The organism is Sinorhizobium alkalisoli (assembly GCF_008932245.1).
Taxonomy (GTDB): Bacteria; Pseudomonadota; Alphaproteobacteria; order Rhizobiales; family Rhizobiaceae; genus Sinorhizobium; species Sinorhizobium alkalisoli.
Map to the genome: position 1 here is coordinate 3,420,001 of NZ_CP034909.1, position 113,766 is coordinate 3,533,766.

The following is a 113,766-nucleotide window of genomic DNA, read 5'->3' on the forward strand; positions in this document are numbered from 1 at the left end:
CTGCGAAGTCGCAAGACGACGTATAGGGTCTGACGCCTGCCCGGTGCTGGAAGGTTAAGAGGAGGGGTGCAAGCTCTGAATCGAAGCCCCAGTAAACGGCGGCCGTAACTATAACGGTCCTAAGGTAGCGAAATTCCTTGTCGGGTAAGTTCCGACCTGCACGAATGGCGTAACGACTTCCCCGCTGTCTCCAACATAGACTCAGTGAAATTGAATTCCCCGTGAAGATGCGGGGTTCCTGCGGTCAGACGGAAAGACCCCGTGCACCTTTACTATAGCTTTACACTGGCATTCGTGTCGGCATGTGTAGGATAGGTGGTAGGCTTTGAAGCGGGGACGCCAGTTCTCGTGGAGCCATCCTTGAAATACCACCCTTATCGTCATGGATGTCTAACCGCGGTCCGTCATCCGGATCCGGGACAGTGTATGGTGGGTAGTTTGACTGGGGCGGTCGCCTCCGAAAGAGTAACGGAGGCGCGCGATGGTGGGCTCAGAGCGGTCGGAAATCGCTCGTCGAGTGCAATGGCATAAGCCCGCCTGACTGCGAGACTGACAAGTCGAGCAGAGACGAAAGTCGGTCATAGTGATCCGGTGGTCCCGCGTGGAAGGGCCATCGCTCAACGGATAAAAGGTACGCCGGGGATAACAGGCTGATGACCCCCAAGAGTCCATATCGACGGGGTTGTTTGGCACCTCGATGTCGGCTCATCGCATCCTGGGGCTGGAGCAGGTCCCAAGGGTTTGGCTGTTCGCCAATTAAAGCGGTACGTGAGCTGGGTTCAGAACGTCGTGAGACAGTTCGGTCCCTATCTGCCGTGGGTGTAGGAATATTGACAGGATCTGTCCCTAGTACGAGAGGACCGGGATGGACATATCTCTGGTGGACCTGTTGTCCTGCCAAGGGCATAGCAGGGTAGCTATATATGGAAGGGATAACCGCTGAAGGCATCTAAGCGGGAAACCCACCTGAAAACGAGTATTCCCTCGAGAACCGTGGAAGACGACCACGTTGATAGGCCGGGTGTGGAAGTGCGGCAACGCATGAAGCTTACCGGTACTAATCGTTCGATCGGCTTGATCGTTCCCATTGCTCATGCTCATCGAAGATGAGCTTTTAGCCCTCACGGCGATCCGCTGTCGCGGATGCCTCCGGGAGGGCGCGCCAAAAGGCGCGACGGCCTTTGGCCTTGCGGAGCTAAAGCTCCGATGAGTGCCCCAAGCGCCGTCGAAGACGTGTTCAAAAAAAACGAAGCAATCGCTTCACCAGCTTCTCGAAATCAATTTGCGCCCTTAGGGCGCAAAAGCTTGCGCTTTGCCGACCTGGTGGTTCTGGCGGGGTGGCTGCACCCGTTCCCATTCCGAACACGGCCGTGAAACGCCCCAGCGCCGATGGTACTTCGTCTCAAGACGCGGGAGAGTAGGTCGCTGCCAGGTCTGCAAAGCGCAACAAAAACGCCGCTCCCCTTCACGGCAAAGCCGTGAAGGACAAGGCAGCGGCGAAAACAAAAAACATCTTCTCTCACACGCCGACAAAACGGCGAAACAAACCATTCGAACCATAACGCGGGGTGGAGCAGCCCCGAACGCCCGCAGGCCGAACGGCCGAGGACGGGCAAACAGACAAACAACCGGGCAAGAAAACCCGGACAAGCATAACGCGGGGTGGAGCAGCCCGGTAGCTCGTCAGGCTCATAACCTGAAGGCCGCAGGTTCAAATCCTGCCCCCGCAACCAAACTAAACAACGCCCCGTCAAGGGGCGTTTTTGCGTTCGGCGACACCGGCTTGAAGGCCACGCCACCATTCGACGGCCGCGAGCGGCTTCCGCTTGCCGGCGATACGTTGTCGTCCGCCGGCGCATCGGCTCAGAGATCCGAACAGCTTCTCTGTTCCTCCCGAAGTACGACGCTCAGTCTCAAAAGCCTGCACCAGCGCCGTGCGCCCCGATAAACGCATGTGCTTGCAATCCCTTTTTGCCCTTTTGTCGTTTGCGCCATCCCAGTCGTGCCGGTGACACGGGGGAGCGGATGCATCGGCCGATGCCCTGGCCGGCGGCGGGCGCCGGCGTTCCGCAAGCGATCTGCGACTAACGACGAATATACCAAAGGTTTCGGAAAGGTTACTTGTTGTTATTCGTCCATTCCTGCGTGGAGGCGGGACGGGTGGGGAAACGGCGCCCGCCGGGCGCCAATCGTGAAAGGGAGGAGCACACGTGGCGGACACATCTTCGTCCAATGCCTACTGGGCAGCCAATATTCGCATAATCTACATTTGCCTGGCGATCTGGGCGATCGTTTCCTATGGATTCGGCATCCTGTTGCGCCCGGCGCTTTCGAGCATTGCCGTAGGCGGAACCGATCTCGGCTTCTGGTTTGCGCAGCAAGGTTCGATCGTCGTCTTCATCGCGCTGATCTTTTTCTACTCGGCGTATATGAACAAGCTCGACCGCCAATTCGGCGTCGACGAGCAATAGGGGCGGGACACGGTTATGGATCAGTATACCCTCAATCTGCTGATAGTAGGCGCGTCCTTTGCGCTCTACATCGGCATCGCAATCTGGAGCCGGGCAGGCTCAACCGCTGAGTTCTATGCGGCGAATCGCGGCGTCAATCCGGTCATGAACGGTATGGCAACCGCCGCCGACTGGATGTCGGCTGCCTCATTCATTTCGATGGCCGGCCTTATTGCCGGTGTCGGCTACATCAACTCCACCTACCTGATGGGCTGGACCGGCGGTTATGTGTTGCTCGCGCTTCTGCTTGCGCCCTATCTGCGAAAGTTCGGAAAGTACACGGTTCCGCAGTTCATCGGTGATCGTTTTTACAGCCAGACCGCGCGCCTCGTGGCGGTTGTCTGCCTGATCATCATCTCGATCACCTACGTAATCGGGCAGATGACCGGCGCCGGCGTCGCCTTCTCCCGATTCCTCGAAGTCGAGGGCTCAACCGGCCTGTGGATCGCCTCCGCCGTGGTATTCGTCTATGCCGTTCTGGGCGGTATGAAGGGCATCACCTATACACAGGTGGCCCAGTATGTGGTCCTGATCATCGCCTATTCTATCCCGGCGATCTTCATTTCCATGCAACTCACGGGCAACCCGCTGCCGTGGCTCGGACTCTTCTCGACCCACACGGAGTCGGGTCTGCCGCTCCTGCAGAAGCTGGACCAGGTCGTCACCGACCTCGGCTTCAATGCCTATACGGCACAGGGCTCCATGCTCAACATGACGCTGTTCACCCTGTCGCTGATGATCGGTACGGCCGGTCTGCCGCACGTCATCATCCGCTTCTTCACGGTGCCGAAGGTGGCTGATGCGCGCTGGTCCGCCGGCTGGGCGCTGGTCTTCATCGCGCTGCTCTACCTTACGGCTCCGGCCGTCGGCGCCATGGCACGACTGAACATCATCAACACGATCTTCCCCGGTGGTCCGCAGGCCGAAGCCGTCCTTTACGATGACCGGCCCGACTGGATGCGTAACTGGGAAGTTACGGGTCTCCTGAAGTTCGAAGACAAGAACGGCGACGGACGTATCCAGTATTACAACGATGCGGCTGCCGGCTTCGCAGAAACCGCGGCCTCGCGGGGATGGAGTGGCAACGAGCTGACGATCAACAACGACATCCTCGTTCTCGCCAATCCGGAAATCGCACAGCTTCCGGGCTGGGTCATCGGCCTCATCGCCGCCGGCGGTCTGGCTGCGGCGCTGTCGACGGCTGCGGGCCTGTTGCTTGCAATCTCGTCCGCCATCAGCCACGACCTCATCAAGGACTGGTTGAAGCCCGGCATCTCGGAAGCAGGGGAGCTCATGACCGCGCGCGTGGCGATGGCAGGCGCGATCCTGGTGGCCACGCTGTTGGGCCTCAACCCGCCTGGCTTTGCCGCCCAGACGGTGGCTCTCGCCTTTGGTCTCGCGGCCGCCAGTATCTTCCCGGCGCTGATGATGGGCATCTTCTCGAAGCGCATCAATGCGGCGGGGGCAACGATCGGCATGCTGGTCGGCCTGATCGTGACATGCCTCTACCTGTTCACCTATCTGGGCTGGTTCTTCATCCCGGGTACGAACATGCTCGAGAACGATCCGGCCAATTATCTGTTCGGCATTCCGCCGACGGCATTTGGCCCGATCGGCGCCTTGCTGAACTTTGGTGCCGCCTACGTCATTTCGGCGATGACTGAGGCTCCGCCGCGCCACGTACAGGAGCTTGTCGACTCGGTGCGCGTACCGCGAGGCGCCGGTACAGCGACGAGCCACTGACCGTCAGTTGAAAAGCGGGAGCGGGCGGCGTCAGCCGCCCGCTCTCCCCTTCCTCAAGGGCACGGCCGCCGGGATGGCTGCGCGAGGACACAATGGAAGACACGTACCCGGACATCGCACGGTTCCTGGAAACCGCTCATCCCTACGACAGCCTTCCGCGGGAGGAACTGGAGCACATAGGCCGGCAGTTCCGAAGGCTCCTTTTTCCTGCAGGCAGCGAGATCTACAAACGAGGCGATCCGCTTCCGGGTCTGTTTCTCGTGATGCAAGGCGCGGTGGAAGTCCGCGATGCCTCCGGTACGGTCGTTTCGCAGCTATTTCCGCGCAACTCGCTGGGCGAGCGCGGGCTTCTGGCCGACGGCCGCGCGGTTACCAGCGCTTCCGCATTGCAGGATACCATTCTATTGATGCTGCCGGTGACCGAATTCAGGCGGCTGATGGCCGAGCATCCGGTCTACAGCCGCTTCTTCACCCGCGGCCGCGAGGCTGCCTCCCGGCGCGCCGACGTCACGATGCGCAAGGTGAAAGACCTCATGTCCTCACCGCCCCGCTTTTGCGCGCCATCCGACAGCGTCCGTGCCGCGGCGGAGATGATGCGAAAGCTGAAAATCTCCGGCCTGGCGGTGGTGGAGCACGGCAAGCTGACCGGCATCGTGACGACGCGCGATCTGACCGCGCGGGTCCTTGCAGAAGGGCTCGACCCGGCGGCGACCCCTGTTTCCGCCGTCATGACCGCAAACCCCCTCAGCCTGGAGCAGGAAGCACTGGGCTCGGACGTGCTCAACCTCATGCTGGAGCGAGGAGTCGGGCATTTGCCGGTCGTTGCCGGAGAGCGGCTTGTCGGCATGATCACGCAGACGGACATCACGCGGTTTCAGGCATTGTCATCCGCACTCCTGATCGCGGACATTTCCGCGGCGGAGACGGTCGCCGACTTGCGGGCGAATACCGCGCATGTTCCGCAACTGCTTCTCCAGCTTGCCGGCGCCAATGCGCCGCACGAGGTGGTGACAAGGCTGATCACGGACGTGACGGACGCGGTCACCCGCAGGCTCATCGCCCTTGCAGAACGCGAACTGGGTCCGCCGCCGGTCCCCTATGTCTGGTTGGCTTGCGGCAGCCAGGGCCGGCAGGAGCAGACGGGGATCAGCGACCAGGACAATTGCATCTTTATCGACGACGCCTTCGAGGAGGCGGCGCACCGGCCCTGGTTCACGAAGCTCGCTCACTTCGTCAGCCACAACCTCGATGCATGCGGCTATGTCTTTTGCCCCGGCGACATGATGGCCACCAACCGGCGTTGGTGCCAGCCAGTGCGCACCTGGCGGGAGTATTTCTATCATTGGATCCATGTTCCCGAGCCGATGGCTCAGATGCTTGCAAGCGTGATGTTCGACCTGCGGCCGATCGCCGGAGAGGCGACGCTCTACCGCGACGTTCAGACTGAAACCCTGGAGGACGCCAGCCGGAATTCGATATTCGTGGCGCACATGGTGAGCAACTCCCTGAAGCACGCACCGCCTCTGGGGCTCTTGCGCGGCTTTGCGACCATTCGCGGCGGCGAGCACCGCAACCAGATCGATATGAAGCACAACGGCGTCGTGCCGGTCGTGGATCTTGGTCGCGTCTACGCCCTGCTGGCGCGCCTCAAGCCGGTGAATACCCGTGCGCGCCTTCTCGGAGCCGAAGAACGGGGTGTGATTTCAGGCGCGGGCGCTCGCGATCTGATCGCAGCCTACGATCTGATCGCCGAGATCAGAATTCGCAATCAGGCGATGCAGATCAAGGCCGGACAGCGGCCAACCAATCACCTTGCTCCCTATGATCTGGGGGAGTTCGAACGATCCCATCTTCGGGATGCGTTCGTCGTGGTACGCACGATGCAGTCGGCGCTTGCCAATTCCGGCATGGCGCCCATCTAGAGGAAAAACGCATGTTGTTCGAGTTCATCGCAGCCTTGGTTGCCGGCGTGGCCCTCGCAGGGATCATGATGCTGATCCGTTGGATGAGCCGCGGGCGCCTGCCGCGATGGGTGGTGCCGGCTGCAGCCGGCATCGGCATGCTTTCCTATGCGGTCTGGAGCGAATACAGTTGGTTCGCGCGCGCCACCAATGCATTACCACCCGGGACTGTCGTGACGTGGAAGAACGAGTCACGCTCTTTCTGGCGTCCCTGGTCCTATTACGCGCCGGTCGTTAATCGTTTCACGGCTGTCGACGTGGCGCACGCGCAACGACACCCCAACCAACCGGGCCTGGTCATGGCCGACCTCTTGTTTTCGGCGCGCTGGAAGTCACCGGCTCGTATGAAGACCGTCTTCGATTGCAACGGCAACCGTCGCGGGGATCTGCTGGGCGAGAATGTTTCAGTGGCAGAGGATGGAGCGATTGTCGGGGCGGACTGGGTCGCGGTGCCGGCGGACGATCCTGCCCTGCAGGCGGCCTGCCGGGAAAGCTGAGGAAGCCATGGTCATGCGACTGGGTTTGCGAAGTCGGATTTTGCTTTTCTTTGTCGCCATCGCCGCGGGCGCGACAGGGGCGCTCGGCCTCGGCCTATGGGGTGCCTACCACCACGCGGCCACCCCAGAAGTAGTCGAAGCTCTCCTCCAGGTTGCAGCCGTGGGAAGCGTCGGCATGTTTGTGATCGTCGCCTGTATCTGGCTGCTGTTCGACCGCCATCTGGCCCGTCCGATCGAGGCGATCGCTTCGGCCATGCGGGCGCGGGCGCATGCAAAGGTCGAGCAGGAGATTGACCACCATGAGGTGCGCTATCTCGGTGACCTGGCCGCGGCCGCTTCGATGACCACGGCCGCATTGAGCGAGACCCGGAATGCACTGGCCGAAACCGTGGCGCGCGAAACGGCCCGGCTTTCCGCCGACAATCAGAAGCTGGCGCAATTGCTGGCCGACGTGCCGCCGGCGGTTCTCTTATGCACCGGGCGTCATCATCTCGCATTCTACAATAGCTCCGCCCAGGAAATGCTGGCGACGGCCGAGATCCCGGTCTGTCTCGGCCGGAGCCTGTTCGACTACCTGAGCGACGGTGCCCTCAGGTCTGCATATCAGCGCCTTGTCGAGATGAATACCCCGGACGCGATATTGGAATTTGTTTGCACCGCTCCACGGCGGCGGCGACTTGCCGGCCGAATGCGACTGACCGGCGGCACCGGTCATGACGCCGGCGCCTACGTGCTGACCTTGCGCGACGTGACGGAAGAGGTTGCCGCCTGTGCAAGGCGCGACGTGCTGCTGAGCGACGTCTTCTTGACGATCCGGCCGGCAATCGAAGCGCTGAAAGAGAGCGCCCATCGTCTTGAGGTCGCGTCCGGCGACGGCGGCGAAGCCTTGATCATGCGCGACATCATCGGCCTCGAGCATGCAGTGCAGGCGCTCGAGCCTCGTTTTGAGGCCTGTCAGGCCGATAGCTGGCCCATGGCATGGGTGGACGCCAGCGAACTCGCACATCAGGTACGAAGCGAATTGTCTGTTTCCGGCATTGCGGTCGACATCGATGCCGATGCGCTTGCGGCGCGGTGCAACATGCCCGATATCGTGTCGCTCTTTGCACATCTCGCCCGGCAGATAGCGCGGGATCGGGCTGTGCGTAAGTTCGTCTTCTCCGTCCGCGAGTTCCAAGCCGAAGGAAGAGCAAGTCTGGAGTGGGGCGGGCCGGCTCTCTCCGTTGGCTTGTTGCAGCAGTGGCTCCGTGAGCCTGCGGATGATCAGTCGCCGGCACCGGATGCGATTCTTCGCGCTCATCGAACGACACTCTCCTCGAGCTTCAGGGAGGGCCGATCATCCCTGAGCATGAGTCTGCAGCAGGTGAAGAAGCTGCAACCGGTTCCGGCCCGCCTACCCCGAACCGTCACATACGATTTCGAACTTCTGTCCCTTCCGCGCTACGACAGGATTGCCGAGGCTCGCCTCGACGATCTTGCCTATGTCGTGTTCGACACGGAGACCACTGGCCTGTTCCCCGAGCGGGGCGATGAGATCGTGCAGATTGCCGCGGTCCGCATCGTCAATGGAAAGCGCGTCGAAGGGGAAACATTCGAATCGCTGGTCAATCCCGGCCGGCGCATTCCCGCGGCCTCGTCTGCGGTCCACCGAATCACCGATACCATGGTCGAGGATGCACCGGGCGCGGCCGACGTCGTTCGGCGATTTCACCGCTTTTGCGAGGGCGCGGTACTCGTCGCCCACAATGCGCCGTTCGACATGGAGTTCCTGTACCGGCGGGAAAACGAGCTCCGCATAAGCTTTGCGAATCCGATCCTCGATACGGTTCTGCTGTCCGCAGTTGTTTTCGGTCGGCAGCAGGCCCATACGCTGGATGCACTTTGCCAGCGCCTTGGCGTCAGCCTGACGGAAGCGGTGCGCCATACGGCGATGGGTGATGCGGTTGCGACCGCGGATGCATTCTTGCGATTGCAGGCGATAATTGCCGGACGCGGGCTCGAACGTCTCGGTGATCTGCTCGCGGAAGTCTACCGCCATCGCAAGCTCGTGCCCGGAAGTCCCCCGGAGGTCACGCGTGCAATGAAGTCGAGGTTGGCTCCCCATTCAAAGCAACGGCGCTTTCATCCAACCCGGCATGCGCGTGGAGCATGAGGGAAATGTAATGCTCCGGCCACTATAGAGTAATGCCGGAGCGCCCAAGTTGAAGATGATGCTGCATCTGCGAAAGCAAATGTGACGGAGTGCTCAACCATGGGTCCAACACGGAATATTCTTGTTTTTCAGGGCGGTGGCGCGCTCGGCGCCTATCAGGCCGGAATATAAGAAGCGCTTCACAAGCACGGCATCAAGCCCGATTGGCTAGCAGGCATATCCATCGGCGCGATCAAATCGGCGATCGTCGCCGGCAGCCCGGAGGAGCGCAGGGTCGAAAACCTGCGGGAATTCTGGCACATGGTTTCCGCTGGTCTCGATTTCGACTTCCTCCCCGAGGATGATTTCAACAGGCGGCTGTTCAAGGACTGGGCGGTTCTGGGCTCGATCACGGGTGTTCACGGCTTTTTTCTCCCCGGCTTTTCACGCCCTCTCAGATCCTGCTCAATCCGGATCTGAGGATCAGCCATTACGACACGGAGCCGCTGATCAAGACCTTGGAGTGGCTGGTCGATTTCGAGCGCGTCAACCGGGGCGACGTGCGCCTGAGCCTAGGCGCGGTCAATGTGGAAACCGGCAATTTCGCCTATTTTGACAACCGGGACACGGTGCTCACGGCGCGGCGCGTCGCCGCTTCCGGCGCGCTTCCGCCCGGTTTCCCACCGGTCGAAATCGAGGCCGAGTATTGTTACGCCCTGCAATATGTGCTTGCGGCCGACGGGTGCGATGCGGAGACGATACGTCGAAGATGGCGCCCTGGTCGCGACCGTGCCGCCGATGGTCTTCGGGTGGGCTCTGGCAGGACTGGCTTTACCGCTCGCTCGCGCTGCTGCTGCTCGCCTGTCCGTGCGCACTCGTCATCTCAACGCCTGCTGCAATCGCCGCGAGCCTGTCGGCGGTTGCGCGCCGGGGCCTTCTGATCCAGGGCGGCGCCGTGCTCGAAAAGATCGCGGCGGCCGATGTCGGCATCGCCATGGGCGGCGGCGCGGATGTCGCGCAACGCCATGCGTCCGACAAAACGCCGTGCATGAGCTCGTTTTCGCGTCGAAAACGGGCCTTCTCTCCTGTGCATATTCGCGCTGGACTCTCAGCAATGATGTGGAGAGAGTGTAAGGAGTTCGCGATTTGACCGGACGCGAAGGCGTGGTGCGGCCAAGCGCCCAGTCGCTTGACCGGGTGTCCCGTGACCGGGATGACGCGCGGCGATCGGACGTTCTTGAATCGAACCGGTTCAGAAACATCGCGATCGAGGCTTTCGCGCCGCAAATTCGATGATAAACTTATACCAAATGGTAAAAAACCCGGCACGGTTCAAGAACGAGGGACCGAAGCGGGAGAACAGGGGATCGCAGGGCCAATATGGATGATATTGCCATCGAATTGCGGGGAATCGACAAGAGCTTCGGTCCGGTCCACGCCAACAGGAACATCAATCTCACCGTCAGAAAAGGCACGATTCACGGCATAATCGGCGAGAACGGCGCGGGAAAATCGACGCTGATGTCGATCCTTTATGGCTTCTACCAGGCCGACCGCGGTGAAATCCTCGTCGGCGGCAGGCCGGTTGCAATTCGTGATCCGAACGCGGCGATCGCTGCCGGCATCGGCATGGTGCACCAGCATTTCATGCTGGTCGAGAATTTCACCGTGCTCGAAAACGTCATGCTCGGCGCCGAGGACAATCAGATCCTCAACAAGGGTATCGCCAAGGCGCGCAGCGAACTGAAGCGGCTCGAGCGGGAATATGCACTCGAGGTCAATCCCGATGCGCTGATCGAGGATTTGCCCGTCGGCCTGCAGCAGCGGGTGGAAATCCTGAAGGCGCTCTATCGCAAGGCCGATATCCTGATCCTCGACGAACCGACGGGCGTGCTGACGCCGGCCGAGGCCGACCATCTCTTCCGAATCCTTGCGCAACTGAAAGCGCAGGGAAAGACGATCATCTTCATCACCCATAAGCTGCGCGAGATCATGGCGATCACCGACGAGGTCTCGGTCATGCGGCGGGGCGAAATGGTCGCGACCCGCACGACCGGCGAGACCTCGGTTGAGGAGCTTGCGGAGCTCATGGTCGGCCGCCGCGTCCTGCTCCGCGTTGAGAAGGGCGATAGCAAGCCCGCAGATGTGAAGCTCGCGGTCCAGGGCCTGACGGTCAAGGACAGCCGCGGCGTGACCATGGTCGACAACGTGTCCTTCGAGGTGCGCGCCGGCGAGATCGTCGGCATTGCAGGGGTGGCCGGCAACGGGCAGTCGGAGCTTTTGGAGGCGATTGCGGGCATCCGCAGGGCGACGTCCGGCAGCGTTCATCTGAACGGCAGGCCCGTCGATGTCACCGGCCACGCCGATCCGGCCGATCTCAGGAGCCGCGGCCTTGCCCATGTGCCCGAGGATCGCCACCATGTCGGTCTGGTCCTGAAATTCGAGGAGAGCGAGAACGCGATTCTCGGCTATCATCATGATCCGCGCTATTCGAACGGCGTTTTCCTGAACATCGACGCGATCCGCAAGGATGCCGAGGAAAAGATCGGCAAATATGACATCCGCCCGCCGAATGCGCGGCTGAAGACGGCCAATTTCTCCGGCGGCAACCAGCAGAAGATCGTGCTGGCGCGCGAAATGGAGCGCGATCCGGATGTCCTGATCATCGGCCAGCCGACTCGCGGCGTCGATGTCGGGGCGATCGAATTCATCCATAAGCGCATCATCGAGATGCGTGACCAGGGCAAGGCGGTGCTTCTGGTGTCTGTCGAGCTCGACGAAATCCGTTCCCTTTCCGACCGAATTCTCGTGATGTTTGCCGGCCGCGTCGTCGGCGAGCGCAGCCCCGAGGCGACGGAAGGCGAACTCGGCCTCCTGATGGCAGGCGTCGAAGGCCGCAAGGAGGCAGCTGAATGAGCGTTCCCTATGCGAAACTCCCGGGCTGGGTCGAGTACGGCCTAGTCCCGCTGGTCAATCTCGCCGTCGCCTTCCTGGTTGCCGGCCTCGTCGTGCTGCTCGTCGGCGAAAATCCGCTCGAAGCCGCCTATCACCTGATCAACGGTGCTTTTGGCCGCGGCGAATATATCGGCTTCACGCTCTATTATGCCACGACCTTCATCTTCACCGGGCTGGCCGTCGCCGTCGCCTTCCATGCCGGACTCTTCAATATCGGTGGCGAAGGCCAGGCCTATGTCGGCGGGATCGGGGTGGCGCTCGCCTGCCTCTGGCTCGACAAGTTGATGCCCTGGTACGTGGTTTTCCCGCTCGCGATGGTCGGCTCCGCCCTTTTCGGCGCGCTTTGGGCCTTCCTGCCCGGCTGGTTGCAGGCCAGGCGCGGCAGCCACATCGTCATCACCACCATCATGTTCAACTTCATCGCCTCGAGCCTGATGGTCTATCTGCTGACGCGTGTCCTGAAGCCGCTCGGATCGATGGCGCCCCAGACGCGCACCTTCGCCGAAGGCGGTCAACTGCCGAAACTCGACTGGCTGCTTTCGATCTTCGGGCTGAATGTCGGCACGGCTCCGTTCAACATTTCCTTTCTCCTGGCGCTTGCTGCCGCATTCGCCGTCTGGTTGCTGATCTGGCGCACCAGGCTCGGCTACGAGATGCGCACCATGGGCCACAGCCCGTCGGCTGCCCGTTACGCCGGCATTCGTGAAAGCCGGATCATCGTCATCACCATGATGATCTCGGGCGGCCTTGCCGGAATGATGGCCTTGAACCCGATCATGGGCGAGCAGTTCCGCATGCAGCTCGACTTCGTCCAGGGCGCCGGCTTCGTCGGCATCGCCGTCGCTCTGATGGGGCGCTCGCACCCGGCCGGCATCATCCCCGCCGCGATCCTGTTCGGCGTGCTCTATCAGGGCGGCGCGGAAATCGCCTTCGAGATGCCGTCGATCTCGCGTGACATGATCGTCATCATCCAGGGCCTCGTCATCCTCTTTGCAGGGGCGCTCGAAAACATGTTCCGTCCGGCGATCGCGCGCGCCTTCGCCATGCGCGGCCAGCGGGCGGCGGCCCTCGTCGAGACCAAGGGAGCCTGAGCCATGGATTTCTTCCACGTCCTCGTCGTGCTCCTCGAATCGACGATCCGCGTTTCGGTGCCGCTGGTCTTTGCCGCACTTGCCGGACTTTTTACCGAGCGCGCCGGCGTCTTCGACATCAGCCTCGAAGGCAAGATGCTCGGAGCCGCTTTCGCGGCGGGCGCTGCGGCGGCCGTTTCCGAGTCTGTCTGGGTCGGCCTTGCCGCGGCTGTCCTGGTTTCCGTTTTGCTGTCGCTCGTCCACGGCTATGCCTCGATCACCCAGCGCGGCAACCAGATCGTCTCAGGCGTGGCGATCAATTTCATCGTCGCCGGTGCGACGGTGATCCTTGGCGAGGCCTGGTTCCGGCAAGGGGGACGGACGCCTGCGCTCGTCGAGGGCGCGCGGTTCCAGATCGTCAATTTCCCTGGAGCGGACGCGATCCGCGACGTTCCGGTTCTCGGACCGATCTATGCGGATCTTCTGTCCGGGCATTTTCTGCTGACCTATCTCGCCTTCGCCATGGTGCCGATCAGCTGGTGGATCCTGTTTCGCACGCGCTTCGGCCTAAGGCTCAGGGCCGTCGGCGAGAATCCCGGCGCAGTCGATACGGCCGGCATCTCGGTGATCTGGCTGCGCTACCGCGCCGTTATCTGCTGCGGAATTCTCTGCGGCTTCGCCGGCGCCTATCTGTCGCTTGCCATGACGGCCGGCTTCGTCAAGGGCATGACGGCCGGCAAGGGCTATATCGCGCTCGCGGCACTGATCTTTGCCAAATGGCGGCCGGTCAACGTCATGTTCGCCTGCCTGCTCTTCGGGTTCCTCGATGCGCTGGCGATCCGGCTGCAGGGCGCACCCTTGCCGCTGATCGGCCAGGTGCCGGTACAGCTGATGCAGGCCTTGCCCTATATCCTTACTGTCGTGCTGCTTGCCGGCTTCATCGGCAAGGCCATTCCGCCCAAGGCGGGCGGCGTACCTTACGTGAAGGAGCGTTGACCAATGCCCCAGGCCGAACTCTTCGTCGCGGCGCGTGATGCCATGGCAAAGGCGCATGCGCCTTATTCCAAGTTTCCCGTGGGCGCGGCCATTCGCGCCGAGGACGGGAAGATTTATACGGGTGCCAATATCGAGAACCTCTCCTTTCCGGAGGGGTGGTGCGCGGAAACGACGGCGATCAGCCACATGGTGATGGCCGGCCAGCGCAAGATCATGGAGGTGGCGGTCGTCGCCGAGAAGCTTGCGCTTTGCCCGCCCTGCGGCGGCTGCCGCCAGCGCCTGGCGGAGTTTTCCGGCGCCAGCACGCGCATCTATCTCTGCGACGAGACCGGTATCAAGAAGGCGCTGGCGCTTTCCGACCTGCTGCCGCACAGCTTCGAAACCGAGATGCTCGGATGACGGCGGCAGCGGACTATTTGAAGGAGAAGCTCGGAGCGCTCTCGCCGCGCTACGGCATCGTACTCGGCTCCGGTCTCGGTGCGCTGGTCGAGGCGGCGGCGGAGCCGCTCCGCATTCCCTATGCGGACATTCCGGATTTCCCGGTGAGCAGCGTTTCCGGCCATGCGGGCGAACTCGTCGTCGGCAAGCTCGGCGACGTGCCGGTCGCTATGCTCTCCGGCCGCGTGCACTACTATGAACGGGGCGACGCGGGCGCGATGCGCCTGCCGATCGAGACGCTGAAGCGGATCGGCGTCGAAAACCTCATCCTCACCAATTCGGCCGGCTCGCTGCGCGAGGACATGCCTCCGGGCTCGGTCATGCGCATTGCCGATCATATCGCCTTTTCGGGCTCTAACCCGCTGATCGGGGTCGAAAGCGACAGTCGCTTCGTCGGCATGACGAATGCCTATGATGCGGCGCTTTCCGAGCGCATGGAGGAGGCGGCCGATCGTTTGTCGATTCCGCTGTGGCGGGGCGTCTACATGTGGTTCTCGGGCCCGAGCTTCGAGACGCCGGCGGAGATCCGGATGGCGCGGATAATGGGAGCCGACGCCGTCGGCATGTCCACCGTGCCGGAGGTCATTCTCGCCCGCTTCTTCGGGCTCAGGGTCGCGGCCGCCTCCGTCATCACCAATTTCGGGGCCGGCATGACCGGCACCGAGCTCAGCCATGAGGAAACCAAGGAGATGGCGCCGCTTGGCGGCGAGCGCCTGTCGGCGCTCCTCAGGGAAATGATCGCGAGCAAAGGCTGAACGGCGGTAATCGGCCATGATCCCACAGGAAATCATCCGGAAGAAGAGGGATGGCAGCGTGCTCGAGGCGACCGAAATAGCCGCCTTCGTAAAGGGGCTCGCCGACGGATCGATTTCCGAAGGTCAGGTCGCCGCCTTCGCCATGGCGGTCTGGTTTTCCGGCATGGCTCGCGCGGAATGCGTGGCGTTGACGCTTGCCATGCGCGATTCCGGCGAAACGCTCGATTGGGGCGAACTTGGCCGGCCCGTCGTCGACAAGCATTCCACCGGCGGCGTCGGCGACAATGTCTCGCTGATGCTGGCGCCGATCGTCGCTGCCTGCGGTGTCGCCGTGCCGATGATCTCGGGCCGCGGGCTCGGCCATACAGGCGGAACCCTGGACAAGCTCGAATCCATCCCCGGCTACGATATCCGGCCTTCGCCCGACCGGTTTCGCAAGGTCGTCGACGAGGTCGGCTGTGCGATCATCGGCCAGACGGCCAATCTCGCGCCCGCCGACAAGCGCCTTTATGCGATCCGCGACGTGACGGCCACGGTCGATTCGGTACCGCTGATCACCGCCTCGATCCTCTCGAAGAAACTCGCCGCCGGACTGCAATCGCTGGTGCTCGACGTGAAGCTCGGCAATGGCTCCTTCATGAGCGATCCCGAGGAAACCGAAGTCCTGGCCCGCTCCCTGGTCGACGTCGCCAATGGCGCGGGTGTGCGGACTTCGGCCTTGATCACCGATATGGACGAGCCGCTTGCGGATGCGGCGGGCAATGCGCTCGAGGTCGAGAATTGCCTTGCCTATCTGCGCGGCGAAAAGAGGGGAACGCGGCTGGATCAGGTGGTCATGGCCCTTGCGGCGGAAATGCTCGACGCGGCGGGCGTCGCACCTGACAGGGCTGGGGCGGAGGCTATGGCGCGCCGGGCCTTGGAGAGCGGGGCTGCGATGGAGCGATTCGCCCTCATGGTCCGGTGCCTCGGTGGGCCGGCGGATTTCGCCGATCGGCCCGAAACCTATCTCCCGAAGGCACCGGCCGTCGTACCGGTGCCGGCCGGCCGCGACGGTTATCTGGCGGCCTGCGAGACCCGCGAACTCGGCATGGCCGTGATCGCGCTCGGCGGCGGGCGCACGCGCCCGGATGACCGGATCGATCACAGGGTCGGTCTCTCGCGTCTGGCGCCGCTCGGGACGAAAGTCGAAAAAGGTCAGCCGATCGCTCTGGTGCATGCCGCCGACGGATCACAGGCCGAGGCGGCGCGGCAACGGATCGCAAGCCTCTATACGATTGCCGACGCGAAGCCCGAGCCGCGTCCCGTCGTCCGGTCTAGGATTACTTGATGAGGTGCAGCGCGCCGTTCTCGACGCGATAGGAGGAGAGGCGGCCGAGAAAGGACATGCCGACGAGTGTGCCGGAAAGCGCCTTGTCCGGCAGCACCATGGCCTCGACATCCTTCAGCGAAATGCCGCCGATCTCGACGCGGTCGAGGCGGACATGGGCGGCTTCCACGACGCCGTTTGCCGTCTGTGCCCGTGCGTTGAACGAAAGGCTCCCAACGGTAATGCCGAAGCGCCGGGCAGCCGAGCTGTTGATGGCGATCACACTGGCACCAGTATCGACCAGCCCTGTTTCCGAGCGCCCATTGATGCGAAATGTGCCGACGAAATGGCCGGAGCGATCGGCCTCGAGGACCACGCCCTTGCTACTCGCGTAGCTCGCCGTTGCCGATGCTGCGGTAGAGGTTCGAGGCGCCGCGGCAGTCTCTTCCGTGCGGCCGAGATAGCTGGAGGCAAGTTCCGGAACAATGAGGGCGAGGGCGGCAAGTCCACCGGCGAAAGCGAGGAGGCGTGTGATCATGTCCGGTTCCGTCTACAGCGCCGCGCGTCTTTTCAGACGCGCAAAGGTCGCTGTAACTCTTTGAATTTGCGCATCGAGCTTTCCGAAAACCGGGTACGATTTTTCGGGCTGATGCGCTAGCATAAGGCGCGTTGGAACATATCCCCGGATCATTTAACAACCGCACAAGAAAGCCGCCGGAAAACCGGCGGCTGTCGCCTGTTCTTCCTGTCTGGTTAAGAAAACCCTACTTCGTGCCGTACATGCGGTCGCCGGCATCGCCGAGCCCCGGCACGATGTAACCTTTCTCATTCAGGTGGCTGTCGACCGAGGCGGTGAAGATCGGCACGTCCGGATGCGCCGACTGGAAGTTGCGGATGCCTTCGGGGGCGGCCAGCAGGCAGAGGAAGCGGATATTTTTCGCGCCGCGTTCCTTGAGCTTGTCGATCGCCGCGATCGAAGAGTTGCCGGTCGCAAGCATCGGATCGACGACGATGACGAGGCGTTCGTTCAGATTTTCCGGCGCCTTGAAGTAATATTCGACAGGCTGCAGCGTCTCGTGGTCGCGGTAGACGCCGATATGCGAGACGCGTGCGGAGGGCACGAGTTCCAGCATGCCTTCGAGCAGACCGTTGCCGGCGCGCAATATCGAGGCGAAGACCAGCTTCTTGCCTTCGAGCACCGGCGAGTCGGTTTCCGTGAGCGGCGTCTCGATTCGCTCGATGGTGAGTTCCAGATCGCGCGTGACCTCGTAGCAGAGGAGCGTCGAGATTTCCTTCAGCAGCCGGCGGAAGCCTGCGGTCGATGTCTCTTTCTTGCGCATGATGGTCAGCTTGTGCTGCACCAGCGGATGATCGATCACTGTCACGCCGTCCATGGCTCACCTTCCTCGACAAATAGGATATCCGCCCTCTTTTCCATGGAATGACGGGAGGCCGCAAGAGCATTGCTCGAACTTGCCTGCGGAATGCTTCCCATTGGGCCTGCAGCCACCTTCTCCGGGGATTTCCTTTGCGGGTGCCAGGAAAAGGACGTCGGTGCTGCGGAACCGAACCCGCCATTCGATTCCGATCACACCTTCGTGATCAGAGCAGATGAGCAGCGGCGAAGTTATTGCGTTCCCACAGCGCCGCGCGTTTTTCTGAGACGCATTCAGACGCCCAAGGGGCACAGTAACTCTTTGAATTTGTGCGTCTACCCTTCCGAAAATCGGATACGGCCTTCGGGTCGATGCGCGGGCCCCATTCGCCCTTTCCGGGTGGCCGGCAAAACTGTTGCGCTACGGTAGAAATTAACATACATTGATGTATGTATATTAGCTGTCCGGTATTTTCCTCCTGGATACCGGGCGCTTCACCTTTTCGGAGCGAGCAGCACTGCAAGACCGTGGCTGCGAGCAATCCTCTTCTTATGGACATCGCAATGCATATCGACAGACCGACACTGGCCGCGCTGCTGGCAAGCGTGATTTTTCTCGCCGGATGCCAGCAGAGCGAAGAACAGCAGGCGGCGGCCCCGGCCTTTCCTCCGGCCCAGGTCGCCGTCTTCACGACGGCTGCCGAACCGCTGCCGATCACCAACGAGTTGCCGGGGCGCATCACGCCGACGCGTATTGCTGAAGTGCGACCGCGGGTATCCGGCATTATCGTCGAGCGAGTGTTCCAGCAGGGCTCCATGGTGAAGGAGGGCGACGTACTGTACCGGATCGATCCTGCCCCCTTCCAGGTCAGGGTAGACAGTGCCCAGGCGACGCTGAAGCGTGCCGTGGCCGTGCGCGACCAGGCCAGGCAGACGGCCGAGCGGCAGTCGCGGCTGAAGGAGGCGCAGGTGGCGGCGGTTCAGCAATATGACGACGCGGTCGCCGCACTCGCCCAGGCCGAGGCCGATGTCGGCATAGCCGAAGCGGGATTGGCGGAAGCGAAGCTCAACCTCGAATATGCCAATGTCACGGCGCCGATCAGCGGCCGCATCGGGCGGGCGCTGATTACCGAGGGTGCGCTCGTCAGCGCCAACGGCTCGGACAACCTCGCGACGATTCAGCAGCTCGACCCGATCTATGCGGACTTCACGCAATCGGCGACGGATCTCATCCGTCTGCGCAAGGCGCTGGAGGACGGGCAACTGATCAGCGCCGATCACGAGGCGCCGGTGCAATTGATCCTCGACGACGGAACCCGTTACGCCCACGAGGGCCGACTGCTGTTCTCCGAAGCGGCCGTCGATGCGACGACGGGCCAGGTGACGCTGCGCGGCGAGTTCCCAAATCCGGATGGCGACCTGCTTCCGGGCATGTACGTGCGGGTCGAGATCGAGCAGGGGCTCGAGAAGAACGCCATTACTGTTCCGCAACAGGCGGTGCAGCGCAACAATGCCGGCCAGTCGCAGGTTTATGTCGTGACGCCTGAGAAGAAGGTCGAGTTCCGCAACGTCACGCTCGGGCGGACTGTCGGCAGCCGCTGGCAGGTGACCTCCGGTCTCGGGGCCGGCGAAAAGGTCATGGTCGAGGGCTTCCAGAAGGTCGGTCCCGGCGCGCCGGTCGAGCCCTCCGCATGGGACCCGAATGCAAAGCCCGAGACGGCGCAGGCCGCCTCGGCCGAGGCCGGCGAAAACTCCGCCACCGCACTGAAGTGAGATCTCGCCAATGCCCAGTTTCTTCATCGACAGGCCGATCTTCGCCTGGGTGGTGGCGATCTTCATCATGGTCGCCGGCATCATCGCGATCCCGCTCTTGCCGGTATCGCAATATCCGGACGTCGCCCCGCCGCAGATTTCGATAAACGCGACCTATCCCGGCGCCTCGTCGCAGGACACCTATCAGAGCGTCACGCGGCTCATCGAGAACGAGTTGAACGGCGTCGAAGGGCTGATGTATTTCGAATCGACATCGAGTGCTTCCGGCTCGGTCGAGATCAACGCCACATTTGCCCCCGGAACCGACCCCAGCCAGGCCTCGGTCGATATCCAGAACCGTGTGCAGCGTGTCGAGCCGCGCTTGCCCGATTCGGTCCGGCAGCAGGGCGTGCAGGTGGACGAAGCCGGCTCCGGCTTCCTTTTGATCGTTTCGCTCACCTCGACCGACGGTTCCATGGACGCGATCGGCCTCGGCGACTATCTGAGCCGCAACGTGCTGAATGAGATCCAGCGCGTGCCGGGCGTCGGCCGGGCCCAGCTCTTCGCGACCGAACGCTCGATGCGCATCTGGCTCGATCCGGACAGGATGCTCGGACTCAACCTGACCGCCGCCGATGTTACCGCCGCGATCCAGGCGCAGAACGCCCAGATAGCCTCGGGCTCGATCGGCGCCCAGCCGAACCCGATCACCCAGCAGATCAGCGCCCCGGTGGTGATCAAGGGACAGCTTTCAACACCTGAGGAATTCGGCGCCATCGTGCTGAGGGCAAATGCCGACGGCTCGGCCGTGCGCCTGCGCGACGTCGCCCGGGTCGAGATCGGCGGCGAGAGCTATTCTTTCTCGACTCGTCTCAACGGAAAACCCTCCGCCGCGATCGCCGTGCAGCTCTCACCCGGTGGCAATGCGATGTCGACCTCTGCGGCGGTCAAGGCGCGCATGGACGAGCTTGCGCAGTTCTTCCCGGCGGGGCTCGAATATTCCATTCCCTACGACACCTCGCCCTTCGTGAAGGTTTCGATCGAGAAGGTGGTGGAGACGCTCGTCGAAGCCGTCGCGCTCGTCTTCCTGGTAATGCTCCTCTTCCTGCAGAACATCCGCTACACCATCATCCCGACGCTGGTCGTGCCGGTCGCCCTTCTCGGCACCTGCGCGGTGATGCTGGCGATGGGCTTTTCCATCAACGTGCTGACGATGTTCGGCATGGTGCTGGCGATTGGCATCCTCGTCGACGATGCGATCATCGTCGTCGAGAATGTCGAGCGCATCATGTCGGAAGAGGGGCTGACGCCGAAGGAGGCGACCCGCAAGGCGATGAAGCAGATCACCGGCGCCGTCATCGGCATCACGCTGGTGCTCGCCTCGGTCTTCATTCCGATGGCCTTCTTCCCGGGGGCAGTCGGTGTCATCTATCGCCAGTTCAGCCTGACCATGGTGGTCTCGATCCTGTTCTCGGCGCTGCTCGCGCTGTCGCTGACGCCGGCGCTCTGCGCAAGCTTCCTGAAACAGGTGCCGAAGGGTCATCATCACGCCAAACGCGGCTTTTTCGGCTGGTTCAACCGCGGCTTCGACCGGACCTCTCGCGGCTATACGCGCGTCGTTGGCGGCCTCGTCGCCCGCACCGGCCGCCTGATGCTCGTCTATCTGGCCCTGCTTGCGGGCCTCGGCTGGGCCTTCCTCCAATTGCCCTCCTCCTTCTTGCCGGACGAGGACCAGGGCTATGTCATCGTCATGATGCAACTGCCCTCGGAAGCGACGGGCAACCGTACGACCGAGGTGATCGAACAGGCGGAGCAGATCTTCGGCCAGGAGCCGGCGGTCAATCGAATCGTTGCCATCAATGGCTTCTCCTTCTTCGGCACCGGCCAGAATGCGGGGCTTGCCTTCGTGACGCTGAAGGACTGGAGCGCGCGCGACGCCGACAATTCGGCCCAGGCGATCGCCGGCCGCGCGACAATGGCGATGAGCCGGATCAAGGACGCGATCAGCTTCGCGCTGTCGCCGCCGGCGATCCAGGGCCTCGGCACCACCGGCGGCTTCTCCTTCCGCCTGCAGGATCGCGGCGGTCTTGGCGAAACGGCGCTTGCGGAAGCGCGCGACCAGCTTCTCGGGCTTGCCGCACAGAGCAAGGTCGTGACCGGCGTTCGCTTCGAGGGCATGCCCGATGCCGCGCAGGTCAGCGTCACCATCGACCGCGAGAAGGCCAACACCTTCGGGGTGACCTTTGCCGACATCAACTCGACGATCTCGACCAATCTCGGCTCGTCCTATGTCAACGACTTCCCGAATGCCGGCCGCATGCAGCGCGTGACGGTGCAGGCGGACGAGATGAAGCGCATGCAGACGGCGGACCTCCTCAACCTCAATGTCCGCAATACGAACGGCGGCATGGTCCCGCTCTCCGCTTTTGCAACGGTCGAGTGGATCAAGGCACCGACGCAGACCGTCGGCTATAACGGCTATCCCGCCGTCCGCATCAGCGGCAATGCGGCGCCCGGCTACTCCTCCGGCGATGCCATCGCCGAAATGGAACGCTTGGCCGGCGAGTTGCCGGCGGGTTTTGGTTATGAATGGACTGGGCAATCGCTGCAGGAAATACAGTCGGGCACCCAGGCGCCGCTGCTGATCGCGCTCTCCTGTCTGCTCGTCTTCCTTTGCCTGGCGGCACTCTACGAAAGCTGGTCGATCCCCGTCTCGGTGATCATGGTCGTGCCGCTCGGCGTAATCGGTGCGGTGCTGGCGGTGACGATGCGCGACATGCCGAACGACGTCTATTTCAAGGTCGGCCTGATTGCGATCATCGGGCTCTCGGCGAAGAACGCCATCCTGATTATCGAGTTCGCAAAGGAACTCAGGGATCAGGGCAGGTCGCTGATCGACGCCACCATGGAGGCGGTGCACCTGCGCTTCCGCCCCATCCTGATGACCTCGCTCGCCTTCACGCTCGGCGTGGTTCCGCTGGCGGTCGCGACGGGCGCAAGCTCTGCCAGCCAGCGCGCCATCGGCACCGGCGTCATGGGGGGCATGATTTCGGCGACGGTGCTGGCGATCTTCTTCGTTCCCGTCTTCTTCGTGTTCATCATGAAGATTTTCGCACGCAGGAAAGCCGCGGACGCGGCGCCTGAGACCGGCTCCGCAAGCCCCGCCGAATAGGGCATGTTCGCGGCCCGTCCTCAACGGCGGGCCGCTTTACCGCGCCGCGCCCCCTCATTGGACGTGCGGCACTACGGCGCCGCGCGGCGCTGTATGAAAACTGCAGGTCTTTGTCCTTGAAGCGAGCGGCATTTGAGGAGAGATGCAGTCAAGGAGACTGCCATGCGCCGAACCAAGGCCGATGCCGATGCGACCCGGAAGAAGATCCTGAACGCCGCCGAGCGCATGTTTTACGAAAAAGGCGTCTCCAATACGACACTCGAGCAAGTGGCGAGTGAAGCGGGGGTCACGCGCGGCGCCGTCTACTGGCATTTCGCCAACAAGACGGATCTTTTCCTGGCGCTCTACGAAGCGGTGCCGCTGCCCCATGAGGACATGATCGTGCGCGACATCGAGGCCGAAGCGTTCGACACGCTGGCCATCGTCGAAAGGGCCACCGGTGATTGGCTCGAGACGCTCGCCAGGGACGAGCAGCGACAGCGCATCCTTTCGATCATGCTCCGCTGCGACTACGACCGCGCCATGTCGGCCGTGCTGGCAAAGCAAAGGGAAATCGACGAGCGGCACAATACCATGCTCGAACTCGCCTTCTCTCGCGCGCAGGAGAGAGGGCAGTTGCAAGAGCGCTGGACGCCCGCCTCTGGCGTCCGCGTTCTGCACTGGATGATGATGGGGCTGTGCACCGACTGGCTGCTCTTCGGCCGTAGCTTCGACCTCGTGGCAGAGGGGCGCGAGGCGCTTCGGCGCCTCTTTTCAGGTTTCAGGTGCGAGGGGACGAGCCGATCGGCATTCTCGGCCGAGCGTGTTGAGGATCCGCGATAGCCGCTTACGCGTGTGCGAGCCTTCGACCTCCTGCCTTCAAAAACTTATGCCGCTAGAACTCTGACAGCCGCACTGACGATGTCGTCCTGGGTTGCCGGTTTGTCGATCAGCACGGCGTCACCCCACTTCCTTTGCATCTCGGCGGTCAATTTTTGCCCGCTATAGAACAGGAACGGGATGCCTCGGTCGGCGAGCAGGTCACTCACCGCCTCCGTCGTCGCCGTTCCTAGCCGGATATCAAGAATCGCTATAGAAACCGGCTCGCTCCCAGCTGCCTGCAAAGCCTCTGGAAGCGTCATGAACGGCCCGATGATCTCGGCCCCGGCGTCGCGAAACGCCGCTTCGAGGTCGAGAGCGATGAGAATCTCGTCCTCGGCAATCAGGATCCTGATGCCTTGTAGCGGGCGATGCTCGTCAATCTTCCGCTCCATTGTTCTGGGTCTCCGGAAGCTCGATGTCGATCGTGCAGACCATCCCGCCCGGCCGAAAATCTCGGTGGACCGTCGTTCCCGGCAAACTCTTCTCGATCAGAACCCCGCCAAAACCAGCATGGTCCGGCGGCTTCACCGGCGGCCCGCCACGTTCCTCCCAAGTAACCGCCACACGTCGCCCGTTGTTCCGAAGTTTCCAGGTGAGAATCACCTGGCCGTCCTCCGTCGCGAAGGCTCCGTATTTTGCCGCATTGGTGGCAAGCTCGTGGAGCACGAGCCCGAAGGGCGTCGCGATGTCGGGCGGCAGCACGACGCTTTCTCCCTCGACCCGCAGCTTCTGCCGGTCGCTGCCCCCATAGGCCTGAAGCTGGCTCAGCGCCAGCTCGCCGAGCTCCGCGCCCCTCCAGTCGGAGGCGACGAGAAGCTTGTGCGCTGCGGCCAGCGCGGAAAGGCGCCCTTCGAATCGCTCGACGAAGTCTTCGCTTGAATCGGCGCTTCTGAGCGTCTGCCGCGCGAGTGACTGGACCACAGCCAGCGTATTCTTCACCCGATGGCTCAGTTCGCTCAAGAGCAACTGCCGCCGTTGCTCCCAGCGCTTGAGCTCCGTAACGTCGCGCGTGCTTTCGAGAACGAGCCGCCGATCGCCGAGCGGGAGAAGCTCGATCTGGCTCTCCACCGTCAGCACCTGGCCATCCTTGGTGGTGTGACGCAATTCACCGCTCCAATGGCCCTTTTCCATTAGCAACTGCCGCAGGGCTTCGAAGGAGGAACCGGGGACGACGGTCTTGAGCAGCTCTTCCTTCTGCTTCCCGAGCGCCTCGTCGCGCGAATAGCCGTAAAGCTCCTCGCTACCGCGGTTCCACTGTTTGATGCCGTCGTCGAAATCCCAAACGAAAATCGGTGAACGGGAAAGCTCGACGAGCCGCATTTCCTGCTCGAGGCGCTGCTTGCTTTCGCGTGCATTCTCCTCGGCGCGGCGGCGCTCGGTGATATCGACGAAAGTCGCCACGACGCCGTCGATCTTGTCGTCGATGGTCCGATAGGGGCGCATGCGCACGAGATACCAGCGGCCATTGCGATTCTTGACCTCACGCTCCACCGGCGCGAGATCTTTCAGCACCGCGTGCGCGTCGTCGGCCAGGCTGGGATAGTCGAGTTGGTGGGTGAAGTCGGTGATCGAACGCCCCTCGTCGTTCTGGGTGACATTGAATATGTCCATCAGCCGCGGCGTGAAGCGTTTGATCCGCAGCGATTGGTTGACGAAGAGCGTCGCGACGTCGGTCGCCGCCATCAGGTTCTGCAGATCGCTGTGGGCACGCGAGATGCTTTCCAGCTTCAGCTTGAGCTCGTTGTTGACCGTCTGCAGTTCCTCATTAATGGATTGAAGTTCCTCCTTGCTCGTCTCGAGTTCCTCGGCCGTCGAACGATATTCCTCGTTCATCGACTGGAGCTCTTCATTGGCCGCACGCAATTCCTCGTTGGCGGCCTCGGACTCTTCCCTCGTCACCCGCAGCCGGCTCTGTGCAAGCTGCAGTTCCTCCTGCAATTGCCGGACTGCCTGGCTCGTCGCCGGGCGGTCGTCGGGTGCCTCGGGCGGCGCACCATCCGCCCCGACCATTGCCTCGCCTTCGACGAACAGGACGAGCGCATGCCGTGCCGAGTCGCCATTCTGGTTGACCGGCTTTACCTGCAGGTAGACACGGTGCGGTTGACCGTCAAGTTGCGCAAGAATCGGCAGGGTCAGGGTGGCTTCGTTGCGCTCGAAGGCGCGATGAAGCGCGGCCCGCAAGTCGAAGCGAAATTCTTCGCGCACGAGATCCGCCGCGTCCGTGCTGACCGGTCCGCCGGAGGGCCGGAGAAAGCGCCCGGCACTTTCCGACAGATGTATTGCTCGGTGACCCTCATCCACCAGAATACTCGGCGGAGCGATCCTCTCGAGCATCTGGCGATGCAGGGCGGCGTCGCTGACATTGCCGGCGGGCGAGGGCAGGCGGGGAACCTGCGGCGCCCGCCCCGCTGTTTGGTGCGCACCAAGCAGCACGGGCAGGGCCGGGCGTCCGGCGCCCGCAACCGAGCGGTAGATGCGTGCCTCCCGGTCAAGCATACGGAAGAGGCCGGCGGGATGATCGGCGCTTTCGGATGATCCGAGGAAGAGGAAGCCGCCGGGGTTGAGCGCGTAATGGAACGTGTTGCAGACCTGCTGTTGCAGTTGCCGGTCCAGATAGATCAGCAAGTTGCGGCAGGAAACCATGTCGAGATGCGAGAAGGGCGGGTCTCTCAGCAGGCTGTGGCTGGCGAAGAGCACGATGTCGCGCAATTCGCGCCGCACCCGGTAGTACTCGCCCTCCCGCTGGAAGTAGCGGCGCAGCCTCTCTTCCGTGAGATCCGCTTCGATCGCCGCCGGGAAGCGCCCCTCACGCGCGATCGAGAGAGCTGACGAATCGAGATCGGAACCAAAGACCTGGATTTCCGGCGTCGCGTCTCGCCGCGCGGCTTCCTCGAGCAAGAGCATGCCGATCGTGTAGGTCTCTTCCCCCGTTGCGCAGGCAGGAACCCAGATCCTGATGCTGCTGCCGGCACTCTTTCCCTCGAACAGTTGCGGAACGACGTTTTCCGCAAGCGATTGGAAAGCGGCCGGATCGCGAAAGAAGGTGGTCACGGAAATCAGGAAATCACTAAAGAGCGCCTGGGCCTCCTCCGGGTTCTCGCGAAGATAGGTGTAGTATTCGCCGAGCGTTTCCTTTCGGGTGACTTGCGCCCGTCGACCGATGCGGCGCAGGATCGTGGCGCGCTTGTACTGGGAGAAATCATGGCCGGTCCTGACGCGCACATGGGCCAGAATGCGGCCAAACATATCCTCGTCGCCCGAATGGCCTTGGGTGGATTCGACAGTGGCTCGTGTTGCGATCAGTTCGCTGAGCCGATCGGGAACCTCGCGGATCGGCAGCACGAAGTCGGCAGCTTCCGTGGCGATGGCGTTGCGCGGCATCGAGGCGTATTCCGCCTCGTCCGGATCCTGAACGAGCACGATGCCGCCGGCCTCCTTGACCGCTTTTACACCGATTGCGCCATCCGACCCCGCGCCGGTGAGAACGATGGCGAAAGCGGTTCCGTCATGCTGTTCCGCGAGAGATCGGAAGAAGAGGTCGATCGGCGCCCGATGCGCTTGCGGTTCCTCAAAAGGAAGCGCGGCTATCCTGCCGTCGGCGAGTTTCAGCCGCCGATTGGGCGCGATGACATAGACGTGGTTGCTCTCAAGGCGCGCCTCGCCTTCAACCTGTTTCACTGGCATGGGCGTGCGTAGTGCTAGAATATTGGCCAGCTCGCTCCTCGCGTCGGGATCCAGGTGGAGGATCACGACAAAGGCGGCACCCGTATCGTCGGGCATCTGGTCGAAGAAGGTCTGGAGCGCGTGGACGCCACCTGCCGAAGCCCCGATCCCGACGATCGGCGGATTCTCTTCCTGCTCCATCCTTCACCTCCCCGGCAGCCTCGCGTCGCGATTCTCGTCGATCGCTGCTCGCGGGGCGAGATTCTCGGCAAATTGCAAAGCCGGAATAGCGGCAATTCTACACCCGGCGGACGTCTCTGGCACCACTCATATAACGGCCGATGCGTTACGGCCAACACAGACATGGGAGAATCTTCCTGACGAAGGCATCGACTTGCGCGTCCTCAGGTCGCGTGGGTTCGTATGGGAATTTTGCCATCGAACTTATGGGCCAACTGCGCGTTGTGGGTGAAATGGAGCAATGTCATGGGCCGCCGCGACGTCATAGCCATAGGGGGGTCGCTGGGCTCGGTCGATGCCGTCAAGCAGCTTCTTCGTGATCTTCCTGCCGATTTTGATGCCGCTGTTTTCGTCGTCATTCATGTCGGCGCCAGCGGCAAGGATTTGCTTGCCGGAATATTCAACGATCGCGCGGCGATCCCCGTGCGCACCGCGACCGATGGCGAACCGGTACAGCCCGGCCGCGCCTACGTTGCGCCCGCGGATAACCATCTCCTCGTTATGGACGGCACTGTGCGATTGGGCCGCGGCCCGCGCGAAAATCTTGCCCGACCGGCGGTCGATCCTCTCTTTCGTTCTGTCGGCATGAGTTTCGGCCCGGGAGCGATCGGTCTCATCCTTACGGGAATGTTGAACGATGGGGCCGCGGGACTGGCCGACCTCAAGCGATGCGGCGGCGTAGCCGTGGTCCAGAACCCGGCGGATGCCGTTGCTCCCGACATGCCGCTTGGAGCGCTCTCGGCGGCGGAGGTCGATTATCGCGCTCCGCTCTCGGACCTGCCGTCGTTGCTTGCCAAGCTGGCCGGCGAAGAAGCAGGGCAGGCGGTGCCCGTGCCGGACGATGTTCGGTTGGAGGTCGATATCGCCCTCGGCCGCCGCGCCGACCCCGCGAAGATCAGTGTCATTGCCGACCCGGTGCAATTGTCGTGTCCCGCCTGTGGCGGGGTTCTTTCGCAGGTGAGATGATCGCCGCCATTGCGGTTCCGCTGTCAGGTCGGACATGCATTCACCTCCTCAATACTGGCGGAGACGAGCGAGAATACCGTCGACGAGGCGATGAGGACCGCGCTTCGGATTATCGAGGAACGCGTGACGCTCAGCGAGAAGATGGCCGATGACGCGCGCCGCAGCGGCCTGGACGCGGCCGAAGCCGCGTACCGACGGCGGGCCGAGGAAGCCCGTGAGCATGCGGAGGTGCTGCGTCGCACCTTGATCGAAAAGAAAGCGGCACCGCCGGCCGATGAAGTCGAGACGGCGGAGTAGGGAATTTATGTCCGGCCGAAATCGTCTAGCGCATCCGCCAGAAAGCTCGATGCGCTGTAGCGTCTAGTGCGCCTCGTCCCAGTTGTGTGCTGCGCGCGCGTCGACTTTCAGCGGCACCTTCATGCTCAGCGCCGGCATCGCGGCGTTCTCCATCACCGAGACGATCACCGGAATGGCGCGCTCGATCTCGCCGTCCTCCACCTCGAAGATCAGTTCGTCGTGAACCTGAAGCAGCATTCGGGCGGTAAGCTTCGCCTCCTCGAGCGCCGGCTCCATCTTGACCATGGCCCGGCGGATGACGTCGGCGGCTGACCCCTGGATCGGGGCGTTGATCGCGGCGCGTTCGTTGAAGGCGCGCATCGAGGGGTTGGAGGAGCGGATATCCGGATAATGGGCTCGACGCCCGAAGATCGTTTCCACATACCCGTGCTCGCGCGCGAAGGCCTTGGTGCTCTCCATGTAGTCGCGGATGCCGGGGAAGCGCTCGAAATACCGCTTGATGTAATCGCCCGCTTCCGACCGTTCGATCGACAGCTGGTTTGCGAGGCCGAAGGCGGATATGCCGTAGATGATGCCGAAATTGATCGCCTTGGCGCGGCGGCGGATCTCGCTTGGCATGCCTTCGACAGGAACGCCGAACATTTCGGAGGCGGTCATCGCATGGATGTCGACCCCGTCCGCGAAGGCCTGGCGCAGCTGCGGGATGTCCGCCACATGCGCGAGAACCCGAAGCTCGATCTGGCTGTAGTCCGCCGAGACCAGCTTATGCCCCGGCGTCGCGATGAAGGCCGTGCGGATACGGCGCCCCTCGGCGGTCCTCACCGGAATATTCTGCAGGTTCGGCTCCGAGGAGGAGAGGCGGCCGGTCGTCGTCGCGGCCAGCGCATAGCAGGTGTGGACCCGCTTCGTTTCGGGATGCACGAAACCGGGGAGCGCATCCGTATAGGTCGATTTGAGCTTGGTGAGCTGGCGCCAGTCGACAATCTTGCGCGGCAGTTCGTGGCCGATCGCGGCCAGATCCTCGAGCACCTGGGCGGAGGTCGACCACTGGCCGGTCCTGGTCTTTGAACCGCCGGGCAGGCCCATCTTGCCGAACAGGATGTCGCCGAGCTGCTTCGGCGAGCCGATGGTGAAGCTTTCGCCCGCCAGCCGGTAGATCTCGTCCTCGAGCGCCGCCGCCCCCTGCGCCAGCTCCCCGGAGAGGCGCGAGAGGATCTGGCGGTCGACGGTGATGCCGCGCTCCTCCATCCGCGCGAGAACCGCGATGAGCGGCCTTTCGAGCCGCTCGTAAACGCGCGTCAGGCCTTTGGCGGCAAGCCGCGGCTTCAGCACGTGCCACAGCCTCAGCGTGACGTCCGCATCCTCGGCCGCATAGGCGGTCGCCTTGTCGATCTCGACGAAGTCGAAGCTCACGGCAGCCTTGCCGCTGCCGGCTATGTCCTTGTAGGCGATCGGTGTGTGGCCGAGCCAGCGTTCCGAGAGCGAATCCATCCCATGCGCGCCGGTGCCGGCATCGAGCACATAGGACATCAGCATCGTGTCGTCGAAACTCTCGACGGTGATGCCGTGCCGCCTCATGACGAGGTAATCATATTTCAGGTTCTGCGCCACCTTGAGAACGGAAGGGTCCTCGAGAAGTATCTTTAGCCGGCTCAAGGCCTCGCCAGCCGGTACCTGGTTTTCGACGAGGCCGCCGCCCAGCAGATCGCCGACGCCGCTCTTGTGAATGAGCGGCACATAGGCGGCACGGATCTTCGTGCCGGACGGGCCGTTACCGTAATTGGCGATCGCCAGCGAAAAGCCGACGAGATCGGCCCGCATCGGATCTAGCGAGGTCGTCTCCGTGTCGAAGCCGACAAGCCCCGCGTCGCGCCCGGCGGAAATCCAGCGGTCGAGCGTGTCGAGATCGCGGATCGTCACATAGCTGGCAGGATCGAAGGGCGCCTTGGCGAAGATGTCGGCGCGCGTCTGCGCCAAATCCTGCGGTGTCGCCCCAGTGGCGTCGACATCGCCCCTGCCGGCGGCAAAAGATACCGCCGCCTTTGCCGCGTCTCCGCGCGGCGGGGCGGCACTCGACGAACCGGGCGACGGCGGCGGGCCGGCGGCCTCGCCGGCGTCGAGATCCGGACCATGCGCCTCGGCGCCCCACTCGACCGGCACGTGAGCCGCCTCGATCGCCTCCGCATCCGTCTCGGTGGCGGCCGCGACGCGGCGCGTCAGCGTGTTGAACTCCATCGCCTTGAGAAAGGCGATGAGCTTCGGACCGTCCTGCGAATCGAGCCTGAGATCGTCGAGGTCGACGTCGAGCGGCGTGTCCCTCTTCAAGGTGACCAGTTCGCGCGACAGCCGCGCCCTTTCGGCATTGGCGATGATCGACTCGCGCCGCTTCTGCTGCTTGATCTCGCCCGCACGGGCAAGCAGCGTGTCGAGGTCGCCATAGGCCTCCAGAAGCTGGGCTGCCGTCTTCGGTCCGATGCCGGGGATGCCCGGCACGTTGTCGGTCGAATCGCCGGTCATCGCCTGGAGGTCGATCATCTTCTCCGGCGGTACGCCCCATTTCTCGATGACGTCGGGAATGGTGATCTGCTTGTCCTTCATGCTGTCATACATCGACACCTTCGGCGTCACGAGCTGCATGAGGTCCTTATCCGACGAGACGATCGTGACGTCGGCGCCCGCCTCCTCGGCGAGGCGCGCATAGGTGGCGATCAGATCGTCCGCCTCATAGCCTTCCTTTTCGATGCAGGGCAGGTTGAAGGCGCGGGTGGCATGGCGAATCAGTCCGAATTGCGGGATGAGGTCTTCCGGCGGCGCGGTGCGGTTCGCCTTGTACTGGTCGTAAAGCACGTTGCGGAAGGTCTTCGAGGAATAGTCGAAGATCACCGCGAAATGCGTCGGCGTCACGCCGACGGAGGTGTCGCGCGCATCCGTCAGCAGCTTCCACAGCATGTTGCAGAAGCCGGCCACCGCATTGACCGGCAGGCCGTCCGATTTGCGGTTGAGCGGCGGGATGGCGTGGAACGCCCGGAAGATGAAGCCCGAGCCGTCGACGAGGAAGAGATGATCACCATTTTTCATGTGGGCATGGATAGCGCGGGGGGAAAGAAAGGTCCATTGCGGTTTTGCTTGTAGCCATCGTCGGCAATCGCCATTTCCAGTGCATCGCAGCGGCCGTGGCTCTCACGCAAACGTTACGCATTTGTAATGCGCGATTCAGTCGGGCAATCCTTGAAAAGCCACATTTGAATCCTCAAATCATCGACACCGGCACCCAAATGATGCCGTCGTCTGGTGATTGGCCTGTCCCCCGCCCGCACCAGATGTGGACAAAGGCCTTATCCCCCTCTCCGGGCCTTTGTCCCGCTTTCACAAAGCCGCCACGGTGCCGCCTCCGCGCCGTGGCGGTTTTCGGTTTGGCCTTGCGCGGCTTCAGGGGCGGATACTTGCCTCTTTGTAACTTGTCTTCGCCGGCGTTCGCGCGTACGCATTAGGCCATGGCCTTCAATCGTATGGAATCTGCGAGCTATCTGGCCAGCCTGCTGGCAAAGAGCTTCTCTCGCGCTCTGCAGGAGCGAGGGCAGAAGCTTGGCTTCGCGCCGGGGCAGTTTCCCATTCTGCTGGAATTATGGGCCGAGGACGGCCTCACGCAGAAGCAGTTGCTCGAGCGCATCGACGTGGAGCAGGCGACTATGGCCAACACGCTTGCCCGTATGGAGCGCGACGGCCTCATCGTCCGCCGCAAGCACCCGAGCGACCGGCGCTCCCAGCAGATATTCCTCACCGATCGCGCCCGCGAAATCGAGGCGGCTGCGAAGGAAGCGGCCGCCGCCGCGGAGCAGTCGCTGCTTTCCGGCTTCCGCCGTTTCGAGAAGGAGCTCATGCTCGAATATATGCGCATGGCGCTCGCCAATTCGCCGCGTGGCAACGGCGCCTCCTGAGGCCGCCCTCCATCCCTCGCAAGTCCTTGAACCCATCTTTCGTGCTCGCCGAAAAGGCGGTTCCGCCTTTAGGGCCGATGCGCTAGGTTCGCCGGCGACACCCACCCAAGGATTCGCATGATGGCAGATATCACCCCGGTCCTCGAACGCGCAGACGCAAATCTCCCGGAAAGCCTCGAACGCCTCTTCGACCTCCTCCGCATGAAGTCGATCTCCACCGATCCGGCCTACAAGACCGAATGCCGCAAGGCGGCCGAGTGGCTGGCCCGGGAGTTGCAGGCGCTCGGCTTCGATGCCGCCGTGCGCGACACGCCCGGCCATCCGATGGTCGTCGGCCATCACCCCGGCGAAAGGCCGGACGCACCGCATCTGCTCTTCTATGGCCATTACGACGTGCAGCCGGTCGATCCGCTGGAGCTTTGGGAAGCGCCGCCTTTCGAACCGGGGTTCAAGGAGGTGGAGCCCGGCCGAAAGGTTATCACCGGCCGGGGCACGTCCGACGACAAGGGGCAGTTGATGACTTTCGTCGAGGCGCTGCGCGCCTATAAGGAGACCAAAGGGGCGCTTCCCTGCCGAATCACCATTCTCTTCGAGGGCGAGGAGGAGTCCGGCTCGCCGTCGCTCAAGCCCTTCCTCGAGGCCAATGCCGATGAACTCAAGGCCGACTACGCGCTGATCTGCGACACCGGCATGTGGGACCGCGAAACGCCGGCGATCTCGGCGGGGCTGCGCGGCCTGGTCGGCGAGGAGATCATCGTCCGGGCGGCGGATCGCGATCTGCATTCCGGCCTTTACGGCGGTGCGGCGGCAAACCCGATCCATATCCTCGCCGACATCCTGGCCGGGCTGCACGACGAGACCGGCCGCGTCACGCTCGAGGGTTTTTACGAAGGCGTCGAAGAAACGCCCGCCGAGGTCAAGGCGACCTGGGAAAACCTCGAGAGTGCGGCGGAGAAGCTTCTCGGCGAGGTCGGGCTCTCCGTGCCTTCCGGCGAAAAGGGCCGATCGGTGCTCGAACTGACCTGGGCACGCCCGACGGCGGAGGTCAACGGCATTGTCGGCGGCTATACGGGCGATGGCTTCAAGACGGTAATTGCGGCCCAGGCCTCCGCCAAGGTTTCGTTTCGCCTCGTCGGCAGCCAGGATCCGGTGAAGATCCGTGAGAGCTTCCGCGCCCATGTGCGCGCTGGAATCCCGGCGGACTGCTCCGTCGAGTTCCACCCGCACGGCGCTTCGCCGGCGATCCACCTGGCTTACGATTCGGCGCTGCTCAACACGGCCAAGGCCGCGCTTTCGCAAGAATGGCCGAAGCCCGCCGTCGTCATCGGCATGGGCGGGTCGATCCCGATCGTCGGCGATTTCCAGAGCATGCTCGGCATGGAATCTCTGCTCGTCGGTTTCGCCCTTGCCGACGACCGCATTCACTCGCCGAACGAGAAATACGAGCTTGCATCCTTCCACAAGGGCATCCGCTCCTGGATCCGCATATTGGACGCGCTGGCGGCGTGAGCCCGCGTGGCCCACTGCGCCGCGCACTTCCCAATGCGGCCAACAAACTCATGGGAGCGCGCGATGGCGTGATCGCTGCTTGACCTGCAGCGTGTGGGATGCTTCCCTTTTTAGAACAAACAAGAATGGGTACCGGGCTATTGGCAAGGGCGACCGAAAAAACGCGCTCCGGGCGCGATCTTTTCAAAATGCAGCGCGAAGATGACGGTTCCGGCCTCGCTCCGACCCGTGGTGGCCTCTTCGATCCAGCCCGTGAACCGATGCCGGTATGAAACGGGTGCAGAGATATTTCTGGCCCGTTGTCGGGCTGGCGGCGATTCTCCTGTCGGTAAATGCGCTCTATCACGAGCTGCGCGGCCTCTCCCTCGACGCGTTCATCGCGAGTTTCCAGGCCATATCCTTGCGCAGCTGGCTGCTGGCGATCGGGTCGACCCTGATCGCCTATGCGGCGCTGGCCCTCTATGACCGGCTGGCCCTCGACCATCTCGGCCACCGCATCTCGCTTTGGTTCATCACGGTGTGCTCGTTCACGACTTACGCGCTGTCGCACAATCTCGGCGCATCGGTGTTTTCCGGGGCGGTGGTGCGCTATCGGGCCTATCGGTCGAAGGGACTGACGCCCGGCGAAATCGGGGTGCTCGTCGCCTTCTGCTCATTCACCTTCGCCCTCGGCACGCTGATGCTGTCGGCGATCGTGCTGCTGTTGAGGCCCAACATCATCGAGCGTTTCTCGGAGTTCCTGCCGATCGAGATGTCGCTGACGACCGGCGGCCTCATCCTCGCGCTCATCGGCCTCTATGTCCTGGGAAGCCTGATCGGGCTACGGCCGGTGCACACGCGCTGGTTCCAGCTGCAATATCCCCGGCCTTCGATCGTCGCGAGGCAGCTGATCATCGCTCCGGTCGAACTTCTCGGCGCCGCGGGGATCATCTATTTCGCGCTGCCGGAGGCCGCCAATCCGGGCTATATCGTCGTCCTCGGGATATTCCTCGCCTCCTTCTCGGCCGCCCTGCTCTCGCATGCGCCGGGCGGCCTCGGCGTGCTCGAACTGGTCTTCATAGCCGCCTTGCCGGAGGTCGACCCCGCCGACGTGCTCGCCGCGCTCGCGATCTTCCGCTTGCTCTACCTGCTTATCCCCTTCGTCATGGCGCTTGTCGTCATCTTCGTCTTCGAGCACTCGCGACTTCTCGAGCAGCGAAACGAAACGGGGCCGTAGGCCGCCTGCGGCGCGGTCTTATCAGGCGTGCAAAGGTTCGTTGCAGGCGACGCCACCTACCCGGCGATCCGGCGGATATGGTGATAGAGCGCCCGAATCGCCTGGGCCTCGCCGCCGACCGGCGAATGCGGACGCTCCGCCTGAGCCCAGCCGAAGATGTCGAAATGTACCCAGCTCCTGGCATTCGTGACGAAGCGCTTTAGGAACAGCGCTGCGGTGATCGAACCGGCCATGCCGCCCGAGGGAGCGTTGGTCAGATCCGCGATGCGGGCGGAAATGTCCTTGTCGTAGCCCATATGGAGCGGCATGCGCCACATCGGGTCGTCGGCCGTAAGGCTTGCCTCGGTCAGGTCCTGCGCCAGTTCTTCGTCGTCGGTGAAGAAGGGCGGCAGATCGGGGCCGAGCGCAACGCGGGCCGCACCCGTCAGCGTCGCCATGTCGACGATGAGGTCGGACGTCTCCTCGTCGGCATAGGCGAGCGCATCGGCCAGGATCAGCCGGCCCTCGGCATCGGTGTTGTCGATCTGCACCGTCAGGCCCTTGCGGCTCCTGTAGATGTCGCCCGGACGGAAGGCGTTGGAGGAAATCGAATTCTCGACGACGGGAATGATCAGGCGCAGGTCGACCTTCAGCTTCGCGTCCATGATCATCAGCGCCAGGCCCATGACATTGGCAGCGCCGCCCATGTCCTTCTTCATCAGGAGCATCGAGGAGGCCGGCTTGATGTCGAGGCCGCCCGTGTCGAAGCAGACGCCCTTGCCGACGAGCGTTACCCGCCTGTGGCCCTTCTTGCCCCAGCGCAATTCCAGAAGCCGCGGCGCTTCGGCGCTGGCGCGGCCGACCGTGTGCACCAGCGGGAAATTCTGCGTGAGCAAGGCTTCGCCTGATATCACCGAGACGTCCGCCTTGTAGTGGCCGGCGAGAGCGCGGAAGGCTGCCTCCAGCGCCTCCGGTCCGAGGTCGTTGGTCGGCGTATTGATGAGGTCGCGCGCCAGAAAGACGCCGGCGAGCTGCCGTTTGATGTCGCTGGCGTCCGCATCGGCCGGTATCGACAGCGTCGGCGCCTCCGCCTTCGGCTTCTTGTAGCGCTCGAAACGGTAGGAGCCGAGGCCATAGCCGAGCGCCAGCCGATTCGCGGTCAAGGGCGCCGTCTCTATATGCCATTTGCCGGCCGGCAGCGCGCGGGCGAGCTTGCCCGTCAGGAAAGGCGCGTCGGAGGGATTGGAGCCGAGACCGAACAGCGCGCCGCCAAGATGGCCGTCTGCCGAGGGAATGAGGAGTACCGCACCGCGTTCCGCCTTGAACCCGGCCTTGCGCGCCCAGTCGAGGGCGATCGGGTCGATCGATCCCGTCTCGATATGCGCCGGCGTCACCGCGAAGATCGGCAGCGTCTTGCCGTTGCCGGTGCTGAACGGCGACGGCCGTTCGATGAATTGATAGGGGGCCATGGACTTCCTCGATTGGTGGTATGGATCGATGCGATTAACGCTCTGTTAGGGTTAACAGATTATTGCTGGAGTGAAAGTTGCGCCGTCGTTGTTGGAGTTCCGGGGCGAAGCGATCGGGGGCGGGCAAGGGTAAGCGGCCACTGGCCTGCAGCCGCTCTGAACACTTGGAATCGATCACGATGTTTCGGTTTTGCCTGAAATCGTGGTCCGGGGCACCGACTGATGACGACACCACATATCCTCTCCGCCTATCTTCGTGGCCTGGCTCAGGGAACTGCCGTCGCAATCCTGGCGATCTCGGTTGCAGGCTGTGCCGGACAGCAGGGCAAGAAGGAACTGACAACCGGTTCCATTCCGAAGCTTTCGAAACCGGTCGCCGCGATGAACGCCAGCGAACTCACGGCTGCGGCGGAAAACATCGGCCAGGCCTATGAACGCAATCCCAAGGATCGCGACGCGGGTCTCAACTATGCCAATCTGCTGCGCATGACCGGGCGTAACGAACAGGCGCTCGCAGTCATGCAGCAGGTAGCGATCAACCACCCGACGGATCGTGAGGTCCTCGGCGCCTATGGCAAGGCGCAGGCGGCGGCGGGGCAGCTGGAACAGGCGCTGGCGACGGTCAAGCGCGCCCAGACGCCCGATCGCCCCGATTGGAAACTGAAGTCGGCGGAAGGCGCGATCCTGGACCAGCTCGGCCGCTCCTCCGAGGCGCGGCTGCGCTATCGCGAGGCGCTGGACCTGGAGCCCAACGAGCCCTCCGTGCTCTCCAATCTCGGCATGTCCTACCTGCTGACGAAGGATCTGAAGACGGCGGAGACCTATCTCCGCTCGGCCGTTGACCAACCCGCCGCCGACAGCAGCGTCCGACAGAACCTCGCTTTGGCCATCGGCCTTCAGGGACGCTTTCAGGAAGCCGAAACGATCGCGCGGCAGGAACTGACCCCCCAGCAGGCGGCGGCGAATGTCGCCTATCTGCGCTCGATGCTGTCGCAGAAGGGCGCCTGGAACCAACTCGCCAAGGCGGACGATGGGAATACGAACTGACGATTGTGTGTCCGTGCGGGGGGCCACTTCGATGTGCTACGATCATTGCGCGCCTGATATGTCGCCTGATGGTCAGGGAAGTTGCCGCAACTGCCCAGTCCCCTCCTGGTCGTCGTCAGGCTTGCGCCTGGATCCTCGGGTCAAGCCCGAGGATGACGGAAAGAGGGGCGTCGGCAATGTCTCTTCACAGCGAATGTGCCGCCGCCTTCCCTGGTCTGCTGCAGGGCGGTCGTCAGTCTTTCGGCGGAGAGCGGGCGCTGATAGGCGGTTACAGGCTTTCGCGACCACCTCTCCACGGCGTCATCCTCGGGCTTGACACGAGGATCCAGACGCAAGCTCTGGGATGGCGATCAACCATTCCGCGGCCAGCCACCTTCGAAGTCGTCGCCTCAGAACTTATCCGCCACCTGTATGCCCGCGGGGCCGAGGATAACGGCGACGAGGACGGGCAGGAAGAACAGGATCATCGGCACCGTCAGCTTCGGCGGCAGGGCGGCGGCCTTCTTCTCCGCGGCGGTCATGCGCTGGTCGCGGCTTTCCTGCGCGAGCACGCGCAGCGCCTGGGCAATGGGCGTGCCGTAGCGATCTGCCTGGATCAGCGCCTGCATCACCGATTTGACTTCCTCGAGCCCCGTGCGCATGCCCAGGTTTTCCAGCGCGACGCGTCGATCCGGCAGGAAGGAGAGCTCCGCCGTCGTCAGCACCAGTTCTTCCGCGAGCTGCTGAGACTGGGCGGCGATTTCGTCTGCGACGCGGCGCAGGGCGATTTCCATCGAGACGCCCGATTCCACGCAGATGAGCAGAAGATCGAGCGCATCCGGCCATGCGCGGCGGATCGAATGCTGCCGTTTGGAGATCGCGTTGGCGATGAAGATGTTCGGCGCGTAGAAGCCGAGGTAGCCGAAGCCGATGGTGAACAGCAGCCGCATCATCGTCGGCTTTTCGGCAAAGTTGCCGAGCACGAAAATATAGACGACCGCGGCCACCAGAAACAGGAAGGGCAGGCAGAAGCGGGCGAAAAGAAACGTATTCAGCGCATTCTGCGAGCGATAGCCGGCCGTCTTCAACCGATTGACCGTATTCTCGTCCACCAGCGCCTTCCTGAGGTTCAGCCGTTCGACGATCTGCCGCACCGAGGTGTTTTGCTGCGACCTGAGGCTGGCGCGGCTGCTGGACGCCTCGGCGTTGAGACGAGAGCGTTCGCGGGCGCGAATCTGCTCGCGTTCGGTGGCGACGGCCTTCATCCGCTTCGCGAGATCCCCGCGCTCCAGGAAGGGAACGGCGAGCGAATAGAAGGTCGCGAGCACGGCCATCGACACGAGAGCGGCGACGATGATGTTCGGATCGGTCAGTGTGTCTATCCAGCCGTTCACCGTCAGAGCCCTTCAGATGTCGAAATTGATCATGTTGCGCATGACGAGGATGCCGATGCTCATCCACACGGCCGAGGCGCCCATGATGATATGGCCGCGCGGGTCGGTGAAAAGGACCATCATGTAGTCCGGCGATGTCAGGTAGACGAGCAGCGAAACGATGAAGGGCAGCGCGCCGATGATGGCTGCGGAAGCCTTGGCCTCCATCGACAGGGCGCTGACCTTCGCCTTCATCTTCTTGCGCTCGCGCAGCACCTTGGAGAGGTTACTCAGCGCCTCGGAAAGGTTGCCGCCGGCCTGCGCCTGGATGGCGATGACAATGGCGAAGAAGTTCACCTCCGGTAGGGGAACGCTCTGGATCATGCGGGCGCAGGCTTCCGGAACGTTGAGGCCCACCTGCTGGGATTCGACGACGCGGCGGAACTCCGTCTTCACCGGCTCCTGTCCGTCGCTGGCGATCAGCCGCAACGCATCGTTCAGCGGCAGACCGGACTTGATCGAGCGGACCATGACGTCGAGCGCATTCGGGAACTCGTTGAGAAACTTCATGCAGCGGCGCTTGACCAGGAAGCCGACCGTCCAGCGCGGCAGGCCGGCCGCGGCAATCAGCCCGACGCCGAGCGCGATCCACGGGCCGGCGCCGGCAAGCAGGACGAAGAACAAGGCGACGAAGCCGAAAAGCGCGCTGAAGACGTAGAATTGCGTCAAGGAGATCCTGAGATCGGCCTGCATAAGCCGCCCCTTCATCGATGGGGCGGTCTTCGCCGACTTTTCCTGCTGCTTCTTTTCGAGCTCCTTCAGCGAATCCTGCACGGACTTGCGCCGTTTCGACATTTCGTTGACGCGGTCGCGCGCCGCCTTCACGCTGGCCCGGTCGGTTTCCGACGCGCTGACGCGGCGCAGCCGTCCTTCCGCCTTCTTCTCGCTCTCGATGCGGGAATAGAGCACGCCATAGGCAAGCGCCGCCGCCGCGATCGCGACGAGGACGGCCACTGCCAGAACGGTGATGTCTATGCCGAACATCGGTCGGTCTTCTCCTTCGTTAGTGGCAGGCTCCGCTTGCCGCTAATTTTTTTCCATCGCGTCGAGGGTGGCGGCGAGCCGCTTGTCCTCGTTGAAGTAGCGGGCGCGGTCCCAGAAATTCGGCCGGCCGATGCCCGTCGAGACATGGCGACCGATGATCCGCCCGTTGGCGTCCTCGCCATCGATCTCGTAGCGCATGAGGTCCTGGGTGACGATCACGTCGCCTTCCATGCCGGTGACCTCCGTGACATGGGTGATACGGCGCGAACCGTCGCGCAGGCGCGAGGCCTGGATGATGATGTCGACCGATCCCGCGATGATTTCGCGGACGGTCTTGGCCGGCAGCGTATAGCCGCCCATGGCGATCATCGACTCCATGCGGCTCAGGCACTCGCGCGGCGTGTTGGCGTGGATCGTTCCCATGGAGCCGTCGTGACCGGTGTTCATCGCCTGGAGCAGGTCGAAGACCTCCGGTCCGCGCACTTCGCCGACGATGATTCGTTCCGGGCGCATGCGCAGGCAGTTCTTGATGAGATCGCGCATGGTGATCTCGCCCTCGCCCTCGATGTTCGGCGGGCGGGTTTCGAGACGAACGACGTGCGGCTGCTGCAGTTGCAGTTCGGCCGAGTCCTCGCAGGTGATGATGCGCTCGTCGCTGTCGATGTAGCGCGTCAAACAGTTGAGCAGCGTCGTCTTGCCGGAACCGGTGCCGCCGGAAATGACGATGTTGCAGCGGACGCGGCCGATGATCTGCAGGAGTGTCGCGCCCTCCGGGGTGATCGAGCCGAAACGGACGAGCTGCTCCAGCGTCAGCTTGTCCTTCTTGAACTTGCGGATCGTCAGCGCCGTTCCGTCGATCGCCAGCGGCGGCGCGATGACGTTGACACGCGAGCCGTCCGGCAGGCGCGCGTCGCAGATCGGACTCGATTCGTCGACGCGGCGGCCGACCTGACTGACGATGCGCTGACAGATCGACAGGAGCTGCGCATTGTCGCGGAAACGGATGTCGGATTCCTCGACCTTGCCGGCGACTTCGATGAAGGTCTGGCCGGCGCCATTGACCATGATATCGGCAATGTCGTCGCGCGCCAGCAGCGGCTCGAGCGGGCCATAGCCGAGCACGTCGTTGCAGATGTCGTCGAGCAGTTCCTCCTGCTCGGCGATCGACATTGCGAAATTCTTGATAGTGATGATGTCGTTGACGATGTCGCGGATTTCCTCGCGCGCGCTTTCCGTATCGAGCTTGGCGAGCTGCGACAGGTCGATCGTGTCGATCAGCGCCGAGAAGACCTGCGATTTCGTCGAGTAATAGTCCTCCGCCCGCGGCGAACGCCGGCGTGCGGGCGGAGCGGCGGGCGCGGGCGGCTGGGGACGGGGAGCGGGAGCCGAGGGCTCGCTCAGAACCGGCGCAGCCGCCGGACGCTCCATGACCGCCGACTGTGCGACCGGCATCGACGGCGGAACAGCGGCAGCCTTTCCGCCCATCTTTCCAAACCCTTCATTTCCGCGTTTGCCAAACATCATTTCAATCCGGTTGCTTCATCGATCCTTTGATGCGGGATGCCTATTTCCGGCCAAGTCTCGCCAGGACCTTTCCAAGACTGCCCGTGCGCGCCTTCTTGATGGTGGCGCGGCCGGTCAGGAGATGGGCGAGTTGTGAAAAAGTTTCGGCAGCGGGGGCCTTCCTGTCGATCTCGGCGATCATGCGTCCGCTGTTGGCGGCATTGCCGAAAAGGACCGCGTCGAAGGGGATAATCGCGGCCGCCTCGACCTCGAGCGATTCGCAGAATTCGTTCGGGGCGATCTCCGGTCGCTTGGGCATACCCACCTGGTTGAGGACGAGATGCGGTGCCCGGTCGTTCGGCCGAAGCTTCTTCAGCGCATCGAGCAGGTTCTTGGCGTTCCGAAGATTGGCGAGATCCGGGACGGCGGTGATCACCACCTCGTCGGCTTCCGCAAGCACGGAACGGGTCCAGTCCGACCAGCCATGCGGAACGTCGAGCACCGAGACCGGGGCGCTGCGCTGCAGGATTTCCAGGATCGGCTGGAAGGCGCCGGACTCGAAATCGTAAGCGCGGTCCAGCATGGAGGGCGCGGCGAGCATCGACAGGTGCTCGGAGCATTTGGTCAGCAGGCGATCGAGAAACACCTCGTCCAGCCGGTCCGGGGCGGAGACCGCCTCGGCGATCCCCTGCGGCGGATCCTGGTCGAAGTCGATATTGGCGGTGCCGTAAGGCAGATCGAGATCGGCGAGGATGGTCTCCGTCGAGAAAAGGTTGGAAATGCCCCAGGCGCAATTGTGCGCGATCACCGACGAGCCGCAGCCGCCCTTGGCGCCGATGAAGGCGAGGCTTCGTCCGACGGGCTCGGCCTCCGGATCGACGAAGATCGCCGAAATCGCCGAGAGAATATCCGCCATCGTCACCGGCGCGACCATATATTCGGAAATGCCGTTGCGGATGAGTTCGCGGTAGAGCGCTATATCGTTGTGGCGGCCGATGATGATGACCTTGGTGCTCGGATCGCAGACCTCCGCCAGCGGCGCCAGTTCCGTAAGCAGCGACCTCGGCTCCGTTGCGGTCTCCAGAATGATGAGGTTCGGAGTCGAGACGCTCGCGAACATGTTCGCGGCGACGGCGACGCTGCCGCCGGTGATGCGCAGGCTGACCTTCGCCATGCGGCGGTCCTGGCCGCAGCGCTCCATGAGGCGCTGCATGGCCTCGCTCTCGCAAAAGGCGTGGATCGAAATGCGGGGCAGCGGTCGAAGCTGGTCGAGATCGCCCGGTCGCGCCGCCTCGGCGTGATCCCCCGCTCCATTGTCGATGCTGTATTCAATCGCGTTCATCTCTTTTCCTCGAATAGCCGCGTCCCGGACGATTGCCGCTTCCGAATCCTAATTGTCGCGCCAGCTTTCGATCACTTCTGCGCGCTGCTCGGCGTCGACCGGCGACATCTGGCGCGGACCGATGAGGTCCGTCGGATTGGCGATCTGGGCGGCAAGGTTGGATTGGGTCGCGCAGCCGAAATTGTAGTAATTGCGGTTCTGGACGGTGTTGAGCGTGAGGTCCTCGGGCCACTCGCCGCAGGGGCCCGTCTGCGCGGTGATCGCGACATAGCTCAGGCGAATGGGTGCGGCGTCGCCCGTGGCGGCGGCCTCGTAGCCGGTTTCGATCATCCGGTTCGCCGGCACGCCGGCTGCCGCAAGGATGCGTCGAATGTCCTTGCGGAGCACCTGGGCGGCATGGCTGTTGGCCGAACCGCGCGGCAGCATGATCTGGATGACGCCGCTCGATGCATGGCGATATTCGGCGGCAAAGCCGCGGATCACGTCGCGCGTGCCCTGGGTCAGGTGCCGGTCGCCGGATGCAACCGGAATGTCGATGGCGTGCTCCGCCTCGGCGAGCACGATCGGATGCCTGGTACGGTAGTCGTCGGGTATGGCGCCGGTCGCCTGGTTGTCCCTGGTGCCGCAGCCTGCAAGCAGGCCGGCAAGGATCGCCAGAGCGGCCAGCCGGACGGTCGTGCGGGTCGGAGACATGGGCTTATGCCTTTCCAAACGGTTTTGTGCTGCGTCCTGGTTTTTCATGTCCCGCCCTATTTGTAGATGAAGCCGACATTGCCGTGGTAGCGGCCGGCGGGCGCTTGAGCTTCCGGACGTCCGTAGATCCTGTTGACGCGGCCGAGGAAGAAACTGTCGAGATCGTTGGCCGGATTGAAATTGTCGTCGGGCCTGGACAACGCGCTTCGGGCGACCGGCCGCACCAGATAAGGTGTGGCGATGATAACGAGCTCCGTCTCGTTGCGCTGGAAGTCCTTGCTGCGGAACAGCGTACCGAGAATCGGAATCTTCGAGGCGCCGGGCACGCCCGAAAGAGCCTGGCGGATATTGTCCTGCACCAGGCCGGCGATGACGATCGAGCCGCCCGACGGCAGTTCGACGCTGGTCGAAGCTTCCCGCCGACGGATGCCGAGGAAGGTGTTTCCGGGAATGCCCGGGTTGGCGCTTCCCCAGTTGTTGCCGGTGACAACAGAGCCCTCATAGGTCGGCTCCGATACATTGGTCTCGATCTGCAGGCTTATTCGACCCGCACCAAGAACGACCGGTTTGAAGTTCAACCGGATGCCGTATTCGACGTCGTTGACTTCGCGCTCAACCGTTGGAGAACCGGTGTCGTCGTCGGCCGAGACTTCCTGTGTTCCCGCAAGCCGGAACTCACCGCCCACGTAGAACTTCGCCTCCTGACCGGAGATTGCCGTGAGGCTGGGTTCGGCAAGCGTACGCATGACGCCCGCCTGCTCCATGGCATTCATGTAGCTCGATATGGTCGTCCCGCCGATTGAACCGCGAATTGCGGCATTGGCGAACAAGCTGACCGCATCTCCCAGGTTGGCCGGATTGCGAAAGCCGATGCCGCTTTCACCGTCCGAGACCCGGCCATTGAAGCCAAGCTGCTTCAGCACCTGCCGGCTCACCTCGGCAACGGTGACCTTCAAGGTCACCTGGTCCTCGCCCTCGATCGTCAGCAAATTGACGATCTGCGAGGTTTGGCGGTCTTCGGCGAAAATGTCCGCGTCACCATTGGTGCCCTGCGCCGTGATGCTGCGGGTGGTCGCTTCGCCACCCTTGAGGAACGCACGGGCCAGGTCGATGGCCCTGTTGGAATCCAGCGGCGTGCGCACGGTTCCGGTCAGGACGACGTTGTCGGAGACGATCTCGACCTTGATGTCGGAGTCCGGAATGAAACGGCGCAGGTTCGCCTCGAGTCCGGCGACGTCGCGCTCGACGGCGATCTCGAGGCTGACGATTTCCTCGCCATTCGGGCCAAAGACGAAGATATTCGTCTGGCCGACGGCCTTGCCGAACAGATAGATGCGGCGCGAGGTGCGGGTGATGGCATCGGCGAGCGAGGGATCGGCGACGAGGATGTCATGCGCATCGGTCGGCAGATCGACGACCACCGCCTTGTTGAGGCCGAGATTGACCTTCCTTTTCACCCCCGGCCCGCTTTCGCCAAGCCGGACGACCGAGGAAGCAGCGGCTTGCGCGGCCGGAACAGTCGGCAGCGTGATGCCCGAAAATGCCAGGCAGAAAGACAGGCAGGCCGCGACAGACGCCCGAAATTTGTTTGGATCCCGTTTCACGTTGCGCCCCACTCGATGCTATCTCTGGTTCTGGATTGCGCCATCGGTCTTGACGATGGAGCCCGACTTGATGACCTGGATGCTCGGCTGCCCATCGCCACTGAGCAGGTAGTCGGCCGCGACGGTGTCCGGCTCCTGGGCGTCGGCGACGCTGCGCAGCGCCAGCGATATGCGCTCGGCCATCTGCTGGGCGACGGTCATCACCTTCGATTGCTCCGGCGTCAATTCGAGTGTCGCCGTGGTGCCGAGGACGGATTTGGAGCCGTCTTCCTTCACCTCCACCTGCTGGTCGATCGCCAGCACCCGGACGTTGCTGAGCACCGTTTCGGTCAGGTAGAGCCCGTTGCCGTCGGATTTGCGCACCATGATGACATCGACCCGGTCGTTCGGCAGGATAAAGCCGCCGGCCCCGGTCGCGACCGTGATCTCGGTCGCCACGGCCCGTTTTCCGGCAGGCAGCAGCGACGACATGATGCGGTTGGAAGCATCGGCGATTTTTTCCGGCCGAACCGGTTCGCCATTGAAGATCGGCAGGCGCACCACGGCGCCGGAGAGATCGTCGACCGCCGCCGGCCGGTTCTCCTCGGTGATCATGCCCTCGGCAATATTGTCCTTCGGCCAGGCCATCCAACGAATGGACTCGGCCCCGAGCCGCGCACCCACCGGCAGGCTCTTGCTGGCAACGAGCACATTGATGGTCGGTTCCCGCTCGATGACGGGCGCGGCGATCTGCGGCGCCCGTCCCCGGGTGAGCTTCATCACGAGCAGCCCGGCCATTGCCGCCGAGCCGACGGCCACCGCCAGAATAATGATGCGCACCGGTTTCATGATCTACCCAAGCCCCTAGAAATCCCAGGGGCCAGATTGATCAGCAATTGGTGTAATTATGGTTAACGAGCTGCTTATGTAGATGGTTAACAGATATAGATAGCACTGTTCAGTGCAGCGCTCTTTCAGGGCGAGCTAGGACAGTTGCGCGAAGGCTGCCTGCATCAACGGCGAGGACGGAAAGGCTGCAAAGCCGCCGAGCGCGATTGCAACGCCGTAGGGTATTTTCTCCGCCGTCAGCAACACACGAGGAAAAGGGATGCCGCTGGCAAGAATCGTATTCTCCTGCCGACGCAGGAAGAGAACGACGATTGTTAGCAAACCGCCGAACAGCGCGACATAGAGGAGAAATGTTACGAGCGAGGCGTTCAGGCCAAACCAGACGGCGCTTGCGGTAAGAAGTTTGGCATCGCCGCCACCCATAACATTTGCCGCAAAAAGAAAAAAACATACGGCGAAAACCAATGCGGCTGCTGCCATATGCAGGCCAATCTGGCTCATCCCAAGCCCCGCCAACGGCGCAACGATTACAAAGGTCCCCAACAATATCGCGGAGATGCGATTAGGGATCGTCATAGTGAACAGATCCGAGAACGCCGCGAGTGCGAGGCAGAGTGGAAGAATGACGAAGATTCCAGCGATTGTCATGTCATACCGCCCTCTATTTTGGAACCGAAGATTTCCGTTGAGGCACATCACAAAAATAGAGAGCCGCTCCGGAAGGAAACGGCTCTCGCGTTCAGCTCAGGGCTGACATTCGATTACATGTTGCCTTCAGCGGTCGTCAATTCGGTACCGATGGCGTTGAATACGTTCTCAAGGCTATCGCCGACTGTCGTGGCGCCGGCGATCAGAGCAACCGAGATCAGGGCTGCAATCAGGCCGTATTCGATGGCGGTTGCACCGGATTCGTCTTTCAGCAGGCGAGCGAAAATGGTCTTCATGGGAGTTCTCCTAACTTCACTTGTTGTCAGCACTTCCGCCAACTGTTGCCGTTGATCGGATGTCCCTGAATTTAGTGGGGCCCAATTGCCATCGGCTTAAGGAATCCGGTTAGCGCCGGGTTAACGAGCGACCGCTCTTTCTTGGGTAAATATTCTGGAAAGGAGTGCGGTAAATTGCGCCGGGCGAGCGTAACCATTCATTCACCAAAAGGCGCCAAGATGCGGGCCATCACTCGCCATCGGGAAGCGCCATGAAAACGTCTCTTGCGGCCAGCCATGCCGCCACGCTTGCACTGACAATCGCCGGGCTTCTTGCGGTCTCCGCTCCGGATCGCGCGCGTGCGGCCGAGGAGGTAATGCGCGTCTATATGGATCACGCGCGCGTGCTGAAGCTGGACCGGCCGGTGAGCAAGGTGATCATCGGCAATTCCGATGTCGCGGATGCAACCGTTGCCGATGCCAGGACGATCGTGTTGACGGGGCGCAGTTTCGGCACGACGAACCTCGTCATCCTCGATCAGGACGGCAACGCCATCGTCGACGAGCGGGTTCTCGTGTCGATCGACGAAGGCAACACGCTCCGCGTCTACAAGCAGACCGCTCGCACCGTCTATTCCTGCTCGCCCAATTGCGAGCGCCATGTCGAGCGCGAGGCAGCGGCCGCGACCAGTGATTGAGAAATCAAAAACCACTAAAATTCTTCGGGTCGTCGCAAACGAAATTTCAACAGTCGCGGCTTAATCTCACGCCGATCGATTGCACAGGCGCGGAATGCGGTCGGATGCGCATGCATTACTGAACCGCCCCGGCCGCACGGGACGTGATGGAACGGCGCAATGTCGACAGAAACGAAAGCATGCCTGCGTAAGCGCGCACGGCGCGGCCTCTTTCCCCGTCTCATGGGCGACAGGAAGGGCGCGACGGCGATCGAATTCGCCATCCTCGCCTTGCCCTTCTTCCTCGTCGTCTTCGCGTCGATCGAGACATTCGTCGCCTTTGCCGGCGAGCAATTGCTGGCGAACGCGACCGATACGCTGGCACGCAAGATCCGCACCGGCGAGATCACCTTCAACCAGGGCAAGGCGACGGACATGACCGAGGCGGAGTTCCGCCAGGCATTTTGCGACGAAATCTCCATCCTCATGACCTGTTCGTCGACCGAGGCCAGCCAGCCGCAAAAGCTCTTCCTCGACATCCGCGAGATCGCGGACCTGGCAACGATCCCGGCAGCGGTGCCGCGGGTCGGTTCCTCCTCGTCCTCCGATCTCGACACCAGCGGCTTCAGCTTCGCTCCGGGCGGTGCGGCAAGCTTCACCATGGTGCGCGCCTATTATCGCTGGGAAGTCATAACCGATCTCGTCCGGCCCTACATCACAAATCTGCGCCCCGCCGGCACGAGCATGCCGCGGGATTTCCTGATGGTCGCCACCGCGACTTTCCGAAACGAGAACTATTGAGGGTGCTATGAGGAAGTCCGATAGATCTTCGTTCACCCGGCGCGTTTTCGGACCCCTGTCGTTCCGGGCTGTTTCGTTTGAGGTTTTGGCGCGTTTCTTCCGCGACCGGCGGGGCGTCGGCGGGGTGGAATTCGCAATCGTCGCACCGCTCCTGATCATGACCTATATCGGCGCCTTCGAGCTCTCGCTCGGCTTCACCGTGCTGCGCAAGGTCGCGCGCGCCTCGAGCGCCGTCGCCGATATCGTCACGCAGGAACAGGATGTTAACAAGGCTTTCATCGACGACGTGAAGAAAGTCGCCGAAAGCATCCTCGCCCCCTACGAAAGCTCGAACTACACGCTGAAGATCACTGGCATTCAGGTCAACGGAACCACGACCGGGAAGGTCGTCTGGTCGCGCGACCAGGCCGGCGGCACGCCCTATGCCGCCAATTCCACCACCACGGTTCCCGCGGATCTCGAAGCCGTGAACGCCTTCGTCGTGCGGACCGAGCTCGTCGTGCCGCACAAGCTCCTGCTTTTTGCGCCGAATCTCGACAGCACCGTAAGCACCATCGACCTCTCCAAGACGGCCTATTACCGCCAGCGCTTCGGAACGACGATCGCCTGCACGGATTGCTGAGCCGACGCCCCGCGCCGCATCCCCCATCGGGCTCAATTGCATTGGACGAGCCGGCACGCTATCTCTGCCGGATTGCGCGGTTTGTCTTCGCGCGCGGTTCCTAAGCAGACTTGCGTTGGCAGGCCAACGCTTCACCCGCTTAGTTCTTTGTTTTAACGCAGGTTCTTTTCGGAACGCCGTGTAATATTTTTCCGAACCCCGCTTAGGTGTCTCATGGCGCGTGCTTTTCTCTTCGTCCTCGACTCTTTCGGCATCGGCGGCGCGCCGGACGCGGAGGCCTTCGGCGATCTCGGCGCCGACACGCTCGGGCACATCGCGGAATTCTGCGCCGCCGGCGCCGGCGATCGCGTGGGCCTGCGCGAAGGCCCTTTGCATCTTCCGAACATGTCGGCGCTCGGCCTGCTTCACGCGGCCAGGCTCGCGACCGGACGCCTTCCGGGCGGAATGCAGGTGCCGGAACGGGTCTATGGCGTCTATGGCGCAGCAAGCGAGGTCTCGCGTGGCAAGGATACCCCCTCCGGCCACTGGGAGATTGCCGGCACGCCGGTGAAGTTCGACTGGGGATATTTTCCGGCGGAAGACAATGCCTTTCCGCCCGACCTCGTCGAAGCGATCTGCCGCGAGGGCGATGTTGCGGGCATCCTCGGCAATTGCCACGCCTCCGGCACCGAGATCATCGCCCGCCATGGCGAAGAGCACATGCGCACGGGCAAGCCGATCTGCTACACATCCTCGGACTCGGTCTTCCAGATCGCGGCCCATGAACGGAGTTTCGGTCTGGAGCGGCTCCTCGAGCTCTGCCGGATCGTTCGCCGGCTCGTCGACGACTACAACATCGGCCGGGTGATTGCCCGCCCCTTCGTCGGCGACAATCCCGGCAATTTCGTTCGTACCGGCAACCGACGCGATTATTCGGTGCCGCCGCCGGAGCCGACGATCCTCGATCGGCTGGAGGAGGCCGGCCGGACGGTGCATGCGATCGGCAAGATCGGCGATATCTTCGCGCATCAGGGTGTGACCCGGCTTACCAAGGCCAATGGCAACATGGCGCTTTTCGATGCGAGCCTCGCCGCGATCGAGGAGGCGGAAGACGGCGACCTCGTCTTTACCAATTTCGTCGATTTCGACATGCTCTACGGCCATCGCCGCGACGTGCCTGGCTATGCCGCGGCGCTCGAGGCCTTCGACGCGCGCCTGCCCGACCTCGACCGTCGCCTGAAGCCGGGCGACATTGTCATCCTCACCGCCGACCACGGCTGCGATCCGACCTGGCGCGGCACCGACCACACGCGCGAGCGCGTGCCCGTGCTGATGTTCGGGCCGTCGCTCAGGAGCCGCTCCTTCGGCATCGCCAACAGTTTCGCCCATATCGGCGAAACGGTTGCCAGACATCTCGGCATCGCGCCGGGCGCGCATGGGAGAAGCCTTATTTGACTGCACACTTGAAGAAAGCCGAGCTGCATTGCCACATCGAAGGCGCCACGCCGCCGGAACTCGCCTTGCGGCAGGCACGGAAATACGGAATCGACATCGGCGGCATCATCCGCGACAACGCCTATGTCTGGAACGATTTCACTAGCTTCGTGAAATGCTACGATGCCGTCGCCTCGCTGTTCCGCACCGAGGGCGACTATGCGCTTCTCGCCGAAACCTACCTGACGGAACTTGCCGAAGCCGGAACGATCTATAGCGAGATCATCGTCTCGCCCGATCACGGCAACACGATCGGACTCGGTGCCGATGCCTATATCGAGGGGCTGGCGGCCGGCATGGAAGCCGCCCGGGCAAAGACCGGAATCGAGTCGCGCATGCTGATCACCGGCATTCGCCATCTCGGGCCGGAATCGGTGGTGAAAACCGCGGAATACGCGGCGATGCGCCGCCACCCGCTCGTCACGGGCTTCAATCTCGCCGGCGAAGAGCGCATGCACAGCGTCGCCGAATTCGCCCGCGCCTTCGACGTCGTTCGCGATGCCGGTCTCGGGCTCACCATTCATGCCGGCGAACTTTCCGGCGCCTTCAGCGTGCGCGATGCTCTCGACCATGTGCGCCCGTCGCGCATCAGCCACGGTGTCAGAGCGATCGAGGACGGCGATCTCGTCAAACGCCTGGCCGAGGAGGGCGTAGTGCTGGAGGTGTGCCCCGGCTCCAACATCGCGCTCGGCGTCTTTCCGGATTTCGCCTCGCACCCCTTGCGCCGGCTTTTCGAGGCCGGCGTCCGCGTGACGCTCAATTCCGACGACCCGCCCTTCTTCCATACTTCTCTCGCCCAGGAATACGAGATCGCCGTCCATGCGATGGATTTCGACGACAGCGAGATCGACCGGATGACGAGGACGGCCATCGAGGCGGCCTTCGTCGACGAGCCGACAAGGGAGCGATTGCTCGCCGCCTTGCACGTTTGAAAACTCCCCGAAGATCAAGCGTCCGGGAGGATTCTTGCCTGCTCCCCGGAAGCAATCGCCCGGCCATCGGAATCGAAGCGATGCGTGGCCCCGATCACCGGGGTAGCGTGGACGATCTCATCGGGCTCATAGCGGTGCTCGCCAAAGAGGCGCACGGTGAGCGGGCCGACCTTTTCGGTTTCGAGATAGACGATGGTGTCCGCGCCGAGATGTTCGACATGGACGACCTTGCCCGTCCAGTCGCCACGCTCGCGCGAGAGGCCGATATGTTCGGGGCGGATGCCGACCGTCTTTGCCGCTGCGTCGCCAAAGCGCTCGCCCTCGATGAAATTCATTTGCGGCGAGCCGATGAAGCCGGCGACGAAAAGGTTTGCGGGCCGGTTGTAGAGTTCCATCGGCGAGCCGACCTGCTCGATGCGGCCAGCGCTCAGAACGACGATCTTGTCGGCAAGGGTCATCGCCTCGACCTGGTCGTGGGTCACATAGATCATCGTCGCCTTGAGGCTGCGATGCAGCCGGGCAATCTCCAGCCGGGTGTTGACGCGCAGCGCCGCGTCGAGATTCGAGAGCGGCTCGTCGAAGAGGAACAGTTTCGGCTCGCGCACGATGGCGCGGCCGATCGCCACGCGCTGGCGCTGGCCGCCGGAAAGCTCGGCCGGGCGCCGGGCGAGATAGGGCTCCAGCGACAGCATGCCGGCGGCCTTGGCGATCTTCTCGTCGATCTCGGCTCTCGGTACGCCGGCCTGCTTCAGCCCGAGGCCCATATTGTCCTTGACCGTCAGGTGCGGATAGAGCGCATAGGACTGGAAGACCATGGCGATGCCGCGTTTGGCGGGCGCGACATGGCCAACCTCGTCGCCGTCGATCCGGACGCTGCCCGAGGTCGCGTCCTCGAGGCCGGCGATGGTGCGCAGGAGGGTCGATTTCCCGCAGCCCGAGGGACCGACGAAGATGACGAATTCGCCGTCCTTCACTTCCAGGTCGATGCCCTTCAGCACCTCATGGCCGCCGAAGGCCTTGCGGATGGATTTCAGTTGCAATGATCCCACGTTTCGCCCCTCTTGGCTTAGAGCGGGATGCGCTCAAATACTTTCGCGCGGCCGCTCTATCTGTTTGTCTTGCCGCATTTCTGCGACCTCAGGTGATTCCACCTGACTGCAAATGCTCTAAAGTTTGACCGGCCTGCCGGTGCGCACGCTTTCGTCCGCCGCCAAGCAGATTTTCAGCGATTGCACCGCATCGTCCATGTGCCGGTCGAGATTGATGTCTTCGCGGATGGCCTTGAGCACGAAGGCCTGCTCGCGATCGCAGAGGTCCTGGTGGCCAGGCTCGCCTTCCATCCGCAGGTCCTCGTCGGGCCTGAGGAAACGGCCGTCCGGTCCGGTCGCGGCGTCGTGCAGGCGGATGACGGCGGTCTTCGTATGCGTGTCGATATCGTCGGACCTGGCGTTCTGGTCCATGACGATCGACACCGAGCCGTTCGGCGAGATCACGTCCTTCACGAAGAAGGCGGTCTCGGAGATCATCGGGCCCCAGCCAGCCTCGTACCAGCCGACCGAACCGTCGTCGAAAATGACCTGCAACTGCCCGTAATTGTACATGTCGGCGGCGATCTCGTCCGAAAGCCTCAGGCCCATGCCGCGGACCTCGACCGGTTTCGCGTCGGTGATCTGGCACATGACGTCCACATAGTGGACGCCGCAGTCGACGATCGGCGGCGTGGTCTGCATCAGCGCCTTGTGCGTCGCCCAGGTCGCGCCGCTCGACTGCTGGTTCAGGTTCATGCGGAACACATAGGGCGGTCCGAGTTTGCGCGCCTCGGCGATCAACCGCATCCAGGAGGGATGGTGCCGGAGGATGTAGCCGACGATCAGCTTGCGGCCGTTGGCACGGGCGCAGGCGACCACGCGTTCGGCATCGGCGACCGTGGTTGCCAGCGGCTTCTCGACGAAGACGTGGCAGCCGGCCTCCATGGCGGTCACCGCATAGGCTGCATGGCTGTCCGAATAGGTGTTGATCGAGCAGAGCTCCGGTCGGAATTCGAGAAGCGCTTCCGGGAAGGACGGGCGGTACTCGTAGCCTGTAAAGGATTCCGGCAGCTCGACCTTCGAACGGTTGACGAGGGCGGCGATTTCGAAGCCGGGGTCGCGGTGATAGGCGAGTGCATGGCTCAGGCCCATATTGCCGAGGCCGGCGACGAGAACGCGGATCGGGGTTGCGGAAGAGGTCATTTGACTGCTCCTGCCGTAATGCCGCGGATCAACTGCCGCGAGAAGATGACGTAGAGGACGAGCACCGGGAAGATCGCCAGCGACAACGCCGAGAGCACGGCGTTCCAGTTGGTGACGAACTGGCCGATGAAGATCTGCGAGCCGAGCGTGATCGTCTTCGTCGATTCGGCCGGCGCGAGGATCAGCGGGAACCAGAGGTCGTTCCAGATCGGGATCATGGTGAAGACGGCGACCGTCGCCATGGCCGGCCGTATCAGCGGCAGCACCAGCCGGAAGAAGATCGCGTACTCGGAAAGCCCGTCTATGCGTCCGGCATTCTTCAGGTCGTCGGAAACCGTGCGCATGAATTCCGACAGGATGAAGACCGCGAGCGGTAGGCCCTGCGCCGTATAGACGAGGATCAGCGCTGTCAGCGTGTTGACGAGGTTCGTCGCCACCATGCCCTGCAGGATTGCCACCGTGCCGAGCCGGATCGGGATCATGATGCCGAGCGCGAGATAGAGGCCCATCAGCGTGTTGCCGCGGAAGCGGTACTCCGAAAGCGCGAAGGCGGCCATGGCACCGAAGATGAGGACGAGCGCGATCGAGACGACCGTGACGGCGACGCTGTTTTGGAAGTAGCCGATGAAGTCGCCCTGTCTCAGCACCGTCTCATAGCCGATCAGGCTGAACGTCTCTGGCGTCGGTACCGCAAGGGGCTCGCGGAAGATCGCATTGCGGCTCTTGAAGGAGTTGGCGATCGTCAGGAACACCGGAAAGAGCGCCACCAGTGTATAGGCGATCAGCGCGACATGGACGGCGCCGGTGCGGGCGAGGGAGCTACGTGCTTTCGACATTTTGGTCCTCCTCAGAACTGATAGCGGCGCATGCGGCGCTGGATGACGAAGAGGTAGAGCGAGACGCCGGCAAGGATGATCAGGAACATCACCGTTGCGATCGTCGCGCCCATCGAACGGTCGCCGAGCTGGAGCTGGAAACCGAAGAAGGTGCGGTAGAGCAGCGTGCCGAGAATGTCCGTTGACCCATTCGGTCCGGCGAGCGCGCCCTGCACCGTGTAGATCAGGTCGAAGGCGTTGAAGTTGCCGACGAAGGTGAGGATCGAGACGATGCCGATCGCCGGCAGGATCAAGGGCAGCTTGATCTTCCAGAACTGGCTCCAGCCGGTAACGCCGTCGAGCTCGGCCGCCTCGATCACCTCGTCGGGAATGTTGAGCAGCGCGGCATAGATCAGCATCATCGGTATGCCGATATATTGCCAGACCGATATCAGCGAAACGGCGACCAGCGCCGAATCGGGCCGGCCCAGCCAGGGAGCGAAGAGCCATTTGAGGCCGACGAGATCCATGAGATGGGGGGCGACGCCCCAGATCGGGGAGAGGATCAGTTTCCAGATGAAGCCGACGATGACGAAGGACAAGAGCGTCGGCAGGAAGATCGCGGTGCGGTAAAAGGCGCTGAAGCGCAGCTTCGGCACCGACAGCATGGCAGCGAGCGCTATGCCGATCGGGTTCTGCACGGCCATGTGGATCAGGAAGAAGACGACGTTGTTCCGGAGCGCGTTCCAGAAATCCGCGGCCCAGCGCGGGTCGCCGAAGAGCACGTTGAAATTACCGAGGCCCACGAATGCATATTCCCCGTCGACCGTATTGAAGAAGGATTGGCGGAGCGTCTCTATGAGCGGCAGGATCATCACCGCCGTGTAGATGAGAAGCGCCGGAGTGAGGAAGACGAGGATGTGCCAGCGCCGCGGGCGCTTCAGCTCACCGACATCCATCATGATCTCGCGTTTGTTCATCGGCCTCTGGCCCGTTCTAACCGGCTTGCGCGTGGCGCAGCCTCGATGTCGTTCGAAATGGGCGCATTCGTCCGCGCCTCGTCCTGCAGCGCCGCGCGTCTAATCAGACGCGCAAAGGTCGCTGTAGCACTTTGAAATGCTGCATGTCTTTGTTCTTAAATCGAAATCGATTTAAGGAGACATGCAGTGGGCGCCGCCGCGGCAGTCGAAAATGCGGGCCATGCCGCATTCCTGTCCGCTCAAGTCCGGCCCTGCCGGATATCTCGATACTGATGGCGGCGTCGCTCACCGTGCGAATCCTCGCGCGGGAGCGAAAGAGGGGCGCGAAGCCGCGCCCCTTCGGCTTACTTTGCCGGCTTAAACCAGCTTTCAAGCCCTTCCTGCAGCTTCTTGGCCGCCTCTTCCGGCGTCTCGGTGCCGTTGATGACGTTTGCCGACGCCACCCAGGTCTCGTTCTCGAGGTTCGGGGTGCCGCGCGAGAGGATCTGATAGGTCGAGCGAATGGTCGACTGGCACTTCTCACGCCAGGAGACGAACTCCTGGGCGAGCGGGTCGCTCATCTTCACCGCAGTCGAGTTCAGGCTGAAGAAGCCCGGCAGGGCATTGGCGTAGATTTCCGCGAATTCCGGCGAGGCGACCCAGGTGAGGAAGGTCTTGGCGGCCTCTGCATTCGGGCTCTTGGCATTGAGCCCGATGCCGATGTCGTTGTGGTCGGAGATGTAGCAGGTGTCGCCGGCGTTTTTCACCGGCGGCGGGAAGGCCCCCATCTTGAAGTCCGCCTGCGCGTTGAAGCCGGCGATTTCCCAGGAGCCGGCCGGATAGATCGCGGCGCGGCCGAGCGTGAAGAGGTTCTGGCTGTCCGGATAGGTCTGCGCCTCGAAGCCGTCGCCGAGATAGTCCTTCCACTTGGCGAGCACGCGATAGGGCTCGACCCAGGGCTCGTCGGTGAGCTTCTGCTCGCCCTTGATCAGCGCCAGCCGGCCTTCCTCGCCCTTCCAGTAGTTGGGGCCGATATTCTGGTAGCCCATGGTCGCGGCTTCCCAGAGATCCTTGGTGCCCATCGCCATCGGGATGTAGTTGCCGTCTTCCTTGATCTTGTCGAGCGCGGCGAAGAACTCCGCCTCGGTCGTCGGTACCGAGAGGCCGAGCTGATCGAAGGCATCCTTGTTGTAGATGAAGCCGTGGATGACGGAGGCCATCGGCACGCAGAAGGTGGCCGAGCCGTCGTCGGTCGTCCAGGCGGACTTGGCGACGTCGGAGAAGTTCTCCATGCCGGCAAGGCCGGTCAGGTCGGCGAGGTGCTTCTTGTTGTAGAGCTCGAGCGAGGCGTCGAAGGGGCGGCAGGTGATGAGATCGCCGGCGGAGCCGGCATCGAGCTTGGCATTGAGGGCGGCGTTGTACTCGGTCGGGGCGGAAGGCGAGAAGACGACCTTGATGCCCGGGTTCTTGGCCTCGAAAGCCGGGATCAGCTTCTCCTGCCAGATCGCCAGGTCGTCATTGCGCCAGCTCTCGATGGTCAGCGTAGCGTCCTGCGCCTGCGCAAGCCCGGCGGAGCCGAGAATGCTCGATGCAAGCAGCAGGCCTTTCATTGTCGTGCGGGTCATTCAGGTTCTCCCTCTTATAGGCGCCGTCTCGGGCGCGGTTTTGGATCCCAGTTTTACGTCTGCGAGACGATCGCGATCGCCTTGCGCAAATTCTGATCGGCCTTTGCCAGCGCCGCTTCGGCTTGCCCCATGTCCTTTGCCCCAGAGCCAAGCAGGATCGCCAGCTTCACCGAGCCGGAGGCGGCGTCGACCAGCCGTCCCGCCTCATCGGCGCTGACGCCGGTAATGTCGGATACGATCCGGACGGCGCGGCCGCGCAGCTTGATATTGTCGGCACGCAGATTGACCATGTGGCCGTCGAGCACATGGCCGAGACGGATGCCGACAAGCGTCGAAAACATGTTGAGGGCAATCTTCTGCGCGGTGCCGGCGCCCATGCGCGTGGAACCGGAGACGACCTCCGCCGGCGTCTGCAACAGGATCGAGACATCGGCGGCTTCGAACAGGGGAGCGCCGCTATTATTGGCGACCCCAACGACCTTCGCGCCGCGCTTGCGCGCCTCGTCCGCGGCGGCGAGCGCATAAGGGGTCGATCCGCTGGCGGAAACGGAAACCAGGCAGTCGCCGGCCGAAATCCCGGCCTCGCGGACATCGCGGCGTGCCAGCTCCGTGTCGTCCTCATAGCCGCCGGCGAGATCGCCGAGGCTGGCGGTGCCGCCGGCAAGGAGGATGACGATCTGGTCCTTGGCTATGCCATAAGTTCCCGGCAGTTCCAGCGCGTCGGCCATGGCCATCAGGCCGGAACTTCCCGCACCCGCATAGGCGAGCCGCCCGCCGGCGCAAAGCGCTTCTGCAGCCAGGGCAGCCGCGGCTGCAATGGGTTCGAACGCCTCGTCGACGGATTTCGCCGCCGCCTGCTGCCCGCCGGCGAGCAGGCGAAGGGCAAGCGCCGGATGCATCAGGTCCAGATCCTTGGCCTTGTCGTCGCGCTCTTCGGTCTTAGCTGCCGGCATCGGTTTGTTCTCCTCTTCCCGAATTAATGCCAAAAAAATACCAATTGTCTAGCAGAAATTTAACTTTTGGCCTGTCCGAGCGTGGTGCTCAGAAAAAAATCATTGAAAAGCAAGAGCTTGGGAAGAAATTTAAATTCAGCGCGAAATCATGCTTGGTTAATGGTATTTTTTTGGTATCTTTAGGCCTCGGAGGTGCCCATGACATCCTATCTCGTCGGAATCGACGGCGGCGGAACCAGCTGCCGGGCGGCGGTTGCAAGCCCGGATGGCCGTATCCTCGGCCGCGGAAAGTCCGGTGCCGCCAATATTCTCACCGATCCGGAAACGGCGCTGCAAAATATTGCGGGAGCGGCGCGTGCGGCTTTCGAAGACGCCCGCCTCGATCCGGCCGGAATCGCCGCGGCCCGCGCGATCGTCGGGGTTGCGGGGCACAATGTCGGCGACGCCGTCCACTACGTGAAGCGACGGCTGCCCTTCGCGCAGGCCGACATCGAATCCGACGGGCTCATTGCACTGCAGGGCGCGCTCGGCGACGGCGACGGCGCCGTCGCGATCCTCGGGACCGGCACGATCTATATCGCGCGCCGGGGCGAAGTGGTCGGCTATATCGGTGGCTGGGGTTTCACGATCGGCGATCACGGCAGCGGCGCGCGGATCGGCCACGCGCTCTTGCAGGAGACCCTGCTTGCCTATGACGGCATCCATGCGGCGTCGCCGGTCACGGACTCCGTGCTCCTGGAATTCAACAACGATCCCCGCGATGTGGTCGATTTCGCGCGGCTCGCCAAGCCCGGCGAGTTCGGCCGCTATGCGCCGCGCGTCTTCGATCATGCGGGGAGCGGCGATCCGGTCGCGACACGCCTGTTGAAGGCGGCCGCGACGACGGTGGATGAAGCGCTCGACGTGGTGGTCGCGAGAGGGGCGCGGACGATCTGCCTGCTCGGCGGCCTTGCTCCCCTCTATCGCCCATGGCTCGCCGAGCGGCACCAGCCGCACTTCGTGGAAGCCGAGGCTGACGCGCTGACCGGCGCCGTCGCGCTTGCGGCGCAGCGCTTCGGCACCCGGCCGGAGATCGTCGCATGAACCACGCGCTAGCCGCCATATTGCCGCTCGAAGGCTTGCTATCGGGAGGCGCGGGCCCGCTCTATCTCAAACTTCGGCAGTCGCTCGAAGAAGCGATCCTGTCGGGCAAGCTCAGTCACGGCGATGCCTTGCCGGCCGAGAGGGACCTCGCCGAATACGCCAATGTCAGCCGCGTGACCGTGCGCAAGGCGGTCGACGACCTCGTGCGGGATGGTCTCCTGGTGCGCCGCCACGGCTCCGGAACCTTCGTCGTCCGACCGGTCTCGCGCGTCGAGCAGTCGCTCTCGCGCCTCACCTCCTTCACCGAGGACATGGCACGTCGCGGCCTCAATACCCGGGCGGAGTGGCTGGAACGGGGGCTCTTCCATCCTTCGCCCGACGAGATGATGACGCTCGGCCTTCCGGCGGACGCGCTGGTCGCCCGCCTCGGTCGCCTGCGTATCGCCGACGACCTGCCGCTGGCGATCGAGCGCGCCTGCGTTTCGGCGGAGTTCGTGCCCGACCCACTTTCCGTCGCCTCGTCGCTCTATGCCGTGCTCGAAAAGGTCAATGCAAGGCCGGTGCGCGCCGTGCAGCGCATCTCCGCCTGCAACATCAAGGACCCGGATGCCTCGATGCTCGGCGTCGCCGTCGGCTCGGCCGGGCTCTCCATCGAGCGGGTCTCCTATCTCTCTTCGGGGCGGGTCGTGGAATTTACCCGATCGCTCTATCGAGGCGACGCCTATGATTTCGTCGCGGAGCTGACAATCCCGGAAAGCTGACCGGCGCCGAAGCGGGATGAGGAAAAGTGTGAGCGGTTTTCCGCCCGCAACCCACGCTGAACTTACAGCGCCGCGCGTCTTTTCAGACGCGCAAAGGTCGCTGTAACGCTTTGAATCTGCGCATCGAGCTTTCCGAAAATCGGGTACGATTTTCGGAAAGCTCGATGCGGTAGCTAAGGAAAGGACTTTGATCATGCAGACCAACATGCGGCGAGAAATCGACGAGATTCCCGAGGCCGCCGCACGATTGCTCGATCGCTCGGGGACAGCGCTCGCCGCGGCGGGGGCCGCGATTCGCGCCAGGGATCCGGCCTTTCTCGTGACGATCGCCCGCGGATCCTCCGACCATGCGGCGCTCTTCCTCAAATATGCGATCGAACTCACGGCCGGGCGCCCCGTTGCCTCGCTCGGGCCTTCGCTCGCCTCCATCTACGGCGCCGAATTGAAGCTCGGCGGGGCGGCGGCCATCGCCATCTCGCAGTCCGGAAAGAGCCCGGACATCGTCGCCATGGCCGAGGCCGCATCGCGGGCCGGCGCCGTCTCGATCGCGCTCACCAACACGCTGCCCTCACCGATCGCTGACGCCTGCAGCCATCCGCTCGATATTCTAGCGGGGCCCGAAATTGCCGTCGCGGCGACCAAATCCTATGTTAACTCGATCGTCGCTGGGCTTGCCGTGCTCGGCGAATGGACGGGCGACCCCGGCCTGAAGCGGGCCGTGGCTGATCTCCCGAACCGCTTCGCCGAAGCGGTGAAGCTCGACTGGCAGGAATTCGCCGCCGAACTTGACGAGGCGGAATCGCTCTATGTGCTCGGCCGCGGGCCGGCGCTGGCGATTGCCAGCGAAGCAGCGCTGAAGTTCAAGGAGACGTCCGGCATGCATGCCGAGGCCTACTCGGCGGCGGAAGTGCTGCATGGACCGGTCGCGCTTGTCGGCGCCCGCTTCCCGGTCCTGGCGCTCGCCGCACGCGATGCCGCCGAAACCTCGGTCGCCGAGATCGCCGACGGCCTGAGCGAGAAGGGCGCCGTCGTGCGTGTCACCTCGGCGCGGGCAGCAAAGGCAAAGCGCCTGCCCTTCGTCGAGACCGGCCACCCGATCACCGACGCGCTGGCGCTGATCCTGCCGTTTTACGGCTTCGTCGAAGCCTGGTCGCGCTCGCGCGGGCTCAATCCCGATGCGCCGGCGAGCCTCAAGAAGGTAACGGAGACACGATGACTGCGAAGAAGAAAATCACCGGCGCGCGGATTTTCGACGGCATCGACTGCCACGATGGCGCCGCGCTCCTGATCGAGGCGGGGCGTGTCAAGACGATCGTCCCCGCAGGGGCTGCCGCCAACGACGCGGAGACGGTCGACGCACGCGGCCTGCTGCTCGTCCCGGGCTTCATCGACCTGCAGGTCAATGGCGGCGGCGGCGCGCTCTTCAACGAGCAGCCGACGCTCGAAGGCATCCGGCGGATCTGTGCCGCCCATGCGCGGTTCGGCACGACGGCATTGCTGCCGACGCTGATCACCGACACGCGCGCGGTGCGGACCGCAGCAATCGGTGCCGGCGTCGAGGCCAGGGCCGCCGCTGTACCGGGTTTCCTCGGGCTGCATCTCGAGGGCCCACACCTTTCCCTGGTCCGCAAGGGCGCGCATGATCCATTGCTGATCCGGCCCATGGAACAGCCGGACCTGGACGAGATGCTGGCCTGCATGAAGGCGCTCGGCTGCCTGATGGTGACACTTGCCCCGGAAAATGCCACCAAGGAGCAGGTAAAGGCACTTGCCGATGCCGGCGTCGTCGTCAGCCTTGGCCATACGGATGTCGGTTTCGAGACGGCCTGCGCCTATGCCAGGGCAGGTGCGCGCACCGTGACGCACCTTTTCAATGCCATGAGCGGTCTTGGCCACCGTGAGCCCGGCGTCGTCGGTGCAGCGCTGGCGGCCGGCACGCTCCATGCGGGAATGATCGCCGACGGCTTCCATGTCGATCCGGCGGCGATGGGCATTGCCATACGCGGCAAACAGGGACCGGGGCAGATCTTCCTGGTGACCGACGCGATGTCGACGATCGGCACCGAGATGACGCGCTTCCTCCTGAACGGGCGCGAGATCCTGCGCAAGGATGGGCGGCTGACGCTCGCCGACGGCACGCTTGCCGGCGCCGACATCGATATGCTCTCCTCCGTCCGCTTCGTGCACGAAAGGCTCGGCCTGCCGATGGAGGAAGCGCTCCGCATGGCCTCCGCCTATCCCGCAGACGCCATGGGCATCGCCTCGCATAAGGGCCGCCTCCTGCCCGGGGCCGACGCCGATTTCGTGCTGCTGACCCCGGAGCTTCGAATGAAGTCCACCTGGATCGGCGGGGAGTGCGTCTATTCCGCCTAGAGCATTTTGCAGCCAGGTAGAATCACCTGGCGTCGCACAAATGCGGCAAAAACAAACTCAATGAATCTGCGCATCGAGCTTTCCGAAGATCAGGTAGGACCTTCGGGCCGATACTATAGCGCGCTGAGCCGCCGCTTCATCGTCCTGACCGTTGCCGCATCCGTGCGGCGGCGCTCCGGCGGCGCGAAGCCCATCTCGACGATATGCTGGTCATTAGCCGGCTCACGAGCGGAGCAGGATGAATGGATCTCGATGACCGCAAGCTTCGGCAGGAGTGCGTCGATCGTATCGGGATTGACGCCGGCGCCGGGCATGATCGAGAGCCGGCCGGCCGCGAGTTCGACGAGCTGCGCCAATGTGTCGATCGCTTCCGGCGCGCTTTTGGCGCCGCCCGACGTCAGTATGCGTTCGAAGCCGAGTTCGGCGGCGATGCCGATCGCCTCGGCAAAGTCCGGCACCAGATCGAAGGCCCGGTGCAGGGTCAAGCCGAGGCCGGCTGCGTGGCCGGTGAGTTTGACCAGCATGCGCTCGTCCAGCCGGCCATCCGGGCGTGATGCGCCCAGCACGACGCCCGCCAGCCCCACCTTGCGCGCCACATCGATATCGCCGCGCATGATGTCGAGCTCGGCGGGGCTGAAGACGAAATCGCCGGCGCGGGGGCGGATCATCGCATAGACCGGCACCGGCGGCGGTTTTGCGCATGCCATCAGCCCGGCGCTCGGCGTCAACCCGCCGACGGCAAGCGCCGAACAGAGCTCGATGCGATCGGCACCGCCCTCGACCGCGGCCTTCAATCCCTCCGCGTCGTCGACGCAGACCTCGAGCAGGATGTCCTTCATGCCGGTGGCCCCCCGTCCAACTGGTTCCGATTGCGGCCGAGCAGGGCGGCGCCGATCAGGCCCGGCTCCACCCGGCATTCGCCCCGCACCACCAGCGGCCGATCGAACCGGCGCAGGATCCGGCCGCGCACCGCCCGGTCGATCTCGCCGATCAGTGCCTCGGAATTCGAAAGGCCGCCGCCGACGGGGACGATCGTCGCGCCGGTGATGTTGATCACCAGGGCCAATGGCGAACTGACGAGATCGACATAGACGCCGATCGTGCCGTTCGCTTCGCCGTCGCCTTGCTGCCAGGCTTCAATGACCTCGTGGCTGGCCAATTGCCTGCCATGGAGGGCCGCATGCAGCCTTTCCAGTCCGCGCGCGCCCCCGATGGTGTCGATGCAGCCGCGCTGGCCGCAGCCGCAATCGAAGGCCGGTATTGCGACGGGCGGGTTGCCGGCTTCGCGGGCGGCAACCGGCCCATGGCCCCATTCGCCGGCAAAGCCGCCATCGGCATTGATCAGTCTACCGTCGACCACCAGCCCGCCGCCGACACCGGTCCCGAGGATTGCGCCGAAGACGATGCGGTGGCCGCGTCCGGCACCGAGGCCGGCTTCGGCAAGCGCAAAGCAATCGGCGTCATTGGCGATCACCACGGGCAGATGCAGCGCCGCCTCGAGTTCAGCCGCAAGCGCACGCCCGTCGATGCAGGGGATGTTGGCGCATTTGATCCGTTGCGTCTCTGGGTCGATGACGCCGGTGATCGAGATTGCCAGGCGGTCCGGCAGGCCGCCCGCTTCGTCGACCACCGCCTCCAGGGTCGAGACGAAACGATGGAAGTCTGTAAGCGGCGTCTGGCGCCGCGGCAGCGGAAATATGCGGTCGGGCGAATGGGTGATGGCGCCCTTGATCGCCGAACCGCCAATATCGAAGCAGATGATCATGCCTCGCCCCGGATCGGCGCCTCGAGCGCAAGAGCGGCGGAAAGCAGACGATCGTCCTGATGATGCGGCGCCGACAGGAGTAAGCCGACCGGCATGCCGGCCGCGCCCGTTCCGCAAGGGATGGAGATGCCGCAGAAATCGAGAAAATTGCCGATCAGCGTGTTGCGCAGCGTCCGGGCATTGGTCTTGAAGAAGAGCTCGTCGTCGCCAAGAAGAGGCGCGAGCGGCGGCGCCACATGCGGCAGGGTCGGATGCGCGATCAACTCGCCGGCATACAGCCTCTCCGCCGTTTCATGGATCAGCCGCTCGCGTGCCTCGACGAGGGCGATGTAGTCGCTGGCGCTGATCTTCTCGCCGAGGCGGACCCGTGTCACGACTCGGGGGTCCATCCGGGCGGCTTCGGGGCTGGCGAGGCGCTCGCGATGCAGCGCATAGGCTTCCGCATTCACCAGCGCCCCGTGACGCCTCATCAGGTCGAAGATCGCGGCGAAGCTCGGGAAGGGCTGGCGTCGGACCCGGACACCGGCGGCCTCCACCCTCTTGATCGCCGCCTCGAAGGCGGTCACGATCTCCGCTTCGGCATCGTCGAACACGATGGTTTCGGGAATGACGAGCGAAAGCTCGGCAGGTTCGGCGCGGCGGACCACCGGTGCGGTGAGGCTGTGCATGGCCGCATCCGCCCAGACGGCGTCCTGGACTGTCAGGCACAGGGGACCGAGCGAATCGAGACTTCCGGCGAGCGGAAAGACGCCCCTCATCGCATATCGCCCGCGCGTCGCCTTGTAGCCGACGACCCCGGTCATCGCCGCCGGAATGCGCACCGAACCGCCTGTATCGGTACCGATGGCGAGAGGCACGAGGCCGGCGGCGACTGCCGCCGCCGAACCGGAGGAGGAACCGCCGGGAATGCGATGGACGTCGGCCGCTGCGGGATTGCGCGGCGTGCCGTAATGCGGATTGAAACCGAGACCGGAGAAGGCGAACTCGTTCATGCCGGTACGCCCGACGCTGACCATGCCGGCGCCGCTCAATGCCGCGACCACCGCCGCATCGGCCGGCGCCGGCGGCTGGTCCTTGAGCACCACCGAGCCGGCGGTCGTCACGCTGCCGGCCATGTCGAAGAGGTCTTTCCAGGCGACGGGAAGGCCATCGAGCAGGCCAAGCGAGCGACCGGCCCTGATGCGCTCGGAGGCCGCCTTCGCTTCCCGCCCCGCCCGCTCGCGCGTCACCTCGAGGAAGACGGCCCGGTCGTCGTGGCCCTCGATCCGGGCAAGTGTCTCCTCTGTGAGCGTGACGGGATCCACCTCGCCGGATTGCACAAGAACGCCGAGGCTCGCGAGCGTCTTTTTGCTGGTCATGGTCTCTCCCTACTCTCCTTCGTCCGGGCGCCGGGCTGCACTCAAGCCTGCTCAAGCGGCGCGGGTCTCTCTGCCCTAACATATCGCCACCCATTGCGTTTGCCAGCGCCTGCCCGCCGTCGAAGCTGTAGATTGTCGAAGCGTCTTGCCGCGCCGTTCGCCTTTGCCTACATGGCGTTCGACTCATCGCCTCAAGGAGACCTGTCATGATTCTGGATGCGGCGCGGCTTGCCTTCGCCAATCTCTTTGCGGCCGAGACCCGCGCGGTCTTTTGGAAGGTCATAGGGCTCACGCTTCTGGCACTCGTCGCGCTCTGGTTTGCGCTGCGCGAGCTGTTCGTCTGGCTTGCCTTGCCGTGGTTCGACACGCTGTTTCCCGGAACGCCCGAATGGGCGGGATGGCTTACCTTCATCGTCGGCATATTTGCCAGCCTCGGCCTCGCCTTGGGGCTGGCGCTGCTGCTCGCCCCGGTGACGGCGATGATTGCCGGCTTCTTCCTCGACGACGTCGCCGAGGTGGTCGAGAAGCGCGACTATCCGGGCGAAGCCCCGGGAGTGCCGCTGCCGCTTGCCGAAGCGATCGGGAGCTCGGCGAAGTTCCTGGGGGTCGTGGTACTCGGCAACCTCGTGGCGTTGTTCCTCCTGCTGGTGCCGGGCATCAATCTCATCGCCTTCTTTGTCGTCAACGGCTACCTGCTCGGCCGGGAATTCTTCGAGTTCGCCGCCATGCGGCACCGCGTGCCGGACGAGGCGCGGCTCTTCCGCAGGAAGCACCGCGCAACGGTGTTCCTCGCGGGCCTCATGCTTGCGGCCTTCCTGGCCGTGCCCGTGCTGAACCTGCTGACGCCGCTTTTTGCCGCGGGCATGATGGTGCATCTGCATAAGATGCTCTCGGCCCGCGACCCCGGCTTCTCGGCCGTCCGCGCATCGGCCCGAAAATCGTAACCGGTTTTCGGAAAGCGCGGTGCGCAGATTCACAGACCCGCGCCGCTGTAGCCGTGTCGCGGCCGGAACGGGGGCTGATTGCTTCACGCCGCGAGCGGCCGGAAGGCCGCGCCGGTTTCAAAATGGAGAGGGAGAACCCCGCATGAGCCAGGCAGACGACCGGATTACCCGATTGGAGGAAATGGTGGCTCACCAGGCCAAGACGATCGAGGAACTCTCGGATCAATTGGCCGAGCAATGGAAGGTGGTGGAACAGACGCGGGCCAAGCTGGACCGGCTGACCGAGCGGTTTCTGACGCTCGAGGAGCAGGCGCAGGAGGCGATCCCGGTGGCACGGCCGCCGCATTACTGATTACCAACGGTGCTGCAAGTCGAGGTCCGCTTTGGGACGCGCAGCAGAAAGCCGCCGGCTCGCGAAAGCCGACGGCTTCATGACATTACAGCATAGTGCCGCGATCAATAGGGGCAGGACTCGTCCGTCATGTAGTCGTGCACCTCGAGATTGCCGGCAATGATTTCGGCCTTCACCTTTTCGACGGCTTCGAGCATGTCCGGCGTGATCAGCGCCTTGTTGTGCTCGTCGAGCGCATAGCCGACGCCGTCTTCCTTCAGGCCGAGATTGGAGACGCCGAATTCGAACTTGTCGTCCTTGGCGGCCGTGAAGGCGTCGTAGACGGCGACATCGACGCGCTTCAGCATCGAGGTCAGCACCTTGCCCGGCTGCAGCATGTTCTGGTTGGAATCGACGCCGATGCCGAGCTTGCCCGCGTCCGCTGCCGCCTGCAGAACGCCGACACCGGTGCCGCCGGCGGCGTGATAGACAACATCCGCGCCTTGGTCGATCTGCGACTTGGTGATCTCGCCGCCCTTGACCGGATCGTTCCAGGCATCCGGCGTCGTGCCCGTATAGGCTTCGAGCACCTTCACGCCCTCACCGGTCGATTTGGCGCCGCCGACGTAGCCGCAGGCGAATTTGTGGATCAGCGGGATATCCATGCCGCCGACGAAGCCGACCGTCTTCGTCTCGGAGGCGAGACCGGCGAGCACGCCGACGAGATAGGAGCCTTCCTGCTCCTTGAAGACGATGGATTTGACGTTCGGCTTGTCGACCACCATGTCGATGATGGCGAACTTGGTGTCCGGGTATTCCGGCGCGATCTTCTCGAGCGATGCCGCCCAGTTGAAGCCGGCCATGACGATCGGGCTGTTGCCGTCGCTGGCGAAACGGCGCAGCGCCTGCTCCCGCTGGGCATCGTTGGCGATTTCGAATTCGCGATATTCGATGCCTGTTTCGGCCTTGAACTTTTCGGCGCCGTTGAAGGCGGCCTCGTTGAAGGATTTGTCGAACTTGCCGCCGAGATCGTAAATGATCGCCGGCTTGATGTCCGCGGCCAGCGCCGTCGCGGACATCATCGAGAAAGCAAAGAGACCGAGAATGGTTTTTTTCATCTTGCAGCCCTGTCGTCGCAATTGAATGTTTTCGGGTTTTCCGGCGGCATCGGAAGCCTCGCCGCGGAACCCGCCCCTCTTCTGTTTAAGGCTTGGGTGGCGGCATCCTTGCACGGCTTCGGCAAAAAAACACTCGAAATTTTTCGGATGGTAAAAAACCACGCGCGGCGCCGTTGGACAATGCTCGCGTCAGCCGACGGGGCAGTTGACGCCGGTGCCGCGCAATCCGCAATAGCCGTCGGGGTTTTTGGCGAGATACTGCTGGTGGTAGTCTTCGGCGAAGTAAAAGGGTCCGGCCATCCCGATCTCGGTGGTGATCTCGCGCCCGTGGCCGGAGGACTTCAATGCCTTCCGGTAAATGTTTCGGGCGGCATTCGCCTCGGCGAGCTGCTCTTCGTCATGGACATGGACTGCCGAGCGATAGGTCGTGCCGATATCGTTGCCCTGCCGCATGCCCTGTGTCGGGTCATGCTCTTCGAAGAAGGTCTTGAGCAGCCGGGCGAAGGAGACCTTACCGGGATCGTAGACGACCAGCACCACCTCGGCATGCCCCGTCAGACCGGTCGTCGTTTCCTGGTAGGTCGGGTTCGGCGTCAGCCCGCCGGAATAGCCGACGGCGGTCACGTGCACGCCGGGCGTCTTCCAGAAGAGCTGCTCGGCGCCCCAGAAGCAGCCCATGCCGAAGAGCACTTTCTTCGTCCCTTCCGGATAGGGGCCCTTGAGCGGCCGTCCGGAGACGAAATGCGTCTCGGCGGTGGGGATCTCCTGGCTGCGTCCGGGCAGCGCGGTCTCGGCGTCCGGCAGGAGGGTTTTCTTGTTGAACATGTCGATCAGAAACATCTCGGTGCTCCTTTCATGCGCCGTAGGCACTCAGGAAACATGCGGACCGGAATAGGGCAGCCGATTGCTCTCAGGCGGCAAAGCGCCCGGCCGCCGGCCTTCTCCTGTAGCCCGCCATCCAGAGAAGGAGGGCGATGACAAGAAACACCGCAAATGCCGGCTGCTTGAACAGCCAATGCAGAGCGGCGAGCCAGATTGCCGGCCCGGAATCGGTCCGCTGCAGCGATTGCACCCAACCGAGCGCTTCCGGCCCGAGCACCTCAATGCCCTCTCCAAGCGGCGTCATCACCGGCGCGGAGGCCGCCACCGACTGGATCGAGTCGATCGTTCCCGCGAGCACGGCAACCGTCAGCGCAAGCAAGCTCGCAAAGCGCAGCAAGAAACGCATCCGTCCTCCTTTGACGCCGGGCGCGCGCGAAAGACTATTTCGTGAGTTCCGGGCATCGGCATCTGCATCAAGAGATAGGCCGGCCGCCGAATGAGCGCAATGGCCGGCGGCGCACGCGCGCGTAACGTGCTGTCAATATTCTGTCAGAAACCAGTTGATCCCGTCCGCATCATCGGTATATATCGCGCCCGTCCGCCGGTTTTCGCCGGCGCACCAGCCGGATTGACCAACGGCTGCAGACGGATGGACAGGTGGCCGAGTGGTTGAAGGCGCACGCCTGGAACGCGTGTATACGTGAAAGCGTATCGAGGGTTCGAATCCCTCTCTGTCCGCCATCAAACTCTAAGCGTGATGCGGCGTAGCGCCGGTGGCCGTGGCGGATCGGTGTATTCTAAGCCGTCTGGGGAGCGCCTTTCCGGGAAATCCTCGCCCTAGCGCGGAGTCCTCGATGACAGAGACCGTTACAGTCACGCAGGAGATCACAGAGAAGGTCGCAGCGGCGGGGCTTCGCCTGCGGTTCGACAAGGTGGCTTTGCGGCTCATCGAGAATTTACAATCCACCCTGGCCGGGATCGTACCAGAAGACCAAACCTTGATCTTCACCCTGACCGCTCCAATAAGACTTCCCGCAAAGACGGCTATTGCAATAGAAGGTCTGGTGCGCGACGGTCCGCCTGATAGCGAGGTGGGAAACACAATCCACGGCAACCATATCCGGCTTTGCCGCGTTACGGGTGTCTCGGCAAAAATGCCGAGGGTTGTCGGGTTCGTGCACAATCCCGATTCAGACGCCAGTCTTATCCTGACCTTGGCTGAGGCGCGGCTGCTCGGGCGGAATCCGTTCAGTCCCGAGGCCTGACTGGCGCCTGGGCTGGGTGCCTGATCATCCTTGGGCCATTCGATAGGGCTATAGCGTATAAGTTGTTCATCACTATCGGTCGTGGTCCGCCATCCCGCTTCTTTTGCTACAATTCATCCCGGTTGGATCTGCTGCGCGGTAGGCGCCCGCACGGGCTCGTCCTTTGCGCAAAACGAACGATCCTGGCTTGCTCGTCGGAGTGAGCCACGTCGGGGGATTGGACAGGGCGTATGCCAGACGCGGATGATGGGAGCCCCTACTGGAGCGTGGACCAAATCGCGGTGGCGGATTCGCTTGGATCCGGACCGAATGGACTTACCTCTGATCGCGCTGCCGCCCGGCTTGCCTCGGTCGGCCTCAACAGCGTCGAGGACGCCGCGCATCTAAGTGCCCTGCGCCTTTTGCTGCGCCAGTTTGAAAGCCCACTCGTTCTTATCCTGGTTTTCGCCGCGGCGATCTCACTTATTCTGCGCCAATGGATCGATGCCGGAATTATTCTGGCCATCGTTATTGGAAGTGCGCTGCTGAGCTTCTTTCAGGAGCACCGGGCCTCCGCCGCCGTCGAGGAGTTGAAGAAACGCCTTGCGCTGACCTGCCGCGTCATTCGCGACGGGGCGGAGCGAGAGATCCCGGTCAGCATCATCGTGCCCGGCGACGTCATCCTGCTGTCCGCTGGCAATCTCATTCCCGCCGACGGTGTCGTGATCGAGGCAGCGGATTTCCTCGTCAGCGAGGCCGGCATGACCGGCGAGTCCTTCCCGGTCGAGAAGCGCCCGGGGGCGGTCCGGCGGGACGCGGCGATCGCGGAACGGACGAATTGCGTGTTTCTGGGGGCGTCGGTGCGTAGCGGCACGGCCAGGGTGCTCGCGGTCAAGACGGGGCATCGAACCGAGTTCGGCGCGATCGCCGCCCGTTTGCACGCCCGTCAGCCAGAAACCGACTTTGCCCGAGGCGTGCGCCAGTTCGGCTATCTGCTTATCCGTGTGATGGTTGTCATCGTCCTGTTCGTGCTGACCGTGAACTTGCTGCTCGATCGTCCGGTGGTCGAATCGCTGCTCTTCGCGGCGGCTCTGGCTGTTGGGCTGTCGCCGGAGCTCCTGCCCGCGATCATCAGCGTGACGCTTTCGGCTGGCGCGCGCACCATGAGCCGGCGTGGCGTCATTGTGCGCAGGCTCGACGCCATTGAGAATCTTGGCAGCATGGACATTCTCTGCACCGACAAGACCGGCACGCTGACCGAGGGCACCATCGTGCTGAGCGAGGTGCTCGATACGGCGAGTCGGCCCTCTGACGAAGTCAGACGCCTGGCCCATGTCAATGCCGCGCTTGAGACCGGGATCGGGAACCTGCTGGATGCGGCCATTGTCGCGGCTGGCGAGAGCCTGGGATTGTCCATCATCGGTCTGACCAAGATCGACGAGATCCCCTATGATTTCGAAAGGCGTAGGCTGACCGTCGTCGTGGCCGAAGATGCCGCACCGGGACAGCACCTGATTGTCACCAAGGGGGCATTTGCCAACGTCCTCGATATCTGCACGTCGCTCGAGCGCGATGGCGCGACGGCACCTCTGGATGAGGCCGCGCGGGCAGATCTGGAGGCCGTTTTCAAGGCGAAAGGCCACCAAGGCTTTCGCGTGCTGGCCCTGGCCACCCGCCGCGTTGTCGCGAGGGCTGACTACGACCGCCAGGATGAATGTGAGATGACTTTTCGCGGGTTCCTGGTGTTCCTCGACCCGCCCAAGCCTGATGCGAAGCAGACGATCAGCGATCTCGCCCGGCTGGGCATCGCGATCAAGGTGATCAGCGGCGACAACCGCCATGTCACCGCCCACATGGCTGAGGCCGTCGGGTTGAACGCCAAGTCGATGCTGACCGGAGCGGAACTGGCCGGGCTCAAGGACGAGGCGCTATGGCACCTGGCTCCGCGCACCGATCTTTTCGTCGAGGTCGACCCGCAGCAGAAGGAACGGATCGTCCGGGCCCTGCAGCGCACCGGCCATTCCGTGGGCTATCTGGGAGACGGGATCAATGACGCACCAGCCCTCTACACGGCCGATGTCGGCATTTCCGTTGACGATGCGGTGGATGTTGCGCGCGAAAGCGCCGACATCATCCTGCTGAGCCGCGACCTGGACGTGCTTCGCACGGGTGTCGAGGACGGCCGCCGGACCTTTGCCAACACTCTCAAATACATCTCGATCACGACAAGCGCGAATTTCGGCAACATGATCAGCATGGCGCTGGCGACGCCACTCCTGCCGTTCCTGCCGCTGGCGGCCAAGCAGATCCTTCTGAACAATTTCCTTTCGGACGTGCCCTCGATTGCGATCTCCAGCGACAACGTCGACCCGGAGCGGGTGCTCCGTCCCCAGGGCTGGAACGTCAAGGACATCCAGAAATTCATGATCGTCTTCGGGCTGATCAGCTCGGTCTTCGATCTTTTGACGTTCGGCGTGCTGCTCCTCCTCTTCCAGGCGGACGAGGCGACGTTCCAGACCTCCTGGTTCATGATATCCCTGCTGACGGAACTGGCGGTCGTGCTCGTCCTGCGGACCCACAAGCCCGCCTTTCGCAGCATGCCCAGCCGGTTGCTCCTGTGGTCGACCCTTGCCGTGGTCATCGCCACCTTCGCGATGCCATTCCTTGGGGACTTGACGTCGGTGTTCGGTTTCGTGCCGCTCTCGACCGCCCTGCTTGCCGCCATCGTTGCTATCGTGCTCGGATATATCGTAGCCACAGAAGCGGCCAAGGCGCGGTACTTCCGTTTGGAGAACTCGACGTGAGTCAGGCCTCCGGGTCGACCTGCTCGAGAATATCCGCCGCTTCGTATTTCGGCGAGCCCACCTTTCTGTCGATCGGCCACATGATCATCAGTTCGGCCGGGAACGGTTTCATCAGCTCCGAGGGATCCGGCTCCGGCGAGAGCCAGCGCTCGTAGTCGGCCCGGTGCAGGACCACCGGCATGCGGTCGTGGATTGTTGCCATCATTTCGTTCGGCGGGCAGGTGATGACGCAGAAGGTGCGGATATCCTCGTCGGTTTTCGGATCGCGCCAGGTCTCCCACAGGCCGGCCAGCGCAAAGGGTTCGCCGGACTTCATGGCGATCGCATAGGGCTGCTTGTTCTTGCCGGTGCCGTAGATGTCCTTCCATTCGAAGAAGCCGTCGATCGGGATGAGGCAGCGGCGGCTGCGATAGGCGTGCTTGAAGAGGCCATTGGTCGCGATACCCTCGCAGCGCGCATTGACCGGCGGCCGGCCGGTCGCCTTCATCCAGCGCGGCATCAGTCCCCAGCGTGCGCTGACGAAGGTGGGACCGAAGACATCCGGGTCGCGGATCACGTCGGTGATGATAATCGGATAGGTGAGCGACGGCGCACCGTTATAGCGCGGAAGCTGGTTTGCCATTCCCTCGACCGCCTGCCGCTCGGCGAAGGAGAATTCACGCAGCAGCGCATCGAGAGTGCTCTTGATATAGACGCGTCCGCACATCGGCCGTCCTCCCTTGAGGGGAGGGTACCGCGACGACGCGCCGCGTCAATGAAAACGTCCTGCGGTCGAAGCCGGAAAGCCGGAGATGCGGTGAATTCCGAACGGATGATCAGCCTTCGACATAGGTCTTGATGTTCCGTGCCTGAATTTCCCATCCCTCGTCATTGCTGCGCAAAGCCGCCGCCCGCTGGTCCTCCGGCAAGTTGTCGAACCCGGATTCGATGATCGTCAGGCGCGTGCCCGTGGCCGTCGGCTGCAGGTGAAATTCGACCCGCGTCGCGGGTTCCCGCAACGGATCCGGATCCGGGTCTTGCGAGTGCGGCCACCGGAACCAAAAAAGCCGCGGCGCCTCCATGCGCTCCGTGACCGAAGTCCATTTGACTCCTTCATGGCCCGGATAGGTTATTTCGCCGGTGGTGACCTCCCCGACGACAAAAGGTCCGTCGAGCCGAACCCGAAACCATTCCCCGAAGGCATTGTGGTCGGTCAGGGCGTGCCAGACGTCTTCGGCCGGTGCGTTCACCTCGACGGTCTTTTCGATGCGGTTCTCCACCATGCAATCTCCTGATCCGCGGGGGTCATTCCTCCGCTTTTTCTCCGCGCGCCGTCAGCTGATTGTCGACGCGCGCGACGCCGATCACCGCGGCTGCGGCTTCGCCGAGATGGGCGACGTCCGCCTCCGTCGCGACCGTGCCCGAAAGCAGGATCCAGTTGCCCATTGCGGTGATGGAAACATCGCGCGTGTCGATTGTGGTCGCATAACGAAGGAAGCGTCCAACCTTCTCCGCCAGCGCGTCGTCGGTCAGATGCGGGTGGTCGTCTCCGCGTGAATAGATCGAATGCTCCGTAGCCATGTCCATACCCCGTCGAGGCCAACGCTTGTGCGGACCGAAATGTTCCGAAGCCGGGCGGCATGCTTGCTCCTGCGATCGTGGCCATGACATTGCAGCGCCGCGTCTTTCCCGGCGCGCAAAGATCGCTGAAACGCTTGGATCCGCGCATCGAGATTTCCGAAAACCGGTTCCGATCGTCGGGCCGATGCGCTAAACCTCCATCAAAGAAGGCGCGATTTCCGCGATCCGCGCCACCCGTCCCTCCGGATCGCTTCCCCATCTTTTTGGACCAAGGCCCATCGATGTCCGAAGTCTTTCTGAACGTGCTTCCGATCTTCATTCTGATTCTGACCGGCTGGCTGGTGGTGCGGTTCGGCTACCTGAAACCGGCCGTCGGCGAGGCGCTCGGCGATTTCGTCTTCCGCGTCGCCGTGCCGGTCCTGCTCTTCCGCACCATTGCCGAGGCGGATTTCCGGGAGGGCTCGCCGTGGCCGCTCTGGCTTGCTTATTTCTCCGGCGTCGCAGTCACCTGGACCATGGGCCATCTCGCCGCGACGCTCGGTTTCGGGCGCGACCCTCGCATGGGCGTGCTCGCGGGCGTATCCTCGGCTTTCGCCAATACGGTCTTCATCGGCCTGCCGCTGGTCTCGCGTGTGGTGGGGGAGGAGGGCGTGGTGGCGCTTTCGATCCTGCTCTCGGTGCATCTGCCGGTGATGATGATCGCCGGAACGGTGTTCATGGAACGCGCCGAGCGTAAGACGAGCGGCAAGCCGGGCCAGGGGCTCGGCCGGCTGCTTGCGGGCGTCGCGCGCAATCTCGTCCGCAATCCGCTGGTGATCGGGCTTGCCCTCGGCGCGCTCTTTCACCTCCTCGGCCAGCCGCTCGGCGGGCCGGCGAAAATCGTCGTCGATCAGCTTGCTGCCGTTGCAGCACCTGCTGCGCTCATCTCGATCGGCATGGCGCTCGACCGCTACGGTGTGGCTGGCAATACCGGGCTCGCCAGCGTCACCAGCGGTCTGAAGCTCGTGGTGCTGCCGGGCACCGTCTTCGCCGCCTGTCATCTCCTGGGCTTGAGCGAGAGCTGGACCGCCGCTCTGGTGCTGACCTCGTCCGTGCCGACCGGCGTCAACGCTTGGCTGATCGCCAACCATTTCAATGTCGGCCATGCGCTCGCCTCCTCGACGATCACGCTGACCACGGCGCTCGGCGTCGTCAGCGTTTCCGCCTGGGCCTATCTGTTGATGTGATTCGCGCCGTCGCGCCAAACCTGCGCACGCGATGATCTCAAGGCCGCCGATATCCGGTCGGCTGAGCGTAGAGCCAGCCGATCCGGCGGATGGCGTCGTCCAGCCCTTCGCGGGCGACGGTCATCGTGTGGCCGTTTGCATGCAGCAGTGTCAGCTCGTCTTCCATGATGGCGACATGGCCTTTCCAGAAGACGAGATCGCCGCGAACGAGCTCTTCGCGCCCGATCGGCCTGCCGATCGCCTCCACCTGCATATCGGTGTCGCGCGGAACGTGGCGACCCGTCATCAGCATGGAAAGCTGGACAAGGCCGGAGCAGTCGATGCCGAAACCGGAGCGGCCGCCCCACAGATAGGGCGTTTCAAGCATGCGGGCGGCAACCGACACGTAGTCTTCAGCGACGGGTAGCCCGGCCGGGGCGCAATGATCGGCGACGACCGCCAGCCCGCCATCGAGCAGGAAATAGCGCATGCCGCGCGTCTCCGTCTCCCCCACGACCGTGAGCCGGCTTCCCATCGAAAGGGCGAAGGCCTGAGGAAAGCGCAGGTCCGCGCCGCGATAGGCGAAGGTCCGCGGCACCTGGACGATGTGGGTCGGAGGCAGGGTCGCGTCTTCCATCGCGCCGTGTGGCACATAGCCGACGTAACCGTCGAGCTCGGATTTGACCCAGGCCCAGCCGTCGGCGACGTCGAGAACCCGCGCCGCCTCTCCATAGAGCAGCTCCGTATCCGCGCCACAGGCAAGGTCCGGCCTTGCCCTGAGCGGCGTCACCGGCGCTGAGACCGTCGCCGGCCTGCCTTCGACGTAGCGCTTCGCATCTATCACGCCGCGCAGGCGCGCCTCGGCAAGGTCCTCGCGATAGGCATTGAGACGGCGATCGAGGGTGTCGGGCATGGCTGAGCTCACAGTTTCCGTCCCTGATTGATGATCAGATCGCCGATTTTTTCAAGGTAGAGAGCACCCTCCACCGTGCGTTTGATGATGACATTGCGTCGGTCGCGGTCGTCGCGCACCCGATCGACGAGACCGAGCGCGCCCATGGTGTCGAGCGCCCGCGTGATTACCGGTTTCGTCACGCCGAGGGTCGCGGCGAGGCCGCGCACGGTGTGCGGCGGCGGCACCAGATAGATTTCGAGCAGGATCGCCATCTGGCGCAGCGTGAGGTCGCGGCTGTCGATGCGCACCTGCTCGCGCGAGACCGCGTGCCAGAGCCCCAGCGCTTGGGAGGGCGTCAGTTCGACCGGCAAGGGAAACTCCTGCGCAAAACCACTCGCCGGCACCCTAGCCGCCCGATCGTTACGCAAGCGTTTCTTCCAGACGTGAATCCTGGTGGGCCGCCTCCTCACGTGGACGAGAGCGAGCGCCCCTTGTCCGTCATCGCGACAGACCGGCCTTGCGCCTTGCGACGACGCGTTCGCGCCAGACGGTGAAGATGCCGGCGGCCACCACTATAGCCGAACCGGCGATCATGTTCGTGGTCAATGTCTCGCCGAAGATGGTGACGCCCATGATCGAGGCGAAGACGAGCTGCAGATAGGTAAGCGGCTGGACCGCGACCGCGTCCAGCATGTCATAGGCGCGAATGAGGAAATAGTGGCTGACACTGCCGGTGATGCAAAGCAACAGCATCCAGCCCCAGTCGAAAGGTGCAAGATTCGTCCAAAAGAAGGGGCCGACCAGGCTGATCGAAACGGCGCCGACGACACCCGTATAGAAGAAGCTGGTCATCGCCGGGTCGTCGCGGCTGACGAGCCGTGTCGCGATCACATAGATCGCAAACATCAGCGCCCCGGTCAGCGGCAGCAAAAACTCCATGTCGAATGCGTTCCCGCCGGGCTTCAGGATCAGAAGCACGCCGAGAAGTCCGGCCCCGATCGCGGTCCAGCGCCGCCAGCCGACGCGCTCGCCGAGCAGGGGCATGGACAGGAGCGCGACGAAGATCGGGGTGGCCGCCAGGATCGCCTGCGACAGCGCAAGCCCGACGACGGTGAAGGAGGTGATGATGACGACGATCTGCGCCGGCAGGAGCATGCCGCGCATCACTTGCAACGCCGGCCTCTTCGTCACCGCCGTCACCGCAAGCCCGCCCGGCGCCCGCGCTGCAAGAAAGACCGCGAAGGCGGCAAAGACCCAATAGCGGATCATCGCCACGAAAACCGGCGGGTAGATGGCGCCGAGATGTTTGGAGATGCCGTCCTGAATCGAGAAGATGACGATTGCAGAAAGCGCGAAGACGTAGCCGTTTGCCTTGGGTTTCATGCCGTTGCCGATACACGCGCCTACTGCATTTCTCTTCAAAGTGCTACCGTGATCTTTGCGCGTCTGACAAGACGCGCGCCGCTGTAGCGGCCGTGGCCAATGCCCGGGGCCGAGAGAAATAAAAAGACCCCGAGCCGGGAGGAGGTGGCGTCGGGGTCTTTAATCTAGGCCGGCTCTTGGGAGGAGGAGTGAACCGACCGACACCGAGCGCCGCGGGAGGAGGTGCAGCGCTTCGATGAGGAGGAATATAAATCATTCCGCCTGACGTAACAGTGTCGATGTTGCATTGCAGCATTGCATGGGACGCACATCGGAACCTCCTATCAACTCCGGCAGGCCCGACTGGTTCCACCGATTCGATCCGTGCCTGCGGGCGGCGTCTTGGGGATTGCGTTTCGGGAGGAGCAGCCGCAACGCCTTGAACCCTCGGCATTTTTCCCTATCCCGCTTCTTAACGCCCCCTTAAATTGCCGCATTTAGAGTTCAACGCATCGGCCCGGTCGGACCTGCTGGCGACCTCGGTCCAGGACGCGCAGCGCCGTAGGGCCTCGCGTGACACCGGCAATCGCTACGGCGCCGCGCGTCTTTTCAGACGCGCAATAGGGCTAGGGAGATTGGTGAAGCGGGCCGACGATCGGAGCGGGATCAGGAACAATAGCGGGATTTCCGCCCTGTCCGGCGCCGACCTATCAGAATCGATCGCGTTTTGATTGACCATCATCGTGATCCAGGGGACATATCCTTCCGGCATGGCGAGCAGAAAATCAGGACAGCGGATCGAACCTTCCTTTGGCGACGATGAGGACGACGGCCTGCGCGTCGACGCGACCGACCGCGTGAGCGGCGGGGGTCGAGTGGCGAATCGCGCCCGGAGTGCATCGAAGAAGCGGCGCGAACCTCGCGGCGGGCGCCGCCGGGGCGGCTCCGGCGGGGGTTTCTTCGGCCTTGCGCGCCGCCTCTTCTACTGGTGCATCGTGCTCGGCATCTGGGGTGCGATCGGTGTCGGCGGGCTCGTCCTCTATTATGGCGCGCGCATGCCGAGCGCGACGACCTGGACGATCCCGGACCGGCCGCCGAACGTCAAGATCCTCGCGGTCGACGGCGACATCATCGCCAATCGCGGCGCGACCGGCGGCGAGGCGCTCGCGCTCGAGGAGATGTCGCCCTACATCCCGCAGGCGGTGATCGCCATCGAGGATCGCCGCTTCTACTGGCATTTCGGCGTCGACCCGCTGGGGCTCGCGCGCGCCATGCTGACAAATCTTACGAGCGGCCGCATGGTCCAGGGCGGCTCGACGTTGACGCAGCAGCTCGCCAAGAACCTGTTCCTTTCGCCCGAGCGTACGCTCGAACGCAAGGTGCAGGAGGTTCTGCTCGCGCTCTGGCTCGAGCACAAATACACGAAGGACCAGATCCTGACGATGTATCTGAACCGCGTCTTCTTCGGCTCCAACGCCTATGGTGTCGAGGCTGCGGCGCGGCGCTATTTCAACAAGTCGGCGCGCGACGTCAATCTCGGCGAGGCGGCGATGCTTGCCGGCCTCTTGAAGGCGCCTTCGCGCCTCTCGCCCGCGCGCGACCCGGAAGCAGCCGAGGAGCGCGCTCAGGTGGTGCTCGGCGCAATGCGCGAGGAAGGCTACATCACCGACGCCGAGATCAAGACGGCGATGTCGCAAACGCCGACGCGGGCGAAAAGCTTCTGGTCGGGAGCGCAGTATTACGTCGCCGACATGGTGATGGACCAGCTTCCCGGCATGATCGGCGAGATCAAGCAGGACCTGATCGTCGACACCACCATCGACCTGGCGCTGGAAAAAAAGGCCGAGGAGGTCATCGCCGCCACGCTCGACGAGGAGGGTGGCAAGCTCAATGCCGCCCAGGCAGCCCTCGTCTCGATCGACGGCACCGGCGCCATCCGGGCGCTCGTCGGCGGCAGGGACTATGCCGAAAGCCAGTTCGACCGCGCCTCCAAGGCGAAGCGCCAACCGGGTTCCGCCTTCAAGCCCTTCGTCTATGCGGCCGCGCTCGAAATCGGCCGCACGCCGATGTCGGTCCGCAACGATGCGCCGGTCCGGATCGGCAACTGGACGCCGGAGAACTATGACCAGAAATATCGCGGCGAGGTGACGCTCGCCGATGCGCTGGCCAATTCGCTGAACACGATCGCCGCCCAGCTGGTCATGGAGGTCGGGCCGCAGAACGTGGTCAAGCTCGCGCATCGGCTCGGGATCGATTCCGAGATGCAGGCGAACGCCTCGATCGCGCTCGGAACGTCGGAGGTGAGCCTCGTCGAGCTTACCTCGGCCTATGCGCCCTTCATGAATGGCGGCTTCAAGGCGACGCCGCATGTCATCCGCCGCATTTCCACCGCGGACGGAACCGTGCTCTACGAAAACACCTACGACAATCCGCCGCGCGTGCTCGATCCGGCGATCGTCAGCGAGATGAACCAGATGATGGTGCGCGTGCTGACGAACGGCACCGGCAAGAGGGCCCGCCTCCCGGACTGGGAGGTGGCGGGCAAGACCGGCACGACGCAGTCCTTCCGCGACGCGCTGTTCGTGGGCTATACCTCCAACCTGACGACCGGCGTCTGGTTCGGCAATGATGACGGCAAGTCGATGAAGAAGGTGACCGGCGGCGGCTTGCCGGCCAAAGCCTGGCACGATTTCATGGTCGCTGCCCATAGGGGCCTGTCGCCTTCGCCGCTCTTCGGCACGACCGGTGTGCAGCCGGTTTTCGATCAGGGCGGCGCTGTTGCCGGCGCACTTGCGAATGGCGATGGCTTTGTCGGGGGCGACGCCGAGGCTTTCCCCGAACCTCCGCCCGTCGACGGTGCGCTCGCGGTCGATCAGACGCGCCCGGCGGGAGAGCCGGCCGGCAGCGGTCCGATGCCACCGGCCGGCGTCGGCGAGGCGACGGGAACGACCCGCCGCACGACGCTGTTCGAGCTTTTGACCGGCGGCTGACGGGGCTTCCGCCCCGAACTGCGGTGCGGGCGGCGAATCCCCTTTGCGGACGGGCTTTGCCGATGTGCAAAAAGCGGCTTGTATTTGCCGCTGCTCAAGCCGCAGAATGCCTTGCAGTCCGATACGCCGGTCCTTATATACGCCGCATCGACGCAGCCCGTCGCTGCGTTCCAATTGAAGACCATCCCGCTAGGGGCTGTCCCATGAATGCCTGACCGGGGTTCCGACAGTCCGCTGTAAGGAGAGAACGACATGGCTAAAGTTATTGGTATCGACCTCGGAACGACGAACTCCTGCGTCGCCGTCATGGACGGAAAGGACGCGAAGGTGATCGAAAACGCCGAGGGCGCGCGCACGACCCCCTCGATGGTGGCCTTCACGGACGACGGCGAACGCCTCGTCGGCCAGCCGGCCAAGCGCCAGGCGGTCACCAATCCGGAAAATACCCTTTTTGCGATCAAGCGCCTCATCGGCCGCACTTTCGCGGACCCGACGACGCAGAAGGACAAGGGGATGGTCCCCTACAAGATCATCAAGGCCGACAATGGCGACGCCTGGGTGGAGGCGCACGGCAAGACCTACTCGCCGTCGCAGATCTCCGCGATGATCCTTCAGAAGATGAAGGAGACCGCCGAATCCTATCTCGGTGAAAAGGTCGAGAAGGCCGTCATCACCGTCCCCGCCTACTTCAACGACGCCCAGCGCCAGGCCACCAAGGACGCCGGCAAGATCGCCGGTCTCGAAGTGCTGCGCATCATCAACGAGCCGACTGCGGCCGCGCTCGCCTACGGCCTCGACAAGAAGGAAGGCAAGACAATCGCCGTCTACGACCTGGGCGGCGGCACCTTCGATATCTCGGTGCTCGAAATCGGCGACGGCGTCTTCGAGGTGAAGTCCACCAACGGCGACACCTTCCTCGGCGGTGAAGACTTCGACATGCGTCTCGTCGAGTACCTCGCGGCCGAGTTCAAGAAGGAGCAGGGCATCGACCTCAAGAACGACAAGCTCGCGCTGCAGCGCCTGAAAGAGGCAGCCGAAAAGGCGAAGATCGAGCTGTCGTCCTCGCAGCAGACCGAAATCAACCTGCCGTTCATCACGGCCGATGCAAGCGGTCCGAAGCACCTGACGATGAAGCTGTCGCGCGCCAAGTTCGAAAGCCTGGTCGAGGATCTCATCCAGAAGACGATCGCCCCCTGCAAGGCGGCGCTGAAGGATGCCGGGGTCTCGGCTGCCGAAATCGACGAAGTCGTTCTCGTCGGCGGCATGACCCGCATGCCGAAGGTCCAGGAAACCGTGAAGCAGCTGTTCGGCAAGGAGCCGCACAAGGGCGTCAACCCGGATGAGGTGGTCGCGATGGGCGCCGCCATCCAGGCCGGCGTTCTGCAGGGCGACGTCAAGGACGTGCTGCTGCTCGACGTGACCCCGCTGTCGCTCGGCATCGAAACGCTCGGCGGCGTCTTCACCCGTCTGATCGAGCGCAACACGACGATCCCGACGAAGAAGAGCCAGGTCTTCTCGACGGCCGACGACAACCAGTCCGCCGTGACCATCCGCGTCTCGCAGGGCGAGCGTGAAATGGCGGCAGACAACAAGCTGCTCGGCCAGTTCGATCTCGTCGGCATTCCGCCGGCGCCGCGCGGTGTGCCGCAGATCGAGGTGACCTTCGACATCGACGCCAACGGCATCGTCCAGGTATCGGCAAAGGACAAGGGTACGGGCAAGGAACACCAGATCCGCATCCAGGCCTCCGGTGGACTTTCCGATGCCGACATCGAGAAGATGGTGAAGGATGCCGAAGCCAATGCCGAAGCCGACAAGAAGCGCCGCGAAGCGGTCGAGTCCAAGAACCAGGCCGAAAGCCTGATCCACTCCTCGGAGAAGTCGCTGAAGGAATATGGCGACAAGGTGTCGGAAACGGACCGCAAGGCGATCGAAGACGCCATTGCGGCGCTGAAGTCCGCCGTCGAGGTCGCCGAGCCGGACGCCGAGGACATCAAGGCCAAGACCAACACGCTCATGGAAGTTTCCATGAAGCTTGGCCAGGCCATCTATGAAGCGCAGCAGGCCGAAGCCGCCAATGCCGACGCGGCAGCCGACGCCAAGCGCGATGGCGAGGACGTCGTCGACGCCGATTATGAAGAGGTCAAGGACGAGGACGACCGCAAGCGGTCTGCATAACGCCGTCCTGCCGCAACCGAGCCCGGGAGCGATCCCGGGCTTTTCTCTTGCCCGAAGCATCCGAAGCGGTAGACGGGCGCCGATGGCCGACGGGCAGGAGCCGGCTCGAGCGCGCCGGAAGAGTTTGCCAGCGGGTTCGGTGCGGCAGCAAAAGTGAGATATTTCCGATAAAAACCGCTCGGACTATGGTATGGCGCTTTCAGGTTTACTAAATCCTGTGCAAGACATTCGCATCCGTCGGATCCTTCGCGCTGGCAAGCCCTGTGAACAGGACAATCTTTGAAGCATGAAACGTGATCTTTACGAAACGCTTGGCGTGGGAAAGAACGCAGACGAGAAGGAGCTGAAGAGCGCCTTCCGCAAACTGGCGATGAAGTATCATCCGGATCGTAATCCCGGTGACACGGAAGCGGAACGAACCTTCAAGGAAATCAACGAAGCCTATGAGATGTTGAAGGACCCGCAGAAGCGGGCGGCCTACGACCGCTACGGCCATGCGGCCTTCGAGCAGGGTGGCATGGGCAACGGCTTCGCGGGCGGCGGCGCCAGCGGCTTCTCCGACATTTTCGAGGACATCTTCGGCGAGATGATGGGCGGCCGCCAGCGCCGCTCGACGGGTGGGCGCGAGCGCGGAGCGGATCTCCGCTACAACATGGAGATCACGCTCGAGGAGGCCTATACGGGCAAGACGGCGCAGATCCGTGTGCCCACCTCCGTCACTTGCGACGTCTGCACCGGAACGGGCGCCAAGCCCGGCACCAGTCCGAAAACCTGCTCGACCTGCCATGGCAGCGGCCGCATCCGCGCCGCCCAGGGCTTCTTTTCGATCGAACGCACCTGTCCGAGCTGCGGCGGCCGTGGCCAGACGATCACCGATCCCTGCACAAAGTGTCACGGCCAGGGCCGGGTGATGGAGGAGCGCACGCTCTCGGTCAATATCCCGGCCGGTATCGAGGACGGCACGCGCATTCGCCTTTCCGGCGAGGGCGAGGCCGGGCTTCGCGGCGGTCCGCCGGGCGACCTGTATATTTTCCTTTCGGTGAGGCCGCATGAGTTCTACCAGCGCGACGGCGCCGATCTCTATTGCAGCGTTCCGATCTCGATGACGACGGGGGCGCTCGGCGGCAAGTTCGACGTGACCACGCTCGACGGAACGAAATCCCGGGTGACGGTGCCCGAAGGCACCCAGGCCGGTAAGCAGTTCCGCCTGAAGGGCAAGGGTATGCCGGTGCTGCGCTCCAGCCAGATGGGCGATCTCTATATCCAGATCCAGATCGAGACGCCGCAGAAGCTCACCAAGCGACAGCGAGAACTCCTGCAGGAGTTCGAGCAGATCTCCTCGAAGGAGAACAATCCGCAGTCGGCGGGCTTCTTCTCCCGCATGAAGGATTTCTTCGACACGTTGAGCGAGTGACGGCCAGGACGCGCAAAAGCAGACATCGGGCCGGGCTCAATCTCCGCTTGGGTCAGAGCGTCCCCGGCAGCAATTGCCAGAGGCCTGCCGCAATGAGCACCGCGCCGGCCGCACGGGGAAGAACGCGCCCGGCGCGCACCAGCTTCTCGACGAGAACCAAGCCAGCGATCGCCGCGATCCACAGCACATTCATGATGCCGCCGACGAAAAGCAGAGCCATCAGGGCCCAGCAGCAGCCGACGCAATAAAGTCCATGGCGAAAGCCGAGTGCGACTGCGCCGCGCGGATCGCGGCGAAAGCCCCCATGGGTCTGGATGAAAACGATCGGCGCCTGGCAATGACTGAGGCAGGCGTCCTTGAGCGGGGTCCACTGGTAAAGTCCCACCACCACCAGCACGATGCCGCTGAAGACGCGGCTGGCGCTTGCGAGCGCCGGCGACAGCAGCGTTCCTTCGAGCAGCCATTGTCCGAGCGTTGCGGCGAGCGCGAAGCCCGTCCAGGCGAGCAGGTAGCCGCCCGCAAAAAAGCCGGTTGCGGCGAAGGGCTTCCCCTGGCGCAGGCTGTGCCGCCCCACATGCGCATAGAGAAGGATCATCGGCGTCGCCGAGGGAAGCATCATGCCGACCATCATGACGATCCACATCGTCGCCATGACGCCGGCCTCCACCGCGCTCCACGGCCGCGGCTCGAGGCCGAGAACCGAGGCAAGTCCGCCGGCTTGCTGATCCGTCCCCAGGGACCTGCCGGTTTCCGCCGGCATGTGCATATCCGCGCCCATGCCCATATTCGTGCCCATGCCTATATCTGTTCCGGGCACGGCCATGCCGCCCATATCCATGGTCGCAGCCAGCCACAGGATGTAGATCCAGGAGATCGCCGTCAGCGTGGCGAGCGAGGCGGCGACGATCATCCGGTCGCGCCGCAAGAGGCTCACAAGCGCACTATCAGCCATGGCGTCAGTGGACCACGCCGCTTTCGGTCATGTGGAGCTTCGCGAAATGCGCGTGCGAATCCGAGAGCGAGACGGACACCGGACCCGTCGCCGTTGCCCAGCCGCGCCCCACCTCGCAGGTATCGTATTCGAAGCCGTCCGGTAGCGTGAGGCGGGCGCGATGGGGTGTCCCGGTCACCGGATTGACGATAGGCTCTCCGCGCGCCTCGATCCAGCCCGGAACGTTGACGCGGGCCGTGCGGCCATCCACGTCCATTTCGAACTCGATCGGTGCGAAAACCGGATCGTGGACCTTCTCGAAAGTCGTCGAGAACACTTGGAAGAACGTCGCGCCGGGCTCGGTGTCCTGTCCGCTCATGATCCGCAACAGTGCCCCGCGCTGCTCCTCGGAAGCGCGCTCATCGACGATCGGCACGACCTCGCCGCCGCCCTCATGGATCGCGCCCGGCCAGGCGACGATCATGCCGCATCGCAGGCCATCGAGCCGGGTATCGCCATGGTGCCCCTGCTCGATCTCCACCACGCCGATCGCGCGGCAATTCCCTTGCGTCGGCAGGGCATTGTACTGACAGGGGCAGCCATAGGCGCAATTACAATGAATGAATTCACGGCCCTTGATTGTCCATTTGACGTCAACCATCGTCTCCTCCCGGTTTTCTGCTCTTCTGTTCGTCAAACTCCCTGCGCTTCCGGCACGTTCATTAGGTGGGGAGAATATATCGTCGAACAGCGTTCGTGCCAACTTTGGGTCCGTCCGCGGAAGAACAGGCGGCGCCCGGGCGCGGTCTTTCGCCTTGCCTTGGCTCGCCTTTCGTCCTACCTGACAGGAACGTCGAATCCGGACCCGCAATGCCCCACAAGGTCTACATTACGCGCCTCAAGCTCACTGACTTTCGCAACTACGCTTCGGTGGCGTTTGATCTCGACCCGCGTCATGTGGTGCTGACCGGCGAAAACGGTGCGGGCAAGACAAATCTCATGGAGGCGATCTCCTTCCTGTCACCCGGGCGCGGCCTGCGTCGCGCCGCTTACGCGGATGTGGCGCGCGTCGGCGCCGCGGACGGCTTTTCCGTATATGCCGTGGTCGACGGCATGGCGGGGCCGGTCGAAATCGGCACGGGGACGGCGGGCGGGGAAGAAGGGCAGTCGCGCCGGCTGAGGCTCAACGGCACGCCGGCACGCACGGTCGACGAACTTACCGACCACCTGCGCGTGCTCTGGCTGACGCCGGCCATGGACGGGCTCTTCACCGGCCCGGCCGGCGATCGCCGCCGCTTTCTCGACCGGCTGGTGCTTTCGCTCGATCCCGAACACGGGCGGCGGGCGAGCGAGTTCGACCGCGCCATGCGCAGCCGCAACCGCCTGCTTTCGGAGTTCCGGCCGGATCCTTCCTGGCTTTCGGCGATCGAGCGCGAAATGGCGGGGCTCGGCGTATCGATGGCGCGCGCGCGGCTGGAAATGCTGGGCCTGCTCGCGGGTCTTGTCGAGCGCAACCGGGCGAACGGCTCCTTCCCCACTGCCCGCCTTTCGCTTTCCGGGTTCCTCGACGATTGCCACGACCTGCCGGCCTATGACGTCGAGCAGCGCTATCTCGCCATGCTGCAGGAAGGCCGCCCCTGTGACGCCGCCGCGGGCCGCACGCTCGACGGCCCGCACCGCAGCGATCTGCTGATCCGCCACCACGAAAAGGACATGGAGGCGGAACGCTGTTCGACCGGCGAGCAGAAGGCGCTCCTGATCGGACTGGTGCTTGCCCATGCGCGCCTCGTCGGCGAGATGACCGGCCATGCACCGGTCCTGCTTCTCGACGAGATCGCCGCCCATCTCGACCGCAGGCGGCGTGCGGCCCTTTTCGATCGCGTCGATGAACTCGGCGGACAGGCCTTCATGACCGGCACGGATCGGGCGATGTTCGAGGCGCTCGGCGAGCGGGGGCGCTACCTGACAGTTGCAAACGGCCGCATTTCGGAGTGACATCGGCACTGCCGAAGTCCGCTTCGGCGAATATCCAGACGGAGAAGGAAATGACCGCAGCAGCCCTCGATCCCTCCGAAATCGCCCGCTATGCGCGTCATATCGTTCTGGCCGAGATCGGCGGCGCAGGCCAGCAGAAGCTGAAGGCCGCGCGCGTGCTCGTCGTCGGCGCCGGCGGGCTCGGCGCGCCCGTCCTGCAATATCTTGCCGCCGCCGGCGTCGGAACGCTGGGTGTCGTCGACGATGATCGGGTGTCGCTGTCGAACCTGCAGCGGCAGGTCATCCACGGCACGAGCGATATCGACCGGCCAAAAGTCGAGAGCGCCGCGGACCGGATCGCCGACCTCAACCCGCATGTGAGGGTCGTGCCGCATGCGCTTAGGCTTCAGCGCGACAATGCCGAAGCGATCTTCCGCCAATACGACCTCGTCGTCGACGGCTCCGACAATTTCGAAACGCGCTATCTCGCGGCGGACGTGGCGGAAGCAGCCCGCGTGCCGCTCGTCACCGGCGCCGTCGGCCGTTTCGACGGCTCCGTCACCGTGCTGAAGCCCTATGAAATCGACGCTGGCGGAAATCCCCTCCCGTCCTACCGCGATCTCTTCCCGACCAAGCCGCCGGCCGGAGTTGTGCCGGCCTGCGCCGAAGCCGGCATCGTCGGCGCGCTCACCGGCGTCATCGGCACGCTTCAAGCGATGGAAGCCATCAAGCTCGTCACGGGCATCGGCGTGCCGCTGGTTGGCCGGCTGTTGCTCTACGATGCGATGGCCGCCGAGTTCAATACGATCCGCTACCGGCGCGGCAAAGCTTGATGGACACGATTCGATTAGATCCGGGCTTCGATCGCCACGACGAACTGCTCGCGCTGATTCTCGCCGCCTTTGCCTATATGGATGGACGGATCGATCCACCCTCCTCTGCCCACGCCTTGACGGTGGACTCGCTGCGCCGGAAGACGAGCGATGAGATCGCGTTCGGTGCGATCGCGGGCGGCGAGCTGCGCGGCTGCGTCTTCCTGAAGCCCGAGCCGAATTGCCTCTATGTTGGCAAACTCGCGGTTGCGCCTGCCTCCCAGGGAAAGGGGATCGGCCGGCATCTGATCGGCATTGCGGAGGAAAAGGCCCGCAGCCTTTCACTCCCGGCGCTGAGGCTTCAGACCCGCATCGAACTCACGGAGAACCATAAGATCTTCGCGGCCTGGGGCTTCGTCGAAGCGGGCCGCTCTTCCCATCCCGGTTTCGCGGGACCGACCTCGATCGAGATGAGGAAGGTGATCGGGCCGGCGCTTTAGTCTAATCCCGCCCCGGCAAGACGCGGTCCGGCGGCCGGTGGCCGTCGAAGAAGGTGCGGATGTTGATCACGACTTTTTCGCCCATGTCGACGCGCCCCTCGAGCGTGGCCGAGCTCATATGCGGCAGGAGCACGACCTTGCCTTCTCCGGCGAGCTTGATCAGCTTGGGATTGACGGCCGGCTCGTTCTCGAAGACGTCGAGGCCGGCGCCGGCGATCTTGCCCTCGCGCAGGCACTTGATCAGCGCCGTCTCGTCGATAACGTCGCCACGCGCCGTGTTGACGATGTAGCTGTCCGGACGCATCAGCGCCAGCCGCCGGGCTGACAGGAGATGATACGTCGCCGGCGTCGAGGGGCAGTTGACCGAGACGATGTCGACCCGCGCGAGCATCTGGTCGAGGCTGTCCCAATAGGTCGCCTCGAGCATTTCCTCGGTTTCCGGGCTGACGCGATGGCGGTTGTGATAGTGGATGGACAGGCCGAACGCCCTGGCGCGGCGGGCGACCGCAGTACCGATCCGCCCCATGCCGAGAATGCCGATGCGCTTGCCGGCAATGCGCCGGCCGAGCATCCATGTCGGCGACCAGCCCGCCCATTCGCCCTTGCGGTCCGTCAGGATGCGCGCACCCTCGGCGAGCCGGCGCGGCACAGCCAGGATGAGTGCCATCACCATGTCGGCCGTATCCTCCGTCAGCACGTTGGGCGTATTGGTGACGGTGATGCCCTTGCGGGCGGCCGCATCGACATCGATGTTGTCGACGCCGTTGGAAAAGGCGGCGATCAGCTTGAGCTGCGGCCCCGCCTGCTCGATCAGGGCCGCGTCGATCCTGTCCGTCACCGTCGGTACCAGCACGTCGACCCGCTTGACCGCGGAGACGAGCTCCGGCTGGCTGCGCGGCGAGTCGTCGATGTTCAGCTCCGCGTCGAACAATTCGCGCATCCGGGTTTCGACGACGTCCGGCAGTTTCCGGGTGATGTAGACGGTTGGCTTCTTCTTGCTTGTCATGCGCGCGAGCGGCCCTCGTTGACGGGTCCTTAACCAAGTTGGGCGATAGTTTCTCCCTATAGCCGCAGTTTCTACCAGACCCGGTGGGGAAGACAATTAAAAGTCGCTGCCCAGATACCGGATTTGCGACGCGTGCCCGGCCCGGCGCGCGAGATTGCGGCCGAGTCGGTTCGAAACGACCCGCGCCCATTGCGGTGGATCGATAAAGCTTCGCTTACGAACGGAAGATGAGCTTCGTCATGCGTCATGTCATTTTCAACGCCTCTGCCCTGCTATTGGCCATGTTCCTCGGAACGGCCCTGACGTCCGTCGCCCATGCCCAGGCGGCCAAGGGGCCGAGCGGACTGCCGCTCCCCCGCTTCGTCAGCCTGAAGGCGAGAAGCGTCAATCTCAGAATAGGCCCAAGCCTCGATTATGCGGTAGCGTTCCGCTATCTCAAGTCCGGCGTTCCGGTGGAGATCATCCAGGAATACGACAATTGGCGCCGTGTCCGCGATGCCGACGGGACGGAGGGCTGGGTCAACCAGGCGCTGCTTTCCGGCGACCGCACCGCCCTTGCCGCGCCATGGATGCGCGGCAAGGGCGAGGGCGTCTTCGTCAATCTAAGGCGCGATCCGCAGGGTACGGCGCCGATCGTCGCCCGTATGGAGCCGGGCGTGCAACTGCGCATCGGTGAATGCAACGGCGACTGGTGCCATGCCGAAACGCAAGGGGTGGAGGGCTGGATCGCGCAGAGCGAGATCTGGGGCGCGTACCCGGGCGAGGCCTTCAAATAGGCCTCGGCCTCGCCTCAGAGGAGCACGGCTTCCCTGGCTGCATCGGCGAGCGACACCATCGGCCGCGGCCCGATCTGGCCTATGACGATGCCCGCCGCCAGATTGCCGAGGCGGCTGCAGTCTTCGAGCGAGCGGCCGCTCGTATAGCCGTGGAGGAAGCCGGCGGCATAGAGGTCGCCGGCGCCGGTGGTGTCGACCACATTCCGGACTGCGCTTGCCCCCACCCGCACGCATTCGTTGCCGCGGATGACGACAGAGCCTTCCTCGCTCAGCGTCACGGCGGCGAGCTTGCAGTCCTTGGCGAGCTTCGCCAGTGCCAGGTCAAAATTCTCCGTTTTGTAAAGCGCCAGCGCTTCCTGCCGATTGGCGAAGACGATGTCGACGGTGCCCGAGCGCATCAGATCGAGGAACTCGTCGCGGTAACGGTGCACGCAGAAACTGTCGGACAGTGTCATCGCCGTTTCGCGGCCATGCGCATGGGCAATGCGCGCGGCCTCGCGGATCGCATCCTTGGCGCGCGGCGGATCCCAGAGGTACCCTTCGAAATAGGTCAGCCTGGATTCGGCGACCACATCGGCCTCGACATCCTCTGGACCAAGCTCGACGCAGGCGCCGAGATAGGTGTTCATCGAGCGTTCGCCGTCCTCGGTCACGAAGATCATCGAACGCGCGGTCGGCGGCACGGCTTCGAGCGGCTTCGTCTGGAAATGCACGCCCTGGGCGCGGATGTCATGGGTGAAGATCTGGCCGAGCTGGTCGTCGGCGATCTTGCCGAAATAGGCGGCACGCCCTCCGAGGCTGGCGACACCCGCCGCCGTATTGCCGGCGCTGCCGCCCGAGGCTTCGACCGCCGGGCCCATGCGTGAATAGAGCAGTTCCGCCCGCTCCGCGTCGATGAGGTTCATCGCGCCCTTGATGATGCCGTTCTCCACGAGGAAGTTGTCGTCGCAGCGCGCAATGATATCGACGATGGCATTGCCGATCGTCAGAACATCGAATCTTGTCATGAGCCCCCGTCCGGTTTCCTGAATGGCCGGTAATCGTTAATACCGGTTTTCCGGGCATTTGGAAGCCGAAACGAGCAAAAGGGGCATAATCACTTCGGCAGTGCCGTCGGCTCGTACAGTGCAGCGAATTCGCCGCTTGGCGGGATCGGCTTGATGATGTCGATCATCACGCCGTTCGGATCGGCGGTGATGAAGTGACGCTGGCCGAACGCCTCGTCGCAGATCGGCTTCAGGATCGGAAGGCCGGCCGCCTGCGCATCTGCATATAGCCGGTCCGGATCGTCGACCTCGAAATTCAGAAGCAGGCCGCTCGCAGGCGCCCTATGCGTTTCCGGCACGGTGGCGTGGCGGTAGTCGAGGATTGCGAGCGTCACATGCTCGTCCTCCGTCGATTGGAGATGCACATACCAGTCGCTCTTGAAGAGAGCCTGGAAGCGGAAATGGCCGATGTAGAAGTCGGACGTGCTCTGCACGTCGGCGGTCATGATCACGGGATAATAGCTTGTCGATTTCATGCTTTTCCTCGCCTCTCCAATTACATACAATCTGCATGTATCATTATTAACATACAGGCTGAATGTATGCAAAGGAAAAGGCTCCGGAACACCAACCGGGAACGATCGGACAAAACGCGCACGGCCCTAATCGATGCCGCCCGCGAACTCTTCGTCGCAAAGGGTTATGCTGAAACGGCGACCCCGGAGGTCGTCGCTGCCGCAGGGCTGACGCGCGGTGCGCTCTACCATCATTTCGAAGACAAGAAGGCGCTGTTTCGGGCCGTGGTCGAAAAGGAGGCAGACAAGGTCGCCGCAACGATCGAAGAATTGGCTGGTGCGGGCCTCGCGCCACGCGAGACGCTCCTTGCGGGCGCCGCCGCCTATTTCGACGCCATGGCCGTTCCCGGCAGGGTCCGGCTCCTGCTGCTCGACGGACCGGCAGTCCTCGGCGTTACCGAGATGGCGGCGATCGACGCCGCTCATGGCGGACGAACGCTGGAGGAGGGGCTTGCGGCGGCCATGGCTCCGCGTCGTCTCGGCGACAAGGCCATCAAGGCGCTGGCCTTCCTGCTCTCGGCCGCTTTCGACCGGGCTGCGCTCGAGATCGATGCCGGCGCCGCGCGGGCGGACTATGCCTATGCGATCGACCGGCTGATCGATCGCCTGATCGCACCGTGAAGACCGCGATTGCGCCGCCGGTCAGCCGGCGACGGGAAGGATCTGCGGCGGCAGTTCCACGAGCGGGGCCGGGATATCGCAGCTCTTCTCTGGCGATTTGCAGAGGTCGGCGATGACGCAGCGTTCGCATTCCGGCCGGCGCGCCTTGCAGACATAGCGGCCGTGCAGGATCAGCCAGTGATGCGCGTGATAGAGATATTTTTCAGGGATCACGCGCAGCAGCTGCGCCTCGACCTCGTCCGGTGTCTTGCCGGGCGCCAGAAGTATGCGGTTGGCAATGCGAAAAATGTGCGTGTCGACGGCGATCGCCGCCTGACCGAAGGCCATCTGCAAGACGACGTTGGCGGTTTTGCGCCCGACCCCCGGCAGGGTGATCAGTTCCTCGCGCGTACGCGGGACTTCGCCGCCGAAGTCGCTAATCAGCTTTTTGCAGAGCGCAATGACGTTCTTCGCCTTATTGCGGTAGAGCCCGATCGTCTTGATGTAATCGCGCAGTCTCTCTTCGCCGAGCGCCAGCATTTTCTCCGGCGTGTCGGCAACGGCGAAGAGCGGGCGGGTCGCCCTGTTGACGCCGACGTCCGTTGCCTGGGCCGAAAGCGCGACGGCGACCAGCAGCGTGAAAGCATTGACATGCTCGAGCTCGCCCTTGGGATCCGGCCGCTGCACCGAGAAGCGGCGAAAGATTTCCTCGACTTCCGCCGTGCTGTAGGCGCTGCGCTTGCGTCCGGCGCGCCGCGGCGTCGCGGATTTCGACCTCAAGGCTCGCGGCGGTGATTTGACGTTTTTCATGGCGCATCTATAGTCATTAGGTATGACCGAAGGCAACGCCCAGCCACACATCGAGGACCAGCCGATCTTTTCGGCGGAGCTTACGCCGCATCGCTCCCTCGGCTTCAGGGGCTTTAAGATCCTGCTGATGATTGCCGGCGCGATGAGCCTCGTTCATACCGTCGTGTTCCTGGTCATCGGCGCCTGGCCGATCGTCTTCTTCTTCGGCCGGGATTTCTTCCTTCTTTTCGGCGCCTTCTGGCTAAACTACCACACGGCCCGCGCCCGCGAGGAGGTCAGCGTTTCGCGCACTGACGTCTCGGTCAAAAAGTTCGCACCGTCGGGGCGGATGACCGAGCACCGGTTCAACACTTTCTGGGCCCGTTTCATCATCAGGCGGCATCGGGAGATCGGTATCGTTTCGATGAGGATCGGCGGCCGTGGCCGGCAGATCGATATTGGCTCGTTCCTCAATCCCGACGACCGCGAAAGCTTTGCCCTTGCCTTTGCTCAGGCGCTCTCCACGGCCAGGTCGCGCAACTGCATGCGCCGCTGAATCGACTTCGATTTCAGGGCCCACAGTCATTCGATTGAATGAGTGCATTTTGCCTCCGAGGGACCCGCGGCGCCATGGGCATTCCACGCGACAGGAATCGGGTGGTTATCCGCTCCCCTGCGTGGTTAGCTGCGGCATGACAGGAGATCAGCCATGAACGTCGCCACATCCATCCCGACGGACATCACCCCCGACGGCACCGACTACGACACGGTCAGGCGTGTGATTGAGATGCTGACGGAGGACTATCGCGAACAGCCATCACTCGAGAGGCTTGCCGGCCGGCTGGGTCAGTCGCCGACGCAATTGCAGAAGGTCTTTACCCGTTGGGCGGGCCTTTCGCCAAAGGCCTTTCTTCAGGCCGTCACGCTCGATCGTGCCAAGCGGCTGCTGCGCGAGGAAGACATGCCGCTCCTGGAGGCGAGTATCGAAGTCGGACTCTCCGGACCGGGACGGCTTCACGATCTCTTCGTCACGCATGAGGCGATGTCGCCCGGCGAATGGAAGGCGCGCGGCGGCGGCTTGACCATTCGCTACGGCTATCACCCGTCGCCGTTCGGAACGGCATTGGTGATGGTGACCGATCGCGGGCTTGCGGGTCTTGCCTTTGCCGATCCCGGCGAGGAGCGCGCAAGCTTCGAGGATATGGCGCGCCGGTGGCCGAATGCGGCCTATATCGAGGACAGCGCGGCGACGACCCGCTATGCCGCTCGCATCTTCGATTCGGATCGCTGGTCAGCCGAGGAGCCGCTCCGGATCTTCCTGATCGGCTCGGATTTTCAGGTGAGGGTCTGGCAGGCGCTGTTGAAGGTGCCTTTCGGCAAGGCCACGACCTATTCCCGGATCGCGGACGAGATCGGCCAGCCGTCGGCGTCCCGGGCCGTCGGCGCGGCTGTCGGCCGTAACCCGATCTCCTTCGTCGTGCCCTGCCACCGCGCGCTTGGCAAGGGTGGCGAGCTCACCGGCTACCATTGGGGCCTGACGCGCAAACGCGCGATTCTCGGTTGGGAAGCAGGAAGGGCGTGAGGCGATAAAAGGGGCGCCGCGGCGCCCCTTTCTTGAAAACAGATATATGGCGCTCAATGCGCGCCCGACATGTCGCCGAGCACTTCCTTGGAGGCGACCGTGGAGTCCGACTTCAGCTTGTAGACCATCGGCACGCCGGTCGCGAGGTTGAGGTTCAGGACTTCTTCCTTCGTGAGCCGGTCGAGCACCATGACGAGCGCGCGCAGCGAGTTGCCGTGGGCAGCGACCAGCACCTTCTCGCCGGAAAGCACGCGCGGCAGGATGTCGGTCAGATAGTAGGGCCAGACGCGGGCACCGGTGTCGCGCAGGCTCTCGCCGCCGGGCGGCGGCACGTCATAGGAGCGGCGCCAGATGTGGACCTGCTCCTCGCCCCATTTCTTGCGGGCGTCATCCTTGTTGAGCCCGGAGAGATCGCCGTAGTCGCGCTCGTTGAGCGCCTCGTCGCGGATCGTTTCCAGCGACGATTGACCGACGGCGTCGAGCACCAGCTGGCAGGTCCGCTGCGCGCGGACGAGGGAGGAGGTGAAGGCGATGTCGAACTTGATGCCGTAGTCCGCGAGCGCCTTGCCGCCCCTCTTCGCCTCTTCGACGCCGAGCTCGGTCAGGTCCGGATCGCGCCAGCCGGTGAACAGGTTCTTCAGGTTCCAGTCGCTCTGGCCGTGCCGGACGAGGACGAGTGTGCCGCTCATTTCGATTTCCTCTTCAAGAGATTGATGGATCAGTTGAGCCCGAGAACGTCGAGCATGGAATAGAAACCGGGCTTTCGGTCGCGAGCCCAGAGCGCCGCCGTGACGGCGCCGCGCGCGAAAATCGCGCGATCCGTGGCGCTGTGCGACAGCGTCACCACCTCGCCCTCGCCGGCGAGCATGACGGAGTGCTCGCCGATGACCGATCCGCCGCGCAGCGTCGCAAAACCGATCGTCCCCTGCGGCCGGGCGCCCGTATGACCGTCGCGCACCCGAACGGAATGGTCCCTGAGGTCGATCCCCCGTCCCTTGGCCGCCGCCTCGCCGAGGAGGAGCGCCGTCCCGGATGGCGCGTCGACCTTGTGCCTGTGGTGCATTTCCAGGATCTCGATGTCCCATTGGGCAGCGGCAAGGGCGCGCGCCGCCGTTTCCGTCAGCACGCCGAGCAGATTGACGCCGAGGCTCATATTGCCGGACTTGACGACGCGGGCGTGGCGGGCGGCGGCGCGGATCTTCATCTCGTCGTCCGCAGAACATCCGGTCGTGCCCACGACATGGACGATTCGCGCCTGGGCGGCAAGGCCCGCAAACTCGACGGTGCCGGCCGGGGCGGTGAAATCAAGCACGCCGTCGGCGTGAAGAAAGGCCTCGAGCGGATCGTCCGTGACCGGAATTCCGATTGCGCCGAGACCGGCAAGCTCGCCGGCGTCGCGGCCGATAAAGGGCGAACCGGGCCGCTCGACCGCCGCCTGCAGCCGCACCCCTTCCATGCCGGCGACGGTCCGGATCAGCGTCTGCCCCATTCGACCACCCGCGCCGACCACCACGAGCTTCATCTCCGTTTCGCTCATCGTCGCTGTCCTCGCTTCTTACAGGATTTCGGCCTCGGCGGTGGCGTCCGAGCTGTGGCCTTGCAGATTGTGCAGGCGAGCGTAGAGCCCGTCCGGACGCCGCGCAAGCTCGTCATGGGCGCCTTCTTCCACGACGCGGCCATCGCTCATGACGACGATCCTGTCTGCGTTCACGATGGTGGAGAGCCGGTGGGCGATGACGATGACGGTGCGGCCGCTCATGGCATGGTCGAGCGCCTTCTGGACGGCCGCTTCCGACTCGGTGTCGAGTGCCGACGTCGCCTCGTCAAGAAGAAGAATGGGCGCGTTGCGCACCAGCGCCCGGGCGATCGACAGGCGCTGACGCTGACCGCCGGAAAGGGTCACGCCATGCTCCCCGACCGGCGTGTCGTAGCCCTGCGGCTGCGCCAGGATGAAGTCATGCGCATAGGCAAGCCGCGCGGCCTCCTCGATTTCCGCGTCGGTGGCATCCGGGCGGCCATAGCGGATGTTGTCGCGGATCGAGCCTTCGAACAGGTAGGGCTGCTGCGAGACATAGGCGAGCCCGTTGCGCAGCGACTGCTTGGTGACGCCGGCGATGTCCTGGCCGTCGATCAGGATCTGACCCGACTGCGGATCGTAGAAGCGCGGTATAAGGCTGATGATCGTCGACTTTCCGGCGCCCGAGGGGCCGACAAGCGCCGTTGTCTTGCCGCCCTCGGCGCGGAAGCTGACGCCCTTGAGGATCTCGTCGCCATTGCCATAGGCAAAGCGCACGTCCTTTAGCTCGACTGTTGCCGCGCCAAGCTTCAGCTCGGTCGCGTCGGGCCGGTCCCGCTGATGGGGAACCGTGTCGAGGACCTCGTAGATCATGCGCGCATTGACGGCGGCGCGTTCGAGCGACACCTGCAGGCGCGCCAGCCGCCGGGCCGGATCGTAGGCCATCAGCAGCGCGGCGACGAAAGCAAAGAAGGCGCCCGGCGGGACGTTGTAATAGATGGTCCGGAAGGCGGCATAGGCAAGCACGCTGGAGATGGCGAGCCCGGCAAAGGTTTCCGTCATCGGCGCCGTTCGCTCGCTGAGCCGCGCGATCCGGTTCGCCCGGTTTTCGGCGCGGTCGATGATCGACTCGACCTTGCGGCGCAACTGGTCCTCCATCGTGAAGGCCTTGACGATGGTGACGCCCTGGATGGTCTCCTGCATTGCCCCGAGAACGCGGCTGTTGACCTCGACAGACTCGCGCGTTGCCGCCCGCAGGCGCCTGGAAATGTAGCGCAGGCCGAAAAGCAGGGGCGGCGCGACGAGGAAGACGATCAGCGAGAGCAGCCAGTCCTTGCTGAACATGACGGCGATCAGGCCGATGAGGGTCAGAAAGTCGCGCGCGATCGACGTCACGGTCATGTTCAGGACGTCGCGGATGCCGCTGACGTTCTGGCTGATCTTTGCGGCAAACTGCGCCGAGCGATGCTCGTGGAAATAGCCGACGCTGAGCGCCATGAGATGCGCATAAAGCCGCCGCTGATAGCGTGCGACGATGTTGTTGCCGATCTTCGAGAGCGCCACGGCCTGCCCGTAGGTGGCGAGCCCGCGCAGGACGAAGGCGGCAAAGATGGCGCCGCAGATCAGGAGCACGATATCGGACCGCCGGTTGGCGAAGGCCTCGTTGACCACGGTTTCCATGATCCAGGCCGTGAAGCCCGTCGTGGCTGCCACCACCACCAGGCATAGAATGGCAAAGGCATAGCCACGAACGTGATCGCGGCCATTCTCGGCAATGATGCGCCGCAGAATTCCGCTGATGGTTTCGGAATCGACTGCGCGCTCTTTTCTATCCCTGGCGTTCAATAAGCCCGTCTTCCCTGCCTCGAAGTGGCAGCCGCACGCCGGCGCCACGCGTCGGGGCTCTATAGTGGTTTGAAGCCCCGTTGGCGAGTCTTTGCGACGATCGTCACGTCAGCTTCTCCAGCGCCGTCCCTCTGTTGCAACACCGAAATCGCCGGGCCTCTGCGCAAAGGCGGCGAGCCCGGAAAGAGCTGCCATGGGGTGGATCACCGCAAAAGTCGGAACGGTCCGCATCAGTGCCGAGTGCGGCGCCTTGTCCTCGAAGGCCGCGCGAAACTCCGGTTGCATCAGTGCGGACAATATCTTTTGCGAAATGCCGCCGGCGAGGAACACGCCGCCACGGGCCATGAAGATCAGCGCCATGTCGCCGGCGACACGTCCGAGATAGGTGCAGAAGAGCGACAGGGTCTCTACCGCCGCCGGATCTGCCCCCGCAAGCGCCGCCGTCGTCACGTCAGCCTGGTCTGGGTGCACCGGGTCGACCCCGTCGGCGGCGCAGACGGCGCGATAGAGATTCATGATGCCGCGACCGCAAAGAATCTGTTCACGCGCCATACGTCCCTCGATCGGCTCCAGGAAGGGCCAGATCTGGAAATCGCGTTCGCTGGAGGGCCCGATATCGACATGGCCGCCTTCGCCGGGCACTGGGATCCATGTGTTCTGGGCGAAGACCAGGCCCGCGACGCCAAGCCCGGTGCCCGGACCGAGCACGACGCGGGAACTGCGCGGAAGGACGCTGCCTCCACCGATCTGCACGATATCCCCATCGGTCGGCGCGGCAACCGCCAGCGCCTGCGCCTCGAAATCGTTTATGACCAGCACGTCATCCAGTCCGAGGCTCGCAAGCATATCCTTCGGCCGGATGACCCAGCCGGCATTCGTCAGCGGAATCTCGTCACCCTGGATCGGCCCGGCGACAGCGAGGATCGCCGAGCGAGGACGCAGCGATGTCTTGTCGAGGATGCATTTTTGCATTGCCTCCTCGATGGTCTCGAAATCGCCGGTCTTGATCGGCGGCAGTTGCCGCGGCTCGGCATAGGCGTCGATGAGCAAGGCGAAACGGGCATTCGTACCGCCGATGTCGCCGATCAGCAGAGGAAAGGGAAAGGTCTGGTCACTCGCAACGGGCATGGCAGATCGTCCTGGTCGCGGCTTGGAGATGTTCGGTTATGTATCAGTTGCGACGAAAGTCGATCAACTGCTCGGCGGTCGCGCGGTTCAGCGCCATCGGGATATCATAGACGATCGCCAGCCGCATCAGCGCCTTGACGTCGACGTCGTGCGGCATCGGGGTCAGAGGATCGACGAAGAAGATCAGGCAATCGACGTCGCCGGTCGCGATTAGCGCTCCGATCTGCTGGTCACCGCCGAGCGGACCGCTCTTCAGCCGCGCGACGTCGAGACCGGGGCAGACGTCGAGTACGCGGCCGCCGGTCGTGCCGGTCGCGACGATCTTCCAGCCGGCCAGCACCGCCTCGTTCGCTTTGGCGAAGGCGGCAAGGTCGTCCTTTTTCTGATCATGGGCGATCAGGGCCAGGCATTTGCGGTCCGCCAAGGGGTGCCTCCCGGAAGTTCACGGCGAACCGTCTGCCACAGGGGGCGGTCCGCGCTCTTTAAATCGATTGAATGCCCTATACATGAGCGCTGCGAAGATGGGAAGGCATTTTGCCTCCAGCGGCTCTCTCAACGGCCATGCTGCTCGTCTCTTTGGATCACGACCCAGGACAAAGGCATGCAGCAATTCAGGGCCCTGTCGCGATCTATTGCAGAGCCGGGCGCGGCAAGGGCACCGGGATATTTGCGAGCGGCGCCTCTTCCGCGGCACCGATGGCCGCCTCGATGCTGGTCGCGGCGGCAGGCACGGCGGCTACCGCCCGATAGGCGGTGCCATAGGTCGCCTGCAATTCGGAGGCGGGGGCCGGTCCGTTCAGCACCAGTGCGCAGGTCTTCGGCAGATCGGCGAGCGTCGTAAATTTCGGCTTCACCGGCTTCACCGGTTTCTCCGTCGGCTTCGCCCAGGGCTCGTCGGTGAACCACCAGGCAAGCGACTTGTCGCAACCGTCGCCCGCCGGCACCGCGGCCTGATCCTTGCACCCCTTGGAATCGCCCGGGCATTTGATGCGGACATGGAAATGGTAGTCGTGGCCATAGATCGGCCGGACCTTGCCGAGCGCCGAGCGGTCGCCCTTCCAGCTATCGCAGAGCTTCTTTTTGATGGCCGGATTGACGAAGATGCGCTCGACCTCCGGATAGCTCGCCGCCAGCATGATCAGCCGCGCATGGGCGGGCGTCCAGGCGGCCGGGTCGATCGTCAGGAACTTGCTCTTGTCGAGCATGGACGTGGCTGAAATCGTCTCGCGCTCCTGGTAGCTCAGCGTCTTTTTCGGCATCGGCGTCAGCCAGATATCGGCGTCGAGGCCGATCTGGTGCGAGGCGTGACCGGACAGCATCGGCCCGCCGCGCGGCTGCGAGATGTCGCCGAGCAACAGGCCGGGCCAGCCGATATTGTCGGCCGCGTCATGGGAGAGGCGCTCGATGAGCGCGATCATCGCCGGATGTCCCCAGCGCCGGTTGCGCGACAGGCGCATGGCCTGCCAGGTCGGGCCGTCGGTCGGGATCGCAATACCGCCGGCAAGGCATCCCTTGGAGTAGAAGCCGTAGGAGGAGGGCTCCGATTGCGTCGGCAGCGCCTTTGCGCCGAAAAGCTCCTTGGCGGGCGTACCGTCGGCCGCAGCCGCATTCGCCGACAGCAGGCCGACGGCCACAATCGAGCTCAAAAGCGCGGAAGCGCAACGTGCAAGCGCTGCGCGCGTATCAATTCCCATTCAATCCCCCATCGGCAGCGATGAAAAACACATAGCCTCCAATTGCTGCAGCGACCTTTGCGCACATGAGCCGCGCGGCGCTGGAGACCCGTCGCACCTAACCTGATTCGCTGCGATTGCATCAATCTTGCGACTCACCGGGATGTGACCGAAAAAATCCGCCCCATTTTTGGCAGGTCCTGTCAATTGCCGTGATTTCGCCTATTCTGCTTTTAAAAGCATGATCGAAAATACAAGGAGAAACGACGGGATGCTGGACATTGGCGGTGTTGGAAGAAGGAATTTTGCGGCCGCGTTCCTGGCAATGTCCTTGCTACTGGTGCCAGCCGCGGAGGCTCAAGAGCAGCCGGTCTGGCATCACGGATTGTCGCTCGTCGACGATCTCAAATATCCGCCAGGTTTTGCCCACTTCGACTATGCGAATCCCGAGGCACCGAAGGGCGGAGACCTCAGGCTTTCGCAGACCGGCACCTTCGACACGTTCAATCCCCTGCTGGTGAAGGGCGAAACGGCCGCCGGTCTCGCGCTCGTCTTCGACACGCTCATGAAGCCGGCAGAAGACGAGATTTCGACGGCCTATGGGCTTCTGGCCGAAAGCGTTTCCTTCCCCGACGATATCTCCTCGGCCACGTTCCGGCTGAGGCAGGAAGCGACATGGGCAGACGGTCAGCCGGTGTCGCCGGAAGACGTCGTGTTCAGTTTCGACAAGGCGAAGGAACTGAACCCGCTCTATCAGAGCTATTATCGGCATGTGGTCAAAGCGGAGAAGACCGGGGAACGGGACATCACCTTCCACTTCGACGAGAAGGACAATCACGAACTTCCGCATATTCTCGGGCAGATTCTGATCGTGCCGAAACACTGGTGGGAGGGCAACGGGCCGAACGGCAAGCCGCGCGATATCTCCCGAACGACGCTTGAACCGGTCATGGGGTCGGGTCCCTACCGAATCGCGTCGTTCTCCCCCGGCGGGACCATCCGCTACGAGCGCCGGCCCGATTACTGGGGCGCCGCGCTCAACGTCAATATCGGGCAGAACAATTTCGATTCGATCACCTACTCCTTCTATGGCGATCGTGACGTCGAGTTCGAGGCCTTCCGCTCCGGCAACACCGATTTTTGGCGTGAGAACCAGGCGATGCGCTGGGCCACGGGCTTCGATTTTCCGGCAGCGAAGGCCGGCCGCGTCAAGCGCGAGGAGATCCCAAATCCCTTCCGCGCGACGGGCGTGATGCAGGCGATGGTGCCCAACATGCGCCGCAAGCCTTTCGACGACGAGAGGGTGCGCGAGGCATTGAACTATGCCTTGGACTTCGAAGAGCTGAACCGCACCGTCTTTTTCAATCAGTACCAGCGCGTCGACAGCTTCTTTTTCGGCACGGAGCTTGCCTCTTCCGGTCTACCGGAAGGGAGAGAACTGGAAATCCTGAACGAGGTCAAGGATCTCGTGCCGCCGGAAGTATTCACCACGCCCTATAGCAATCCGGTCGGCGGCACGCCGCAAAAGGCCCGTGAAAATCTGCGCAAGGCGATCGAGATCTTAAGGCAGGCAGGGTTTGAACTCAAAGGCAACCGGATGGTGAATACGGCCACGGGCAAGCCGTTCTCCTTCGAGATCCTGTTGAGCAGCCCGGCTCTCGAGCGCGTCGCCTTGCCTTATGCGCAGAACCTGAAACGCATCGGCATCGAGGCGCGCGTTCGCACGGTGGACCCCTCGCAATATACCAATCGCGAACGCGCCTTCGACTACGACGTGACCTGGGAAGTCTGGGGACAGACCTTGAGCCCCGGAAACGAACAGGCGGATTACTGGGGGTCGGCAGCCGCCACACGCGAGGGCTCCAGGAACTATGCCGGAATTTCCGATCCCGGCGTCGACGCCTTGATCCAGCGCGTAATCTTCGCGAAGGATCGGGACACGCTGGTTGCCGCAACCAAGGCGCTCGATCGAGTGCTGCTCGCCCATAATTACGTCATTCCGCTCTACTACAAGATGGCCGCTCAGATTGCCTATTGGGACAAATTGGCCCGGCCGCAAGAATTGCCGAAATACGGGCTCGGCTTTCCCGACACGTGGTGGTCCAAGAGCGCCGCCAGCCAATGAAGCACTTGCACTCAAGGCCTCACTCGATTCCAAATGCGGGGAACGAATCACTTAAGCTACGGACGGGGCCGGCGCAATCCGGCGCGCCGGCTGCATCTTTCCTTGAATCGACCTCGATTTAAGGACATGCAGCAATTCAAAGAGCTACAGCGGCCGTGGGCGGCGCTGCAGGAGTTCGGGCCCGAGGAGTTCAGGAATTGAGACGACATAGACGGCGAACGACAGCCAGGTTGGTCGCGGCGGCCGACGGCGTGAAAATGCCGGGGCTCGCCTGATGGGTGCCTACATCCTGCGCCGCTTGCTCCTGATGATCCCAACCATCGTCGGGATCATGGCCATCTCCTTCGCCGTCGTGCAGTTCGCCCCCGGCGGACCGGTGGAGCAGGTCATAGCCGATCTTACCAGTGCCGCCGGGTCCGACCGGCTTTCCGGCACCGGCGGCGACCTCCTTCAGGGCGGCGGCGGCGATGAGGGCGGGCGCTATCGCGGGGCGCAGGGGCTCGATCCCGAATTCATCGCCAAGCTCGAAAAGCAGTTCGGCTTCGACAAGCCGCCGCTCGAGCGCTTCGCCACAATGATGTGGAACTATATCCGCTTCGATTTCGGCGAGAGCTTCTTCCGCAACACCTCCGTCATCGACCTGATCATCGAAAAAATGCCGGTGTCGATCTCGCTCGGCGTGTGGATCCTGATCTTCTCCTATCTCATCTCTATCCCGCTCGGCATCAAGAAGGCGGTCTCCGACGGCTCGACCTTCGATGTCTGGACCTCCGGAATCATCGTCATCGGCTATGCGGTGCCGAGCTTCCTCTTCGCCATCCTGCTGATTGTCGTCTTCGCCGGCGGCTCCTTCTTCGACTGGTTCCCCTTGCGCGGCCTCGTCTCGGACAATTTCCATGAGCTTGCCTGGTGGCAGAAGGTCCTCGATTACTTCTGGCACATGACGCTGCCGCTGATCACGCTCTTGCTTTCGGCCTTTGCCACGACGACATTGCTGACCAAGAACTCCTTCATCGACGAGATCAAGAAGCAATATGTCACCACGGCGCGCGCGAAGGGCCTGAGCGAGCGGCGGGTGCTTTACGGCCATGTCTTCCGCAATGCGATGCTGATCATCATCGCCGGCTTCCCCGGCGCCTTCATCTCCGCCTTTTTTACCGGCTCGCTGCTGATCGAATACATCTTTTCGCTCGATGGGCTCGGCCGCCTCGGCTATGACGCGGTCGTCAAGCGCGATTATCCGATCGTCTTTGCAACACTCTACATCTTCTCGTTGATGGGCCTGTTCGTCAGCCTCGTTTCCGATCTGGTCTATACCTGGGTCGACCCCCGCATCGACTTCGAGCGGAGGGACGTCTGATGAGCGCCGTCACGACCTATGCGCAAGCGCCGGAAAGAGGTTGGCTCACGCCGATCGGCCGGCGGCGCTGGCAGAATTTCAAGGCGAATCGGCGCGGCTACTGGGCGCTCTGGATATTTCTCCTTCTCTTCGGCCTCAGCCTCTGTGCGGAATTCATCGCCAATGACCGGCCGATCGTCGCCTCCTACAAGGGCGAACTCCTGTTCCCAGTCTTCGTCAACTATCCGGAAGAGACGTTCGGCGGATTCCTCGCCGAAACCGACTTTCGCTCCGAATTCATCCGCGACGAGATCGAGGCAAACGGCTGGATGATCTGGCCGCCGATCCGCTATTCCTACCAGACGGTCAACTCCTACATCCCGCATTCGGCGCCGACCCCTCCCTTCTGGCTGATGAGCAAGGAGGAGCGCTGCGCCGCCTATCCGCAGGGTGCCGACGACCCCGGCTGCACCCTCGGCAACATGAACTGGCTCGGCACCGACGACCAGGCGCGCGACGTGATGGCGCGCATGATCTATGGCTTCCGCATCTCGGTGCTTTTTGGTCTCGTGCTGACGATCGCCTCCGCCGTGATCGGCGTTTCGGCGGGCGCCGTGCAGGGCTATTTCGGCGGCTGGACCGATCTTCTTTTCCAGCGCTTCATCGAGATCTGGTCGTCGATGCCGGTGCTCTACATCCTGCTCATCATCGCCGCCATCCTGCCGCCCGGCTTCTTCATCCTGCTCGGCATCATGCTGCTCTTTTCCTGGGTCGGCTTCGTCGGCGTCGTGCGCGCGGAGTTCCTGAGGGCGCGCAATTTCGAATATGTCAATGCGGCGCGCGCGCTCGGCGTCGGCAACGGCACGATCATGTACCGGCACCTGCTGCCGAACGCGATGGTGGCGACGCTCACTTTCCTGCCCTTCATCCTCTCCGGCTCGATCACCACGCTCACCTCGCTTGATTTCCTCGGCTTCGGCATGCCGCCGGGGTCCCCCTCGCTCGGCGAGATGATCGCTCAGGGCAAGTCGAACCTGCAGGCGCCGTGGCTGGGGCTCACGGCCTTCTTCGCCATGTCGATCATGCTGTCGCTTTTGATCTTCGTCGGCGAAGCGACGCGCGACGCCTTCGACCCGAGAAAGACGTTCCGGTGAGGGCGACCATGACAGACACCCTTCTCTCCGTGCGCGATCTGTCCGTGGCCTTCCACCAGGGCGGCGAGACCTCGACGGCCGTCGACCACATCTCCTTCGACATCCGTCGCGGCGAAACCGTCGCGCTTGTCGGCGAGTCCGGTTCGGGCAAGTCGGTCTCGGCCAACTCGATCCTGAAGCTGCTGCCCTATCCGGCGGCGAGACATCCGAGCGGCGAAGTCATCTTCAACGGCAAGGATCTCCTCAAGGCAAACGACGAAGAACTCAGGCATGTCCGCGGCAACGACATCACGATGATCTTCCAGGAGCCGATGACCTCGCTCAACCCGCTGCACACGATAGAGCAGCAGGTGGGCGAAATCCTCGAACTCCATCAGGGCCTCAAGGGGCCGGCTGCGCGCGCGCGAACGCTGGAACTCCTCAACCAGGTCGGCATCCGCGAAGCGGAAAAGCGCCTCGGCGCCTATCCGCATCAGCTTTCCGGCGGTCAGCGCCAGCGCGTGATGATTGCCATGGCGCTTGCGAACCGCCCGGAGCTCCTGATCGCCGACGAGCCGACGACGGCGCTCGACGTCACCGTTCAGGCGCAGATCCTCGAACTCCTGAAGTCGCTCAAGGATGAGCATGGCATGTCCATGCTTTTCATCACCCACGACCTTGGCATCGTCCGCAAGATCGCCGATCGCGTCTGCGTCATGACCAAGGGCAAGATCGTCGAGACCGGCCCGACGGCGGAGATCTTTGCCAATCCGCAGCATTCCTATACCAGGCACCTGCTCGCCTCGGAACCGAAGGGCGAACCGCCGGCCTCCGATCCCTCGAAGCCGATCGTCATCGAAGCGAAGGACGTGAAGGTCTGGTTTCCGATCAAGGCCGGCTTTCTGCGGCGCGTCGTCGATCACGTCAAGGCAGTGGACGGCATCGACCTGACGCTGCGCGCCGGGCAGACGCTCGGGGTCGTCGGCGAGTCCGGCTCGGGCAAGACGACGCTCGGGCTGGCGCTGACGCGGCTGATTTCGTCGAAAGGGCGGATCGCCTTCGTCGGCAGAGACATCGATGCCTATAGCTTCGGCGAGATGCGGCCGCTCCGCAACCGCATGCAGGTGGTTTTCCAGGATCCCTACGGGTCGCTCAGCCCGCGCATGTCTATCGCCGACATCGTTGGCGAGGGGCTGAAGATCCACGAAAGGGCGCTCGCCAATGGCGAGCGTGACGCGCGCGTCGCCGCCGCATTGGAAGAGGTCGGGCTTGACCCCGCCACCCGCTGGCGCTACCCGCATGAATTCTCCGGCGGCCAGCGCCAGCGCATCGCAATCGCCCGCGCCATGGTGCTCAAACCCCAATTCGTCATGCTCGACGAGCCGACCTCGGCGCTCGATATGAGCGTGCAGGCGCAAGTAGTCGATCTTCTGCGCGACCTGCAGCGCAAGCATAATCTCGCCTATCTCTTCATCAGCCATGACTTGAAGGTCGTGCGGGCGCTTGCCAACGAGGTGATCGTCATGCGGATGGGCCGGGTCGTGGAGCAGGGACCGGCCGAACGCATCTTCGAGGCTCCGAGCGAGGACTATACCAAGGCGCTGATGGCCGCCGCCTTCAACCTCGAAGCCGTCAATCTTTCCGCCATCCGCCAATAGAGCCGCCTCATGCCCCTCATAAGCCCCGTCATCGTCGACCTGAAATTCATTCCCGAAGAGGTCGATGCCGCCCTCCAGGGCGCCTTTCCGGGCCGCGAGGTGATCAACCTTGCCGATCCGGTCCATGAGGGCCGGGATCTCTCCGGCATCGATTATGCGGTCGTCTGGAAATCGGCGCCCGACCTCTTCTCCCGCGCGCCTGACTTGAAGGTCGTCTTTTCCGGCGGCGCCGGCGTCGATCACGTGCTGACTCTGCCGGGCCTGCCGGACGTGCCGCTGGTGCGCTTCGTCGACCGGACGCTGACGACGCGCATGAGCGAATGGGTGGTGATGCAATGCCTCATGCACCTGCGCCAGCATCGCGCCTACGAGGCGCTGGCAAGAATGCACGAATGGCGGGACCTGAGCCAGCCCGAGGCAGCCGACGTGACCGTCGGCATCATGGGCATGGGCGTGCTCGGCCAGGATGCGGCCCGCAAGCTTGCGGTCATGGGCTTCAAGGTGGTCGGCTGGTCGCGCACGAAGCGCGTGGTCGAGGACATCGAGACCTACGACGCCGCCGGCCTCGACACCTTTCTCGATCGCAGCGATTTCCTCGTCGGCCTCCTGCCGCTGACGCCGGAAACGACCGGCATTTTCAACCGCGGTCTCTTTGCAAAACTCAGCCGCAAGGGACCCTTCGGCGCACCGGTCTTCATCAATGCCGGCCGCGGCGGCAGCCAGGTGGAAGCCGATATCCTCGCGTGCCTCGACGACGGCACGCTCGCGGCAGTCTCGCTCGACGTCTTCGAACGGGAGCCGCTTTCGCCGGAAAGCCCGTTCTGGACCATGCCCAACGTTTATGTGACGCCGCATGTCGCCGCCTCATCCGACGTCAAGGCGCTATTCGTTCACGTCGAAGAGCAGATCGCCCGCTTCGAAAATGGCCTGCCGCTGCAGCATGTAGTCGACAAGGTAGCCGGCTACTGATAGCCGCGGCCACAGCGGCGCCCAGGCCGCCGTGGCGCGCTGTTTGCGTCGATCAGAACAGTCGGTCGACCCAGCCATGCGGGTCGGGTGCGCGGCCGTTCTGGATATCGAGCAGCGCCGCCTTCAGCTTGCCGGCGACCGGACCGGCCCCGCCGTCGCCGATCGTGAAGCTGTGTTTGCGACCCTTCACCCTGCCGATCGGCGTGACCACCGCGGCGGTGCCGCAGGCAAAGGCCTCGGTCAGTCGGCCGCTCTGCGCATCCGCCTGCCATTGCTCGATCGCATAGGGTTCCTCGCGCACGGTGAGCCCCCTGTCGCGGGCAAGCGTGATCAGCGAATCGCGGGTGATGCCGGGCAGGATCGTGCCGGTGAGCGGCGGTGTCTGCAATGAGCCGTCGTTGAAGACGAAGAAGACGTTCATGCCGCCGAGTTCCTCGACGAAGCGGCGCTCGACGGCATCGAGGAAGATCACCTGCTCGCAGCCTTCCCGGGTCGCCTCGGCCTGGGCAGCGAGGCTCGCCGCATAATTGCCGCCGCACTTTGCTTCGCCGGTGCCCCCCGGCGCGGCGCGCGTGTAGTTCTCCGACACCCACAGCGTGACGGCCGGCGCGCCGCCCTTGAAATAGGAGCCGACCGAAGAGGCAATGACGCAATAGATGTACTCGGCCGAAGGCTTTACCCCGAGGAGGACCTCGGTTGCGATCATGAACGGCCGGAGATAGAGCGCCGAACCGTCGGCACTCGGAATCCAGTCGCGATCGACGCGGACCAGTTCACGGACAGATTCCACGAACATCTCCTCCGGCAGCGGCGCCATGGCGAGCCGGAGGGCGGAGTTGCGGAACCGGCGCGCATTGGCGTCCGGGCGAAACAGCGCGGCGCCGCCGTCAGGCAGGCGATAGGCCTTCATGCCTTCGAAAATCTCCTGGGCGTAGTGGAACACCACCGTTGCAGGATCGAGGTCGAACGCCTTGCGTGCTTCAATCCTGCCGCCATGCCAGCCGCGTCCCTCGGAATAGCGGACGGTTACCATGTGATCCGTGAAGACCCGGCCGAAGCCCGGATTCTGGAGGATCGTCTCCCGCTCGCTCGCGGCCAGGGGATTCGGATTTTTCTCGAACAGGAAAGTCTTTGCGTCGCTCTCGGTCATCTATCGTCCGTCCTTCGTTCCGAGCGGAAACGTCCCCTTCGCCGTGGGAGCAGGACTTAGCTCGGATCAGATCGTGATTGGTGGCGTTCATGCCTTCATACGCACAGATATTAGCATTGCAAAAGCAAAATCCGCTACTGCATGTCTCTTTGATCGATCTCGATGAAAGGACAAAGACATGCAGTAATTCAAAGTGCTACAGCGACCTTTGCGCGTCCCGATAGGACGCGCGGCGCTGTAGTCTCGCGTCGCCCCCCCCCGCAAAAACCGGACGAAAAGGAAAAGCCCGGCTGGTGAGCCGGGCTTTCTACTCAGACTTGTCTGGTTGAAATCAGTTTGCCGGTGCGGGTGCCGGAGCTTGGACGTCCTGGGCCGTCTGGCCTTCAACCGGAGCAGTTCCCTCCGTAGGAGCGGCTTCCGTCGCGCCGGTCGCTTCCGGAGCCGGCAGCGGTGCCGGATTATCCGAGTGCTCGCGCAGCCAGGCGATCAGGTTGGCCCGCTCGTCGGCTTTCTTCAGGCCGGCAAAGCCCATGGCCGTGCCCGGAACGTGCTTCTTCGGCGCTTCCAGGAAATAGCTCAGGTGGTCATAGTCCCACACGACCTTGCCCCCTTCGGCGAAGCTCTGCATGCCGGCGGAATAGCTGAAGCCCTCATGCGAGGCGACCGGGCGGTTGACGATGTCCCAGAGGTTCGGGCCGACCTTGTTGGGTCCGCCCTTCTCCACGGTGTGACAGCTCGCGCACTTCTTGAACACGGCTTCGCCCGCGGAGGCATCGGCTGTCGCCAGCAGCGGGCCAATCGGTTCGGGTGCGGCTTCCCCGCCGCCGGCGGCGCCGGGTTCGGCGGACGTCTCCTCGGCGACGATCGCGAAACCTTCCTTCTCGGGAGCTTCGGAATGGAATATGCCTTCCGAGGCGATGGACACGGTCATTAGCACGAAGACCGTACCCAACAAGGCACCCACACCCATGTTTACATATGGATTCATCTGCAAACGCTCCCTTTGCCACCGGCGCAAACAAAAAACCGGCCCATCTTGAAATCGCGCGGAACCTATGTCTTTTGGCTCTGCGTTGCAACAGTGATTATGGCCCCCGAAGTGAGACCTTTTGACACTTTCTGTGGGGTTCTTGAAGGCCAGACGATGATTCACGAAAAATCCGGCAAAAGCTTGGTGCTCATTCCGGCGCGCATGGCCTCGACCAGGCTGCCTGGAAAACCGCTTGCCGACATATGCGGTCTGCCGATGATCGTTCAGGTCGCACGGCGCGCACAGGAGGCCGATGTCGGCCGCATCGTGGTCGCCGTCGACCATGCGGAGGTGTTTGCCGCGGTGAGCGACGCGGGTTTCGAGGCGATCATGACGCGCGGCGACCACCAGTCCGGCTCCGACCGGATCCATGAGGCGCTCACCAAGGCCGATCCGGAGGGCGCGGCCGAGATCGTCATCAACGTCCAGGGGGACCTTCCGACGATCGAGCCCGGGCCGATCCGCGCGGCGCTCAGGCCCCTCGAGAATGCCTCGACCGACATCGCCACCCTGACGGTGGCGATTACCGACGAGCACGAAAAGACCAATCCGAACGTCGTCAAGGTGGTGGGCTCGCCCCTTTCCGAGAGCCGTTTGCGGGCGCTTTATTTTACCCGCACGACGGCACCCTACGGTGCCGGCCCCCTTTATCACCACATCGGCCTCTATGCCTATCGGCGCAAGGCGCTCGAGACTTTCGTGTCGCTCAAGCCCTCGACGCTCGAAAAGCGCGAATCGCTGGAGCAACTGCGGGCGCTGGAAGCCGGCATGCGCATCGACGTCGAGATCGTCGATTCCGTGCCCCTCGGCGTCGATACGCCGGCAGACCTCGAGAAGGCCCGCCGCATACTTTCCGCCAGAAGCTGAGGAAGGAACCGAGAGTGACCGTCAAGACCAACCGGATATCCTTTCAAGGTGACCATGGCGCCAATTCGGACATGGCCTGCCGCGACATGTTTGCGGGCATGGAGCCGCTGCCCTGCCAGACCTTCGAGGATGCCTTTCTTGCGGTCGAAAACGGTGATGCGGATCTGGCGATGATCCCGATCGAGAACACGATCGCCGGGCGCGTCGCAGACATCCACCACTTGCTGCCGGAGTCGCGTCTCTTTATCGTCGGCGAATATTTCATGCCGATCCGCTTCCAGTTGATGGTGCTGCCGGGCGTCAAGCGCGACGAGATCCGCACGGTGCACAGCCATATCCATGCGCTCGGCCAGTGCCGCAAGATCGTGCGCGCCAACGGCTGGAAGCCCGTTGTGGCCGGCGACACCGCCGGTGCCGCGAAGCTCGTCATGGAGACCGGGGACCGTTCGATGGCGGCGCTCGCGCCTCGACTGGCCGCCGAACTTTACGGCCTGGAGATCATCGCTGAGAACGTCGAGGACACCGATAGCAACGTGACCCGCTTTGTCGTGCTGTCGCGCGAGGAACAGCGGATCGTGCGCAGATCCGATGACGAAGTGATCATCACCACTTTTGTCTTCAACGTGCGCAACATTCCGGCTGCGCTCTACAAGGCCCTCGGTGGCTTTGCGACCAATGGCATCAACATGACGAAGCTTGAAAGCTACCAACTCGGCGGCAAGTTCGTGGCGACGCAGTTCTATGCCGATATCGAGGGGCATCCGGACGACCTTGCCGTCCGGCATGCGATGGACGAGCTGCGCTTCTTTTCCGAGAAGGTGCGCATCCTCGGCACCTATCTGGCTCACCCTATGCGCGGCGTGCTCTGACCGCGCGTCGCGCCCCAGCCCGAAAAAGCGGCAAAAGTGCGGTAGGGCGCCACGCGCTGAACGCATGCCTAGTTTGCAATCATGTCTCTACTTAAATTCCGGGCAAATGCCTATTTGACACTCGTCAAGATATGGAGTGTCAAAGATGAAGATCCGCCAGAAGATCATGGATTATGCAACGAAGCGCCGCGCGATCCGCGAGCTGAACGCTCTCGACGATCATGCGCTGAGCGATATCGGCCTTTCCCGTTCGCAGATCCAGGCCGCCGTCTACGGCCGCTGATGAGAGATATGCCCCGCGCCGTTGGCCGGCGCGACGCAGTCGTTTTGAACGCCCCGCCGTCACCCGAGCGGGGCGTTTCCCGTAAAGGCAGACCCGCAACTGAGCCCGGTGACAAAGGATCAGCCTCGCTCGGGCCAGGCGAGCCAGTCGCGCATGAGCTGGTGCGCGATCGCCCCCTTCGGCGGCGGGATGTGCTCGTCGCCGGTGTCGGCGATGCCGGTCGTGCGCTCCAACATGGCCTCGGTCTCGGCACGGGTGAACCAGCGCACGTCTTCGAGTTCCTGTTCGTCCCGCTTGATCGTCGTGGATTTCGCCTCCGCATAGCAGCCGATCATCAGTGAGTGCGGCAGCGGCCAGGGCTGCGAGGCGTGATAGCGGACCCGCCCGATGCGGATGCCCGATTCCTCCTGCGTCTCCCGGCGCACGGCGTTCTCGATCGTCTCGCCCGGCTCGACGAAGCCTGCAAGGCAGGAATACATGCCGGGCGCGAAATGCGGGCTGCGACCGAGAAGGCAGAGATCGTGCTCGAGATCGATCGTCAGCATGATGACGACCGGGTCCGTGCGGGGAAAGACCATGTGGCCGCAGGCGGTGCAGATGCGCCGGTAGCCGCCGGCCCGCCCGTCCATCGGACCGCCGCAGCGGCCGCAGAAGCGGTTGTTGGCGTTCCAGACGATCAGGCTCGATCCCTGCGCGAACTGGCCTAGGAGTTCCTCCGGCAGCATCTGTTGGCGATAGAGCATCCGCGCATCGGCGATCTTGAAGGGTTCGGGCAGGGTCTCCTCGGTGAGACCCGACGGCACGGCGAGCCGCGGCTCGCCATTCTGCAGATAGCCGAGCAGGATCGATTCATCGAGCGCCGGTTCGAGGTCGGCGAGCTCGTAGGGGGCAAAGAGCGGATCGATGATCTTCGCGTCGTGCTTGACGATCAGCTTGGCGCCGGAAAAGGCAAGAAAATGCGCCGCCGGATGTTTGAGCGCCAGTTCGAGGCAGTCGTCGCTTCGATGTTCGGATTGGCGTTCGAGGTGGTTCTCCGCAAAAGCGACGAAAGTGCTCGGTTCCGGGTGAGGGCTGTGAAGATCGAAGATCGTTTTCGTCATGTTCAGAGATTTTCCAATATGCGTTCCGCGAATGCCTGGTGATCCGTCTCCAACCACGGTTCGGCCTTGCCGAACCCCCAGACAGGACCCGGCCAGTTGGGGTCGCCCGTGCGCCGGGCG

Annotated in this window: 100 protein-coding genes, 2 tRNA genes, 2 rRNA genes and 2 pseudogenes (2 of these 106 cut by a window edge); 57 read left to right on the forward strand and 49 right to left on the reverse strand. The window is 63.5% G+C overall.

Annotated features, from left to right (window positions below):
• The 16 genes and pseudogenes from EKH55_RS16280 to deoA form a co-directional block, all read left to right on the forward strand.
• Positions 1 to 1,082, forward strand: a 23S ribosomal RNA gene (locus tag EKH55_RS16280) (it extends 1,715 nt beyond the left edge of the window).
• 237 nt (positions 1,083 to 1,319) lie between these two features.
• Positions 1,320 to 1,434, forward strand: a 5S ribosomal RNA gene (gene rrf, locus EKH55_RS16285).
• A gap of 222 nt (positions 1,435 to 1,656) precedes the next feature.
• Positions 1,657 to 1,733 (forward strand) — tRNA-Met (locus tag EKH55_RS16290).
• 477 nt (positions 1,734 to 2,210) lie between these two features.
• Complete coding sequence (locus EKH55_RS16295; protein WP_069459975.1) at positions 2,211 to 2,471, forward strand: DUF4212 domain-containing protein; 261 nt, start codon at positions 2,211 to 2,213, stop codon at positions 2,469 to 2,471.
• A 15-nt stretch (positions 2,472 to 2,486) separates the two neighbouring features.
• Positions 2,487 to 4,253 (forward strand): sodium:solute symporter family protein, encoded by a 1,767-nt coding sequence (locus tag EKH55_RS16300; RefSeq protein WP_151611822.1) that lies wholly within the window; start codon positions 2,487 to 2,489, stop codon positions 4,251 to 4,253.
• Between the two features lie 92 nt (positions 4,254 to 4,345).
• Entirely contained in the window at positions 4,346 to 6,175 is a 1,830-nt protein-coding gene (locus EKH55_RS16305; RefSeq protein WP_151611823.1) for a DUF294 nucleotidyltransferase-like domain-containing protein, read from the forward strand.
• Between the two features lie 11 nt (positions 6,176 to 6,186).
• Positions 6,187 to 6,711 carry a hypothetical protein gene (locus EKH55_RS16310; RefSeq protein ID WP_151611824.1) on the forward strand — a complete coding sequence of 175 codons (525 nt, stop codon included), beginning with the start codon at positions 6,187 to 6,189 and terminating at the stop codon, positions 6,709 to 6,711.
• A 13-nt stretch (positions 6,712 to 6,724) separates the two neighbouring features.
• Positions 6,725 to 8,863, forward strand: a complete 2,139-nt coding sequence (locus EKH55_RS16315; RefSeq protein ID WP_192803724.1) for a 3'-5' exonuclease — start codon at positions 6,725 to 6,727, stop codon at positions 8,861 to 8,863.
• A 300-nt stretch (positions 8,864 to 9,163) separates the two neighbouring features.
• Positions 9,164 to 9,322 carry a hypothetical protein gene (locus EKH55_RS30285; protein WP_192803725.1) on the forward strand — a complete coding sequence of 53 codons (159 nt, stop codon included), beginning with the start codon at positions 9,164 to 9,166 and terminating at the stop codon, positions 9,320 to 9,322.
• Positions 9,323 to 9,616: 294 nt separating this feature from the next.
• Positions 9,617 to 9,812, forward strand: a pseudogene (locus EKH55_RS16320) (hypothetical protein); the annotation flags it as partial.
• 410 nt (positions 9,813 to 10,222) lie between these two features.
• Complete coding sequence (locus EKH55_RS16325) at positions 10,223 to 11,758, forward strand: ABC transporter ATP-binding protein (RefSeq protein ID WP_151611826.1); 1,536 nt, start codon at positions 10,223 to 10,225, stop codon at positions 11,756 to 11,758.
• Positions 11,755 to 12,888 (forward strand): ABC transporter permease, encoded by a 1,134-nt coding sequence (locus EKH55_RS16330; RefSeq protein ID WP_069459966.1) that lies wholly within the window; start codon positions 11,755 to 11,757, stop codon positions 12,886 to 12,888. Before EKH55_RS16325 ends, EKH55_RS16330 begins: the two co-directional genes overlap by 4 nt.
• Positions 12,889 to 12,891: 3 nt before the next feature.
• Positions 12,892 to 13,863 carry an ABC transporter permease gene (locus tag EKH55_RS16335; protein WP_151611827.1) on the forward strand — a complete coding sequence of 324 codons (972 nt, stop codon included), beginning with the start codon at positions 12,892 to 12,894 and terminating at the stop codon, positions 13,861 to 13,863.
• A 3-nt stretch (positions 13,864 to 13,866) separates the two neighbouring features.
• Entirely contained in the window at positions 13,867 to 14,262 is a 396-nt protein-coding gene (locus EKH55_RS16340) for a cytidine deaminase (RefSeq protein WP_151611828.1), read from the forward strand.
• Complete coding sequence (locus EKH55_RS16345; RefSeq protein ID WP_151611829.1) at positions 14,259 to 15,056, forward strand: purine-nucleoside phosphorylase; 798 nt, start codon at positions 14,259 to 14,261, stop codon at positions 15,054 to 15,056. The genes EKH55_RS16340 and EKH55_RS16345 overlap by 4 nt, the downstream gene beginning before the upstream one ends.
• A gap of 16 nt (positions 15,057 to 15,072) precedes the next feature.
• Positions 15,073 to 16,383 carry a thymidine phosphorylase gene (deoA, locus tag EKH55_RS16350; protein WP_151611830.1) on the forward strand — a complete coding sequence of 437 codons (1,311 nt, stop codon included), beginning with the start codon at positions 15,073 to 15,075 and terminating at the stop codon, positions 16,381 to 16,383.
• On the opposite strand, the gene EKH55_RS16355 is transcribed toward deoA, so the two are convergent.
• Together EKH55_RS16355 and upp are read right to left on the reverse strand one after the other, a co-directional pair.
• Positions 16,376 to 16,900 (reverse strand): retropepsin-like aspartic protease family protein, encoded by a 525-nt coding sequence (locus EKH55_RS16355; RefSeq protein WP_151611831.1) that lies wholly within the window; start codon positions 16,898 to 16,900, stop codon positions 16,376 to 16,378. The two genes, deoA and EKH55_RS16355, sit on opposite strands and share 8 nt — an antisense overlap.
• Positions 16,901 to 17,126: 226 nt before the next feature.
• A complete protein-coding gene (gene upp, locus EKH55_RS16360; RefSeq protein WP_069459960.1) occupies positions 17,127 to 17,756 on the reverse strand; it encodes a uracil phosphoribosyltransferase in 630 nt (209 codons plus the stop codon).
• Positions 17,757 to 18,301: 545 nt separating this feature from the next.
• Here upp and EKH55_RS16365 point away from each other — a divergent pair.
• From EKH55_RS16365 to EKH55_RS16375, 3 genes are all read left to right on the forward strand, one after another.
• On the forward strand, positions 18,302 to 19,510 hold the full coding sequence (locus EKH55_RS16365) for an efflux RND transporter periplasmic adaptor subunit (RefSeq protein ID WP_151611832.1): 1,209 nt from the start codon (positions 18,302 to 18,304) through the stop codon (positions 19,508 to 19,510).
• A gap of 10 nt (positions 19,511 to 19,520) precedes the next feature.
• Positions 19,521 to 22,661 (forward strand): efflux RND transporter permease subunit, encoded by a 3,141-nt coding sequence (locus EKH55_RS16370; RefSeq protein WP_151611833.1) that lies wholly within the window; start codon positions 19,521 to 19,523, stop codon positions 22,659 to 22,661.
• Positions 22,662 to 22,823: 162 nt separating this feature from the next.
• Positions 22,824 to 23,483, forward strand: a complete 660-nt coding sequence (locus EKH55_RS16375; protein WP_151611834.1) for a TetR family transcriptional regulator — start codon at positions 22,824 to 22,826, stop codon at positions 23,481 to 23,483.
• A gap of 44 nt (positions 23,484 to 23,527) precedes the next feature.
• Here EKH55_RS16375 and EKH55_RS16380 read toward each other — a convergent pair whose 3' ends face one another.
• Together EKH55_RS16380 and EKH55_RS16385 are read right to left on the reverse strand one after the other, a co-directional pair.
• Positions 23,528 to 23,914 (reverse strand): response regulator, encoded by a 387-nt coding sequence (locus tag EKH55_RS16380; RefSeq protein WP_151611835.1) that lies wholly within the window; start codon positions 23,912 to 23,914, stop codon positions 23,528 to 23,530.
• Positions 23,898 to 27,386 carry a chemotaxis protein CheB gene (locus EKH55_RS16385; RefSeq protein ID WP_151611836.1) on the reverse strand — a complete coding sequence of 1,163 codons (3,489 nt, stop codon included), beginning with the start codon at positions 27,384 to 27,386 and terminating at the stop codon, positions 23,898 to 23,900. The genes EKH55_RS16380 and EKH55_RS16385 overlap by 17 nt, the downstream gene beginning before the upstream one ends.
• Before the next feature lie 285 nt (positions 27,387 to 27,671).
• Between EKH55_RS16385 and EKH55_RS16390 the strand changes: the two are divergent.
• Positions 27,672 to 28,688 (forward strand): annotated as a pseudogene (locus tag EKH55_RS16390) (chemotaxis protein CheB).
• Positions 28,689 to 28,751: 63 nt separating this feature from the next.
• Here EKH55_RS16390 and polA read toward each other — a convergent pair.
• Entirely contained in the window at positions 28,752 to 31,766 is a 3,015-nt protein-coding gene (polA, locus tag EKH55_RS16395) for a DNA polymerase I (protein WP_151611837.1), read from the reverse strand.
• A 416-nt stretch (positions 31,767 to 32,182) separates the two neighbouring features.
• On the opposite strand from polA, the gene EKH55_RS16400 reads away from it, so the two are divergent.
• The 3 genes from EKH55_RS16400 to EKH55_RS16410 all read left to right on the forward strand — a co-directional run bounded on the left by EKH55_RS16400 (position 32,183) and on the right by EKH55_RS16410 (position 35,351).
• Positions 32,183 to 32,626: a MarR family winged helix-turn-helix transcriptional regulator gene (locus tag EKH55_RS16400; RefSeq protein ID WP_069459954.1), complete on the forward strand. Its 444-nt coding sequence runs from the start codon at positions 32,183 to 32,185 to the stop codon at positions 32,624 to 32,626.
• 117 nt (positions 32,627 to 32,743) lie between these two features.
• Positions 32,744 to 34,135 carry a dipeptidase gene (locus EKH55_RS16405; protein WP_151611838.1) on the forward strand — a complete coding sequence of 464 codons (1,392 nt, stop codon included), beginning with the start codon at positions 32,744 to 32,746 and terminating at the stop codon, positions 34,133 to 34,135.
• Positions 34,136 to 34,403: 268 nt separating this feature from the next.
• On the forward strand, positions 34,404 to 35,351 hold the full coding sequence (locus EKH55_RS16410) for a lysylphosphatidylglycerol synthase transmembrane domain-containing protein (protein WP_151611839.1): 948 nt from the start codon (positions 34,404 to 34,406) through the stop codon (positions 35,349 to 35,351).
• Between the two features lie 56 nt (positions 35,352 to 35,407).
• Here the strand turns inward: EKH55_RS16410 and EKH55_RS16415 are convergent, their stop codons facing one another.
• On the reverse strand, positions 35,408 to 36,799 hold the full coding sequence (locus tag EKH55_RS16415; protein WP_151611840.1) for a leucyl aminopeptidase family protein: 1,392 nt from the start codon (positions 36,797 to 36,799) through the stop codon (positions 35,408 to 35,410).
• Positions 36,800 to 37,021: 222 nt separating this feature from the next.
• On the opposite strand from EKH55_RS16415, the gene EKH55_RS16420 reads away from it, so the two are divergent.
• Positions 37,022 to 37,846, forward strand: coding sequence for a tetratricopeptide repeat protein (locus tag EKH55_RS16420; protein WP_151611841.1), 825 nt, complete (start codon positions 37,022 to 37,024; stop codon positions 37,844 to 37,846).
• Between the two features lie 389 nt (positions 37,847 to 38,235).
• Here the strand turns inward: EKH55_RS16420 and EKH55_RS16425 are convergent, their stop codons facing one another.
• The 9 genes from EKH55_RS16425 to EKH55_RS16465 form a co-directional block, all read right to left on the reverse strand.
• Positions 38,236 to 39,219 (reverse strand): type II secretion system F family protein, encoded by a 984-nt coding sequence (locus tag EKH55_RS16425; RefSeq protein ID WP_069459949.1) that lies wholly within the window; start codon positions 39,217 to 39,219, stop codon positions 38,236 to 38,238.
• A 12-nt stretch (positions 39,220 to 39,231) separates the two neighbouring features.
• Positions 39,232 to 40,242, reverse strand: coding sequence for a type II secretion system F family protein (locus EKH55_RS16430; RefSeq protein WP_069459948.1), 1,011 nt, complete (start codon positions 40,240 to 40,242; stop codon positions 39,232 to 39,234).
• Positions 40,243 to 40,284: 42 nt separating this feature from the next.
• On the reverse strand, positions 40,285 to 41,763 hold the full coding sequence (locus EKH55_RS16435; RefSeq protein WP_069460042.1) for a TadA family conjugal transfer-associated ATPase: 1,479 nt from the start codon (positions 41,761 to 41,763) through the stop codon (positions 40,285 to 40,287).
• 43 nt (positions 41,764 to 41,806) lie between these two features.
• Positions 41,807 to 43,087, reverse strand: coding sequence for a CpaE/TadZ family protein (locus EKH55_RS16440; protein WP_069459947.1), 1,281 nt, complete (start codon positions 43,085 to 43,087; stop codon positions 41,807 to 41,809).
• 48 nt (positions 43,088 to 43,135) lie between these two features.
• Positions 43,136 to 43,780, reverse strand: coding sequence for a CpaD family pilus assembly protein (locus EKH55_RS16445; protein WP_069459946.1), 645 nt, complete (start codon positions 43,778 to 43,780; stop codon positions 43,136 to 43,138).
• A gap of 56 nt (positions 43,781 to 43,836) precedes the next feature.
• Complete coding sequence (locus tag EKH55_RS16450) at positions 43,837 to 45,384, reverse strand: type II and III secretion system protein family protein (RefSeq protein ID WP_069460041.1); 1,548 nt, start codon at positions 45,382 to 45,384, stop codon at positions 43,837 to 43,839.
• Between the two features lie 18 nt (positions 45,385 to 45,402).
• Positions 45,403 to 46,212, reverse strand: coding sequence for a Flp pilus assembly protein CpaB (cpaB, locus tag EKH55_RS16455; RefSeq protein ID WP_069459945.1), 810 nt, complete (start codon positions 46,210 to 46,212; stop codon positions 45,403 to 45,405).
• 135 nt (positions 46,213 to 46,347) lie between these two features.
• Positions 46,348 to 46,860, reverse strand: coding sequence for an A24 family peptidase (locus tag EKH55_RS16460; protein ID WP_069459944.1), 513 nt, complete (start codon positions 46,858 to 46,860; stop codon positions 46,348 to 46,350).
• Positions 46,861 to 46,973: 113 nt separating this feature from the next.
• Entirely contained in the window at positions 46,974 to 47,156 is a 183-nt protein-coding gene (locus EKH55_RS16465) for a Flp family type IVb pilin (protein ID WP_069459943.1), read from the reverse strand.
• 251 nt (positions 47,157 to 47,407) lie between these two features.
• Here EKH55_RS16465 and EKH55_RS16470 point away from each other — a divergent pair, with 251 nt between their 5' ends.
• From EKH55_RS16470 to EKH55_RS16490, 5 genes are all read left to right on the forward strand, one after another.
• Positions 47,408 to 47,833 (forward strand): pilus assembly protein N-terminal domain-containing protein, encoded by a 426-nt coding sequence (locus EKH55_RS16470; protein ID WP_069459942.1) that lies wholly within the window; start codon positions 47,408 to 47,410, stop codon positions 47,831 to 47,833.
• 159 nt (positions 47,834 to 47,992) lie between these two features.
• Positions 47,993 to 48,613, forward strand: coding sequence for a TadE/TadG family type IV pilus assembly protein (locus tag EKH55_RS16475; RefSeq protein ID WP_069459941.1), 621 nt, complete (start codon positions 47,993 to 47,995; stop codon positions 48,611 to 48,613).
• Between the two features lie 7 nt (positions 48,614 to 48,620).
• Positions 48,621 to 49,235, forward strand: a complete 615-nt coding sequence (locus EKH55_RS16480) for a TadE/TadG family type IV pilus assembly protein (protein WP_131820492.1) — start codon at positions 48,621 to 48,623, stop codon at positions 49,233 to 49,235.
• A 213-nt stretch (positions 49,236 to 49,448) separates the two neighbouring features.
• Positions 49,449 to 50,669 (forward strand): phosphopentomutase, encoded by a 1,221-nt coding sequence (locus EKH55_RS16485; protein WP_151611842.1) that lies wholly within the window; start codon positions 49,449 to 49,451, stop codon positions 50,667 to 50,669.
• Positions 50,666 to 51,640 carry an adenosine deaminase gene (locus EKH55_RS16490; RefSeq protein WP_151611843.1) on the forward strand — a complete coding sequence of 325 codons (975 nt, stop codon included), beginning with the start codon at positions 50,666 to 50,668 and terminating at the stop codon, positions 51,638 to 51,640. Before EKH55_RS16485 ends, EKH55_RS16490 begins: the two co-directional genes overlap by 4 nt.
• A 14-nt stretch (positions 51,641 to 51,654) precedes the next feature.
• On the opposite strand, the gene EKH55_RS16495 is transcribed toward EKH55_RS16490, so the two are convergent.
• From EKH55_RS16495 to EKH55_RS16520, 6 genes are all read right to left on the reverse strand, one after another.
• Positions 51,655 to 52,689, reverse strand: a complete 1,035-nt coding sequence (locus EKH55_RS16495) for an ABC transporter ATP-binding protein (RefSeq protein ID WP_069459938.1) — start codon at positions 52,687 to 52,689, stop codon at positions 51,655 to 51,657.
• A 117-nt stretch (positions 52,690 to 52,806) separates the two neighbouring features.
• Positions 52,807 to 53,871 (reverse strand): Gfo/Idh/MocA family protein, encoded by a 1,065-nt coding sequence (locus EKH55_RS16500; RefSeq protein ID WP_069459937.1) that lies wholly within the window; start codon positions 53,869 to 53,871, stop codon positions 52,807 to 52,809.
• Positions 53,868 to 54,707 carry a carbohydrate ABC transporter permease gene (locus tag EKH55_RS16505; protein ID WP_069459936.1) on the reverse strand — a complete coding sequence of 280 codons (840 nt, stop codon included), beginning with the start codon at positions 54,705 to 54,707 and terminating at the stop codon, positions 53,868 to 53,870. Before EKH55_RS16505 ends, EKH55_RS16500 begins: the two co-directional genes overlap by 4 nt.
• An 11-nt stretch (positions 54,708 to 54,718) precedes the next feature.
• A complete protein-coding gene (locus EKH55_RS16510) occupies positions 54,719 to 55,666 on the reverse strand; it encodes a carbohydrate ABC transporter permease (RefSeq protein WP_151611844.1) in 948 nt (315 codons plus the stop codon).
• Positions 55,667 to 56,010: 344 nt separating this feature from the next.
• Positions 56,011 to 57,270, reverse strand: coding sequence for an ABC transporter substrate-binding protein (locus tag EKH55_RS16515; protein ID WP_151611845.1), 1,260 nt, complete (start codon positions 57,268 to 57,270; stop codon positions 56,011 to 56,013).
• A gap of 53 nt (positions 57,271 to 57,323) precedes the next feature.
• Positions 57,324 to 58,223 (reverse strand): N-acetylmuramic acid 6-phosphate etherase, encoded by a 900-nt coding sequence (locus tag EKH55_RS16520; RefSeq protein ID WP_069459933.1) that lies wholly within the window; start codon positions 58,221 to 58,223, stop codon positions 57,324 to 57,326.
• Positions 58,224 to 58,421: 198 nt separating this feature from the next.
• Between EKH55_RS16520 and EKH55_RS16525 the strand changes: the two genes are divergently transcribed.
• From EKH55_RS16525 to nagA, 4 genes are all read left to right on the forward strand, one after another.
• Positions 58,422 to 59,306 (forward strand): glucosamine kinase nucleotide-binding domain-containing protein, encoded by an 885-nt coding sequence (locus EKH55_RS16525; RefSeq protein ID WP_069459932.1) that lies wholly within the window; start codon positions 58,422 to 58,424, stop codon positions 59,304 to 59,306.
• On the forward strand, positions 59,303 to 60,067 hold the full coding sequence (locus EKH55_RS16530) for a GntR family transcriptional regulator (RefSeq protein WP_069459931.1): 765 nt from the start codon (positions 59,303 to 59,305) through the stop codon (positions 60,065 to 60,067). Before EKH55_RS16525 ends, EKH55_RS16530 begins: the two co-directional genes overlap by 4 nt.
• A gap of 193 nt (positions 60,068 to 60,260) precedes the next feature.
• Positions 60,261 to 61,283: an SIS domain-containing protein gene (locus tag EKH55_RS16535; RefSeq protein ID WP_151611846.1), complete on the forward strand. Its 1,023-nt coding sequence runs from the start codon at positions 60,261 to 60,263 to the stop codon at positions 61,281 to 61,283.
• Entirely contained in the window at positions 61,280 to 62,440 is a 1,161-nt protein-coding gene (nagA, locus tag EKH55_RS16540; RefSeq protein WP_069459930.1) for an N-acetylglucosamine-6-phosphate deacetylase, read from the forward strand. Before EKH55_RS16535 ends, nagA begins: the two co-directional genes overlap by 4 nt.
• Before the next feature lie 113 nt (positions 62,441 to 62,553).
• Here nagA and EKH55_RS16545 read toward each other — a convergent pair whose 3' ends face one another.
• Genes EKH55_RS16545 through EKH55_RS16555 form a run of 3 tightly spaced genes read right to left on the reverse strand, consistent with a single transcriptional unit; the run spans position 62,554 to position 65,563 of the window.
• Positions 62,554 to 63,279 carry a copper homeostasis protein CutC gene (locus EKH55_RS16545; protein WP_069459929.1) on the reverse strand — a complete coding sequence of 242 codons (726 nt, stop codon included), beginning with the start codon at positions 63,277 to 63,279 and terminating at the stop codon, positions 62,554 to 62,556.
• On the reverse strand, positions 63,276 to 64,205 hold the full coding sequence (locus EKH55_RS16550; protein WP_069459928.1) for an ROK family protein: 930 nt from the start codon (positions 64,203 to 64,205) through the stop codon (positions 63,276 to 63,278). Before EKH55_RS16550 ends, EKH55_RS16545 begins: the two co-directional genes overlap by 4 nt.
• Positions 64,202 to 65,563, reverse strand: a complete 1,362-nt coding sequence (locus tag EKH55_RS16555) for an amidase (protein WP_151611847.1) — start codon at positions 65,561 to 65,563, stop codon at positions 64,202 to 64,204. Before EKH55_RS16555 ends, EKH55_RS16550 begins: the two co-directional genes overlap by 4 nt.
• A gap of 206 nt (positions 65,564 to 65,769) precedes the next feature.
• On the opposite strand from EKH55_RS16555, the gene EKH55_RS16560 reads away from it, so the two are divergent.
• Both EKH55_RS16560 and EKH55_RS16565 read left to right on the forward strand, forming a co-directional pair.
• Positions 65,770 to 66,507 carry a sulfate transporter family protein gene (locus EKH55_RS16560; RefSeq protein ID WP_069459926.1) on the forward strand — a complete coding sequence of 246 codons (738 nt, stop codon included), beginning with the start codon at positions 65,770 to 65,772 and terminating at the stop codon, positions 66,505 to 66,507.
• A gap of 142 nt (positions 66,508 to 66,649) precedes the next feature.
• Positions 66,650 to 66,859, forward strand: a complete 210-nt coding sequence (locus EKH55_RS16565) for a SlyX family protein (protein ID WP_069459925.1) — start codon at positions 66,650 to 66,652, stop codon at positions 66,857 to 66,859.
• Positions 66,860 to 66,963: 104 nt separating this feature from the next.
• Here the strand turns inward: EKH55_RS16565 and EKH55_RS16570 are convergent, their stop codons facing one another.
• The 3 genes from EKH55_RS16570 to EKH55_RS16580 form a co-directional block, all read right to left on the reverse strand.
• Positions 66,964 to 67,956: a BMP family lipoprotein gene (locus tag EKH55_RS16570; protein WP_069459924.1), complete on the reverse strand. Its 993-nt coding sequence runs from the start codon at positions 67,954 to 67,956 to the stop codon at positions 66,964 to 66,966.
• Positions 67,957 to 68,145: 189 nt separating this feature from the next.
• Entirely contained in the window at positions 68,146 to 68,796 is a 651-nt protein-coding gene (msrA, locus tag EKH55_RS16575) for a peptide-methionine (S)-S-oxide reductase MsrA (protein ID WP_151611848.1), read from the reverse strand.
• 70 nt (positions 68,797 to 68,866) lie between these two features.
• Entirely contained in the window at positions 68,867 to 69,184 is a 318-nt protein-coding gene (locus tag EKH55_RS16580) for a hypothetical protein (RefSeq protein ID WP_069459923.1), read from the reverse strand.
• Positions 69,185 to 69,429: 245 nt separating this feature from the next.
• Here EKH55_RS16580 and EKH55_RS16585 point away from each other — a divergent pair.
• The 3 genes from EKH55_RS16585 (at position 69,430) to mgtA (ending at position 72,826) form a co-directional block, all read left to right on the forward strand.
• A tRNA-Ser gene (locus tag EKH55_RS16585) sits at positions 69,430 to 69,519 on the forward strand.
• 113 nt (positions 69,520 to 69,632) lie between these two features.
• On the forward strand, positions 69,633 to 70,043 hold the full coding sequence (locus tag EKH55_RS16590) for a hypothetical protein (protein WP_069459922.1): 411 nt from the start codon (positions 69,633 to 69,635) through the stop codon (positions 70,041 to 70,043).
• A gap of 230 nt (positions 70,044 to 70,273) precedes the next feature.
• Complete coding sequence (gene mgtA, locus EKH55_RS16595; protein ID WP_151611849.1) at positions 70,274 to 72,826, forward strand: magnesium-translocating P-type ATPase; 2,553 nt, start codon at positions 70,274 to 70,276, stop codon at positions 72,824 to 72,826.
• A 1-nt stretch (position 72,827) separates the two neighbouring features.
• Here mgtA and EKH55_RS16600 read toward each other — a convergent pair whose 3' ends face one another.
• The 3 genes from EKH55_RS16600 to EKH55_RS16610 all read right to left on the reverse strand — a co-directional run bounded on the left by EKH55_RS16600 (position 72,828) and on the right by EKH55_RS16610 (position 74,386).
• Positions 72,828 to 73,532 carry an SOS response-associated peptidase gene (locus EKH55_RS16600; RefSeq protein ID WP_069459920.1) on the reverse strand — a complete coding sequence of 235 codons (705 nt, stop codon included), beginning with the start codon at positions 73,530 to 73,532 and terminating at the stop codon, positions 72,828 to 72,830.
• 109 nt (positions 73,533 to 73,641) lie between these two features.
• Entirely contained in the window at positions 73,642 to 74,085 is a 444-nt protein-coding gene (locus EKH55_RS16605; RefSeq protein ID WP_151612006.1) for an SRPBCC family protein, read from the reverse strand.
• Positions 74,086 to 74,110: 25 nt separating this feature from the next.
• On the reverse strand, positions 74,111 to 74,386 hold the full coding sequence (locus EKH55_RS16610) for a BON domain-containing protein (protein ID WP_069460037.1): 276 nt from the start codon (positions 74,384 to 74,386) through the stop codon (positions 74,111 to 74,113).
• 281 nt (positions 74,387 to 74,667) lie between these two features.
• Between EKH55_RS16610 and EKH55_RS16615 the strand changes: the two genes are divergently transcribed.
• Positions 74,668 to 75,612 carry an AEC family transporter gene (locus tag EKH55_RS16615; protein WP_069460036.1) on the forward strand — a complete coding sequence of 315 codons (945 nt, stop codon included), beginning with the start codon at positions 74,668 to 74,670 and terminating at the stop codon, positions 75,610 to 75,612.
• Positions 75,613 to 75,649: 37 nt separating this feature from the next.
• On the opposite strand, the gene EKH55_RS16620 is transcribed toward EKH55_RS16615, so the two are convergent.
• From EKH55_RS16620 to EKH55_RS16630, 3 genes are all read right to left on the reverse strand, one after another.
• Positions 75,650 to 76,504, reverse strand: coding sequence for a C40 family peptidase (locus EKH55_RS16620; RefSeq protein ID WP_151611850.1), 855 nt, complete (start codon positions 76,502 to 76,504; stop codon positions 75,650 to 75,652).
• Positions 76,505 to 76,512: 8 nt separating this feature from the next.
• Entirely contained in the window at positions 76,513 to 76,857 is a 345-nt protein-coding gene (locus tag EKH55_RS16625; RefSeq protein ID WP_151612008.1) for a MarR family transcriptional regulator, read from the reverse strand.
• 127 nt (positions 76,858 to 76,984) lie between these two features.
• A complete protein-coding gene (locus EKH55_RS16630) occupies positions 76,985 to 77,869 on the reverse strand; it encodes a DMT family transporter (RefSeq protein ID WP_151611851.1) in 885 nt (294 codons plus the stop codon).
• Between the two features lie 749 nt (positions 77,870 to 78,618).
• On the opposite strand from EKH55_RS16630, the gene EKH55_RS16635 reads away from it, so the two are divergent.
• The 3 genes from EKH55_RS16635 to dnaJ all read left to right on the forward strand — a co-directional run bounded on the left by EKH55_RS16635 (position 78,619) and on the right by dnaJ (position 84,430).
• Positions 78,619 to 80,838, forward strand: a complete 2,220-nt coding sequence (locus tag EKH55_RS16635) for a transglycosylase domain-containing protein (protein ID WP_151611852.1) — start codon at positions 78,619 to 78,621, stop codon at positions 80,836 to 80,838.
• A 252-nt stretch (positions 80,839 to 81,090) separates the two neighbouring features.
• Positions 81,091 to 83,016, forward strand: coding sequence for a molecular chaperone DnaK (dnaK, locus tag EKH55_RS16640; protein WP_151611853.1), 1,926 nt, complete (start codon positions 81,091 to 81,093; stop codon positions 83,014 to 83,016).
• Positions 83,017 to 83,302: 286 nt separating this feature from the next.
• Entirely contained in the window at positions 83,303 to 84,430 is a 1,128-nt protein-coding gene (dnaJ, locus tag EKH55_RS16645; protein WP_151611854.1) for a molecular chaperone DnaJ, read from the forward strand.
• A 52-nt stretch (positions 84,431 to 84,482) separates the two neighbouring features.
• Here the strand turns inward: dnaJ and EKH55_RS16650 are convergent, their stop codons facing one another.
• Together EKH55_RS16650 and EKH55_RS16655 are read right to left on the reverse strand one after the other, a co-directional pair.
• Positions 84,483 to 85,382 carry a DUF2182 domain-containing protein gene (locus EKH55_RS16650; protein WP_151611855.1) on the reverse strand — a complete coding sequence of 300 codons (900 nt, stop codon included), beginning with the start codon at positions 85,380 to 85,382 and terminating at the stop codon, positions 84,483 to 84,485.
• Between the two features lie 4 nt (positions 85,383 to 85,386).
• Complete coding sequence (locus tag EKH55_RS16655) at positions 85,387 to 86,022, reverse strand: DUF1326 domain-containing protein (protein WP_069459914.1); 636 nt, start codon at positions 86,020 to 86,022, stop codon at positions 85,387 to 85,389.
• A 209-nt stretch (positions 86,023 to 86,231) separates the two neighbouring features.
• Between EKH55_RS16655 and recF the strand changes: the two genes are divergently transcribed.
• Genes recF through EKH55_RS16670 form a run of 3 tightly spaced genes read left to right on the forward strand, consistent with a single transcriptional unit; the run spans position 86,232 to position 88,647 of the window.
• Entirely contained in the window at positions 86,232 to 87,356 is a 1,125-nt protein-coding gene (gene recF / locus EKH55_RS16660; RefSeq protein WP_151611856.1) for a DNA replication/repair protein RecF, read from the forward strand.
• A 50-nt stretch (positions 87,357 to 87,406) separates the two neighbouring features.
• Positions 87,407 to 88,168, forward strand: a complete 762-nt coding sequence (locus tag EKH55_RS16665) for a molybdopterin-synthase adenylyltransferase MoeB (RefSeq protein ID WP_151611857.1) — start codon at positions 87,407 to 87,409, stop codon at positions 88,166 to 88,168.
• Positions 88,168 to 88,647 carry a GNAT family N-acetyltransferase gene (locus tag EKH55_RS16670; RefSeq protein WP_069459912.1) on the forward strand — a complete coding sequence of 160 codons (480 nt, stop codon included), beginning with the start codon at positions 88,168 to 88,170 and terminating at the stop codon, positions 88,645 to 88,647. Before EKH55_RS16665 ends, EKH55_RS16670 begins: the two co-directional genes overlap by 1 nt.
• Position 88,648: 1 nt before the next feature.
• On the opposite strand, the gene EKH55_RS16675 is transcribed toward EKH55_RS16670, so the two are convergent.
• Positions 88,649 to 89,653, reverse strand: coding sequence for a 2-hydroxyacid dehydrogenase (locus EKH55_RS16675; protein WP_069459911.1), 1,005 nt, complete (start codon positions 89,651 to 89,653; stop codon positions 88,649 to 88,651).
• Positions 89,654 to 89,880: 227 nt separating this feature from the next.
• Between EKH55_RS16675 and EKH55_RS16680 the strand changes: the two genes are divergently transcribed.
• Positions 89,881 to 90,429 carry an SH3 domain-containing protein gene (locus EKH55_RS16680; protein WP_083265386.1) on the forward strand — a complete coding sequence of 183 codons (549 nt, stop codon included), beginning with the start codon at positions 89,881 to 89,883 and terminating at the stop codon, positions 90,427 to 90,429.
• A gap of 14 nt (positions 90,430 to 90,443) precedes the next feature.
• Here the strand turns inward: EKH55_RS16680 and EKH55_RS16685 are convergent, their stop codons facing one another.
• Together EKH55_RS16685 and EKH55_RS16690 are read right to left on the reverse strand one after the other, a co-directional pair.
• Positions 90,444 to 91,436: an adenosine kinase gene (locus tag EKH55_RS16685; RefSeq protein WP_069459910.1), complete on the reverse strand. Its 993-nt coding sequence runs from the start codon at positions 91,434 to 91,436 to the stop codon at positions 90,444 to 90,446.
• 89 nt (positions 91,437 to 91,525) lie between these two features.
• Positions 91,526 to 91,951 (reverse strand): VOC family protein, encoded by a 426-nt coding sequence (locus tag EKH55_RS16690; RefSeq protein WP_069459909.1) that lies wholly within the window; start codon positions 91,949 to 91,951, stop codon positions 91,526 to 91,528.
• A gap of 66 nt (positions 91,952 to 92,017) precedes the next feature.
• Between EKH55_RS16690 and EKH55_RS16695 the strand changes: the two genes are divergently transcribed.
• Positions 92,018 to 92,611 (forward strand): TetR/AcrR family transcriptional regulator, encoded by a 594-nt coding sequence (locus tag EKH55_RS16695; protein ID WP_069459908.1) that lies wholly within the window; start codon positions 92,018 to 92,020, stop codon positions 92,609 to 92,611.
• A 21-nt stretch (positions 92,612 to 92,632) separates the two neighbouring features.
• Here the strand turns inward: EKH55_RS16695 and nth are convergent, their stop codons facing one another.
• On the reverse strand, positions 92,633 to 93,400 hold the full coding sequence (nth, locus tag EKH55_RS16700; protein WP_069459907.1) for an endonuclease III: 768 nt from the start codon (positions 93,398 to 93,400) through the stop codon (positions 92,633 to 92,635).
• Between the two features lie 22 nt (positions 93,401 to 93,422).
• Here nth and EKH55_RS16705 point away from each other — a divergent pair, with 22 nt between their 5' ends.
• Positions 93,423 to 93,935 (forward strand): DUF2244 domain-containing protein, encoded by a 513-nt coding sequence (locus tag EKH55_RS16705; protein WP_151611858.1) that lies wholly within the window; start codon positions 93,423 to 93,425, stop codon positions 93,933 to 93,935.
• A 153-nt stretch (positions 93,936 to 94,088) separates the two neighbouring features.
• The gene (locus EKH55_RS16710) at positions 94,089 to 94,961 is read left to right on the forward strand and encodes a methylated-DNA--[protein]-cysteine S-methyltransferase (RefSeq protein WP_069459905.1); all 873 of its coding nucleotides are present in this window, start codon (positions 94,089 to 94,091) and stop codon (positions 94,959 to 94,961) included.
• A 53-nt stretch (positions 94,962 to 95,014) separates the two neighbouring features.
• Here the strand turns inward: EKH55_RS16710 and EKH55_RS16715 are convergent, their stop codons facing one another.
• The 6 genes from EKH55_RS16715 to mepA form a co-directional block, all read right to left on the reverse strand.
• Positions 95,015 to 95,650, reverse strand: coding sequence for a 2,3-bisphosphoglycerate-dependent phosphoglycerate mutase (locus tag EKH55_RS16715; protein ID WP_151611859.1), 636 nt, complete (start codon positions 95,648 to 95,650; stop codon positions 95,015 to 95,017).
• A gap of 29 nt (positions 95,651 to 95,679) precedes the next feature.
• The gene (dapB, locus tag EKH55_RS16720) at positions 95,680 to 96,498 is read right to left on the reverse strand and encodes a 4-hydroxy-tetrahydrodipicolinate reductase (RefSeq protein WP_069459903.1); all 819 of its coding nucleotides are present in this window, start codon (positions 96,496 to 96,498) and stop codon (positions 95,680 to 95,682) included.
• Between the two features lie 18 nt (positions 96,499 to 96,516).
• Positions 96,517 to 98,322: an ABC transporter ATP-binding protein gene (locus tag EKH55_RS16725; protein ID WP_069459902.1), complete on the reverse strand. Its 1,806-nt coding sequence runs from the start codon at positions 98,320 to 98,322 to the stop codon at positions 96,517 to 96,519.
• A 108-nt stretch (positions 98,323 to 98,430) separates the two neighbouring features.
• The gene (locus tag EKH55_RS16730; protein WP_151611860.1) at positions 98,431 to 99,450 is read right to left on the reverse strand and encodes a glucokinase; all 1,020 of its coding nucleotides are present in this window, start codon (positions 99,448 to 99,450) and stop codon (positions 98,431 to 98,433) included.
• Between the two features lie 43 nt (positions 99,451 to 99,493).
• Positions 99,494 to 99,874 (reverse strand): methylglyoxal synthase, encoded by a 381-nt coding sequence (locus EKH55_RS16735; RefSeq protein ID WP_069459900.1) that lies wholly within the window; start codon positions 99,872 to 99,874, stop codon positions 99,494 to 99,496.
• Positions 99,875 to 100,079: 205 nt separating this feature from the next.
• Positions 100,080 to 101,144 carry a penicillin-insensitive murein endopeptidase gene (gene mepA / locus EKH55_RS16740; protein WP_151611861.1) on the reverse strand — a complete coding sequence of 355 codons (1,065 nt, stop codon included), beginning with the start codon at positions 101,142 to 101,144 and terminating at the stop codon, positions 100,080 to 100,082.
• 250 nt (positions 101,145 to 101,394) lie between these two features.
• Here mepA and EKH55_RS16745 point away from each other — a divergent pair, with 250 nt between their 5' ends.
• The 5 genes from EKH55_RS16745 (at position 101,395) to EKH55_RS16765 (ending at position 108,347) form a co-directional block, all read left to right on the forward strand.
• Positions 101,395 to 103,248 (forward strand): extracellular solute-binding protein, encoded by a 1,854-nt coding sequence (locus EKH55_RS16745; protein ID WP_151611862.1) that lies wholly within the window; start codon positions 101,395 to 101,397, stop codon positions 103,246 to 103,248.
• A 274-nt stretch (positions 103,249 to 103,522) separates the two neighbouring features.
• A complete protein-coding gene (locus tag EKH55_RS16750; RefSeq protein ID WP_069459897.1) occupies positions 103,523 to 104,608 on the forward strand; it encodes a microcin C ABC transporter permease YejB in 1,086 nt (361 codons plus the stop codon).
• Positions 104,608 to 105,741, forward strand: coding sequence for an ABC transporter permease (locus EKH55_RS16755; protein ID WP_069459896.1), 1,134 nt, complete (start codon positions 104,608 to 104,610; stop codon positions 105,739 to 105,741). Before EKH55_RS16750 ends, EKH55_RS16755 begins: the two co-directional genes overlap by 1 nt.
• 8 nt (positions 105,742 to 105,749) lie before the next feature.
• Entirely contained in the window at positions 105,750 to 107,378 is a 1,629-nt protein-coding gene (locus EKH55_RS16760; protein ID WP_069459895.1) for an ABC transporter ATP-binding protein, read from the forward strand.
• A gap of 9 nt (positions 107,379 to 107,387) precedes the next feature.
• Entirely contained in the window at positions 107,388 to 108,347 is a 960-nt protein-coding gene (locus tag EKH55_RS16765) for a 2-hydroxyacid dehydrogenase (RefSeq protein ID WP_069459894.1), read from the forward strand.
• 52 nt (positions 108,348 to 108,399) lie between these two features.
• Here the strand turns inward: EKH55_RS16765 and EKH55_RS16770 are convergent, their stop codons facing one another.
• Both EKH55_RS16770 and EKH55_RS16775 read right to left on the reverse strand, forming a co-directional pair.
• Positions 108,400 to 109,497 carry a branched-chain amino acid aminotransferase gene (locus EKH55_RS16770; RefSeq protein ID WP_069459893.1) on the reverse strand — a complete coding sequence of 366 codons (1,098 nt, stop codon included), beginning with the start codon at positions 109,495 to 109,497 and terminating at the stop codon, positions 108,400 to 108,402.
• Positions 109,498 to 109,828: 331 nt separating this feature from the next.
• On the reverse strand, positions 109,829 to 110,485 hold the full coding sequence (locus tag EKH55_RS16775; protein ID WP_069459892.1) for a c-type cytochrome: 657 nt from the start codon (positions 110,483 to 110,485) through the stop codon (positions 109,829 to 109,831).
• A gap of 156 nt (positions 110,486 to 110,641) precedes the next feature.
• On the opposite strand from EKH55_RS16775, the gene EKH55_RS16780 reads away from it, so the two are divergent.
• The 3 genes from EKH55_RS16780 to EKH55_RS16790 all read left to right on the forward strand — a co-directional run bounded on the left by EKH55_RS16780 (position 110,642) and on the right by EKH55_RS16790 (position 112,546).
• On the forward strand, positions 110,642 to 111,394 hold the full coding sequence (locus EKH55_RS16780; protein ID WP_069459891.1) for a 3-deoxy-manno-octulosonate cytidylyltransferase: 753 nt from the start codon (positions 110,642 to 110,644) through the stop codon (positions 111,392 to 111,394).
• Between the two features lie 14 nt (positions 111,395 to 111,408).
• Positions 111,409 to 112,263, forward strand: coding sequence for a prephenate dehydratase (locus EKH55_RS16785; protein ID WP_069459890.1), 855 nt, complete (start codon positions 111,409 to 111,411; stop codon positions 112,261 to 112,263).
• A gap of 145 nt (positions 112,264 to 112,408) precedes the next feature.
• On the forward strand, positions 112,409 to 112,546 hold the full coding sequence (locus tag EKH55_RS16790; protein WP_069459889.1) for a DUF1127 domain-containing protein: 138 nt from the start codon (positions 112,409 to 112,411) through the stop codon (positions 112,544 to 112,546).
• 119 nt (positions 112,547 to 112,665) lie between these two features.
• Here the strand turns inward: EKH55_RS16790 and nudC are convergent, their stop codons facing one another.
• Positions 112,666 to 113,646, reverse strand: coding sequence for an NAD(+) diphosphatase (gene nudC, locus EKH55_RS16795; RefSeq protein WP_069459888.1), 981 nt, complete (start codon positions 113,644 to 113,646; stop codon positions 112,666 to 112,668).
• Between the two features lie 2 nt (positions 113,647 to 113,648).
• Positions 113,649 to 113,766, reverse strand: the 3' end of a protein-coding gene (locus EKH55_RS16800) for an HIT domain-containing protein (RefSeq protein ID WP_069459887.1). Its footprint extends 329 nt past the window's final position; 118 of the gene's 447 nt are visible here — the last part of the coding sequence; its start codon lies beyond the right edge, outside the window; its stop codon occupies positions 113,649 to 113,651.

Bases quoted from the DNA above. Each gene is read 5' to 3' on its own strand.
- EKH55_RS16300 (WP_151611822.1), top strand. From the start codon at position 2,487: ATGGATCAGTATACCCTCAATCTGCTGATAGTAGGCGCGTCCTTTGCG.
- EKH55_RS16305 (WP_151611823.1), top strand. From the start codon at position 4,346: ATGGAAGACACGTACCCGGACATCGCACGGTTCCTGGAAACCGCTCAT.
- EKH55_RS16310 (WP_151611824.1), top strand. From the start codon at position 6,187: ATGTTGTTCGAGTTCATCGCAGCCTTGGTTGCCGGCGTGGCCCTCGCA.
- EKH55_RS16315 (WP_192803724.1), top strand. From the start codon at position 6,725: ATGCGACTGGGTTTGCGAAGTCGGATTTTGCTTTTCTTTGTCGCCATC.
- EKH55_RS30285 (WP_192803725.1), top strand. From the start codon at position 9,164: ATGGTTTCCGCTGGTCTCGATTTCGACTTCCTCCCCGAGGATGATTTC.
- EKH55_RS16325 (WP_151611826.1), top strand. From the start codon at position 10,223: ATGGATGATATTGCCATCGAATTGCGGGGAATCGACAAGAGCTTCGGT.
- EKH55_RS16330 (WP_069459966.1), top strand. From the start codon at position 11,755: ATGAGCGTTCCCTATGCGAAACTCCCGGGCTGGGTCGAGTACGGCCTA.
- EKH55_RS16335 (WP_151611827.1), top strand. From the start codon at position 12,892: ATGGATTTCTTCCACGTCCTCGTCGTGCTCCTCGAATCGACGATCCGC.
- EKH55_RS16340 (WP_151611828.1), top strand. From the start codon at position 13,867: ATGCCCCAGGCCGAACTCTTCGTCGCGGCGCGTGATGCCATGGCAAAG.
- EKH55_RS16345 (WP_151611829.1), top strand. From the start codon at position 14,259: ATGACGGCGGCAGCGGACTATTTGAAGGAGAAGCTCGGAGCGCTCTCG.
- deoA (WP_151611830.1), top strand. From the start codon at position 15,073: ATGATCCCACAGGAAATCATCCGGAAGAAGAGGGATGGCAGCGTGCTC.
- EKH55_RS16355 (WP_151611831.1), bottom strand. From the start codon at position 16,900: ATGATCACACGCCTCCTCGCTTTCGCCGGTGGACTTGCCGCCCTCGCC.
- upp (WP_069459960.1), bottom strand. From the start codon at position 17,756: ATGGACGGCGTGACAGTGATCGATCATCCGCTGGTGCAGCACAAGCTG.
- EKH55_RS16365 (WP_151611832.1), top strand. From the start codon at position 18,302: ATGCATATCGACAGACCGACACTGGCCGCGCTGCTGGCAAGCGTGATT.
- EKH55_RS16370 (WP_151611833.1), top strand. From the start codon at position 19,521: ATGCCCAGTTTCTTCATCGACAGGCCGATCTTCGCCTGGGTGGTGGCG.
- EKH55_RS16375 (WP_151611834.1), top strand. From the start codon at position 22,824: ATGCGCCGAACCAAGGCCGATGCCGATGCGACCCGGAAGAAGATCCTG.
- EKH55_RS16380 (WP_151611835.1), bottom strand. From the start codon at position 23,914: ATGGAGCGGAAGATTGACGAGCATCGCCCGCTACAAGGCATCAGGATC.
- EKH55_RS16385 (WP_151611836.1), bottom strand. From the start codon at position 27,386: ATGGAGCAGGAAGAGAATCCGCCGATCGTCGGGATCGGGGCTTCGGCA.
- polA (WP_151611837.1), bottom strand. From the start codon at position 31,766: ATGAAAAATGGTGATCATCTCTTCCTCGTCGACGGCTCGGGCTTCATC.
- EKH55_RS16400 (WP_069459954.1), top strand. From the start codon at position 32,183: ATGGCCTTCAATCGTATGGAATCTGCGAGCTATCTGGCCAGCCTGCTG.
- EKH55_RS16405 (WP_151611838.1), top strand. From the start codon at position 32,744: ATGATGGCAGATATCACCCCGGTCCTCGAACGCGCAGACGCAAATCTC.
- EKH55_RS16410 (WP_151611839.1), top strand. From the start codon at position 34,404: ATGAAACGGGTGCAGAGATATTTCTGGCCCGTTGTCGGGCTGGCGGCG.
- EKH55_RS16415 (WP_151611840.1), bottom strand. From the start codon at position 36,799: ATGGCCCCCTATCAATTCATCGAACGGCCGTCGCCGTTCAGCACCGGC.
- EKH55_RS16420 (WP_151611841.1), top strand. From the start codon at position 37,022: ATGACGACACCACATATCCTCTCCGCCTATCTTCGTGGCCTGGCTCAG.
- EKH55_RS16430 (WP_069459948.1), bottom strand. From the start codon at position 40,242: ATGTTCGGCATAGACATCACCGTTCTGGCAGTGGCCGTCCTCGTCGCG.
- EKH55_RS16435 (WP_069460042.1), bottom strand. From the start codon at position 41,763: ATGTTTGGCAAACGCGGAAATGAAGGGTTTGGAAAGATGGGCGGAAAG.
- EKH55_RS16440 (WP_069459947.1), bottom strand. From the start codon at position 43,087: ATGAACGCGATTGAATACAGCATCGACAATGGAGCGGGGGATCACGCC.
- EKH55_RS16445 (WP_069459946.1), bottom strand. From the start codon at position 43,780: ATGTCTCCGACCCGCACGACCGTCCGGCTGGCCGCTCTGGCGATCCTT.
- cpaB (WP_069459945.1), bottom strand. From the start codon at position 46,212: ATGAAACCGGTGCGCATCATTATTCTGGCGGTGGCCGTCGGCTCGGCG.
- EKH55_RS16460 (WP_069459944.1), bottom strand. From the start codon at position 46,860: ATGACAATCGCTGGAATCTTCGTCATTCTTCCACTCTGCCTCGCACTC.
- EKH55_RS16465 (WP_069459943.1), bottom strand. From the start codon at position 47,156: ATGAAGACCATTTTCGCTCGCCTGCTGAAAGACGAATCCGGTGCAACC.
- EKH55_RS16470 (WP_069459942.1), top strand. From the start codon at position 47,408: ATGAAAACGTCTCTTGCGGCCAGCCATGCCGCCACGCTTGCACTGACA.
- EKH55_RS16475 (WP_069459941.1), top strand. From the start codon at position 47,993: ATGTCGACAGAAACGAAAGCATGCCTGCGTAAGCGCGCACGGCGCGGC.
- EKH55_RS16480 (WP_131820492.1), top strand. From the start codon at position 48,621: ATGAGGAAGTCCGATAGATCTTCGTTCACCCGGCGCGTTTTCGGACCC.
- EKH55_RS16485 (WP_151611842.1), top strand. From the start codon at position 49,449: ATGGCGCGTGCTTTTCTCTTCGTCCTCGACTCTTTCGGCATCGGCGGC.
- EKH55_RS16500 (WP_069459937.1), bottom strand. From the start codon at position 53,871: ATGACCTCTTCCGCAACCCCGATCCGCGTTCTCGTCGCCGGCCTCGGC.
- EKH55_RS16505 (WP_069459936.1), bottom strand. From the start codon at position 54,707: ATGTCGAAAGCACGTAGCTCCCTCGCCCGCACCGGCGCCGTCCATGTC.
- EKH55_RS16510 (WP_151611844.1), bottom strand. From the start codon at position 55,666: ATGAACAAACGCGAGATCATGATGGATGTCGGTGAGCTGAAGCGCCCG.
- EKH55_RS16515 (WP_151611845.1), bottom strand. From the start codon at position 57,270: ATGACCCGCACGACAATGAAAGGCCTGCTGCTTGCATCGAGCATTCTC.
- EKH55_RS16520 (WP_069459933.1), bottom strand. From the start codon at position 58,223: ATGCCGGCAGCTAAGACCGAAGAGCGCGACGACAAGGCCAAGGATCTG.
- EKH55_RS16525 (WP_069459932.1), top strand. From the start codon at position 58,422: ATGACATCCTATCTCGTCGGAATCGACGGCGGCGGAACCAGCTGCCGG.
- EKH55_RS16530 (WP_069459931.1), top strand. From the start codon at position 59,303: ATGAACCACGCGCTAGCCGCCATATTGCCGCTCGAAGGCTTGCTATCG.
- EKH55_RS16535 (WP_151611846.1), top strand. From the start codon at position 60,261: ATGCAGACCAACATGCGGCGAGAAATCGACGAGATTCCCGAGGCCGCC.
- nagA (WP_069459930.1), top strand. From the start codon at position 61,280: ATGACTGCGAAGAAGAAAATCACCGGCGCGCGGATTTTCGACGGCATC.
- EKH55_RS16545 (WP_069459929.1), bottom strand. From the start codon at position 63,279: ATGAAGGACATCCTGCTCGAGGTCTGCGTCGACGACGCGGAGGGATTG.
- EKH55_RS16550 (WP_069459928.1), bottom strand. From the start codon at position 64,205: ATGATCATCTGCTTCGATATTGGCGGTTCGGCGATCAAGGGCGCCATC.
- EKH55_RS16555 (WP_151611847.1), bottom strand. From the start codon at position 65,563: ATGACCAGCAAAAAGACGCTCGCGAGCCTCGGCGTTCTTGTGCAATCC.
- EKH55_RS16560 (WP_069459926.1), top strand. From the start codon at position 65,770: ATGATTCTGGATGCGGCGCGGCTTGCCTTCGCCAATCTCTTTGCGGCC.
- EKH55_RS16565 (WP_069459925.1), top strand. From the start codon at position 66,650: ATGAGCCAGGCAGACGACCGGATTACCCGATTGGAGGAAATGGTGGCT.
- EKH55_RS16570 (WP_069459924.1), bottom strand. From the start codon at position 67,956: ATGAAAAAAACCATTCTCGGTCTCTTTGCTTTCTCGATGATGTCCGCG.
- msrA (WP_151611848.1), bottom strand. From the start codon at position 68,796: ATGTTTCTGATCGACATGTTCAACAAGAAAACCCTCCTGCCGGACGCC.
- EKH55_RS16580 (WP_069459923.1), bottom strand. From the start codon at position 69,184: ATGCGTTTCTTGCTGCGCTTTGCGAGCTTGCTTGCGCTGACGGTTGCC.
- EKH55_RS16590 (WP_069459922.1), top strand. From the start codon at position 69,633: ATGACAGAGACCGTTACAGTCACGCAGGAGATCACAGAGAAGGTCGCA.
- mgtA (WP_151611849.1), top strand. From the start codon at position 70,274: ATGCCAGACGCGGATGATGGGAGCCCCTACTGGAGCGTGGACCAAATC.
- EKH55_RS16600 (WP_069459920.1), bottom strand. From the start codon at position 73,532: ATGTGCGGACGCGTCTATATCAAGAGCACTCTCGATGCGCTGCTGCGT.
- EKH55_RS16610 (WP_069460037.1), bottom strand. From the start codon at position 74,386: ATGGCTACGGAGCATTCGATCTATTCACGCGGAGACGACCACCCGCAT.
- EKH55_RS16615 (WP_069460036.1), top strand. From the start codon at position 74,668: ATGTCCGAAGTCTTTCTGAACGTGCTTCCGATCTTCATTCTGATTCTG.
- EKH55_RS16620 (WP_151611850.1), bottom strand. From the start codon at position 76,504: ATGCCCGACACCCTCGATCGCCGTCTCAATGCCTATCGCGAGGACCTT.
- EKH55_RS16630 (WP_151611851.1), bottom strand. From the start codon at position 77,869: ATGAAACCCAAGGCAAACGGCTACGTCTTCGCGCTTTCTGCAATCGTC.
- EKH55_RS16635 (WP_151611852.1), top strand. From the start codon at position 78,619: ATGGCGAGCAGAAAATCAGGACAGCGGATCGAACCTTCCTTTGGCGAC.
- dnaK (WP_151611853.1), top strand. From the start codon at position 81,091: ATGGCTAAAGTTATTGGTATCGACCTCGGAACGACGAACTCCTGCGTC.
- dnaJ (WP_151611854.1), top strand. From the start codon at position 83,303: ATGAAACGTGATCTTTACGAAACGCTTGGCGTGGGAAAGAACGCAGAC.
- EKH55_RS16650 (WP_151611855.1), bottom strand. From the start codon at position 85,382: ATGGCTGATAGTGCGCTTGTGAGCCTCTTGCGGCGCGACCGGATGATC.
- EKH55_RS16655 (WP_069459914.1), bottom strand. From the start codon at position 86,022: ATGGTTGACGTCAAATGGACAATCAAGGGCCGTGAATTCATTCATTGT.
- recF (WP_151611856.1), top strand. From the start codon at position 86,232: ATGCCCCACAAGGTCTACATTACGCGCCTCAAGCTCACTGACTTTCGC.
- EKH55_RS16665 (WP_151611857.1), top strand. From the start codon at position 87,407: ATGACCGCAGCAGCCCTCGATCCCTCCGAAATCGCCCGCTATGCGCGT.
- EKH55_RS16670 (WP_069459912.1), top strand. From the start codon at position 88,168: ATGGACACGATTCGATTAGATCCGGGCTTCGATCGCCACGACGAACTG.
- EKH55_RS16675 (WP_069459911.1), bottom strand. From the start codon at position 89,653: ATGACAAGCAAGAAGAAGCCAACCGTCTACATCACCCGGAAACTGCCG.
- EKH55_RS16680 (WP_083265386.1), top strand. From the start codon at position 89,881: ATGAGCTTCGTCATGCGTCATGTCATTTTCAACGCCTCTGCCCTGCTA.
- EKH55_RS16685 (WP_069459910.1), bottom strand. From the start codon at position 91,436: ATGACAAGATTCGATGTTCTGACGATCGGCAATGCCATCGTCGATATC.
- EKH55_RS16690 (WP_069459909.1), bottom strand. From the start codon at position 91,951: ATGAAATCGACAAGCTATTATCCCGTGATCATGACCGCCGACGTGCAG.
- EKH55_RS16695 (WP_069459908.1), top strand. From the start codon at position 92,018: ATGCAAAGGAAAAGGCTCCGGAACACCAACCGGGAACGATCGGACAAA.
- nth (WP_069459907.1), bottom strand. From the start codon at position 93,400: ATGAAAAACGTCAAATCACCGCCGCGAGCCTTGAGGTCGAAATCCGCG.
- EKH55_RS16705 (WP_151611858.1), top strand. From the start codon at position 93,423: ATGACCGAAGGCAACGCCCAGCCACACATCGAGGACCAGCCGATCTTT.
- EKH55_RS16710 (WP_069459905.1), top strand. From the start codon at position 94,089: ATGAACGTCGCCACATCCATCCCGACGGACATCACCCCCGACGGCACC.
- EKH55_RS16715 (WP_151611859.1), bottom strand. From the start codon at position 95,650: ATGAGCGGCACACTCGTCCTCGTCCGGCACGGCCAGAGCGACTGGAAC.
- dapB (WP_069459903.1), bottom strand. From the start codon at position 96,498: ATGAGCGAAACGGAGATGAAGCTCGTGGTGGTCGGCGCGGGTGGTCGA.
- EKH55_RS16730 (WP_151611860.1), bottom strand. From the start codon at position 99,450: ATGCCCGTTGCGAGTGACCAGACCTTTCCCTTTCCTCTGCTGATCGGC.
- mepA (WP_151611861.1), bottom strand. From the start codon at position 101,144: ATGGGAATTGATACGCGCGCAGCGCTTGCACGTTGCGCTTCCGCGCTT.
- EKH55_RS16745 (WP_151611862.1), top strand. From the start codon at position 101,395: ATGCTGGACATTGGCGGTGTTGGAAGAAGGAATTTTGCGGCCGCGTTC.
- EKH55_RS16750 (WP_069459897.1), top strand. From the start codon at position 103,523: ATGGGTGCCTACATCCTGCGCCGCTTGCTCCTGATGATCCCAACCATC.
- EKH55_RS16755 (WP_069459896.1), top strand. From the start codon at position 104,608: ATGAGCGCCGTCACGACCTATGCGCAAGCGCCGGAAAGAGGTTGGCTC.
- EKH55_RS16760 (WP_069459895.1), top strand. From the start codon at position 105,750: ATGACAGACACCCTTCTCTCCGTGCGCGATCTGTCCGTGGCCTTCCAC.
- EKH55_RS16765 (WP_069459894.1), top strand. From the start codon at position 107,388: ATGCCCCTCATAAGCCCCGTCATCGTCGACCTGAAATTCATTCCCGAA.
- EKH55_RS16770 (WP_069459893.1), bottom strand. From the start codon at position 109,497: ATGACCGAGAGCGACGCAAAGACTTTCCTGTTCGAGAAAAATCCGAAT.
- EKH55_RS16775 (WP_069459892.1), bottom strand. From the start codon at position 110,485: ATGAATCCATATGTAAACATGGGTGTGGGTGCCTTGTTGGGTACGGTC.
- EKH55_RS16780 (WP_069459891.1), top strand. From the start codon at position 110,642: ATGATTCACGAAAAATCCGGCAAAAGCTTGGTGCTCATTCCGGCGCGC.
- EKH55_RS16790 (WP_069459889.1), top strand. From the start codon at position 112,409: ATGAAGATCCGCCAGAAGATCATGGATTATGCAACGAAGCGCCGCGCG.
- nudC (WP_069459888.1), bottom strand. From the start codon at position 113,646: ATGACGAAAACGATCTTCGATCTTCACAGCCCTCACCCGGAACCGAGC.